The organism is Idiomarina piscisalsi (genome assembly GCF_002211765.1).
GTDB classification, from domain to species: domain Bacteria; phylum Pseudomonadota; class Gammaproteobacteria; order Enterobacterales; family Alteromonadaceae; genus Idiomarina; species Idiomarina piscisalsi_A.
In genome coordinates this window covers 2013880-2129222 of record NZ_CP022133.1, presented here as the reverse complement: position 1 = coordinate 2129222, position 115343 = coordinate 2013880, and the positions used below count along the sequence as shown (strand labels likewise).

The following is a 115343-nucleotide window of genomic DNA, read 5'->3' as shown; positions in this document are numbered from 1 at the left end:
GTTATTCCGCATCGGCAACAAATTGATGCTTGGTTAGCTACCCATCACTGAGCTTGCTGATCAACTTCACCAATGAACCGGTAACCTTCACCATGGATGGTGGTTATTAGGTTTGGCGTTTCAGGGTGAGACTCGAAGTGACGACGAATACGACGAATAGCGACGTCGACGGTACGGTCATTTGGACGTAACTCACGATCCAACATGCGTTTTACCAAAGTTTCACGATCTAAAATCCGACCCGGATGCGTTAAAAACAACTCTAACGCGCGGTATTCACTTTTCGGAAGACGGAACATTTGGTTGTCAGGCGAATAAAGACAACGGCTGTCACTGTTTAAACGCCAACCGTGGAAGCGAAATTCAACGCTATTATTTTCTACCGGATTACTTGAGCGAGACGCTTCAATACGACGGCATAGGTTACGAACGCGAATAGTTAACTCTTTCGGGTTGTAAGGCTTGATGAGGTAGTCATCAGCACCTAGCTCAAGGGCAAGCAGGCGATCATCTTCACTGTCACGGCCGGTCAGAAAAATGAGACCAATGTTGTCTCTTTCACGCAGTGACTCAGCAAGCTCTAAACCATTTTTACCCGGTAAGTTAACGTCCATAATCACAACATCGACGCGCTCCTGGCGCATGATGTTTTCCATCTGCAGTCCGTCCGCCGCGTCAAATACTTCATAGCCTTCCTGTTGGAATAAACGAGTTAGCGTCTGGCGGGTAACGACTTCATCTTCAACAATCAGTATTCTGGCATTCATAAGCGTTGATTTTCCCGGAAAGTTCGTCGCTTGACGTGAAAGTTAGCGTCAAATTATAAAAGTTATGACGTTACATTATGACTTTTGTTTCAAATTTTTCAAGCATTGCTGAGCACGGTCACTGGAAAGCGGATAATAAATTCAACACCGTTATTTTCCTCACTGAAAAAGTGAATGTTGCCGCCCAGAACCTGGGTAACCAAGTTGTAAACCAGGTGCAAACCTAAACCACTGCCACCGGAACCCCGCTTGGTTGTCACAAAAGGATCAAATATTTTGCGACTAATATCAGCGTCAACGCCGTGACCGTTGTCGGTGTATATAATTTCAAGTTCGTTATCATTGACCAATTGAAAACGGATATCGATTTGCCCCTTTTCGCGTCCCTCAAACGCATGAACCATTGAGTTAATAATCAGGTTCATGAGTATTTGGTTAAGAGGTCCTGCTTTCGCCCGAACCTGGATATCGCCCTCGCAATGAACGTTTATAGGGAAGTGCTCCGGATTTAAGCGGCGCGGTTTCACTGACATGAGTACATCGTTCATAAAGCTGTTGATTTCAATGTCACGATCCACTTCCGATGACTGGTCTACCGCCACCTGTTTGAAACTGGTCACTAAGTCAGCGGCTCTGTTCAGATTGCGGTAAATAATCTGCAAGTTCTCGTCACAATCTTTTAAGAAACGCTCGAACTCATTGGTTGAAATTCGTTTAGCGTCAAACTTCTCCTGCATAACAGCAAGCTTGTCCTGCAATAGCGTTGAGGCGGTGACGGACAGCCCAATAGGTGTGTTCACCTCATGTGCGATACCGGCAACCATATCACCTAGCGAGGCCATTTTTTCAGACTCGACAAGTTGTCCCTGGTATTGGTGCAACTGTTCCAATGTTTTCAGGAGTTCGCTATTGGATTCTTTCAATGCTTGAGTGCGCTGTGTGACTTGCTGCTCCAGTTGAGTATTTAACTGGCTCGCTTCTTCTTCCGCGCGGCGTTGTCGGGTAATGTGCTGTTGGACTCGATCCAGCATGGTGTTGAAGGCTTGCGCCATGGTGTCGAACTCAGCAAGTTGCGACGACGGTAAGCGCAGCGAGTAGTTTTTATCTCGTGCCACCTGCGATACAACGTCAACCACGGAGTCAAGCGGTTGTACTATCGCCTTACGTAATCGCAACGTCGCCAGCCAGCAAGCCAGCAGCGTGACAAGTGCCACCACAACAGCAACGGCTATTGAGCGCCACATGAATAACCTGACCTGCTCAAGTGAGCCTCTGAGGTAAACATAGCCAATGACGTCGCCATCGAGAGTCACGGGCTGGGACACTTCAATGTTTGCATCGTTTATTGTCGGCGATGTTAAGCGCTCTAGCTTGGAGAAGCGTGCCGGAATAGGGGCTAAACCTTGCTTATTATAACTGGAGAAAAAGGTTAGCTGGCCACTGGCTTCGTCCATTTTATAAACATGGATATGCTCAATAAACGGGGTGTTTTGAAAGGTGCCAAGACGCTGCTTTTCGGAGACGGTATCGTCAAAAACGATGGTTCTGGCGGCATTGCTGGCGATGATCCGCGTATAAGACAATGCCTGCTCCTGCAAAGACTTTTCGAACTGTCCAACTTGGCTGACAATATTTATGGTAAAGCCAATAAGCAGCGCAAAACTGGTGACTAATAGCACCAGATAAATGAGTATGCGCTTCAGTGAAATCGTATGCATTCAGTTAACAGCTCAACTTAATTCTTATTTATGTTTATTTATGTTAGCAAATCGTTAACAAAAGAGTAATCATCTAAACGATAAAACGCTGATTTTATCGACAAGCCGCTTTGTAGACACGATAACGACCGTCATCCGCTAAAACGTCGCAATGTCCAAAACCTTCCTCAATCACCTCAGCCCACGGTAAAAACCGATTCGCAACGATATATAACGTCCCGCTTTTGTTCAAATGTTTGCGAGCACTACTCAAAAATTTACGAGCAATGGCATAGTCAGTGTTTTGGCCTGTGTGAAATGGCGGGTTACTGACAATAGTGTCAAACACCTCTAAATTATCAGGTAAGCCGTCGGCTAAGCGTAAATCAACCTCAATACCCTGCTGAGCAAACGTCATTGTGCTGGCAGCTATCGCCATTGGGTTAACATCACAGGCGGTTAACTGCTCGGCGGATTGGCGCAACGCACTGGTTATCACACCGGCGCCGCAGGCAAAATCTAATACGTGGCCCAGTGGTTTTTCGCTCAGGGTGTTCAGTAGCAATAGGGTGGCAGGGTCAATATGAGTTTGACTGAATACGCCTGGTAATGTGGTGAAACTCTCGCTATGCCCATTTAACTCATAATGGACGTGGGTTGCGTAATCGGTTAACGGAGGTGGATCTCCAGCGTTGTTAATATGTGCAGCGCTAAATAATTGGCAATGATTTCCTGACGCGGTTTTACGCGGTTTTGAAAAGCTCTCAGGCAACTTTTTCGCCAGTGACTGAACGCCTGAACGCTTTTCCCCAACTAACCATAAGGTAGCGCCTTTAGGTAAGGCACTGAGTTGTTCAAGGATATAGTGATTTAGAGCTTTCTCTTTAGCAACAACCAGCATGACTTGTGTGTACTGGTTCATATCAGGCGCTGTCGCCTGGCAATAAACGCCCCTGCCTTTCGCTTGCCATTGACTGGCGATACCGGCGTGAAAGCTCCAGGCCTCAGTATTGTCTATGTCAGCCAAGCTATCGTCGAGTGGATTAATAACCAATAAAGGTGAGTCCCGCCAGGGCTGTTCGTTTTGACGCTCTAGTAAAGAAAAAATAGCAGATGACATTATAGTGAATCGTTACAGTAGACTGTCTACGCGCAGTTGTTTGTCTTCAAGTAGGAACATTGTACCATTGCGATGCTCTTTAATGCGCAGGCTTTTTTCTTTAAAAATAAAGAGTATGCCCGGGAACACTTCACGGCTGACCATAGTGCGCAATGTCGGGTGCGTTTCAAACGCTTCTAAAACGGAATCAATGCTAATACGAGTCGTCGTAATTCGGGACTTTATTTTTTTGAGTTCACCGTAGAGTTTTTGCTGGTACTGCACCCGTTTGGCTTCGTCCTCAAGTGATTTACAACGTTCTAAACCTTGCTGCAGCGTTTTGGCGCGAGCAATCAGTTTAGCAAGAGAGCTACGTAAGTGATTGAGATGAGCGACTGCCTGTGGATCGTGGGGTGGTAATGACCAGTAAATACGAGTTTTGGTTCCGGCAGGAGCCCCCAGTTGACCGCAATAGATGTGATCACTGGTTTCAATGGTGCCACCAATGAGTTTGCCCCTGGCGGCTTTACCTTCCCCGCCAATTGCTAAAGGACCTTTTGTAACGACATGGCAATGCGTGAGCTGTTTATTGGTATGCACACCATTTTTCGCATCAAAAAACGAATACTGAGCATAAGCGCACCAAACCGAACCACCCGCGACTAATTTAGTGGATACCTCAGGTATCCAGTCGTCCGCATCTTCATCATGCTCGCCGGTTTCCGACGTATTTAATAAGCGTCCAATACAGCCTTTCTGAACGGTAATATTGCCATCAGCGTAGAGCTCGGCAGAATCGACATAGCCACCGACGGTAATATCACCGGTACACGTCACTTTCATGCCTTCACTGACATTACCCGTTACGATGACGCTGCCTTTAAACTTGACGTGCCCTGTTGAAACATCAACGTTATTAAGCTGCATAACGTCATCAACTTGCACACTGTTACCATTAAAACTGGGCAAACCGGTACGGTCAGCGATAATAACATTGGGGTCATCATCACTTATTTTCGTGCCCTCACCGGGGGCAAAGTCACGATCTTCCCCATCCATTGCCTCGAGTTCTTGCCCAAACACGGTGAAACCCGGTCGGCCTTTACTCAATGGTATTTTCTGCAGCAGCGGCTGGCCGGGGTCGACCGTCACTTGAGCGCCTAAGTCGCGCATATCAGCGGTACCGTCTTCTCGAAGCTGGGGGCGCAACACGCGCTGTCGAGCGTCATCGACCAATGGTTTAAAGCGTGCATTGCTGCCGTTGATAGGGTGTTTGCCTTTGGCAACAGTGACAGACATTTCGGCCCCGGGAGGCGCTTCGTTTGTGTGTTCGACTAACGCTTCAATACCCTTACGCTGAATGCCTGAGGTAATGTCTTTCTCGCGTAGCGCAGAGATGATCATTTCCTGCGTTAATGCTTTGCCGCCATACCCGACAATACCGCTGGCAGTGACTTTCATGTCGTCATCGCTGACTTGTAGCTTCAGGTCAGCATCAAAAATTTCCGCAATGATGACTTGAAAATGGATGCTTTTGTTGCTGTCTTTGGAGAAATGCTGCGCATACTTTGTCGCAGTTTGAGTCAGCATTTGGGGATCTAACAGTTTGGCAGCCGAAAACTCAGACGCCTGCCAGGCTTTCTGTAATGCTTCTGCTTTAACGTCTGAAGGCGATGTACCTGCATCAATCATGATGTACACATCGCGTTCAGAAACCCGGAAACTGACCGGACTGGACATTGTGCGCCTATTTTCTAACTGTTGTTATAATTTTATCGGCCAATATTAACGAATTCTGATGAGTTTTTGTATTGTTTTTAGTCAGTCGAAGAGTTTTCGTTACAATAGTGTTGGACTTTTTGATTCACTTCAAAAAGAAAGTAGTTAACTTGTCTAACCTCTTGCCGCTTTTCAGTTTCCGACAATTGGGGCCATTTCTTGAATAGTTGTCCAACAAACTCGCTGAACTCATAAGCACCAACGGTAGCGGTTAAACTTTTCAAGGTATGCAGTTTAATTTTAGCTTCCTCGTCGTCAGCAAGTAGGGAATTTTCGTCTAATAAAGGTGAAAACTCCTCTAAATAACAGCGAAGGACTTCACAATAGAGCGGCTGCACATCATCACAGTGGTGAAGCCCTTGCTCAAAGCTGACGCTTGACAGATTGGTTGTCATAACGGCTTATTCTCGTAGACTTCGGTGAATGAATCCACACTCTCTGTGGCTTCGGATATGACGTCTTTGTCAAACTGCGCCACATTGAACAATGCCTCTCCCTCGTTCGCAACCGGAATGTTGCTGCAACCGATAATAATCCCCGAACGGGTGATTCAATAGGATCGTCGGCACCACCATGCGGATTAACACTCAGCGCCAATATTTGGCCTTTCTGAATGGTTTGCCCTAACTCTACTTTGGGTAATATCAAACCGTCACGTTCGGCACGGACCCATGTTGAGCGGTGCGATATTACCGCGGTAATTCGGCGACCTTTACGACGACCTTTCAGCATTTTCAGGTGCTTCATGACGTTTTGGACGCCAATAACGCCGGCACTTATTGACGCTTCGTCAAAGCGCAATGCTTCGCCGGCCTCGTAAAGAATGAGTGGAATGCCCAATTCCGTCGCCAGAGCTCTTAGCGATCCGTCACGCTCCTTGGAGTGCAAAATAACGGGCGTGCTAAAGGCCTTAGCCATGGCTAACGATTTGTCGTTATCAACGTCTGCTCGTATTTGCGGCAAATTGCTACGATGAATAGCACCGGTATGCAAATCGATAATATGAGTAGATTTTTTCACCAACTCTTCACTGAAGAGAAAGGCCATTCTGCTGCCTAAAGCGCCACGCTCCGACCCCGGAAAGCAGCGGTTTAAGTCACGGCGATCAGGCAAATACCGAGACTGTTGAATAAAGCCAAATAGGTTCACGATAGGCACAACAATCAAGGTGCCTGAGAGGTTGCGAGCGTCAATTTCGTTAATTAAACGGCGACAGACTTCGATACCATTGAGCTCGTCACCGTGAATAGCGGCAGAAACCAGCAGCACCGGACCGGGCTTGGTGCCATGGAATACATCGATACGTAAATCCAATGGCGCGTCGTTATAAAGCCGAACCGCCGGCAACGTAATGTGTTGGTGTGAGCCAGGTTCAATCGACTGCCCGGCAAGCTCAAACCGCTGCATGTCAGCCTTTTCCTTTCGTACGTGTTTTATGCGCTTTGGCGTTTTTTTCTAAGAACGTAATAATTTGTGCTGCAACGTCTTTTTCTGTTGCCTGCTCAATACCTTCAAGGCCCGGTGATGAGTTCACTTCCATAATCAGTGGTCCGTGGTTTGAACGTAAGATATCCACACCAGCCACATTTAACCCCATGGTTTTTGCTGCTTTAACGGCCGTTGCACGCTCGGCGGGGGTCAGTTTGACCAACGACGCGCTTCCACCACGATGAAGGTTTGAACGAAACTCTCCAGGTTTGGCCTGGCGCTTCATTGCGGCAATGACTTTATCACCAATCACAAAACAACGAATGTCAGCGCCACCGGCTTCCTTAATGTATTCCTGCACCATAATATTCGACTGCAAGCCCATGAATGCTTCAATAACGCTTTCGGCCGCCTGGCGAGTTTCAGCCAGCACCACGCCAATGCCTTGAGTACCTTCGAGTAACTTAATGACCAATGGCGCACCGCCAACCATTTCAATAAGGTCAGGAATATCCTGTGGTTGACTCGCAAAGCCTGTTGTTGGCAAACCAATGCCTTTGCGCGATAGCAGTTGTAATGAACGTAACTTGTCGCGGCTACGTGAAATAGCGACTGACTCATTTAATGGATACGTACCCATCATCTCAAACTGACGCAAAACGGCAGTGCCATAGAAAGTGACCGAAGCACCAATACGCGGAATAACGCAGTCGTAATGTGGCAGTTCTTTACCATGTTTGTGAATGGACGACTCACGAGCATTAATGTTCATGTAGCAGCTCAGTGGATTAAGTACGTCAACTTCGTGACCGCGAGCACGCGCCGCTTCAATCAATCGGCGAGTCGAATACAGCGAAGAGTTTCGCGATAAAATCGCTATTCTCATTTTACATCTCCAAGTAAGTGAGAGGCGTCAGGGTTCACCAGGAAATGCCCACGCATGGCCTGACGTCCCAATAACATTCTGAATTTCATCGTGTCTCTGTTAGTTAAGGTCAGTTCGACCTCCTGGTCAAATGAACCTAGCACGAGACGAGTTTTTATGACATAGCGGGTTTCAGTGTGCCCACCAGAATCAGTAACGTCTCGTTTATCGTGAACTTTCGCTTCACAGACGTGCTCTTCCAGCGAGTCCTGCTTAGGGTGAACAAAGATACGCAGCCACTCTTCGTCTTTTTTCATAAAAGGTTCGAGCTGAAAAGCGTGCAAACACGACGTTTTTGCGCCAGTATCGACTTTCATGTGAATGTTACTAATACCGAGTTCGGGGAGGTGTCCCCATTCTCTCCAACCAATTGTTATCATTGTGCTACCTTGTAATAAATGCTGAGTGCTTAATACAGTATTTTTCAAAAAAGGCAATTTTTTTAGTGATCATTTGAAAGAATTTTTTCGTTTGAAGGTGATGAAAAAGTAAGCAAGGAAATTTTATGTCTGCATGTCCAGGATGCGATTGCCGAACGCCACTAAACTTCGGTATTAAAATGGCTTTTCAACCCATCGTTGATGCCAGCCAGAAAAATGTATTTGCCTACGAAGCGCTCGTGCGCGGAGAAAATGGCGAGGGGGCCGGAGAAGTTTTAGGGCGAGTCACGGAAGAGACCAAATATACCTTTGATCAAAGCTGTCGGATGAAAGCTATAGAGACAGCGTCGAGAATTGAGCTGCCGACCAAGCTCAGCATTAACTTTATGCCAAATGCGATTTATGAGCCGGAAACGTGTTTGGCTAAAACCTTGTCCACTGCGCGCAAGACAGGGTTCGATAAAAACAACATCATTTTTGAAGTGACTGAGCAGGAAAAAGTCGTTAGTCAGGACTTTTTGGTGGATGTGTTTAAGGCTTACCGTAAAGAGGGTTTTTTAACGGCTATTGATGACTTTGGTGCCGGGTACTCCGGATTAAATTTATTGTCAGATTTTCAGCCCGATATCATTAAAATTGATATGAAGCTGATTCGCGACATTGATACCAATAAAGTGAATCAGGTGTTGGTGCGCGGTATTTTGGATATTGCCGAGCAGCTTGGTATTCGGGTTATCGCTGAAGGCATAGAAACCGAAAGAGAATTAAAGTATCTGCAGGACGCCGGTGTATCGCTGATGCAAGGCTACTTCTTTCAGAAACCTATGCTAGAAGCCATACAGCCGGTTGTGTTTCGTTAACGACATAGCCTGATGCTATTGCATCAGGTGCGATCTTAACGGCTCGCCTGTAAACGCTGAAGGTGAGCCTTAAATTCATAAATGTCACGGTCTAAAGCATTAGCACTTACATAGAGATCGTAACCCAACAGCTCGCGCATTTGCTCCATTCGCCGACCAAAAACACCAATCAGACCTTTGTATACATTGCCATTAGGTGATGTGTAGCTGTCCGGTATGTCGAAATAGGGCGTATAGTCTTCTCTGTCTGGCGCCTGGTGACGCAATGCCATCGTCAGAAGCTGGCGCTGCTCAAACAATAATGCTGACGCTAATCGTGGCGATATCTCGTCCAGAACCTCTTCTACGTTATGCAGCCTAAACCCTAAAAATGGCGCATCTTCCAGTTCGAGTACACGATTCACTCTGGGAACATCAAAGCGAATGATGTTTTCCCAACGAATGTGCCACTCTCCGCGGCGATGCAGGTACTGAATACCTTCTGGGGTAATCACCAATGAGATTGGGGGCTCTATGAGCTTACCAATCCCAAGCAGCATGAAGATACCAGAGGCTGCGCCGAGTACCACGGAAACACCAATGGGAATATCTTCCCGAATCAAATGCAAAAACACCAGTAGCGCGAGTATAAATAGCGCAATTCCGCAAAAACTGATCGCGTTACGTCTTGCTTGTGGGCTTACCGTAAATTGCATCGCGTTCCTTTATCGCTACAAAGAGGTTTCTGTAGCCTGACGTTATTTACGTCAGGTGAGGTTTTGAATTCATAGGCTAATCATGGTTCACCATCGTACCTGATGCAATAGCGTCGGGCTACAAAAGGTTGTATCAGGCAAAAACACGCTGGAGAATTTGGCGGGTAAAGTCCTTTTTCAGATAAAAACCACGGGGGCGGACTTTTATTATTGTGCCTTCGGGACCAATAGCGTCGGTCAGAACAGACCCATCGGCTGCTTTCGGTCGTATTTGCATAACGTCGCCCTGGCGCGCGGTAATACTCTCCACTTGGCCTAGGGCAATGCGATCCATGTGCTCTTCCCAGTCTGCACGAAGTAAGCGTTCTTCTTCCTTGTTCGGCGCCCAAAGAAATGCGCTGCCAACGACTCGATCAGGAACCGGTACGTCTCGACGGCCATCGATAGGCAGCCAGAGTACATGCTGAAGTTTGTTTCTCACGTTCGATGTAGGCCACTGCACGCCCTCAATACTCGTTAGCGGGGCGCTGCAAACAAAGGTAGTTTCCAATGGCTCTCCTTCGGGCGTTACCGGCAGTGTTTTTAGCTCAACGCCTAACTCGGGAAAGTCCTGAGTCGGCTTAGAGCCGGCGGTCGCACCAAGATGCAGCTCCAGCAGCTGGCCAACCCAACCTTTGTCGCGGCGTAGGTTTTTTGGAGCGGTTAACCCTACTTGCTCGGCGAGTTCTGAAAAGCGTTTTCCTGCCAGTGCAGCGGCGCGCTCGAACAATTCGTCAATGGAGGTGGGTCGAGAAGGCTTGTCTGTCATGTCGTAAATCTGCGCAAATCCAAAATGAGTATTTGCCCGAAACCGGGCTTTATGGAAGAATCCACTGTAACAGAGAATAATTGAGGATGCTCGCGTGATAGATGCTGAAGGATTCCGACCCAACGTAGGAATCGTCATCTGTAACGGGCATGGGCAGGTATTTTGGGCTCGTCGAATTAACCAGCAGAGCTGGCAGTTTCCACAAGGAGGCATTCACGACGGCGAGACGCCTGAGCAGGCAATGTACCGAGAACTTTATGAAGAAGTCGGTTTAAAACCTGAGCAGGTCGAAATTCTGTACACCAGCCGTCACTGGTTGCGTTATCGGTTGCCGAAACGACTGATTCGACGTGAACAACGGCCCATGTGTGTTGGACAAAAACAAAAGTGGTTTTTACTGCGCCTGAAATGTCGAGAGGAAGACGTCGATGTTTTGCATTCAGGTCATCCGGAGTTCGATGGCTGGCGTTGGGTAAGCTATTGGTACCCGGTGAGACAGGTCGTTTCTTTTAAGCGTGACGTCTACCGTCGGGTCATGAAAGAATTTGCCTCGCATGCTATGCCATTTCGTTCGTCTGGAGGGCGTCACCACCGACGTAGAAGATAATGATGTTAGTCACACTGCAAAGAATTGTTGAAGGCGTGAATAAGGCGCCTGACTTTAACATGGCACTCAATACCATGGTCGGTCAGGTACGCGAAGCGCTAGAAACAGACAGTTGCAGTGTGTTTATCGCTGATAACGATCAACGGCAGTTTGTGATGGCCGCCAGCGATGGCTTACGGACAGAGGACGGTTCGGCTATCCGCGTCGATTTTGGTGAAGGTATCATCAGTCTCGCTGCACAGCGGGAAGAGCCTTTGAATATTGCTGATGCCAGTCAGCACCCCGCCAATAAGAAATTGGTCGACACCAACGAAAACATCTATCGTGGCCTGTTGGCGGCACCGATTATCCACCGCAGAAAAGTATTGGGTATTGTCGTGGTTCACCAAAGTGTTGCGCGCCAGTTTACCCGCGAAGAAGAGGCGTTCATTGTTACTCTGGCGGCGCAGTTGGCGGTGGTTATTGCTCACGCTGATGCCAAAGGTCTCTTGGCCAGCGACCACTCGCCATGGATTCATAGCCTTCGAGGACTTCCGGGCTCTCCCGGTGTCGCGGTTGGTGATGCTTACGTATCTCGACCGGAAGCTAGGCTGGATGAGGTCACCCCTAAGCGCTCTGATAAACCGGTTCATGAAATTCGTAAGTTTCGTCAGGCCGTTGCGCGTACTCGAGCTGATTTAAAAGAGTTATCAAGGCGCATGGCGGGTCAGGTGCCCGATGACACACTCGCTATTTTCGACGTGTATCAAGGGATGCTCGATGCCGCGAGTTTAGGTGACGCTGTCGAGAATATGATCAAAGAAGGCTGGCGTGCGCAAACCGCATTAAAATACGTGGTGGAGCAGTTTGTTTCCCAGTTTGAAGCGCTGGAGGATTCGTATTTAAAAGAGCGCGCAACCGATGTTCGGGATATTGGCCAGCGTGTGCTTATGCACTTGCAAAATCGTCAGCGCAAACGTGAGCGACTACCTGACAGTTTTATCCTGGTGGCAGACGAAGTAACGGCATCTATGCTGGCTGAGCTTCCACAAGATCACATTGACGGTATCATTTCACTTAACGGCTCCAGTAACTCTCATGCGGCCATCATGGCTCGCAGCATGGGTATTCCGGCCGTGTTGGGTATTGATGATATCGATTTGCACTTTTTCTCCGGCCGTCAACTGGCCGTCGATGGCTACACCGGTGAAGTGTATATTGACCCACCGCCACAAGTTCTCAGCCAGTTTCATCAGTTGGCGGAAGAGGAGCAAGAGCTCAAAGATATTGTCTCTGAGCACAGCCACTTGCCGGCTGAAACTCAGGACGGCCAGCGGGTGAGCCTGCACTTGAATCTTGGTTTAGACGTCGCTCACGACTATCTACAAACGTTGAATATTGACGGGGTGGGGCTGTACCGTTCAGAGATTCCGTTCATGATGCGCGACCAGCTTCCGACAGAAGACGAACAAACGGAGATGTATCAGGAAGTACTTGAGCAATTTCCCGACCGACCTGTCGTGATGCGAACGTTAGATGTCGGCGGTGACAAGCCTCTACCTTATTTTCCTCTACAGGAAGACAACCCTTTTCTGGGCTGGCGCGGTATTCGCTTAACGCTCGACCATCCTGAAATTTTTCTGATACAAATTCGTGCCATGTTAAGGGCGAGTATCGGCAAGAGTAATTTGCGAATTTTACTGCCGATGATAACCAGCACCAGTGAAGTCGATGAAGCATCACGGCTGATTAAGCAGGCCTACTTCGAGGTCGCGGAAGAGCAAGGCTGTGAGGTTGGTGTGAATTTATTTCAGCCACAGCTGGGTGTGATGATTGAAGTGCCGGCGGCGATTTACCAGTTGCCGGCAATGGCCAGCAAAGTCGACTTTTTCTCAGTTGGCAGCAATGACTTAACACAATATTTATTGGCGGTTGACCGAAATAACCGCCGTGTGGCGAATTTATATGACGCTTATCATCCCGCGGTATTGGCAAGCTTAGATGAAATAGCCCGACGCTGCGAAGACTTGGGCAAACCCGTCAGTGTTTGTGGCGAATTAGCCGGTGATCCTGGCGGTGCTTTACTTTTGGTTGCGATGGGCTACCGGCAGCTCAGCATGAACAGCTACAACGTGGACAGAGTACGGTGGATTCTTCGCAACGTGCGCTCAAGTACGCTTAACGTGATGTTGGCAAAAGCGTTGCAAGCGCGTAATCCAGAGCAGATACGCGGTATGATAGCGGATAAAATGGAGAGCATGGGGCTTGGCGGCTTTGTGCGGGCAGGGAAGTAATCATGTTATTAAGCACCTGGCTTTTGTGTTTGGGCGGCGGAACGGTTGCAGGCTTGCTGGCCGGTATGCTCGGTATTGGTGGTGGCTTGGTTATTGTACCACTGCTTATTTACTTGTTGCCGATAATCGGCGTGCCACCTGAGTTAGTTGTACCCTCTGCCATTGCGACCAGTTTGGCGACCGTTTGCATGACAACGGCGAGTGCATCGCGCTCTCATGCGAAACACGGTTTAATGGAAAAGTTTTGGTTAATACGGGTACTGCCGGGGTTGTCGATAGGGGCGATGACCGGTGCATACCTCGTTACCGTCATTGATCCCGACTGGCTGAAACGTATTTTCTCCATCGTGTTAATTGCTTTGGCGGCTCGCATGGTTATGCCTCAAAAAACCGGCGAGCCTATGACGTCGGTATCCAAGCGGTTAGTGGCTCTGGGAAGCTATATTATTGGTACCATATCGGGGTTGGTTGGTATTGGTGGCGGTGCGCTGACTGTGCCGTTTCTAACAAAAATGCGACTGCCAGTGCGCCAGGCTATCGCAATATCGTCGCTCGGTAGCTTTATTATTGGCTGCAGTTCCGTCGTTATGTTTATCGCGAATGGCTGGCTGTCTGGTAAAGCCACCGGCGCTTTCGGGTTAATACACATACCCGCTTGGATAGGCATTTCAGTTGCGTCAGTTTTAATGGCGCCGCTAGGAGCCAAGCTGGCTCATAAATTACCGGTTAAGCAGTTGCAACGCGTGTTTGCGGCCTTTTTAATTATTGTCGCCGTGCAACTCATTTTTAAATAGAACAAGGGAGTGTCCGCAGTGCCTTCGAACGAATACTGGCAGTTTCCAGCGATAGACCCGGTGGCTTTTAGCATCGGTCCAATTGATGTGCATTGGTATGGAATCAGTTATCTTGTTGCGTTCGCCTTTGCTTATTTTTGGGGTGTCCGCCAGACCAAAACAAACGAAAACTGGAACAAAGAACAGTTCAGCGACTTATTGTTCTGGTGCTTTATTGGCGTCTTTGTCGGTGGTCGCGTTGGCTACACCTTGTTCTATCACTTCGACTACTTTTTAGCTGACCCGCTCTATATATTCTATGTCCATGAAGGCGGCATGTCGTTTCACGGGGGGTTACTCGGCGTGATTACGGCTATGTACCTTTATTCGAAAAAGAAAAAGCGCGATTTCCTGCAAGTGGGGGATTTTGTGGCACCGCTAGTGCCTATGGGCTTATTTTTCGGGCGTATCGGTAATTTTATTAATGGCGAGCTCTGGGGCCGTGCGGCAGAAGTGCCCTGGGCAATGTACTTCCCCAGCGGCGGACCGGTAGCGCGTCATCCGTCGCAGCTATACGAAGCGCTGTTGGAAGGTTTGCTGTTGTTTTTAGTTATCTTATGGTTCCAACGTAAACCTCGCGGCACCGGCGCAGTAAGTGGATTATTCCTGCTGGGCTACGGTATTGCTCGCTTTATTGTCGAATTCTTCCGCGAGCCAGACGCGCATTTAGGTTTATTGTCACTCGGAATGTCCATGGGGCAATGGCTGACCCTGCCAATGATTATTTTAGGTGTTCTTCTGATGGTTCGTGCACAGAAACAATCACCTAAGGGTTGATGGATGTAGTCTGATGCGAGATGTAGCCTGACGTTTACGTCAGGTGAGGTAGAGCAGTTACCAGCAAAAATTTACTATTTCCACATGCTTGCCGTAGGTAATATCGCATCTGATGCAATAGCATCAGGCTACAGCATCAGGTACGATAGAAAACATTACGCACAACAAAATTCACATAAAAAATGAAACAATATTTAGAGCTGTGCCAACGCATTGTCGACGAAGGTTTTTGGGTTAAAAACGAACGTACAGGCATTAATTGCCTAACGGTTATAAACGCCGACTTAGAGTACGATGTAGCCAACAACCAATTCCCGCTCATTACCACTCGCAAAAGTTATTATAAGTCAGCCATTGCTGAGCTTTTAGGGTATTTACGCGGCTACGACAATGCGGCCCAGTTTCGTGATATTGGCTGCAAAACTTGGGATGCCAATGCCAATGAAAACCAGGCTTGGCTGAACAACCCGAACCGCAAAGGCGAAGATGACATGGGCCGGGTTTATGGAGTACAGGGTCGCTCTTGGCAAAAGCCTGACGGAAGCCATTTAGATCAGCTGAAAAAAGTAGTTAATAACCTGTCAAAAGGCATTGATGACCGCGGCGAAATAGTGACCTTCTATAACCCCGGCGAATTTGAATTGGGGTGTTTGCGGCCTTGTATGCATACTCACACCTTTTCGTTGTTAGGTGACACACTTTATCTAACCTCGTATCAGCGTAGTTGCGATGTACCCTTGGGGCTTAATTTCAATCAAATTCAGTGCTTCGTTCTGTTAGCTCTGGTCGCACAAATTACCGGACACAAACCGGGTAAGGCCTACCATAAGATAGTGAACGCTCACATTTACGAAAACCAGTTAGAGTTAATGCGTGATGTTCAACTAAAACGTGAGCCTTTCCCTTCACCTCAGTTGCACATTAACCCTGAGATAAAGTCGTTAGAAGACATTGAAACCTGGGTCAGTAAAGACGATTTCACCGTCAGCGGTTATCAGTGCCATGAACCCATTAAATACCCATTTGCTGTGTAGCCTGACATTCATGTCTGGCGAAATGCCATTCCTGACGTAATAACGTCAGGCTACGGTTGGCGTAGCCTGATGCCATTGCATCAGGTGAGATATCGTCGTAAGTGATATGCCGTGCGGCACCAATGGCATCAGGCTACTGCCTAAGCTAGAATAGGGGTATTCGATAACGGGCGGGAATCTCAATCTATGACGCTAAAAGTCACGCTGTGCGATGACTCGAAAATGGCGCGGAAACAGCTGTTACGCACGCTGCCAGACGACTGGGATGCTGAGGTACACCAGGCGGAACACGGTGAGCAAGCGCTTACTTGTGTGCGTGAAGGGCGTGCTGAAATCCTGTTTCTGGATTTGAACATGCCGGTAAAAGACGGCTACGAAACGCTGCAGGCCATTAAAGAAGAGCACCTGGAAACCTTGGTCATTGTGGTGTCGGGCGACATACAGCCCGAGGCGCAAAAGCGTGTGCAGGCGTTGGGTGCCATGGCTTTTGTGAAAAAGCCAATGAAAGCCGAAGACGTACAAACTCTGCTGCAGCAGTTCGGTCTTTACCAACCTGCCGGCGGGCAATTGAAAGTTGCCGACCAGCAAACTCAGGCACCTGCTAACCCGCTGGATGTTTATCGTGAGGTTTCAAACGTAGCTATGGGGCAAGCGGGTGATCATTTAGCCCGGGTACTGGACACGTTCATTGAACTACCCGTGCCTAATGTTAACTTCATTGCGCCTTCTGAACTGCACATGGCTATCGAGTCTATCGACGCTAAGCAGCAAGTCGCGGCCGTCAGTCAGGGGTTTTCCGGCAGCGGTATTTTAGGTGAGGCTCTAACGCTTTTTAATGAAGCGGCTATTGACGACATTGGTCAGTTGTTAGGCGCAAAGCTCGGTGAAAGTGGCTCGGTAAAGCAGCAGCGTATTGAATCATTAATGGACGTGGCGTCTATTTTATCGTCTGCCTGTTTAAACGGGTTAGGTCAGCAGTTGCATGTCGAATTTGCGGCGTCGCAGCCGGTGTTATTGGGCGAAAACCAGTCCATGCAGGAGTTACTAAAACACGGTGAAAAACGCTGGCAGAAAATTCTCGCTATAGAAATAGGCTATCAACTGCCTGAGCATAAGCTGGCATTTGACCTTTTATTGTTGTTCCCGGCTGATGCTGTAAAAATTCTCGACCAGCAACTGGCACATTGGCTTCAGGGGGACGAAGAATGATAGACGATATGGACGAATTGCACAGCAAGCTGAGTATTCTGGGCGCCATTGACGTCGGTATTGTGGTGGTCGATAACGACAACAATATCCAGATGTGGAACGAGTTTATGCAGAACCACAGTGGTCTGCGGCCCAGCGAAGTGCGCGACAAAAATTTATTTCGCTGCTGCCCGGGTATCGACCAGGCCTGGTTCCAGCGTAAAATTGATCGAGTGCGGCAGCTAAACTCTCGAGTGTTTATTACCTGGCAGCAGCGACCTTATGTGTTTCGTTTTCGCCACAGCCGCCCGATAAGCGGGCAGAGCGAGTGGATGTACCAAAACGTCACCCTAATTCCGCTTAAGAATCCGCGTGGTGAAGTGCATCAGGTGGGCATTATTATTTACGATGTGAGTGAACAACCCAGTCATGAGTGAAGTATCGGATCAGCGCTTTGGTGGTGTTGCCCGTGTTTACGGACAGCAAGCGCTAAGCCATTTTCAGCAGTTACACATTGTGGTCGCCGGGCTTGGCGGCGTTGGATCGTGGGCAGTAGAGGCACTGGCGCGAACCGGCATTGGCAAGCTCACGCTCATTGACTTAGACGACGTGTGCACCACCAACATTAACCGTCAGTTACCGGCCACCGATGACACCATTGGGCAGCTCAAAACTGAGGTGCTGGCACAGCGGGTGAAAAGCATTAACCCCAATTGCGAAGTAAAGGTTATTGATGATTTCTTGCTGCCGGAAAACTTCGAAGAGTATCTAACCGGGGTGGATGCGGTGCTCGATGCCATCGACAGCGTGAACACCAAGGCCGCGCTGGTCGCCTGGTGCAAACGGCGTAAGCTACGCCTGGTAGTGTGCGGTGGAGCTGGTGGGCAAATAGACCCGGGCATGATCCGTGTGGGTGACTTAGCCAAAGCCAAGCAGGATCCGTTACTGGCTAAAGTACGCTCACAACTGCGTCGCGACTATGGCTTTTCAAAGAACCCCAAGCGCAAGTGGGGTGTCGACTGCGTGTACTCCGAGGAACAGCTGCGCTATCCGGTAATTTCCGGTGAGCTGGAAGGCGAAGTCACCCTTCAAAAACCAGGCTCTGGCTCCATGCGTATGGACTGCAGCTCCGGCTTCGGCGCCGCTATGGTGGTCACCTGCAGCTTCGCCATGCAAGCTACCGCAACGCTATTGAAGAGGTTGAGCCCTTAATTTCAATGTCTTAGCAACTTGGTACAGGCCGTTGCTGCGCGAGGGGCTTAAGGCGTTATCTAATCCTTCTTCGCGGTAAAAGGCGTCAATGTCAAAGGCTGCTATTTCCGCGACCGAACAACCGTCCAGCCGTTGTTGCAACATCGCGAGTAGACCGCGCACAATGCGTGACTCAGAATCGAAGCGAATAACGACCGCTTCCGAATCGGACGTATCCAGCCACAGCCATACCTTTGCCTCGCAGCCGCCCACCAAATGATCGTCATCACGACATTCGGACGGATATTCTGCTAGACTTCTAGCCTGTTGCACTAGTTGACGAAAAAGCTGTTCCCAGCTGGCCATGTAAACTCTCCCTTACGGCAATAGAGTTTTATTCTCCCACAACTTGTGAGATCGACGCCAGTTTAGGATAATGGCAGCATAATAAACACCAACATTAAGAACATTCCAGCAAAAGGAAGTACAACATGAAGATACTCGTCGCGGTTAAGCGCGTCATTGACTACAACGTCAAAGTTCGTGTGAAACCAGATCAGTCCGATGTCGATTTGGCGAACGTCAAAATGGCACTCAACCCATTTTGCGAAATAGCAGTAGAAGAAGCGGTGCGTTTAAAAGAAGCCGGTACTGCTGATGAAGTTGTGGTTGTGTCAATTGGACCTAAAGCCGTTCAGGAACAACTTCGCACTGCCTTAGCACTTGGCGCTGACCGTGCTATTCAGGTTGAAACCGATGACATGCCGGACTCTTTATCTGCTGCGAAAATTCTCAAAGGCGTCGTAGAGAAAGAAGGACCGGACATGGTCATTCTGGGTAAACAGTCTATTGACTCAGACAACAACCAAACCGGTCAAATGCTGGGTGCCTTAACCGGCATGCCGCAGGGCACCTTCGCGTCAAAAGTCGAAATGGGTGACGGTTTTGTTAATGTGACTCGCGAAATTGATGGCGGTCTGCAAACCGTTAAATTGAACTTGCCGGCAATTGTTACCACCGACTTGCGTCTGAACGAACCGCGTTACGCGTCACTGCCAAACATTATGAAGGCCAAGCGTAAGCCGTTAGAAACAACAACACCAGACGAGCTGGACGTTGAAGTAAAACGCACTATTAAGCTGCTGAAAGTCGAGCCGCCCGCAGAGCGCAGTGCGGGTGTGAAAGTTGCCGATGTTGACGAGCTGGTAGACAAACTGAAGAACGAGGCCAAAGTATTATGAGCATCTTAGTAGTAGCAGAACACGACAATAACGCCGTTGATCCTTCAACGCTGAAAACGTTAGCCGCTGCCCAGAAAATCGGTGGTGATATTCATGTACTGGTTGCTGGTAAAGGCTGCTCAACTGTTGCTGAAAACGTGTCGAAAGCGGACGGCGTCAAGAAAGCGATTTTGGCCGATAACGAAGCTTACGAGCACCAGCTAGCTGAAAACATCAGTGAGTTGGTCGCAGAGTTAGGCAAAGACTACAGCCACATCCTGGCACCAGCGACCACGACCGGTAAAAACTTCATGCCGCGTGTTGCTGCTTTGCTGGACGTAGCGCAAGTATCTGACATTATCGCGGTAGAAAGCGACGACACGTTCAAGCGTCCTATCTATGCAGGTAACGCTATTGCTACCGTGCAATCAGAAGACAACATCAAAGTCATTACTGTCCGTGCAACCGCATTTGATGCGGTAGCAGCAGAAGGTGGTAGTGGCGATGTCGAGAGCATCGATTCAGTGTTTAACAACGACAAATCTGAGTTTGTTGGTGAGCAACTGGCGGACTCTGAGCGCCCAGACCTGACGGCAGCGGAAATCGTCATTTCCGGTGGTCGTGGTATGCAAAACGGTGAAAACTTCCACATGCTGGAAGACATTGCCGACAAACTAGGGGCGGCGGTTGGAGCATCACGTGCGGCTGTTGATGCTGGTTTCGTCCCTAACGACATGCAGGTGGGTCAGACCGGTAAAATTGTTGCGCCACAGCTTTACGTGGCTGTCGGTATCAGTGGTGCTATCCAGCACTTAGCCGGTATGAAAGACTCCAAAGTCATCGTTGCTATCAACAAAGACGAAGAAGCACCTATCTTCCAGGTGGCGGATTACGGTTTGGTAGCCGACTTATTTGATGTTCTTCCTGAACTCAAAGAAAAGTTATAAAACACTTTTGAAGACTCGTTACCAGCGTCAATTTAGACGCTGGTAACGACATTTCCCCGCACTTTTTCCAACAACTTGTTATCTTTTCGTGTTCATACACTTGCATATTTTTAACTCATCGGACATGATTCATCTATAACCGCCAAACAAGTTTAAAGGATTAGGTGGCTCACAATGAAAAGAAGAACAACTATGCTAAAAAAACTTCCTCTGGCTACGGCCATAGCACTGACCTTTGCGGCTACAGGCCAGGCTGCTGACTTCGAAGTCGGCGACTATGAAATTAAATTCGACTCTATTCTGTCCTACGGCGCGTCATGGCGTATGGAAGATCAGGCCAACCACCTGATTCATCCAGGCAACCGCGCAGGCGGAACCGCGGGCTCAAGTGTTGGTGATGACGGTAACCTGAACTTCGACAAAGGTGATTTAGTATCATCGGTATTTAAAGGTGTGCACGATTTAAGTATTGATGGCGATAGTCATGGTGCGTTTGTACGTTTTAACTACTGGTACGATTATGTAGTTTCTGAAGAAGAGATGCCGCATGGTCATACAGCAAACCTATATTACCCAAATACTACGCTGAACGACGATGCCTATGATGATTACTCACAAGGTCACGGTGTTGAGTTGTTGGATGCGTTTGTCTATGCGAACTTTGACTTAGGCGATATGCCGACCAGTGTTCGTGTCGGACGTCAGGTATTAAGCTGGGGTGAAAGCACGTTCGTTTTCAACGGTATTAATGACATTAACCCGTTAGACGTCAACGCCGCACGTCGTCCAGGCGCTGAAATTAAAGAAGCTTTGCTGCCGGTCGGTATGATAAGCACCAACATCGGCTTAACCGACGTAATGAACTTTGAAGCCTTCTATCAATATGAGTGGGATAACACCAAGGTGGATGGCTGTGGTACGTACTTCTCAAGCGTTGATATTATTGGTGGCCCAGGTTGTGGTTTAGTGACGCTGAATCCAACCATCGGCAATGGTATTGCATTAAGTGACCGTCAGTCTATTGAAGCTGGCGCTTATATTGGAAGCAACCCTCGCATTGAAGCCTCTGACAGTGGTCAGTGGGGTGCAAACTTACGCTACTACTCAATGGATCTCGGCGCTGAGTTTGGTATTTACTACCTGAACCTGCATAACAACACGCCAATTATTTCTGCGTATAACTGGAGTGAAGATCCGTCACCTAGCTTGCAAGGCGTGAGTCCTCTTGACTTGAGTTTCTCTTGGTCTACGCCAGACGGTTACCCGATTGATGGGCCTAAATTGGTTTTGGAGTATCCAGAAGACACAGAAGTCTATGGTTTAAGCTTCAGCACAAACTTAGGTATGTGGTCAGTATCTGGTGAGTACAGCTACCGTGACGGTATGCCGGTACAAATCAACACCACTGAAATACTAACAGCAGGTTTGCGTCCTAATGCACCTAGTACTTTTGCGGACCGTGTTGATAATACTCCATTTGAAGGTTTAGCAAATGGCTATGACCGCTTAGACGTGAGCCAGGCACAAGTTAGCTTTGTACGCTTCTTCGACCGTTTCTTAGGTTCCGATCGTATGACCTTTGTCGGTGAAGTGGCCATGAACAGTGTTCATGACATGCCGGGAATTCAAGAGCAGCGCTACGGCCGTTTGCCTTTATTCGGCAAATGCTTTACTCAAGCGGACATGGATCCATACATTGGATTAGCTACTCAGGCAGGGCAGAGTCAAGTAGCAGGAGCATTCCAAGCGCAAGTCGGCAACTGCGAAGGTTTTGTGACCTCAACATCTTGGGGTTACCGCACGCGCTTCCAGTTTGAATATTCAAACGTATGGCAAGGCTGGGGCTTAAACCCAACCGTTCAGTTTAACCATGACGTGAATGGTTATTCGCCAAACAGTAACTTTATTGAAGACCGCAAATCATTGGGTCTGAATTTAATGGCTGACTACCTGTCAACCTATAAAGTGACTCTTGGCTATACCATGTATTCAGACAGCGACTTAGACCCGTTAGCGGATCGTGACTTTGCGTCCGTTAGCTTCTCATACGCGTTCTAATACATTGATTCATGTTTTGAATCGCGATAAAACCGTCTCTAAGAGGCGGTTTTTTTATGCCCGTATGCGAATGTAGCCTGACGTTACCTACGTCAGGTGTAATGTCTGGGGAGAACAACAATGAAAAAGTGGATAGTTGCAGCAGCGGCTCTGGCTGTATCAAGTGCCGCAGTCGCGCAGGAAAAACTGGCGTTAGAAGACGTATTCACTCTGGAGTACGCATCGTCACCGACCATTCACCCAAGTGGCGAGTGGAGCGTATTTGTCCGTCAGTCTATGGACATACAAAACGACCGTAAAGTAGGGCGCTTATGGAGTGTCTTACCTGACGGTGATATTCGTCCATTAACCGGTGAGCAAGGCAGTGAAAGCCAACCCGTGTGGTCGCCAGACGGCAAACGGCTAGCCTATGTATCGACAGAAACAGGCAGCCCGCAAATTCATATCTACTGGATGGATTCCGGTGAAAGCGCCGCCATTACTCAGTTAACCAAAGCACCTTCCGGTTTGAGTTGGTCGCCCGATGGCACTCAAATCGCGTTTTCGATGTTTACGCCAAAGCCTGAACCTGCTCCGGTCAGTTTGCCGGGGAAACCGGAGGGGGCCAACTGGACCACACCACCAAAATATATCGATAAAGACAATTACCGCTATGACGGTGGCGGCTACGCAGAAGATGGCCACCAACAAATTTATGTGATACCGGCTACCGGCGGCTCTCCACGTCAATTAACGGAAGGTGACTTTAACCACGGTGGTAATTTGGCTTGGTCTGCAGATGGGAAGCATATTTTCTTCTCAGCGAATCGTCGCGAAGACGCGTTTCGCCAACCAGTCAATAGTGAAGTTTACCGGTTGACCGTTGCCAGTAAAGACATCTCGGCCGTCACAGACAGAAACGGCCCGGACAGCTCTCCGAAGGTATCGCCTAACGGAGAGAAAATTGCGTATACCGGCTATGACGATGAGAAAATGAGCTACCAGATCACCAAGCTCTACGTCATGGACACCGACGGGTCTGACATTGAAGTGCTGACGCCAGACTTAGATCGCAGCGTATCGGGCTTTGTCTGGGACTCTGACAGCGAAGGCATTTATTTTACCTACGACGACAATGGCATCGGGCAGTTGGCCCGCACAAACTTAAGCGGCAAACACACACATTTGACTAACCGTGTGGGTGGCCTGTCTTACAGTCGACCTTATGGCGGCGGCGACTTTAGCGTTGCGAATAATGACAACATTGCCTTCACTATTTCCAACCCAATGCGCCCGGCGGAATTGGCGTTATGGAAAGGCGGTAACGTACAACAAATGACTCGCTTGAACGAAGATGCGCTGGGACACAAGCAACTCGCAAAAGTAGAAGAAATTCGTTACAAGTCAAGTGTGGATGGCAAAGATCTGCAAGGCTGGATTGCCTACCCACCGAACTTCGACAAAGACAAAGACTACCCGTTGATGCTGGAAATTCATGGTGGCCCGCACACCAACTATGGCCCGCGTTTTGCTGCGGAAATACAGCTCTTCGCAGCGGCAGGGTATGTGGTGCTCTATACGAACCCGCGAGGCAGCACCAGCTACGGCGCAGACTTTGCTAATGAAATTCATCACAACTACCCAAGCGATGACTACAACGACTTGATGGATGGCGTTGATGCCGTTATAGAAAAAGGCTTTATCAATGAAGATGAGTTGTTTGTCACCGGCGGAAGTGGCGGTGGTGTCTTAACTGCCTGGATTGTTGGTCATACTGATCGCTTCAAGGCAGCTGTTGTCGCTAAACCGGTCATTAACTGGTACAGCTTCGTGTTAACCGCCGATATGTATAACTTTTTCTATCAATATTGGTTCCCGGGTCTTCCCTGGAATAATATGGAGCACTACATGGAGCGCTCGCCAATCAGTTACGTGGGTAACGTGACAACGCCAACCATGCTATTAACGGGTGAGAATGACTACAGAACCCCCATGTCGGAAACCGAGCAGTACTATCAGGCGTTAAAGCTGAAAGGCGTGGACACCGCAATGGTACGTATCCAGGACTCAGGTCACGGCATTTATGCAAGACCAAGCAACCTGATGAACAAAGTTGCTTATATCTTGCATTGGTTTGAGAAGTATAAAGACAAAGAAGACTAAGGTCTCTGTCTTCTCTTGTGGTAACGGCGGTTCTGCCAGAAGAACCGCCATTGCTCTTTCAAACGAACCCATCCCCGGCGTTTTGATTCGTGTCTATTGGCGACACTAAAAATATCACTTTCGTGCGTGTGGCTGTTATCCACAGTGTAAGGTAGTAAGCCCAGAACGTGAGCGCCAGTTTCCCATTGCCACTGCATATCAACATCAACCGGCCGAAAAAACGGTGTGCGAGACAGCATTTTCTTTGCACCTTGTCGGCTTATTAAATAGCCGCAAGCGCCCATCGGGGTTTTTCATAATCGACCAGTGTGAAATCACCAAAGGTATCGACCGGAGTCGACGCTTTGGGTTTGAAGGGTTGAGCTAATTTAATAATGTCCCAATTCGCGTATTTGCTATTCGCTATGTCGGCCACCGCATCATGCAACTTGGCAAACGCTGGACTCAGAACAATATCGTCTTCAAGAATGATGGCGGCTGGATGGTCACTGTCCAGGAGCTTTTTCCAGGCCTTTCGGTGGCTCATATAGCAGGCAATTTCACCTTGCGTTAAATCATAATTGTAGCGCTCAACATTGAGTTTATGGCTATACACGGCGTTGACTTCGGCAGTAGAAGTCGCTCGTCCGTCAACAGCAGGAACGCGCTCATAATCGAGACCGAGCTCTCGCATCGAATCATCAACATCCTTCAGACGATGGGGAGACCGGTCGAGGTTAATTAAAAATAGGGGCAAAAATGACATATTATCGCTCAGATTTCTCGACATCATCCCCGCGCTTACGTCTGTAGGCACGCTCATAAAGCTTCGCTTCTGTGAGGAAAAAGTGAAAAGCATCAATATTGGCCTTAATGAAACCTCGCCAGCCGGCTAAAAACATGCGGCGTATAAAGTAGAACTTGATGAACATCAGCGGGAATATCAGTAATACCCGAGCTAAGCTGCAGTGACGACCTCTTTCTTCCCGCTGTTTTGCCTTCAGCAGCGAATATTTGTTCAGCTTATCCATGTAGCCATGTGCGGAGTCGTAGCCGTAATGCTTAACATCAATGGGCAAATGGGTCAGAGGGGGCTCCACTTCTATGTGCTCATGGACTTTTGTCGATGTATTCCAGTGAGACTTAGACTTTCGGTAAACTCGGCGAAAACGATGGTGACGATGCCCAGGCAGAGAGTGCCCCATAAAGATATCGTCATGCGCTAAATAGATACCATTAATGTCACCTTTCGCGATGCGATGCTGAATGGTTTCAAAGGCGCCATCCGGCAACACTTCGTCACCATCTAAGTTGATGACCCAGTCGTTTTGGCATTGCTCTAGAGCAAAGGCCTTTTGTTTTGCATAGCCTAGCCACTGCTGATGAATAATTCTCGCGCCATGTTTTTCGGCAATGTCGAGCGTATCGTCGGTAGAGCCTGAGTCGACTAATACGACCTCGTCGGCGCCTTTGACACTACTGAGAACTTCATCTAAATGACGACCCTCGTTGAGTGTTATTAAGTAAACACTTACTTTCGGTAAGCTATTTTGCTCTGCCATAGTAAACCTTGAAATCATTCAGTTGAGAAGCGGGATCATATCGTTTTATCATACAAAGGTGTAGCCCAACCAAAGGAATCGACAATGCCCTGGAGCGACTTACTCGCTGAGGAAAAACAAAAGCCGTATTTCAAAGAGCTGTGGCAACGTGTTGAGCAGGCACGTCAGCAGAGTGTTGTTTATCCACCCAAAGAAGACGTGTTCAATGCGTTGAAGCTGACCGAACCCGAACAGGTCAAAGTGGTTATTCTGGGGCAGGACCCATATCACGGACCCGGTCAGGCGCATGGGCTGAGCTTTTCGGTGAAAGAAGGCGTGAAGTTCCCGCCGTCTCTGCGCAATATGTTTAAGGCAATTTCTATTGACTACCCCAACACCGTATTACCTCAGCATGGTGACTTGACCGGCTGGGCACAGCAAGGTGTGTTGTTACTAAATACCGTGCTGACGGTAGAGCAGGGGAATGCGCATAGCCACGCCAGCTGGGGTTGGGAAACCTTTACCGATACCGTTATTAAAAAGGTGTCGGAAGCGACAGAGCATGTCGTGTTTTTATTATGGGGTTCGCATGCGCAGAAAAAGATTCCGCTCATTGATGGCACTAAACATTACATTCTGACCGCACCGCATCCGTCGCCTTTGTCAGCGCATCGCGGCTTTTTTGATGCAAACCACTTCAAAAAAGCCAACAATTATTTGCAGCAACATGGACGACAGCCCATAAAATGGGCGTAATGCGTTTTTTATTTAACGATGTCTATCCATACCAGGCGGTGGTCAGAAGACGCTTTGCGCTTTTTCATCATATCAGCGCCTGGTTCGCCGTTAATCGGCCAGAACACGCCCGCGTTTTTAACCACTAAGTCACCAGAGGGCAAAGCGTAATCAACCCGCTTGCGCCATGCGGCAGTATGAAATTGCGAACCATCAATATCCGGAGAGTGCAGTTTGCCACCCTGACTTTGTGGCTTCACATCGTTCACTCGGGGATGCTCCAATAACTGCTCAATGGCGCCATCGATACCACCTGCGCCCGCCTGTGCATTCATATCGCCCAGAATAACAAAGCTAGCGTCGTCACTCAGTCCGCCACGCACGCCATTATCGTCATACAGGTAGTTGTCATGACCGGGTGTTAAGTAGTCTGCAAATAAGCGAATTTCATCGTAGTTGCGCATACCATTACGGTTTTCCGGTCCGTCAAAAACCGGTGGCACTGGGTGCGCCGCAAGTAAATGAATGACACGATCGTCAATTTTTACCGGTACATCCCAGTGCGACTTGGAGCTTAAAGGGAACTGCGCCATTGCTTCGTCAAAAAACCAAGGCTCAGAAGTTGGCTGTTTGTCGGCATTATGCACATAAGGAATATGGCGACCGGGCATATCCTTCCATAAAAAGTGCTGGAAAGTACGCGCGTCGTCAGCCATTAGCGGATACTTTGACAAAATCACCATCCCATATTGGCCGGGATACCAGCCAAAGGCCCAGGCATCATCACCTGAACCTGTTGCTTTACCATCGCGGTTTAAGTCAAAAGGAGAAGGGACGCCTGTATTAACCGGAGCGGTGTAAGCATAAGGATACTCAATGGCCGCCTGACCATTTTGCGAGACTTCTAAATAGTCACTGCGAAAAACGTCAATACCGACGGCTTTATCGACGTAATCAAATTCGTTCAGCAAGACTACATCGGGGCGCACACGCTGCAATATTTCAGCAATACCGCGAATTTGTTCATTGTTGTCCTGAAGAACGTCAGGAAGCGGGGAACGTTCTAGAGTGGGCAGAGTCTCTTCTGCCAGATAGTTAGAAGCGTCCATACTGACATTAAAGGTCGCAATACGAACCGTCTCTGGTTCGCCTTTTCCCGAACCCGCTAATGCAGAAAAAGAAGTGACCATAAAAAGTACAAATGTTGAATATATTGAAAACCGCATAAAGCCCATGGGAATGCCTGTTTGAGAAACGCCTAAGACAATTAGGAAGAATAAAGGTTCCCAAAGCGCTAGGCAAGCGCGAATATTTTGATTAAAATATGTCACATATCTGACACATAACTGTCTTAGAAGCGTAATGAATCAAGCGGTATTCCCAACAGCTCCGACCACCAACCACAGTCTCGAGACTTATCACGTCATGAGTTTTCCTGTGATGAATCAGCTGTTATGCCGTGGGGCATCCTCGAATAAAAAGCGAACGTCTTATTGGTGTTTTAAAAATAATTGTCCTGCTTCTAAAACTTTCATCAAGTTGTCATCTTTCTTCTTTATAACATTTCGTCCTTTTCATTCTTTATTTTTAATCGTTGCAAAAAAACTAGGAAATCACTCATGAAATTGAACTCCAAGGTGAGTCGAATTTCTGCAGCTGTTGCTTTGGCTGTGGGACTCTCGACAAGTGCTTTCGCTCAAGAAACATCATCATCTATGCGCGGTGTCATTACTGGCCCTCAAGGTAATCCTGCCGCCAATACCAAAGTTGTTATCATTCACCAACCAACTGGTACGGTTAATGAGTTCACAACAAACGAAGACGGTGTTTTCTCCGCTAAAGGCCTGCGAGTAGGTGGTCCTTATCAGGTTATTCTTGATTCTGACAAGTACCGCGACGCCGTTTTAGAAGGCGTTTACCTTGACCTTGGAGACACTTTCCGTGTTAGCCGTCAGTTAGAGTCAGCGGACATGGAGCGATTGGTTGTCAGTGGCTCTGCCATAATGATGGAAAGCGGCGGCGCAAGCAGCAGTTTTGGTGAAGATACCATCGATAACATGCCAAGCTTGAATCGCGATCTTAAAGACGTTGCGCGTATCAATCCGCTAGTGACCATTAACGGCTCTGGTGAAATGACCATTGCGGGCGGCGATCCTCGTATGAACAGCATCACTGTTGACGGCATCGGCCAGAATGACGACTTCGGCCTGAACTACGGTGGTTACCCTACTGAACAGTCTCCAGTAGCCTTAAGTGCTATTGAACAAATTTCAGTAGATGCTGCTCCATTCTCAGTAAAAAAAGGCGATTTCTCGGGCGGTACTATTAATGCGGTAACTAAGTCGGGTACCAACGAATTCGAGGGTGAGCTTTTCTACGAGTACTCAAGCCCTGAGCTTGAAGGCGATGTGAACGCAATTCGTGAAAATTATGGCGAGCTGGATGAAAACGGCTACCGCACTTACAGCACCGACAAAGTTGAGCCAAATGAAACTATCTCTACTTTTGGTCTGTCGTTTGGTGGTCCAATTATTGAAGACCAATTATTCTTCTTCACGAGTTATGAAGAGTGGAGTAATGAAATTGAGTTGGATTACGGGTTTGAAGGAAGCGGGGCGACGAATGAATTTGTCATCTCTGAATCTGACTACAATGAATTTCTTCGTATTCTAGATGAGCAGTATGGTTTAACTGACTCTTTAGGTGGCAACCCAGAAGATAAAGACCGTAAATGGCTAACTAAATTAAGCTGGAACGTGAATCAGGACCACCGTTTCGACTTAACTTATCAGTGGCAGGACAATGCCGACGAACGCAATTTTGCAACCGGCGGTGATTACATTTCTCTGGCTTCAAGACGCTACACCTATCACACTCGTATGAATAACGTGAGTGCGCGTTTATACAGTGACTGGTCAGCAAGCTTCATTACAGAAATAGGATTGACCTACAAAGACGTTGAAGCAAACTCTTTAACGAACTCTAATCTTGGTGCGGTAACTGTTGACCAGTATTTCCGTGGTCCTTCTTTTGCTTTCGGTACTGACCGTTACCGTCACTCAAATGTAGCTAAGAACGATAATTTAACGTTCAATCTAGATGCTACTTATCTTATGGGCGAGCATGAGCTGGTGTTTGGTACGCAAATTGAACAGCTTAGCTTGTACAACAAGTTCGTACCTGATTCGCTGGGAACCTGGGAGTTCGATAACTTTTATGGTTTCGAAAACGGTATTGTTGGGAACTATAATGGCAACTGGGACTTTGATTACCAGAATGCTTACACCAATAACCCGGAAGATGCGGCTTATGAAGTTGAAAGAACAACTTTAGCGCTATACGCGGGGGATACTTTCTACGCAACACCAAACTTGGAGATTAATGCAGGCCTACGCTATGAGCGTTTAAGCTCTAGTGACACGCCGACGCTGAATGAAAACTTCCAGGAAGCGTATAACGGCATGACCAACCAGGAGAACCTGGACGGTTTGGATATCTTCCTGCCTCGCGTGAGCTTTAAATATTACACCGATAGCAGTTTGGTTGTTCGTGGTGGCCTTGGCCGCTTCTACGGCGGCGTGCCAAATGTTTGGTACACAAACCCGTTCACTAAAGACGGTGTGACTCTTGTTCAGGCGCCGGCGAGCGTTATTGCGGACTATTATGAAAATAATACTGTAAGCGGATTTGACAGCGTACCGCAGGAAATCCAAGACTCAATGACGCAAGGCAACGGTAGCACAAACTACACCGATCCAAACTTTGAGTTGCCAAGTGACTGGCGAGCTCAACTGGCTCTAGACTATGAGTTGGATATTCCTTACTTAGGTGACATGTTCAATGCCACTACGTCACTGATGTACAAACGTATTGAAGACCAACCGGTTTGGTATAACACGGCGATACAAGAAGCGGGAAGAGCAGCCGATGGCGAGCGTATTATCTACGAATCTCGTTATGAAGGTGATCGTGCTCAGAACTATGACATCATGTTAACCAATGCGCCAGAAGACGGACGTGCGTTTATTTTCTCTCAGTCTTTGGCTAAGCAGTGGGAAAACGGCTTAAGCTTTACGGCGAGCTATACCTATCAGGATGTTGAAGATAATGGCGCGGGCTCTTCGTCTCAGGCGGCGAGTAACTATAAGCACTATGTTGCTAAAAGCCGTAATCAAGCCTTTACTGCAACCGGTAACTTTGAAACTGAACACAGTCTGAAAATTACCTTAGGCTATAAGAAAGAGTTCTTCGCTGACTACGAAACGCGCTTTAACTTATACTATGAGCGTCGTTCAGGTCGTCCATTTAGCTATGTTATGGGCTTTTTCGAAGACGGAGACTTTGGCGATACTGCCTTTGAAGGTATGTACACTCAGTCAGCTTACTTACCTTATATTCCATCAGGTGCAGATGATCCAAATGTTGATTGGGATAACTCAATCAGTTGGGATGAAGTAAAAATGCTACTTGATAACGCAGGGATCTCGTATGGCGATGAGGGTTATATTCTTGACCGTAACTCACATAACCAGCCATGGGTAACTAGCTTGGATTTGAGCATTCAACAGGAGGTACCTGGCTTTATGGACGGGCACAAAGGGGTTTTATACCTTACTATCGCAAACCTGGCTAACCTGCTGAACGATGACTGGGGAGTTGAGCGTCGCCTAACTTATCCTCAAGTTTCACTTTATGACTTTGGCGGTCTTAGCGATGACGGTAAGTACCAAATTGATTCGGTCTACAATGGCTATTATCCGAATAACTATAGCACCGTTGATCTCAACAGCTCCTCTTGGAGTGCTAAGTTAGGTATCCGTTATACCTTCTAAAACGAAAGGCCTCGCACATTGTTGCGGGGCTTTTTTTTGTGTGAATTTCACACAAATGTCACAAATGAGCTATACCCTTATTTGTGTTTAAAGCCAAAATAAAACTGGGAAGAACAAACTATGTTTAACGCGACTTTCAAGCGTACAGCTCTTGCGGCTGCTATTGCTATGGGCCTTAGTGGTGCTGCTATCGCTCAGGAAACATCATCCAGCATTCGTGGTGTCGTAACGACTGAATCGGGTCAAATGGTGTCTGGTGCGACTATCCAAATTCGTGACGAGCGCACAGGTAGTGTGAAAACGTTACGCTCGAACGAACAAGGAACATTCTCGTCACGCGGTATGCCAGTAGGCGGTCCATACACTATCGTTGTAGAAGGCCCTGAAGGTAGAAACCAGGTAGTCGAAGATGTTTACCTGACACTCGGTGACTCGCAGAATGTCAACGTGCGTTTAGAACAAGAAGTCATGGAAACCCTGAGCGTGACAGGAACCATGACCAGCAACGCGCTTTACGGCAGTAATAGCCCCGCGGCTAACTTCAATTTAGAAGACTTAGAGAATGCACCGTCAGCCAACCGTGACTTGAAAGACGTTGTCCGTATTGACCCGCGTATCTATATCAATGAAACCAATGCTGGCGACATTCAGTGTGGCGGCGCTAACCCGCGCTTTAACAGCTTAACGGTAGATGGCGTTCGTATGAACGACAACTTCGGCCTAAACAGCAGCGGTTACCCAACAGAACGCATGCCGTTTTCTTACGACGCTATTGAACAGGTGGCCGTAGAGTTCGCACCATTTGATGTTCAGTATGGTGGCTTCACCGCTTGCAATATCAACGCGGTAACTAAGTCCGGTGACAACGAAATGTTTGGCGGCGTTTTCTATGACTACACCAATGACTCATTGCAGGGTGACGAGCTAGAAGGCGACAAAATCAATGTCGGTGACTTCAGTGAAAAGCGTTATGGCTTCAATCTTGGTGGCGCAATCCTTGAAGACAAACTGTTCTTCTTTACGTCTTACGAGAAACTTGAAGGATCAGATACTTTTGACCGTGGTCCGGAAGGATCGGGTGCGGCCACTGAAGTTGTAGGTGTAACGAATGCCGATGTAGAACGTATTGCGACAATTGCTCAGGATATCTATGGCTACAACCCTGGCGGCTTCCCATCCAGCTTGCCGGTTGAAGACGAAAAGTTCTTAGCCAAGTTAGATTGGTATATTAGTGATGCTCACCGTGCGTCATTGACGTACAACTATAACGATGGTTACTCGATCGCTGAATCTGATGGTGACTCCGATGAGCTCGAGTTCTCTAATCACTTCTATGAGCGTGGCTCCAAGTTCACATCTTATGTCGGTGAGCTATATTCAGACTGGAGTGATAACTTCTCAAGTGAAGTGCGTGTTGGTTATTCAGAGCTGGATGCGCGTGTTAGCCCTCTTGGTGGAACCGACTTCGGTGAAGTACAAATCGCTGTTAACGATGCAACGGTTTACTTAGGCGCAGACGACTCTCGCCACGCGAATAAACTCAAGTACGATACGACCTTCTTTAAAATGAAGGGTACCTACTTGTTAGGTGACCATATTATTTCTGCGGGTATTGAGCGTGAAGAGTATGACGTTTTCAACTTATTCGTACAGGAAGCCGAAGGTGAGTATCGCTTTGGTTCCATCGACGATTTTGAGGCAGGAACACCTTACGCGGCAATTTATGAAAGCGCAGCAGGTACTAATAATCCTCAAGACGCAGCTGCCGAGTTTGCTTATGCAGTGAATACCGCTTATATCCAGGACGAATATTATTATGCGCCAATGGATATTACGTTCACTTATGGTTTGCGTTACGACTGGTACACAAGTGATGATTACCCAACGTATAACCCGCTCAATGAAGAGCTTTATGGCTTCTCAAATCAGCAAAATATGGGTGATCAGGACTTACTGCAGCCGCGCTTTGGTTTTAACTGGTTTGTGAATCCTGACATTGAAGTACGTGGTGGTATTGGACTGTACTCAGGCGGTAACCCGAACGTTTGGATTTCTAACAATTACTCGAATAATGGTGTGACTCAGTATCAAGCCTTCCGTGATTTCTCTGGGCAATCTTTGTTCGATGTGCCGCATACTGGTGAGGGCAACCCAATTTACGATATTCCTCAGGGAATGTTTGACGAGGTAGCCAATGCCGGTGGTCAGGGACCAATTAATACGATGGATCCTAACTTCGAACTACCGAAAGAGTGGAAATACGCCTTAGGTGCGACGTTCACATTGCCTGATGACTATATCTTGATGGCCGACTTCTTGTATACCGATAAGAAAGATGCCGCTGTCATTTATAACTTAGGCCTTGAGCAAGTGGGTACAGCGCCGGACGGTCGTCCAATATTCAACGAAATGTCGACTGACGGACGTGATCAAGGCGACGACTTTATGCTAACCAATGTGGATGGAGACTCAGGTTCTCAAACTACGTTATCTTTAGCATTAAACAAGTCGCACGACTTCGGCTTAGATTGGACCTTAGGTTACGCTTACAATGAAGCGGAAGACGTTAACCCAATGACCAGCTCAGTGTCGTTCTCAAACTACACTAACCTGGCCACTGCGAATGCTCAAAACCCAGGTGTGGCAACGTCAAACTATGAAATTCCACACCGCTTTACGTTCAAAGCTAACTACACCAAAGAGTTTTTTGATGGCTACGATACAACCGTTACGCTATTTGCAACTCGTAACAAAGGTCGTCCGTTCTCTTATACGATGACCGATGGGGCATTTGGTGACGTTGCTTATCAAGGTCGAAGCTTGCTGTATGTGCCTACCGGCATTGATGATCCAAACTTCGCTGTTGGTTCAGATGACGGTACGCCGTTTGCGACTGCTGACTTCTTTGAGTTCCTAGAAGAGTCAGGCTTGAACAAGTACGCTGGTGGTATTGCGCCACGTAATGAGTTCAACAGTAAGTGGTGGACGAAAGTTGACCTGCGCTTAGAGCAAGAACTGCCAGGCTTCATGGAAGGGCACAAAGCCTCAGCATTCTTCGTGATTGAAAACTTAGGCAACATGATCAATGACGACTGGGGCGTGCTTTACGAAGCAAGCTTCCCACGAGCAGTTACTATTGCTGACGTCGAGATCAATGATGCTGGTCAGTACCAGTTCAACTCATTCCGTGATGTGAGCAACGTACAAGCTCGTGCCGGTGCGCCGTCACTATGGTCTGTGCGTTTAGGTGTTGAATATAAGTTCTAAACACCGGACCTGATGCAATAGCATCAGGCTGCGGCTCAGGATAAGAGCAAACGAATAAGCCGCCGTTGGTATTGCCCGCGGCGGTTTATTATTTTAACCTCCCAGTATCAAACACAACCTAACGTATCCAAATGGAACTGAGCTGGACGAGCCTTTTACCTTCCTTGCTGGCAATCATCTTTGCCATTATTACCCGAAAAGTGTTGTTAGCCCTTATTGGCGGTATCATTCTGGCGAATGTTCTGTTGTTTTGGCCGGCTCCGGAAAGCATTGCCTATGGCACGCTCGACAGCACCTGGGAAACCCTCGTAGACCCCGGCAATATGCTGGTGTGGTTTTTCACGCTGGGTATTGGTGCGTTATTTGGTGTTTTGGAAAAGGGCGGTACATTTAAACAATTCGTTCTCAAACTCGAGCGCAAGCAATGGATAGAAAGCAAGCGCCGGGCACGTTTTATGACCTGGGTACTTGGCGTTATTGTGTTTATTGAGTCTAACGTCACCATTATGATTTCAGGCACTACCTCCCGACCTATTTATGATCGGCTGGGTATCTCTCGCGAGAAACTTGCCTATATTGTTGACTCGACCTGCGCGGCCATTTGTATTCTTATCCCACTCAATGCCTGGGGCGCATTTAACTTAACGCTGATTTCAAAGCAGGGTGTTGAACAGCCGCTAATGGTGTTCATTCAGTCTATAGCCTTTAATTTCTACGCCCTATTTGCGGTTTTGCTGGCGCTTTTTGTCGCTCTGTTCGACTGGAATATCGGGCCAATGAAAACCTTTGAGAAAAATGCGGTGCCCGACCAAGTCTCGAAAAACACTTGGGGCGATGGCCCCGATGAAACCGTCAGCTTTGGTAAAGGAACGGCGGTGGTGCTGACCAGCCTTATTTCGTTAGTGGTTATGGTGCCGGTTATGTTGCTGGTGACCGGGGACGGCGTCTTGGTTGAAGGTGACGGCACGTTGAGTGTCTTCATTGCCATCTACATTGCACTCGGCATCGCGAGTATTGGCACACTGCTGACGCAACCGGTGAATTTAAAAGATATTGCTGAGTACCTTCTCAAAGGGGCCTGGAATATACTGCCGCTGGCGGTCATTTTATGGCTATCAATCGCGCTTGGCGGACTGACTCGAGACTTAGGTACGGGTCAGTTCCTGGCATCGGTGCTCGACGGTTCGGTGTCACTGTGGATGCTCTTGCCGCTTATTTTTGTATTGTCGGCGATTACCGGTTTTTCTATCGGTTCAAGCTGGGGCACGTTTGCCATTATGTTGCCGCTGGCTATCCCTCTGGCGATGACGCTTGGTTTGCCGCCCGCACCATTTATTGCAGCTGCCATTTCCGGCGGTATTTTCGGAGACCACGCATCGCCCATATCAGATACCACCATTATTGCGTCTATGGCGTCAGGCGTCGAGCATATTGACCATGTTAGAACACAGCTGCCGTACGCATTATTAGCGGGCGTAGGCGCAACCTTGGCGTACGCCGTCACGGGGCTGTTAATGTAATTTAAGAATTGGACGGTTTGGCGGCGGACTTGCGACGTGCGCGGAAAAAACGGCGCAGAATGTCGCCACATTCGTCCGCCAAAACACCACCTTCAATGTCTACTTTGTGATTCATTGAGGCATGGTTCAACACCTCAATAGCGGTGCCCGTTGCGCCGGTTCGCGGGTCGCTGGCGCCAAACACTAAGCGCTTAACCCGGGCGTGAGTAATAAGCCCGGCGCACATCGCACAAGGCTCTAACGTAACGTATAGAGTGGAGTCGACTAACCGATAGTTTTCAATAGCCTGCCCAGCGGCACGAATGGCTTGTGCTTCCGCATGAGCTGACGGGTCGGATAAGCTAATGACTTGATTGTAGCCTTCGCCAACAATCTTGTCGTTTAGCACTAATACCGCGCCAACCGGCACTTCGTCCGCTTGTTGGGCTTTTTCGGCAAGCTCGAGCGCTCGCTGCATGTAAATTTCATCGGTTGTCATGGCGGCGATTTTAGCGCAGGATATTACCCAGTACCAGAACAACCATCCGCCCGGGTTTACCGAAGGCAACTCGGGGGCACAGGAGAGCATTATGAAAAAGCTTGCTATCAGTTTATTGTTGGCCAGTAGCGCCACCTTGGGGGCACTGTCATTGCCGGGTCAAGCCCTGGCGCAGCAGTCGCCAATTACCGTCAGCAATGACCTCGAGCAGCAAGTCATTGAATGGCGCCGTCATATTCATGCGAACCCAGAGCTCAGTAACCGAGAGTTTGAAACCGCGAAAATGGTGGAAAAACACCTACGCTCGCTGGGCATGGAGGTCGCAACAGGCGTTGCTCATACTGGCGTTGTTGGGTTGTTAAAAGGAGGGAAGTCGGGGCCGACCATTGCACTTCGTGCCGATATGGACGCCTTGCCGGTAACGGAAAAAACTGATGTCCCTTTCAAGTCGACCGTAACCTCGGAATACCGGGGCAATGAAGTGGGCGTCATGCACGCGTGTGGCCACGATACTCATGTGGCTATGCTCATGGGCGCCGCAACAAAGCTGGCAGAAATGAAAGACCAGTTGGCCGGTAACGTTATGTTTATCTTTCAGCCGGCCGAAGAGGGCGCGCCAGAAGGTGAAGACGGTGGTGCGGAACTGATGCTAAAAGAAGGCTTGTTTGGCGACCTTATTGCCGAGAGTAAGCCTGAGAAAGTATTCGGTATTCACGTTTGGGCCGGTTTCCCGACAGGTCATGTTGGCTACCGCAAAGGGCCACTCATGGCATCGTCTGACCAGTTTGAAATTACCGTTAAAGGTAAACAAACGCACGGGTCCACGCCGTGGGGGGGCGTTGACCCAATCGTCACCTCTGCGCAAATTATTAATAACGCACAAACCATTATTAGTCGCCAAACCAACATCACTAAAGCGCCTGCGGTGCTGTCGTTTGGTATTGTCGAAGGTGGCGTGCGCAATAATATCATTCCGGACGATGTCACCCTTATTGGCACCATCCGCAACTTTGACATGGACATTCGCCGCGACATTCACGCGAAGTTAAAGCACACCGCAGAGAAAACAGCCGAAGCTAACGGTGCTGAAGCGCACGTACACGTTGACTTAGGCTACCCGGTCACGAAGAACGATCCGGAACTGGTCGAGCAAATGCTGCCCATAACAAAAGCCATTGCCGGTGCTGACAAAGTGAAGGAAGTGCCTCTGGTGACAGGCGCAGAAGACTTCTCCTACTATGCACTGGAAGTGCCCGGAATGTTTGTCTTTTTGGGTGTTACGCCACCTGAGCGCGACATGAGCAAAGAGCCGAGCAACCACTCGCCTTACTTCTATGCGGACGAAGATGCACTGAAAACCGGCACCGAGCTGTATGTGAATTGGGCGCTGGAATCACTTTAATATGCCGAAGTCTGCTGTCTATTTTTTAGTTACCTTGTTTTTGGCCGTCACGACACTGACGGCCTGTACCCCACAAACCCGACCGAACGCCATGACGGTTGTGCAGGAACGCCAGGTGCTTCGGGTGGGGACATTAATGAACCCAACCAGTTACTATTTTGACCACGACCGTGAGCAGGGTTTCGAATACGACCTGGCAAAGCGCTTTGCCGACCGGCTTGGGGTGGAGCTGGAAATGGTACCGCGCTTCGATGTGAATGATTTGTTCACTATGTTGCGTCGGGGGGAAGTGGACATTGTCGCTGCTGGCATCGACCGAACGTCCACGCGTGCTCAGCTCTTTCGTTTCAGTCCGCCTTATGATGTGATCAGCCAAAAGGTCGTGTTTAAGCAGGGTTCCCGACAACGCCCCAGAGACTTGCAGCAAATTACCGACGGTGAAATTGTTGTGGTCGAGGGCAGTTCGCACCATGAATTTCTAAAAAGCCTGGGCAACAGCATTCCTACCCTAAAGTGGCGTGCCACCACCGACCACGATGCGGTCGAGTTGCTGCGCATGGTTATCAATGAAGAAATTGATTACACCATTACCGACAGCACAGCGCTGGATATTCAGCGCCGCTTTCATCCTGACTTGAGTGTCGCCTTTACGGTGAAACATGAGCAGGACATTGGTTGGGCATTGCCACAGAGCAGTGATGACTCATTGTATGCCGCGGTTATTGAGTACTTTGGAGAAATTCGAAGCAGCGGCCGGCTGGCGCATATAAAGGAACAGCATTTTGGTCACGTTAAGCAGTTTAACTACGTGACCACCAGTTTGTTTATTGAGGCGGTGGATAACATACTGCCCAAATACAGAGAATTATTTCAAGAACACTCAGGCACTCTGGACTGGCGGCTGTTGGCAGCAATTTCTTATCAGGAGTCGCTGTGGAACCCAAGGGCGGTGTCACCTACCGGCGTGCGGGGCATGATGATGCTGACACTACCCACAGCTAAAGCCATGGGCGTGAAAAGTCGTTTGAACGCAGAGCAAAGCATTCGTGGTGGCGCGCGTTATTTGGAACGCATGTTGGAACGAATACCCGATCGCATTCCTCAACCCGACCGCACCTGGTTTGCGCTAGCGGCCTATAATATTGGTTTTGGGCACTTGGAAGACGCTCGTATTTTGACGGAAAAGCAGGGTGGTAATCCGGACCGTTGGGTCGACGTGAAAAAGCGCCTGCCGTTATTGCGCCAGAAACAGTTCTATCGACAAACCCGCTTTGGCTTCGCCCGTGGTGATGAGCCCGTCACCTATGTCGGCAATATCCGCCGCTTTTACGACACCCTAAAGTATCTCGACGAGCAGGGTAGGTTGTAGCCTGACGTGATTACGTCAGGTGTAATGTTAACGATTTCAAAAAGGTCAATAAAATGAAGAAAATAGCCGCGGCAGCGTTAATCGCGATGACACCAACGCTCACCTGGGCACAAAGCCTGGGTGACACGATTCAACTCGACGTCAATGGCGAATCCATTGAGGCGACCCTCGCAGAGCGGCTTTCTTCGCAAAACAGCTACCGTTTGACCTTTGAGACCGCCAGTGGCGATACTCAACACCTCGGCTTTATGCACCGACGCGGTGACAACCAGCTCATTTCAATCACTCATCCGCAGGTCGGCTCGGTAACCATCCGCGTGGTTAACGGTAAAACGGTCATTGAAAACACCAATTCATCGCCCGCAGAGCCGAAGCAACCCAAAACAGAGCGTACGACAACAACCGCTGTGAATGCGCGGGCGCTGCCTCAGAAAGCTTACTTAGCCAATAAAGCGGCGGCCCCGGCAGACGAGGTTCAGTTATTCGATAATTCGTTGGATGTTTTATTTATCTACGATGATCGATTGTTGGGTTATGCCGACGACAATGGGTACGACTTGGAGCTTGCTATTCAAGGTGCAGTCGATACAAGCAATGCGATTTTTCAACGCTCAAGCTTACCCGTCACCATGGCCATAGCCGGCGTAGAGCCTTTCAGACCAGAAAGCACAACCGACTTTCCCAATGAAAACCCGGATACCATACTGGATGAGCTTATAAACGATCAGCGAGTAATACGACTGGTGGATCGTTACAAAGCCGACGTGGTGCATTTTGTTGGGGCTGAAAACCCTGACCTATGCGGTATTGCATTTAGGGCGTCCGACTTTAACACCAATGATAACCGAGTGAACTTTGTTAGTGGTGGCTCAAACGCCGGCTATACGGCTATAGAGTGCATGGGGAACGGTACGGTTGCCCATGAAGTCGGGCATAATTTTGGTTTACGTCATGATCGCTATACCCTTGCGGATAACTCAAGCGGCGGTGAAGGAGAACAGGAAGACTTTCATATTCCTTACGGCTACATTGAGGACGAAGGTCGTTTCTATACAACCATGTCATATGGCTCGGTTTGTCGTAGCGAGTTTAGCACTGGCGACTGTTCAAGCGAAGCCGCATTCTCAAGCCCTGACATTGTCGACAGCAACTATGGCTTACCGCTAGGCAAAGCAGAAAAAGAGATTGATGCCGCCAATGCAAGCTTGGCCGCACAACGTAGCAGCGTTATTTGGGCAAATAATGGTTCACGAAACAATGTGGCGGGCATGCAAACGGAGCGTACCGGCAATGACGTGCTAACGTTCAGTTGGCCTCGTGTCGAAGGCGCTGACAAATACGTGGTCGCGAGCGGTGCTTGCGAACAATACACCGGGCTATCACAAGCCGCTTTACTGTCAGAGGACGGCGTAACCAATAATGCCGTCGCTTATCAGGCAGCCTCGTTACCTGATGCAATTTGCATCATTGCCGTTGAACAAATCAATCAAGACACAGCCCGCTGGCGCTTCGTCAGCAACGCAAGCTTTAGTGGAGACTATACCGACGCCGCTGCAAACTACCTCTTACTCGACAACAACGTCGTCAGTTTGGTGGAAGCCGATGATCAATCTCAGGTAACGATTGAGCTCTCGGATGAAAACACCGACAACGCCGCTATTCAGCTAGCGCTTCCGGTAACCGCTAGTGGCACCGACGTCAGTCAGCAAATCGGTATCGACAATGCCGCAGAGTGGTTCAGCTGGGAAGTGGCTGGTTCCGGCGCTTCCCGAACAATGACCATAACGCTCAAACAGTCATTAGCCGACATTAGTGCGGGGCTGGATAAAGACAATGTTCATAACCCCTATCACTTGCCTTTAAAGGTGGTGAACACCAACGCTGCGGACTTTTCCGTGTCCAGTGGTTTGTGGGTAGACCCGGACTCCATGACAGGCGGCGCTGCCCAGGCATTTATCAGCCAGGGAGAGCGGGTTGGAGAGGTCATGACGCTGGACTCGGCTGTCAGTGTGTATAACGTACCGGCGGATGTTGCCATTACTGTTAACGATGCTGAGGGGCTTATTGAAAACTTCAGCGCGACAGAAGTTGAATCGGCCGTTGAAGGTGAGCGGCGCATTCAGCTAACGGGTGAAACACCGTCCGTGGACGATGCGTTGTCTGTGCCACTGCAAATCAACTTTAGTGACGGTAGTGACAGCATTAATGTGTCTCTCACTATAGAGCCTCGCGCCATTGCGCCGACCATACGAAGCTTCCGGGCCAGTAATACAATAGCAGGGCAGAGCGTGTCATTAACCGCAACGGTGACCGACGCTGACGGCAACTTAGATGCGCCAAGCATTGAGGTCGCCCGAGTGAATAGTGACGGCAGCGAAACCACTGTGTCCAACGTCAATTATGAGGGGGATACGGCCACTGCATCATTAGGCAGTCTGTCTACCGGTGAGTATGAATATCGCCTGACCGCCAGCGACACCGAGGGTAACAGCGAGACCACAACGACCCGTTTTACCGTTAGCGAAGCGCCGTCAGAGGGCGGCAGCGGCGGTAATGCAGCCTGGTTATTATTATTGGTGCCAGTCGCGTGGTTAGTGCGTCGGAAAAGGGCTACTTAAACTGTAGCTCTTTGTAACTGAAGTTGGCTTTCACTTCTTTTTGCATCCACTCGAGCATCACGAAGCATCGTGACTCGCCGTCAAGCTGAACAATTTTAGCAAGGAATCCACGGAACGGACCTTGCTGAATTTCGACGCTATCACCCACTTTCGGGGCTTGTTCATCGGTCAGCTCGTCAACGCCTTTCATGTCGTCGACCCACTGTTGTGGAATTTTGGGAATGTTGTTACCAAACCTGAGAACGCCAGCCACACCATAGGTACTGCGTATTTTGTAAAACTGCTCAATGATATCGTCCAGCTTCACAAACAAGTAATTCGGAAACATGGGCTCAACAACTGACGTACGAACGCCACGACGAAGTTTTTTCACCGTTAACTTAGGCGCAAACACCTCAAACCCTTGGTTTTCCAGGTTTAATGCGGCGCGCTCTTCCTGTTTAGGCTTCGTGCGAATAACGTACCAAACGTCACTATCGAGCTGGCTCATAACACATCCTTTCCTTTATTGGCGGCGGATCTTTCCATATTAACCTATACGACGCAAGCGTATTGACTTGAGCGTTCACTCAAGGCATCTTAACGCAAAATTAACAATACGGAGCAACAAATGGAATTTAATCACGGTGGTTTCTGGCTACGTTTAGCGGCAGCTATTATCGACACTATTATCACGCAATTGGGCTTAACCATTATCGGTGTCATTATCGGCATTTTCGTCGGTATATTTATGGGCGCTGCGGGTTCACCAATGGGTGATATTGAAATGGTCGCCGGTGGTATTGGTTACGTTATCGGTATCGTTGGTCAGTGGTTGTATTTCACCATTTTTGAAATCTCTGGCTGGATGGCAACACCAGGCAAAAAAATTCTGGGTCTGCAGGTCACCGACATGAACGGTCAGCAAATCGGCTTTGGCCGTGCGAATGGTCGTTACTGGGGTAAAATCGTGTCAGCGCTTCTCCTCATGGTTGGTTTTATCATGATAGCCTTCACCGAGAAAAAGCAGGGTTTACATGACATTATGGCTGGCACCTTAGTCATCAAAAAGCCGTCGGCATAAAATCATTGCAAAAAACTGGGGCGGCAAGGTAAGCTGAAAAGGTCTTTCAACGTAATAAAGGCCTAAGTCTATGCGAGCCAACCGCCTCAGACGAGAAAATAACTCCCGCCGCCGCGCTGTTATCCGCAAGCGCCGTCAGCGCATTATTGAACGCCGCGAAAAGTGGTTTCGCTTAGTCCAGAAAGAAGGCACCCCCAAGGTCGAGTAACGAGGTGCAACCACCCGCATTTTACTGTATAATCCGCCAGCAAAAATCGCCCAGCTTTGGAGACCTTGCTTGTGGAAATCTACCGCGGTGCACCAGCCTTATCAGCCTTTAAAACAACGAAGCAACTCGAGCAACTGAAACAGGCCGGCTTGCCGGTTAACGAACTTTATGCCGAGTACCAGCATTTCGTAGATTTGCACAATGAACTGACCGACGAACATCGTTCAGTACTGGTGCAGTTGCTTAAGTATGGCCCGGAATTACCCGCCCATGAGCCAGAAGGCGCGCTCATATTAGTGACGCCACGCATTGGTACTATCTCCCCCTGGGCGTCCAAAGCCACTGACATTGCGCACAATTGCGGCTTAAAAAACATCCACAGAGTGGAGCGCGGTACAGCGTATTACTTGAAAGGAGACTTGTCTGCTGAAGAACTGAAACAAGCCGCTGCGTTATTGCACGATCGCATGACGGAAAGTGTCCTGTACGACATGGACGACGCGCGCCAGTTGTTCCGTACACAAGATCCTCAGCCATTGTCGTCTGTTGATATCTTAGCGGGCGGACGCGAGGCGTTGGCGCAGGCTAATATCAATTTAGGTCTGGCACTGGCCGACGATGAAATTGACTACCTTGTCGATAACTTCCAGAAGCTTGAACGTAATCCGAACGACATCGAACTCTATATGTTTGCGCAGGCCAACTCTGAGCACTGTCGTCATAAAATTTTCAATGCCGACTGGACTATCGACGGCCAAGAGCAGCCTAAGTCGCTGTTCAAAATGATTAAAAACACCTTCGAAACCACGCCGGACTACGTGCTTTCAGCATACAAAGACAACGCCGCCGTTATGGAAGGGCACGAAGCCGGACGCTTTTACCCGCAGCCGGACAGCATGAGCTATGGCTACCATCACGAGCCTGTGCATATTCTTATGAAAGTAGAAACGCACAACCACCCAACGGCTATTTCCCCATACCCGGGTGCCGCAACCGGCTCCGGCGGTGAAATTCGCGATGAAGGCGCCACAGGCGTGGGCTCAAAACCGAAAGCCGGTTTGGTGGGCTTTAGTGTCTCGAACCTGAACATTCCGGGGTTCAGGCAACCGTGGGAAGAAAACTACGGCAAGCCAGCGCGCATTGTGTCAGCACTGGACATTATGCTGGAAGGCCCATTAGGCGGCGCTGCTTTTAATAACGAATTTGGTCGTCCGGCGCTGACGGGGTATTTTCGTACCTATGAGCAAACCGTCGATAGTCACAACGGCCTTGAAACACGCGGGTATCACAAGCCCATTATGATAGCCGGTGGTATGGGTAACATTCGCGAAGCGCATGTCCAAAAAGGGGACATTCCGGTTGGCGCTAAATTAGTTGTTTTGGGTGGCCCGGCAATGAACATTGGACTGGGCGGTGGCGCGGCATCCTCCATGGCGTCAGGTGAATCGACTGAAGACTTAGACTTTGCTTCTGTACAACGTGAAAACCCGGAAATGGAACGCCGTTGTCAGGAAGTGATTGACCGCTGCTGGCAGCTGGGCGCTGAAAACCCAATTGCTTTTATCCATGACGTGGGCGCCGGCGGTTTGTCGAATGCCATGCCGGAACTCGTCAGCGACGGCGGTCGTGGCGGTAAGTTCGAGCTGCGTGACATTCCGAACGACGAGCCGGGCATGACGCCATTGGAAATTTGGTGTAACGAGTCGCAAGAGCGTTACGTTATTGCCATCGCACCGGAAAACCTGGCGCGCTTTGAAGCCATTTGCGAACGCGAGCGTGCCGAGTACGCTGTCATTGGTGAAGCCACCGAAGAGCTGACGGTGTTGCTGAACGACGCCAAGTTCTCAAATCAACCTATCGATCTGTCGTTGGATATTCTGCTCGGCAAGCCGCCGAAAATGCACCGTGATGTTGAAACCAAGCAAGCAAGCGGTGTCGATTTGCACTTAGAAGGTGTCGATATTAATGACGCTGCAGACCGCTTATTGCGCTTACCGGCTATCGCCGAGAAAACCTTCCTGATTACCATTGGTGACCGCAGTGTCACCGGTCTGGTGGCTCGCGACCAAATGGTTGGCCCGTGGCAAATTCCGGTCGCAGACGTAGCGGTAACCGCCGCCAGTTATGACAGCTACCATGGTGAAGCCATGGCTATGGGTGAGCGCACACCGCTGGCTTTATTGAACTTTGGCGCGTCGGCGCGCATGGCAGTTGCCGAGTCATTAACCAACATTGCCGCCGCTGATATTGGCGACTTAAAACGCATTAAATTGTCAGCTAACTGGATGTCAGCCGCCGGTCACCCGGGTGAAGACGCGGGCTTATACGAAGCCGTGAAAGCGGTGGGTGAAGAATTGTGCCCGGAACTGGGCATCACCATTCCGGTGGGTAAAGACTCCATGTCGATGAAAACCCAATGGCAGGACGACGGCGAAGACAAAGCCGTGACGGCACCATTAAGCTTAATTATTACGGCGTTTGGTCGTGTGAATGACATTCGTGCGACATTGACGCCGCAGCTGCGCACCGACAAAGGTCAGTCGCATCTGGTGCTTATTGACTTAGGTCAGGGCAAGAATCGTTTGGGCGGCTCTGCGCTGGCGCAAGTGTATCAGCAGCTGGGTAAAGAAACGCCGGATCTCGACGACACCAACGTATTCAAGGCGTTTTTCAATACCACGCAGCAATTGGTTACAGAAGGTCGGTTGCTGGCTTATCATGACCGGTCCGACGGCGGTTTGTTCGGTACCGTGGCGGAAATGGCTTTTGCTGGTAACTGCGGTGTGAATATCGCGTTAGATGAGCTTGGCGAAAATAACCTGGCGGCACTGTTCAATGAAGAACTGGGCGCGGTTATTCAGGTGAGCGACGAGCAGTATCGAAACGTCATGGACGCGTACGCGACAGCCGGTTTAGGCGACTGCGTAAAACGCATTGGTGAGCCAACCAATGAAGACGCCATTGTCTTTACGCGCGAAGGGAAAAGCGTGCTGGCTCAAAGTCGTACCCACTGGCGTACAGTATGGGCCGAAACAACGCATCAAATGCAGAGCCTGCGCGACAACCCAGTGTGTGCTGACGAAGAATTCCGCTTGAAACAACGTGCCGACAATCCGGGCTTACAAGCGGACTTAACCTTTGATCCGGCAGAAGATATTGCGGCGCCTTATATTGCTAAAGGTGTTTCACCGAAAGTAGCAATTCTGCGCGAGCAGGGCGTGAACTCGCACTATGAAATGGCGGCGGCATTCGACCGCGCCGGCTTCGAAGCGGTTGACGTACACATGAGTGACATTTTAGCTGGACGTGTATCGTTGGAAGACATGCAGGCACTGGCAGCTTGTGGCGGATTCTCCTACGGTGACGTGCTGGGCGCCGGCGAAGGCTGGGCTAAGTCCATTCTGTTTAATGATCGCGCGCGCGAACAATTTGAAGCTTTCTTTAATCGCAATGATACGTTGGCGCTAGGCGTGTGTAATGGCTGCCAAATGTTGTCGACGTTAAAATCGCTGATTCCGGGTACCGACCACTGGCCGCGTTTTGTCACCAACCGCAGCGAGCGCTTTGAAGCCCGCTTCAGCCTAGTGGAAGTGCAAAAGTCTGCGTCGCTTTTCTTAGGTGACATGGCAGGCTCGCGTATGCCAATTGCCGTATCACACGGCGAAGGCCGCGCTGAGTTTGCTAACGCACAGCAACAAAGCCAGTTAGAGCAGAACGCTCAGGTCGCACTGCGTTACATCGACAACTGGGGCGAAGTGGCCGAGCAATACCCGGCTAACCCGAACGGCTCGCCGCAAGGCATTACCGCTGTGACCAGCGAAGATGGGCGCATCACCGCCATGATGCCGCACCCGGAACGGGTCTTCCGCACCGTGGCCAACAGCTGGCACCCAGACGAGTGGGGTGAAGACAGCCCATGGATGCGTATGTTCCGCAACGCCCGCAAACACCTCGGATAACCGAGGCTCTTCGAATCACCCGAATCGTTGCAGTAGTTGGGCGACCATGGGGTGTTCGAAGGGACGTTTCAGGGTAATGGCGTAGAAGTGCTCGAAGACGTTAGGTAAGGTCAGGTAGCGTTTGAGCTGGCCGCCGGTCAGCTCGTCACGCACAACAACGTCGGGAATGACCGCCAATGCGCCGGTGTCACGGGCAAGCAGACGCAGCATAGCCATGTCGTCGGCTTCGGCCAATACCCGCGGCTGCCAGTTGTACTCCGCGCTGAGCATGTCAAAGGCTGACCGAAGCGGCATATTTTCCGGGGGCAATACCCAATTTTGCCCCACTAATGCTTCAGAGGTTAACCGTTCAATATCGCGTCCAACGGGCCCAATCACTGACACCGGCTGCCGAGCCAGCAAACGACTTTGCCAAAGCTGCTTGTCACTGCCGCGCACATTGGTATTGGCCAACGCAATATCAATTTGATGATTCGCCAATTCATTAAACAACTGGTCGGGCGTCATTGAGTGCAATCGATAATTTACCTTCTGCTGATGCACCAAGTCATTAATAAAGGCCTCGACAAAGTTGCGCGACATGGTCGAAGCATGACCAATACGAATCACCACGTCGTCACCGGTTTGACCATGCTTCAACTGATTCACCAGGCTTTCACCTTCGTGAAAAATTCGGCTGGCGTATTGGCGTGCAATATATCCCGCCTCGGTCAGCACAAGCTGACGCCCTTGCCGTTCAAATAGAGGCGTCCCAAACCACTCTTCCAGCTGTTTAATCTGCGCCGACAATGCCGACTGCGATACATGCAGCTTCTGCGCCGTTTGTGTTAAGTGACCACTTTCCGCCACATGCCAAAAATAAAACAGATGTTTGTAATTCATATTGCCAGCCAAAGTTCATAAAAATAGAACGAAACCATAATATATATCTATTTTACTTAACATCAACAAAACATCCATAATTCACGTCAACATAAAACCCTCCAAACGAGGTACCAACGACGTGTTATTGACAGAATGGCTCACATTTTCAGGTATACGCCCGGTGTTACTGGCATTGGTCGTCGTTTTGGCCTTCGTGGTCACCAACTACGCCCGAACCAACTTCCGGCTTGACCCGCGTCGCCGCTCCTTTATCACCAAACTCATTGGCTGCCTGACCGCCGTTCTCATACTCATTGTCAGTAACAACATCGTTGTCTTTTTCGCCGCGTGGATGGCAATAAGCCTGCAACTGCACAGCTTGCTCATGTTCTACCCGGAGCGTGATCGCGCCGTGCTCGCTGCTCACAAAAAATTCATTCTGGCGCGCTGCTCGGAAACTTTCCTCGGTACCGCACTTTTGCTCATGTACCTGCACACCGGCAGCTTACAACTCGACACCATTTTACAAAGCGTCACTGTAGCCAACACCGAAACCAACGCGTCGCCGCCACTGATTCAACACGTCGCCGCGCTCTGTCTGGTCATGGCGGCACTCATAAAGTGCGCTCAGTTACCTCTGCACGGCTGGCTGATTCAGGTCGTCGAAGCGCCAACACCGGTATCCGCCTTGCTACACGCGGGCATCATTAACTTGGGTGGTTTTCTGCTACTCGCCAGCACACCTATCTGGGGCAACAGCACCGTCGCTGTCTGGTTACTCTGCTTAGTGTCCGCCGCCTCTTGCTGTTTCGCGGCACTCATTATGGCGACCCGCATCAGCATTAAAGTCCGCCTCGCCTGGTCGACCTGCGCACAAATGGGGTTGATGTTACTGGAAATAGGCTTGGGCTATTACGACTTAGCCTTACTGCACTTAGTCGCACACTCCGTTTATAAAGCTCATGCGTTCCTGTCGGTTAGCGAGGTCGCTATTATCAGGCAACCGCAAGCCCGCTCACTGTGGCGTGTTGGTGTCATATTCATCGCCTTTCAGGCTATTGTCGCTGCCGCCTGCGGGTGGTGGCTGAATGACCCGAAATGGTTACCGTCAGCGCTGCTGGCGATGGCGCTCACCACCATATGGATGAACCTGTACCAACCGCTGTTACGAGTCGGTGTGTCAGTGCTTACTATCGCCGTTTACCTCGCACTAGGCGCACTGGCGCAGCAGGTTATCGAGCCACAACAACTGACGCAACCCTGGTTGGAGCCGCTCATCGCACTGCTGTTCAATGCCTTTGCCTTTACCTACTGGTTAGTGCACCACACGCCGTCGCACAGCCTTAGCCAACGTTGGTTTATCACCTTAAACGCAGGGTTGTACCTGGACGAATGGCTGACCCGCTTTGTGCTCTGGTTATGGCCAAGCCACCCCATTGAGTATTACCAGCGCCGCAGTCAAAAAGAGGGCTTATCATGATTTCTGTCAGTCGTTTTGTGTCTATCGCTGAGCAAGTGAGCCAGTCGGTTGCCCCGCAGTGGCCATTATCTCAGTGGATAGCCGTGAATCCATTCTGGCAATATCGCAATAAGCCGGTGGAAGACGTTGCTGCGCATTGGCGCTACAGTGCGGGTAGCCAGCTGCTCATGAGTCCCGACTTCTACTGGAAAAAATGGCAACAAAACGACATTGACAAGCAGCATGTCACCGACAAAATGGTCGAGCAGTTGCAGCAGCGTGTCAGTATTATTAAGCCAATACCGCAGTGGCAAAACCTGAGTCGCCTGGTCGACAAGTATCAGCAACGCAGTCGGAAAATGCGCTGGAACGAGGAAGTGGTGTTGCAAATTAGCCAAACCTGCGGTCTGTTTATGCAGTTTCCTAAGCGCTTTCAGGAAGAGGGCAGTGACAGTTCGTTATACAGCCATTGGCTAACCATTTCACGGGCCGACCGCGGTATCGAAACATTAATGGATGAAGGCGACCTAAACGAGCTTTTCGCAGAGCTGCCCGACGACCCGCACGAACTCATTAAAGTTTGTCAGGCCAGCTTTATGACCGACGCCTCAGACGATGCGCTGCAGTGCTATTGCCAGGCACTGATCAGCGACTTATGGGGCTGGGCGGCGGCATTCGCGTATCAGGATGCGCGTCAGGACAGCCAATGGGTGTTTGAACTCTTGTGCATTCGTTTGGCCTGGGAGTACCTGCTGTGGCACTTAGCCGAGCGAACCAATACCTCCGTTCACGAACAACTGAAAGCTAGCTTCAATGAACAGCTCGACCATTGCTTTGGTTGGGTTGGCTATGCGCAGCAGTACAACGAGTTGCTGTGGAAATGGCAAACCGCTTATGAACGTTCGCAAGTGGCGCGTCTTCAGTTTACTGACTCAACAGCCGAACAACCGTCAAAAAGTCCGGACATACAAGCGGTGTTTTGTATTGACGTGCGCTCCGAGCGATACCGTAGAGCGTTGGAAAAAGCGGGCCAAGCGATAGGCAAACGAGTTCAGACCAAAGGCTTTGCCGGCTTTTTCGGGGTGCCGTTAGGGGTTGAACAGCGCACCGGTAAAACGCCGCATGTGCCCGGCTTGTTGCAACCGTCGTATTACATTAAAGCCCCTGAGCAAAAACAAACGACGATGTCGCTGCTGACCAACTTATTCAACACGCCGGTCTCCATGTTCAGTGGTGTGGAAGCCCTGGGGTTAAGCAAGCTGAAATCTCTGCTGGCTGGCATACCAGGAAAAATTGACCGGGCCGCTGAACATACCCATGCAACCATCTGCAATGAAGATGGGGAAGTTTCAACGGACGCATTGGTGGCCGTGTGCGAACAGGCGCTGGCCGGTATGCAATTCCAGAGTTTTGGGCGGCATGTCCTGCTGGTTGGGCATGGTTCGCACCATAGCAATAATGCGCAACGTGCCGGAATGAACTGTGGTGCCTGCGGCGGTCAGACCGGCGCATTAAGTGCAAGGGTGCTGGCGCGGCTACTCAACGACGCCGACATCCGTGAACATTTGCGTGAGCGAGGCGTCGACATTCCATCGAAAACGCGTTTTTATTCTGCTTTGCACGAAACCGTTACTGACAACATTGTTTGGCTATCGGAGGCCGTGCCCGGAGAGGTCAAACAAGTATTTGCGCACGCCAGTGAATCGCTTGCAGCGAATGCGGAAGCCTCCGAGAAAGCGCGTAAAAAACGATCCAGTCACTGGGCTGAACTGCGCCCTGAGTGGGGCCTGGCCGACAATAATACGCTATTTTTCGGGCGTGCCGGACGGCTGTCGTCTGCCGATACCATCGGTAGTCGCTTCCTGCACGACTACTACAGCGAGAACGATCCCAACGGCGCGTTGTTGACGCAACTGTTCAGTGCGCCGGGCTTGGTTGCGAACTGGATAAACTGGCAATACTACTGCTCAGTGACCGACCCGAAGCAATTAGGTAGCGGCAACAAGCTGCTTCATAACCGCGTTGCCAATGACATAGGCGTGTTTGAAGGTAACGGCGGTGACTTAAGGCAAGGGCTTGCCTGGCAGTCCGTGCATGACGGCAAAGACTTTGTGCACCGCCCTATGCGCCTGCAGGTTATTGTCGAAGCCAGCGAAGCGATCATTCAAAAGGCGTTGGCAAGCGCTGAAGACTTTAACCACCTGTTCCAGCACGACTGGATAAACCTGTATCGACTCGATGAACGAGGTGAGCTATGTCCAGTAACCAAGTGAATACCGCCCAGGCAGTTACCTGCTGCACAATGAAAGAGTTGTACGATGTGGTGCGTACAAGACCATTCAACCAGCCCTTTGCGGTGCATTACCAGGACGGGCGCACCGATTTCGGGCTTAATTCCGAAGAAGACTTGAGAGCCAGCCTCCGGAGTCATGGCAACCCGTTTTTAAAAGACCCGGTGGATATCTCGGTAGCCTGATGTATCTAGATGTAGCCTGACGTTATTGACGTCAGGTGCGATCTATCAATCAACATCCACACCATACCGCTCGCGAATTTTCTCGGCCAAAGCAGCCCGCGCATCGGGCTCGCCGTGAATTAAACGTATGCGCTTCACCGGCTCTTCGGTGGCGTCTATAAAGTCTAAAAGCTCTTGTTGGTCGGCATGGGCGGAGTAGCCGCCTAAGGTATAAATACCCGCCTTTATGTCAATACGCTCGTGGTCTAAGTCGACATAACCACCGCGTGGACCGTAGGTTTGTATATCGCGTCCCGGGGTTCCGGCAGCCTGATAGCCTACAAACAAGACATCCGTTCGTGGGTCGGGTAGCAAGGCTTTTAAATAATTCAACATACGCCCTCCGGTACACACGCCGCTAGCAGCAATAACAATGCAGGGGTCGCCGCTGTTTTTTAAGTAATTCACCACGCGCTCATGGTCACTGTGGTCGTCTACCTTCATTAGGCGGTCGAAATTCAGCGGGTGTCGGTCTTCTTCGACCCGTGCCAATGCCTCTTCGTCCCACAACGCCTTCATGGCTCGGTACTGCTTAGTAAATTGCGCGGCCAGTGGGGAATCTAAAATCACCGTCATTTTTTGCCATACGGGGTCTGCAACGCCGGTTTTCGCCTCACGAGCCCGTGCTTTATAAATAATGTCTTCTAACTCGTACAGCAGCTCTTGCGTGCGACCAATACTAAACGCGGGAATGAGAATAGTGCCTTTGTTTTCCACACAACGCTCCACCACCGACTTCAGGCGCTGTTCGCGGTCAAGGCGCGACTCGTGGTTTTTATCGCCGTAGGTGCTTTCCAACAATAACCAGTCAGCACGCTCTAGTGGCGTTGGGTCGGGCAGTAGTGGCGTGTTTTTACAACCCAGGTCACCTGAGAAGACCACGCGGTAGTGAGTATTCACATTCTCAATTTCCACATAAGACGAGCCCAGAATATGCCCGGCCTGACGAAAGCGCAGTTTAAAGCGCTCAGTAGAATAGTCAGCAGGCAGCTCTAGCCAGGCATCGTACTCCACCGGCTGCAGCTGGCGCTGCAGACGAGCCATCACCGCATTAATAATGTCGGCGTTGCGGGTTAAGCCCACTTTCAACGCGTCCTCAATCACTAGCGGTAACAAATGCGCGGTAGCTTTCGTGCAGTATATAGGGCCGCTAAAGCCCGCAATCAGCAACCAGGGAATGCGGCCTACGTGGTCAATGTGGCAGTGAGTCACCACCAACGCCTGCACCTTGCTAATATCGAAGTCAATTTCCTGCGTGTTGGAATCCGCACCAGAACCCGAGGTCTCCGCCCCCTGAAACAGCCCGCAGTCAATTAAAAGTGAGTGGCCACTGTCTAACAACAGTTCGTGGCAAGAGCCCGTAACCCCTTCAAACGCACCGTGATGAATAACATCCATGTGTTCGTTCCTTTTTGTTTAAAACAAATAGGCTACAAAAAACGTCGGAAATGCGCTATCGGACAAAAGGGTGATATTAGGCAATTGGAAGGAACTAACCGCTTAAAATATCATCAATTACTAACAATAAAGCCTTTGTAGGAAAAGGGCTGCATGCGGTATCATACTCGCTTGATCAAAATTCAGAATAATACGAATAAATCACATAATTATCCGCACCATCGGCCTATGGGAACCGCAACCCATGGGCGGTAGCGTGCCTGAAGGCCCAACAATGACAAACGATACTGATAACTACGACCCTCAACGGCATTCGGATTACCAAGACGACGAAATTGACCTGCGCGAGCTGTTTGGCATTATTTGGCAGGGCAAATGGTGGATTATCGCCATTACTTTTATATTCGCAGTGGGCTCGGTTATTTACTCGTTAAGCCTGCAGAATATTTATAAATCGGAAGCGACATTGGCACCGACGGAGGAAGCCAGTGGTGGGGGCTCTCACAAATGGCCGGGCAGCTAGGTGGCCTGGCGAGCTTAGCCGGCGTTAATCTCGGTGGCGGCAATACCGATAAAACTACAATTGCCCTCGAAATTTTAAAGTCTCGCGCCTTTATAAAAAGCTTTGTTGAAAAATACGATATTTTGCCGGAACTTATGGCAGTGGAAGAATGGAACCGTGGCACCGGCATTGTATTTAACAACGAACTTTATAACCCCGACACCAAAAAGTGGGTAAGAGAAGTCGAACCCCCTAAGCAACCAGCACCATCAAGTTGGGAATACGTAAAAGTATTCAGAGACCAAGTGCTGCAAGTGACTAAAGACGAAACAACCGGCCTTGTAACAATAGCAGTAAACCATCAGTCTCCAGGAGTAGCCGAGCAGTGGGTAGGGTGGCTTATTGAGGAAATTAACAATCACATGCGTGAACGTGACATTCAGGAAGCACAGAGAAGCTTGGAGTACTTAGACAAAGAATTGCAGAGCACATCGTTAAGTGATATGCAGCAGGTATTCTACGAGTTAATAGAAAAACAAACGCAGACTATCATGCTGGCGAATGTACGCCCTGAGTACATTTTCCAAACGCTAGACCCTGCCGTGGTGCCAGAGCAAAAAGCGAAGCCATCACGCGCTCTGATATGCATTATTGGTACCTTCTTAGGCGGCTTTTTAAGTGTCGGCTTTGTGTTAATCAAAAATATATTTAGAAAAAACGGCGAAAAGTAAGGTCGTTTTTGCAAACTTGTAATAGTTTGATCTTTTAAAAAGTTTCTATTTAATGACTAAGAGTCAATAAGTTAGAGTTTTTAAGCAATAAGTCTTATCCATTTTTTAACTAAGTGGTAATCCTGTGAAAGATTTCAAAAATGAATTAGTTGAGTTATTAAACAATAAAAAGGCCAAGATAGGGATCTTAGGTTTAGGTTACGTAGGTCAACCGTTAGCACTTCGCTATAGCGCGTTAAATTACAAAACGATTGGTTTTGATGTTGATGAAACAAAAGTTGCTGAACTTAACACTGGTCATAGCAGTATCGAACATATCTGTGATGATACGGTGAAAGCGGCGATTGAAAATGGTTTTGAGGCTACAACCAACTTTGATCGAGTGACAGAGTGTGATGCGCTTATTCTTTGTGTCCCTACACCACTGAACAAATATCGCGAACCGGATATTAGCTTTGTAACTCGTACTACAGATATGATGGCTCCTTATTTGCGAGAAGGTCAGATCGTATCGTTAGAAAGTACGACCTATCCGGGAACAACTGAAGAAGAGCTTTTGCCAAGGATTCAGCACAATGGTTTAAAAGTCGGAGAAGACATATTCTTAGTATACTCACCTGAGCGAGAAGACCCAGGTAACCCGCACTTTAATACACAGACGATTCCTAAAGTGGTTGGTGGTCATACATCCGAGTGCAGAGAAGTTGGGGTAGCGCTTTATGAGCAAGCTATCGATAAAGTTGTACCCGTGAGCTCAACAAGAGCTGCTGAATTGACAAAGCTTTTGGAAAACATTCACCGTGCGGTTAACATCGGTTTAGTCAATGAAATGAAAATTGTCGCTGATAGTATGGGGATTGATATTTTCGAAGTGGTCGATGCTGCTGCAACTAAACCATTTGGTTTTACTCCATACTACCCAGGACCTGGGTTAGGTGGTCACTGTATTCCTATCGACCCATTCTACTTAACCTGGAAAGCAAGAGAGTACGGTTTAAATACACGTTTTATAGAGCTTTCAGGTGAAGTCAACCGTGCTATGCCGGAATATGTAGTTAACAAATTGATGGATGGGTTAAATAAACATCAAAAATCATTGAATGGTAGCCGAGTTTTGGTCTTAGGTATTGCATACAAGAAAAACGTAGATGACATGCGTGAGTCTCCGTCGGTTGAAATTATGGAACTCATCCGAGATAAAGGCGCAGAAGTTTCTTACAGCGACCCCCACGTACCAACTTTCCCTAAAATGCGTGAACACAGTTTTGATTTACATAGCACCGAGTTGACTCCAGAGAGCTTGAACAATTTTGATGCAGTTATTTTGGCTACTGATCACGAAAAATTTGATTATGATCTTATATATGAAAACTCGCAGATAATTATTGACTCGCGTGGCAAGTATAGAGGCAAAAACGGAAAGGTGATTAAAGCGTAATGACTGATTCAAACACGAATAAGAACTTCGCTCTTGTAGGTGCAGCGGGCTATATAGCCCCCCGTCACATGAGAGCTATCAAGGAAACCGACAATACCTTGAGTATCGCTTATGACATTAACGACTCTGTTGGTGTGATTGACAGTATTTCTCCACAAAGTGAGTTTTTTACTGACTTTGAACGTTTTTATGAGCACGCTTGGCAGTTAAAGCGTAACAGCAGTACAAAGCTGGATTATGTATCGATATGCTCTCCAAACCACATGCATGCTTCGCATATAGCCGCCGGTTTACGTTTAGGTTGTGATGTTATTTGCGAAAAGCCTTTGGTTCCAACGAGTGACGATTTAGATGAATTAGAGCTAGTTGAGGAAGAAACAGGCAAGAAAGTTTATAACATTCTTCAGCTACGCCATCACCCGGCAATTGTTGAATTACGGGATAAGGTGGCTAATTCAAAGCAAAGTAAAAAGCATGAAGTTGAACTGACTTATATCACATCCCGTGGTAAATGGTATCTTGAGAGTTGGAAAGGCGATCCAAGGAAATCGTTTGGTGTAGCAACCAACATTGGAGTGCATTTTTTCGATATGCTGCATTTCATTTTTGGGAAGTTACAGAAAAATGTGCTTCACTACACTGATGACCTGAAAGCATCTGGCTATTTAGAATATGAAAAAGCACGAGTCAAATGGTTGCTTTCTATCGATGCCAATGATTTACCGGACGAAATTAAAGGTGAAAAAACAACTTACAGAACCATTAATTGTGATGGTGACGAGTTAGAATTTTCAGGTGGTTTTACCGACCTTCACACAGTTAGTTATCAAGAGATATTAGCAGGTCGAGGCTATGGTATTAAAGATGCTCGGCATTGTGTGGAAACTGTAGAGCAAATTCGTACTCAGCAATTGCAATCTGCAAAAGCTAATGAAGCGCATCCTTTTCTGTCATCACTTCTTAAAAAGTAATACGCAGTATTCAAAGCGATCAGGTGCATACTATGAGTTATTACCAACATGAATCAGCAATTGTAGATGAGGGAGCTCAAATTGGCGAAGGTAGCCGTGTTTGGCACTTCGTGCATGTTTGCGGTGAAGCCCAAATCGGCAAAGGCGTTTCATTAGGACAAAACGTTTTCGTCGGTAACCGAGTGAAAATTGGAGATAACTGTAAAATACAAAACAATGTTTCGGTCTACGACAATGTGTATCTAGAAGAAGGCGTATTTTGTGGGCCCAGTATGGTTTTCACCAATGTGTATAACCCTCGTTCGCTGATAGAGCGCAAAGACGAATATAAGGACACTCTAGTTAAAAAAGGAGCTTCTTTAGGGGCTAACTGCACTATTGTCTGCGGTATTACTATCGGTGAGTACGCTTTTATTGGCGCTGGAGCCGTTGTGAACAAAGATGTACCTGCTTACGCACTTATGGTTGGGGTACCAGCCAAACAAATAGGCTGGATGAGTGAACATGGGGAACAATTAAGTTTGCCATTGACCGGCGAGGCGAAAGCTCTCTGTTCTCATACCGGCGCTACCTATATATTAAATGGGCAAACCGTCAGTAAAGAAGGTTAACGAGAATGCAGTTTATTGATTTAGCCGCTCAACAGGCAAGAATTAAAGACAAAATTGATGCAGGTATTGCACGTGTCTTAGAACATGGTAAGTACATTTTGGGTCCTGAAGTACAAGAGCTCGAAGAAAAGTTAGCGGATTATACCGGTGCAAAATATTGTATTACCGTTGCAAACGGTACCGATGCTCTTCAAATTGCGCAAATGGCTTTGGGCATAGGACCCGGCGACGAAGTTATTACGCCAGGTTTTACTTATATTGCAACGGCAGAAACAGTGGCCTTATTAGGCGCAAAGCCGGTTTATGTTGATATTGACCCTAAAACTTACAATATTGACCCAGAGCTCATCGAAGCTGCTATTACTGAAAAAACTAAAGCGATTATTCCTGTATCTCTATATGGGCAACCTGCAGACTTTGCTCGCATTAACGAAATAGCAAAGAAGTATAATATTCCGGTTATTGAAGATGGTGCACAAAGCTTTGGCGCAACTTATAAAGGCAGAAAATCTTGTAACTTAAGTACAATAGCTTGTACTAGCTTTTTCCCGAGTAAACCTTTAGGTTGCTATGGTGATGGTGGAGCTATTTTTACTAATGATGACGACTTAGCAACGATTATGCGCCAGATAGCACGTCATGGGCAAGATCGGCGCTATCATCATGTCAGAGTCGGGGTAAACAGTCGCTTGGATACTCTTCAAGCGGCTATTTTGTTACCGAAACTGGATATCCTTGATGATGAAGTTAGGTTGCGAAACGAAGTGGCAAGTCACTACACCGAATTATTAAATAGCCACGGTATTGACACTACACCATTTATTCAAGAAGGGAATGTGTCGGCTTGGGCGCAGTTTACGATTCAAGTTGATGAGCGTGAATTATTGCAGGATAAGCTACAAACGGCCGGTATTCCAACAGCAGTTCATTACCCAATACCACTTAATAAGCAGCCCGCAGTGATCGATAGCACTACGAAATTGATTGTTGGAGACGAAACGTCGCAGAAAGTTTTAAGTTTACCAATGCATCCCTATTTCTCTGAGTCTGATTTAATTAAGGTTTGCACTGCATTGGTAGAATAATTTTATAACTGTTAACTGGATATGTTATGACTTTAGATGTATTTAAAAATAAAAAATGTATTGTGACAGGAGGGGCTGGATTTGTTGGCTCTCATATATGCGAGCGTTTAGTTAGTTTAGGCGCTGAGGTAATTGCTTTAGATGATCTCTCGGCGGGCAAAGAAAAGAATGTCGCTTTTCTAAATAAACACAAAAACTTTACACTGGTTAAAAAGTCGATTAACGATACAGAAGGGATGGATACTCTTTTCGAAGGCTGCTATGCGGTATTTAACAATGCAGCGTCGAAAAAGAATGTTTGCTTAGTCGATCCTCAGAAAGATCTTTTCGTTAACGGCGGTGGAACTCTAAACATGCTCGAGCTTGCAAAGAAGCATAATGTAGAGCGCTTTATACATGCTTCCACTGGTTCTGTATACGGAGAGCCGAAGATATTTCCAACCACTGAAGAGCATCCACTAAGGCCTGTATCTTACTATGGAGTTTCTAAGCTAGCTGGTGAGCGTTACGTCGATACATTTAATCAGCTATATGGCATGAAGACTACTATCTTGCGATACTTCCATGTATACGGCTCTCGTCAAGAGTCAAATGAATTTGGTGGCGTAGTTTCCATTTTTATAAAGAATATTATGGAGAATAAACCATTATACGTTAACGGTGATGGAGAGCAGATGAGGACATTTACGTGGGTCAAAGACCTGGTGGATGCAAATATTTCAGCTGCCCTAAGCGAGAGAAGTGTAGGAGAGGTCTATAATGTAGCGTCAAGTATTCAAGTTACTATCAATAGCCTTGCTGAAAATATACGCGAGATGATGGGGGCAGACGTAGAAATTATTCACAATGAACCTCTGTTAGGTGATATTAAATATTTTAATGTAAGTAATGATAAGATTGTGAATGACTTAGGGCTTAGTTTTACTAAAGACCTTTGGGGCACGCTGAACGCTACGTTAGATGAGGTTATAGAGAGTATTAAATGAGCCTCCTGAAACGATTCAGTGGCGATATTTTATTATATGGTGCAGGGGTGGCTGTAACAAAGTCACTAACGATAGTGATGCTACCCTTGTTGACCTCTTATTTAACTGTGGAGCAAGTTGGCATGGTAGAGCTTGGTCTAGCTCTATCAACCGTATTATTGCTTTTTATTCTATTAGGTGTTGATACTGGTTTAACTTTTTTTTATTGGGATGAAAAAAGTACAATAGGGAAAAGTAGTTATATTACTAGCTCTTTCTTAATTATTATTATAGCGGCTGCACTGATAAGCATACTTCTCATTTATCTGAAAAAACCTCTAGAAAGTCTCTATTTTAAAAGTGAGACTACGAGCTTTTTTTATATGTTAATAGTTTCTTTAGTGGCTCAGGCGTTTTTTAATATGTCAAATAAAGTCCTAAGAATAAAAAGATTGGTGAAGCAATATAATGTAATTATTATTGTAAACTCCGCTCTTTTTCTGGTTCTCTTATTTTTTGTTCTTAAAAAAGAACAAAGTGTGGAAAGCTTCTTTATAGCAAAGTCTATCAGTTACGTTGTTGCGTTTTTGCTTTCTATTTACCTGATTCGTGCGTCTCTTATTTCCTTTCCAGACCTGAATAGAGCGAAACAGTTAATTAGCTATAGCCTGCCGCTTTTACCGTTCGCAGCAACATCTGCTGTGATGACCGTTTTAGATAAATTCTTCGTAAATTACTTTTTAGACATCTCGGATGTTGGCGTCTACTCCGTTGGCGCAAAAGTTGGTGGTGCAGTTATTCTGCTTATCGCAGCGTTCTCAATGTCTTTTGGACCATTTGCAATGTCCATCAAAGAACGAAAAGAAGCGAAAGGAATATATGCAAGAATTTTCCTTATCTACCTATCTATAATGCTCGGTTCAGTCTTAGGATTAGCGACTGTTGATGACTGGCTTCTGGGAGTTCTTACAAGAAACCAAGATAGTTACTCTAACTCAATTACGGTGATTACTCCAATAGCACTGGGGTTAGTTATACACAGTTTTTTTTCTCAACTAGGAATAGGACTCAATATTACGAAGAATAATCACTTTTTCTTTTATGGATCGATTGTATCATTAGGGATTAACATAGTTCTTAGCCCTTTCTTTATAACTTCATTCGGTGTTATAGGTGCGGCATACTCTACGCTTATCTCCTATCTTATAGTAACGTTCTGGATTTACTTTATATCAAGAAAGAAATACCCGATTCCTTACTCTCTATCTAAGATACTTCTCGTGTCGCTTATATTTATCATTTGTTATTCTATAATGGTCAGCAACTTTCTATATCATACGAGCTTTATTAAGGATTTAATCGTAGTCTTAATTTATTTTTCTGCCATATCCCCTATTTTATATAGCGTATTTAAAAATGAGAAAAGCAACTAAGAAAATAATGGTAAGGATTGTTCGGGTTCTATATTTAGCTACTCGAAACTGGGACTATGATTATATGCAAACTTTAAGACCTAATTTGATTAGGTTTCTTGGGGCAATAGTTGGAAGTAACGTAAAGATCAAGTCTGGAGTATTAATTGAGTATCCAGATAAGTTGATAATCGGAAATAATGTATCGCTTCAACATAATTGCTTTTTGTCTGCATACGGTCAACTAGAGATAGGCAGCAATGTTTCTATAGCTCACGGTGTTTCTATATTAACCTCAACTCATAAGTATGACTCGGATGAGATAATAAGGAATAATAAACTGATTAAATCACCTGTTAAGATTGGTAATAATGTCTGGATAGGAATGAAAGCATCTATTTTATCTGGTGTAACTATAGGTGATGGATGTGTTGTGGGAGCTCATTCATTAGTAACACGTAGTTTTAACGAAAATACTGTTATTGCGGGTATTCCCGCTAAGTTAATAAAAGAGAGACTTTAACTCCAATGAAAATTTTGCACTTACCAACGTCAGTTGGTAATCATGGATATAGTTTGGCTTGCGCGGAACGGCGGGCTGGTCATGATAGTCATTCATTGGTTATAGATAAAAACCCGTTAGGGATGAAAGCGGATGAATTGGTAGTACTTCCTAAAAGTAGACTGAAAAATGTTTTAAAGAGAATTAAAACGTTTTATCAAGTTTCATCTAAATTTGATATATACCATTTTAATTTCGGGCAGACTCTTTTGGATTTTCCATCGTATGGGCTAGATTATTTAGACCTACCATTTTATCGAGGTCACAAGTTCGCGACCTTCAACGGCAGTGATATAAGGCAACCAGTCGATAAATCAATAAACCCTTTCAGCCCTTACCTTAAAGATGTCGAAGATAGGACTTCCTATCTGAAAAGGCAAGAGCGAATAAATAAGCTTTTTAATAATATTGAATTCGCTTTTGTGCAGAACCCGGATCTTCTACGTTTTCTTCCGGAGGGACGCGCTGAATTTATACCTTACATCAAAGAAAGTTGGTTCGATTCTGATGGGCAGAAGAAGACAAAAAGAAATAGAAAATTTACTATAGTTCACGCGCCAACTAATAGAGAGGTAAAGGGGAGCAGGTACATAATCGAAGCCATTAGCAAACTAAAAGATGAGTTCGATATTGAATTCAGGCTGATAGAAAACATGACCCATTCTCAGGCAAAAGAGGCGTATAGAAACGCGGATCTGTTGATAGACCAAGTTAGGTTAGGTTGGTATGGTGGGGTGGCTGTCGAGGCTATGCGAATGGGCGTTCCTGTTGCTGTTTATATAAATGAGGCGGATTTGATTTATATTTCAGATGACATGAAAAGGGACATAGACGAAGCATTTTTGCGAGTAAACCCGACAAATATCTATGAAAGAATTGCGGAGGTCTTAGATAGTCCGTTGAAATATAATTATCTTGTTGATGCATCTCTAGACTATGTAAATACACATCACGACCCAGATAAACTCATAGAAAAGGTCTTGTTTAGGTATAGAATGAATTTGTAACTACTTTTATGGTTAATTAAACCAGTATAGCGTGGATTTATATATACTTAATTGTTTCATTTATTAGGTATGATTCACAGTAACCATATTTTTAATATATAAAATGTAGAGCAGTATATAGTCAAAATGAAGAGAGTACTGATAGTTGGATTGCCTTTTTTTCCAAAAAAATACGAATATGCTGTTTCAGCTTATAGAAAACTTGGTTGCAAGGTAAAAGTTTTACTTAATAAACGGAAAAATACTCACGAACAGGATAGCTTTGAGGACAATAGCTTGCTAAGTTATTCTAGTAACAACAATTTTCTAAGAATTAAGCAGTTTATCGTTGAAGTACTTCGTTTCAAACCAAGTAATATCGATTGCTACAACTACAGTATTCTTTCTGTGTTATATGTCCTTATTGCTCGAGCTTTCGGTATTAATGTTCGTTTTTGGATCATAGGGGGCGAGTTAGTTGGGGATACACAAAATGCTAACTCGAGTTCCTTTTTTGTACGTACCTATTCAAAACTCAAGAAATTCTTAACTTGGATTTGTTTAAGGTACAGCAACGTAATCTTTGCTAAAGAACTGCATCATGTAGAGTGTATTAGAAGCCATCTTCCAAAGGCGTTGAGTAAGGTTGTTCAAATACATAATTGTGTCCCGGTTCCAGCATATAGTTATAGTTCAATAGCTGGCGCAAAGCGAGATTTCTTGTATGCAAATGCAGTAGTAGAAAGACGTAATGTAATTTCGTTGCTCGATGCTCTGGCAAACCTTCGTACCGAAGGTATTCAATTTAAAGCTGCAATATACGGTTTTAACTCTATTTCGAATGAGGTGTATGCTCCTCGCGGTGTTCCTTATTCTGAAAGAGCTCTCTCACATTTTCATTATCTAAAACTTGAAAATTTCGTCGAGGTCAGAGGTTTTGTTAACGATGTGAACCAAGTTATGAAAGAATACAAGTTCTTTGTATTCCCTTCAGATGTAATACTCGCAAATTATGCTCTACTAGAATCAATGTCTCTCGGGTTGGTGCCGATAGTTTATCCCGGTAATGGTTACGAGTTACTTGTAGAAGATGGAGTTAATGGCTTCGTTGCATTTGACTACGATTTATCCAAAGCATTTAAGCGCGCACTTTCCTTGTCTAATGACGAATACATCAATATGTCTAAATCAGCGTATGACACAATATATAAGAACTTTTCTATGCAAGTGTGGCTGAGAAAATTAAGTAGTCATTTATATTAACTGGGTTGTTTTATGAGAATTTTGTTTGTTTTTGGTACTCGACCGGAAGCCATTAAAATGGGTCCACTAGTTTCTGCAATGGCTAAAGATAAAGCTTTCGAGGTAAAGGTTGCAGTAACTGCACAACATAGAGAAATGCTAGATCAGGTGCTTACCTTGTTCGATATAACTCCTGAGTATGATTTAAATATTATGCGAAGCGGCCAGGATTTATATGACGTCACCGCAAAAATCTTAGTTGGACTTAGAGACGCTCTTAAAGATTTCAAGCCTGACTTAGTATTGGTGCATGGCGATACTACTACTTGTTTTACCGCTAGTTTGGCTGCGTTTTATGAACGGGTAAAGGTGGGGCATATTGAAGCTGGACTGAGAACTGGAAACCTTTATTCTCCATGGCCGGAAGAGGCTAATAGGAAGCTAACGAGTGTCGTTACAGAGCTTCACTTTGCTCCTACGGAGGGCGCTAGGCAGAACCTTTTGGCTGAAGGCGTTAGAGATTCTAAAGTTTTTGTTACCGGAAACACGGTGATTGATGCGCTTTTCTCGATAAAGAATAGAGTCTTGAATGATGAAAAAGCGAAACTGGCTTTTGCACATGACTTTAGTTTTGTTGACCCGACTAAGAAAATGATTTTGGTTACAGGCCATCGTCGTGAAAGTTTTGGTCATGGCTTTGAGCGAATTTGTGCAGCTCTAAAAGATATTGCAAATGCTTATCCAGAAGTTCAAATAGTATACCCCGTTCACCTCAACCCCAATGTTGAAATTCCAGTTAAAAACTTGTTGGGTGATTTGAATAATGTCTTTTTAATTCCCCCTCAGGATTATTTGCCCTTTGTTTACCTGATGAATGCTAGTTATTTAATATTGACTGACTCAGGGGGGTGCAAGAGGAAGCTCCTTCTCTAGGTAAACCTGTGCTGGTAATGCGAGATACGACTGAGAGACCGGAAGCAGTAGATGCTGGAACGGTTAAACTGGTTGGTACTAATGTCGAAAAAATTATTGAGCAGGTAAGTCTTTTATTAAGTAATACTTCGGAGTATGAGGAGATGGCGAAGGCACATAACCCTTACGGTGATGGAATGGCTGTAGATCGAATTATTGATATTCTTAAAAAAGAACAATGGTAAGGAGCCAGAGCGTTGCGGCTCAAAACTTAGCTCATAAGAGACTAAACTAATGTTTTATGTGCTTTTGGTTACCAGCGCATTCTTTCTTCATCTGTGCGATAGAGATAGAGCTTCAACTCCTATATTTTATCTATTTTCGCTGTTCGTCTTGCTCATTACAGCTTTAAGAGGAAATGGCACGGGTTTAGCCGATTATGACGCATATATTAGAATTTATTCAGATATACTTGATTGGTATGACGTATTAAATCCAACTACTCATGTAGAAATAGGGTTTCGTGTCGTATCTTTCCTTGGTAACACATTTAATTTCGGCGGACAGTTCATAATCGTGTTTATGGCTCTCGCCTCTTTTATTCCGGTCGCTTTAGTAATAAAGAAATACTCACCATATAAGTTGCTGTCAATTGTTGTTTGGTTTCCATATATCATGTCAATGAATATGCAGTCATCACGAATTTCAGTAGCTGTTGGTTTCGGGGTTCTATTTTTCATTTGTTATTACCACAAGTATAGACTGCTATCGATACTCTGTTTTATACTTGCAGTTTCTTTTCATACCTCTTTAATTCTACTTGTTTGCACCTTCTTGACTCGCCTAAGGCTATCGGTTCTAGCTAGCACTTATTTCGTCATTTTGTTTCTATCATTTCTAATTGGTTTTTCAGTTATTTTTGCCTCTGTTTTAAGTCTAATAGGATTAGATGTCATTGCTGTTAAATTCTTAAGCTACGTTAATTCTGAACATTACGGATATCCAATGAGGGTTTACGACCCTCGTGTACTCATTTCTGTTTTTATGGTCGCGGCCATAATGTTACTTAATAACAAAATCACTAACCCATTTCATACATATTTATTTAAGTTGTTTGTTATAGGTTCAATGGTATTAGTAGCGTTTATGGATGTTACGATATTGGCTTGGAGATTAAGCTATATATTTTTAATAATCGGGGTGTTAGTTGTGCCGATTGTTTCTAAATACTTTTTGACACACTTGGTTAGAACTCAAAAATTAGCTTATTTAGCTTTCCCGGGCATGTATCTAGCCTTGGGTTTAATAATTGCGGTCGTTGCACAGCCATACATTCTATTTTTTGGTGGTATATGAAAAAAGTACTTATTGTTGATACTTCATACCCAATTAATAGCAGGACGAGTAAATTTCGTTCTTCTTTGGCTAAAGAATATGATGTTAACGTTTTAGCTTGGGACCGGAAAGGTACAGAAAGATCAAGTCCAAAAGGGTATACGCTATTTAAAATGCGCTCTGAGGTAGGGAATCGGTTGAAAAAGTTAATTCTTTTTCCTTTGTTCACCTTTTTCGGGTTAAAGGTCTTCTTAAAGTTTAAACCCGACATGTTATTTTTAAGTCACTGGGACTCCCTTTTCTTGGGGTGTTTAATGAAGATTCTTAGCCCTAAAGTAAAGTTAATTTATGACTGCTTGGATATGCCTGCAGCCAGTAACTCATACACCTTAAAGATTCTTCGGTGCTTAGAGTCCTTTTGTTTGAGGTTTACTGATTTAACTATCTTTGCATCTCGGTATTTTCCAGAATGTTATGATAAAAGGCTTTATAACATTGTTTTTGAGAACTACCCTTCGAAACTTTTACTTCAGAATAATTACGGTAAACCGGAATGGTATGAGCACGCAGAAAGCATGAAAGGTGCTGGAAAAACAGTTGTTTCCTGGGTAGGGGTGGTGCGTTATCCATCTGTCCTTAAGCGGCTTATAGAGTCTTTCGGTGAATTGGATATGCAGTTATTTGTCTTCGGTGATGGACCAAGTTTGGACTTCGCTAAGGAGCTGGTTGAGCAAAAGGAGCTCCGTGGTAAAGTCTCTTTTTGGGGAAGGTACAACCAGTGTGAGCTTCCTTACATCTACAAGGTTTCAGATTTTATTTGGGCTGCTTACCCCACAAACAATTTGAATGCCGTTTACGCAATATCTAATAAATATTTCGAATGCTCAATGTTTGATAGAATTCCAATTATATCATCACGAACTCGAATGGCAGATGACTTGAAGGTTAACTTTCCCGGAAACGTTATCTTAGTAGATGAGTTCGATGTTGAAGATATAAAGGGAAAGCTTGTTTTGGCAGAGTCTGGTGGATTCACTTTTAGGCGATATCAAGAAATTGAATTCTGGGAAGATCGGTCCGAAGAGCTAATGGACCAAATAAGAAGACTCTGAACAATAGCCAACAGCAGTTAAAAGTTCATTCATTTGTCCCATATTAAGTGGTCATAAAGATACGATAAGAGAGTGATATGTCTGTTTCCGTAATTATGCCTATGTTTAACAGCGGCCCGTTTATTGAAAATGCAATCCGATCCGTGTGTGAACAGACATATGACGATTGGGAGTTACTTGTAGTCGATGACTGTTCGAGTGACAACTCCGTTGAAGTGGTGAGGTCCCTTGCGGTGGATGAACACCGTATAAAAGTCATTTCACTGAATTCAAATGGCGGGGCAGCAGTTGCTCGAAATGAAGGGATTAAGGCTTCTTCCGGCAGATACATTGCCTTTCTGGATAGCGATGATCGGTGGGAACCGCGAAAACTAGAGAAACAAGTAGAATTTATGGAAGAGCGAGATATTGCTTTTTCACATACAGGCTTTAAACGCGTCGATTTAACTACCGATGCAATGTTGTCAGAATATATTCCACCAGAGTATTTAACCTACAAAGACATGCTTTACTCAAACCAGGTAGGCTGCTTAACTGCTATGTTTGATACTAAACAGGTTGGTCGGATTGCGATGCCTGATATTCGTAAGCGACAAGACTATGCTATGTGGCTTAAAATACTCCGAGAAGTCGGCTCTGTTTATGGACTGAACGAAGTACTCGCATCGTACACTGTTCGTAATGACTCGATCTCAAGTAATAAAATTTCCTTGTTGAAATACAACTATTCGGTTTTTCGAGACTGCGAGGGCTTCAGCGTTCCCGCGTCTTTATATTATTTGCTGGCAAATACTCTAATTCGCATAAAGCGGGGACGTTCTTAATGATTTTAATTACTGGCGGCCGAGGGTTTGTTGGAAGGCAGTTGATTAAATCTCTCCAAAAATCGGACAGTGAGTTTATTAGTTTGGTTAGGCACAGTAGTACCGATCTGGAGGCTTTCGAAGTCCCTATGCCTGAACGTCTTTCCTCAGAGTCGTTGCAGGCTCTGATCGGTGAACTAGGCTATAAAGTTGATTCAATAGTCCATTGCGCTGGGTTGGCTCATGGAAAAATGCCAAATGCAGATTACGAAGACTTTCGAGCCGCGAACGTTGTCTTAACTGAGGAACTTGCCAAGTTTTCTTTGGATATTGGTGCGAATAAGTTTATTTTTCTCAGTACTATAGGCGTTCATGGGCGGATCTCTGAGAAGTCTGTATCCGAACTTTCTTCTTTCTCTCCTTACGACTACTACTCTCGTTCAAAATTGGAAGCTGAAAAAAGCTTAGTTGAACTCTTTGATGGCGGTGGCCGGAGCAATGAACTGGTAATTATCCGGCCTCCGTTGATTGTCGGAAGCAACGCTCCTGGAAATTTTGGTAAATTAGTTAAGCTCTGTAGGTTACCAGTCCCGCTGCCGTTTGGCATGATCAAGAATAAACGCACAGTTTTGTCTATCGATAATTTGATCGACTTCATTCGTTATGCTGCAGAGACGCCCGTCGTATCTGGTGTATTTACTTTAGCTGACGATGATGTGGTATCGACTAAGGATATAGCTAAAGAGCTAAAGAGCTCCCTTGGTCGATCACCAATTATGGTTCCGGTGCCTGCTACAGTACTCAAAGTATTGTCATCATTATTGGGTAAACCCCAGTTTTATGAACAGTTATGTGAAGACTTAGTTATCGATAACACAAAAGCAAAGTCGCATGGTTGGCAGCCAGCTGTGACTTCAAGGGAAACATTAAGAGAAGCCGCTCGATTCTCTGTTGTCAGCCAAGAAAAGGAATAGGTAATGATTCGAACGCTAGATTTGGTGTTTTCACTATTAGGTTTAATAATTGGGTTGCCTGTCTTGTTAGCATTGTACGTAGTCGGGCTATTCGATACTGGCTCGCCAATTTTTCGACAGCAACGGGTAGGACGTTATAAAAAACCTTTTGTACTTATAAAGTTTCGTACGATGAGTAAAGACACCGCATCGGTAGCAAGTCACTTAGCAAGCTACTCATCAATTACAAAGTTTGGTCGCTTTTTGCGTAGAACGAAATTGGACGAACTGCCTCAGTTATGGAATGTGCTTAAAGGAGAGATGAGCCTGGTTGGTCCGCGTCCGGGCTTGTTTAATCAGGAGCAGCTTACACTAGAGCGTGAGAAAAGAGGTGTTTATGATGTTCGCCCTGGGATTACCGGCTTAGCCCAGCTCAACGATATTGATATGTCAACTCCTGAAAAACTTGCTCAAGTAGATGCGGAGATGATGAAGACAATGAGTTTGGTAAATTATTTTCGGTATATTTTTAAGACTGTTTGCGGCGGTGGTTCGGGTGATCGAATTATCAAATAAGACAGTTATTATCAGGGATAGAACTAGATGAAGTTTAGATCTGACATACAGATTCTAAGAGGAATTTCAGTACTGCTTGTTGTGCTTTTCCATCTTGGTTTTGATTTATTTAAAAGTGGGTTGTTGGGTGTTGATGTTTTTTTTGTCATTAGTGGTTTTTTGATGGCAGTTTTGTACAGCCCTTCTGACAACACTAAGTTTTTTCGACGAAGAGCTATCAGGCTCCTTCCGTCTTATTATGTGGCTATAGCTGCTACGGTTATATTTTCATTTCTCTTAACTACTAGAAGTGAAACTACACAGGTTGTTGAACAAGCTGTATGGGCTAGCTTCTTTGCATCGAACATTGGTTTCTGGTTAGAAAATTCATACTTTAACCAGAGTGCATTCAAACCACTTCTTCACCTATGGTCTTTAGGTGTTGAAATTCAATTCTATCTACTTGTTCCTTTTATTAGTTTTTTTATTAGAAAAAGTAAATGGTTACTGCCTTTTTTCTTGCTTAGCTCTTTAGCTCTCTGCTTTTGGGCAGTATCAGTTTCCCCTAAAACGGCTTTTTTTATCACCCCTTTTAGAATCTGGCAGTTTCTCATCGGGTACGGAATTGCTATGTATTTTACTAATGGAGGCAATGTACGTAGTAAAAAGTTTAGCTGGCTTGGAGGAATAGGGGTTCTCCTTTTGTTTCTTACCCCATTGGCTCCGCTAGAAGGAGAAAGTTTCTCGGCAATAAACGGTCATCCAGGGCTCATAGCTTTGATTATATCATGTTCGGTCGCATTAACGCTTATTTTTGGCCTACCGGAAGTTTTTGAAACCTCGTTTTTTGGGAAGATACTGGAAGTTTTGGGCAAATATTCTTATGCAATATATTTAACGCACTTCCCTATCATTGTTATTTATAACAGCGCCCCTTTTGAAGGCACTTATTATGGTGTGGACTCCTGGGTAGATCTTATTTTTCTGACTTTCTTTATAGGCCTGTTTTCTTATCTGCTATACAACTTCGCTGAACGAAAAAAATTGCCGAATGTATTAACTGAGCACTGGAAAAAAGCAACGCTGATGTCCGCCTTAGCTATTTTTTTCTTGGTTTTGGTTTTAAACTTTTTACAGGAAAAAAGTCTTTCGACTCAAGAACGCTTAATTTTCTCGGCTAGTGGTGATAGAGCCGAGTTTCGATGTGGAAGAGTGTTTCGGCTTTTAAACCCATCGGCTATGAGCTGCGAGCTAACAGGTCTGCCCGAGAGTGAGATTGCAGGTTCTATAATGCTAGCCGGTAATTCTCATGCTAACTCGATTAAAGAGTCATTTAGAAAGGCAGCTTTACTTAATGGCTATCACTTGTGGTTTTTTGTATCGAACTCAACAATGAACGTCGATGGTCCTTCTCCCCAAAAAATAGTTAATGAAGCGGTAAAGAAAGGTGTTTCAATTATTTACATTCACCAGTCGGCGATGGCATTTGATAAAGAAATGTTGAGAGCTTTACTGAGGTTATCCAAAGATAATGGAATTGACGTGGTGTATGTTGAACCAGTTCCTGTATGGAGAAGAGATATTCCAAAAGCGATGTATTACCAGGCAAAAAACCAAAATGCTGAGTTGGTTAAAACTATTGACCAATACTATGAAGAAAACGAGCAGATATTTTTAGCTCTTGAGCAGTTATCTGAATCGTTTTCCTTTTCACGTATCAAAACCAGCGCGTTACTATGTAAAGAAAATTGTATGTACAAACTAGATAATGGAAAGCCACTATATTTTGATAATCATCATCTGACCGAGACTGGAAGTTCGACCTTATACCCGTTAATAAGGAAAAAAGTAACCTCCTTCGGGCTTGACGCGGATAATGAATGAAATACTCACTTGAGTAATAGAGCGATATGAGTGGCACTTGCAAAAGAGTTTGAGACTATAAGCAAAGCGCAAACTCAATAAGCATAGCCCGCAAATTTGAAATGGGTAATTATTAATGAAAATAGCAGTGGCAGGTACCGGGTATGTTGGCTTATCGAATGCGATCCTTTTGGCGCAATATAGTGAGGTTTGGGCGGTCGATATTGTAAAAAGTAAAGTTGACCTTATTAACAACAACTGCTCGCCGATCGAAGATAAGGAGATCATAGAGTTTTTGCGTGAGAGGAGCTTGAATCTACAAGCCACCATGAGCGCCAAAGACGCTTACACCAATGCTGATTATGTGATTATTGCCACCCCTACCGATTATGATCCAGAAACTAATTACTTCAACACCAGTAGCGTGGAAGCGGTCATTGCGCAGGTTAACCAAATTAATCCTGACGCCGTTATGATTATTAAATCGACGATACCGGTGGGCTATACAGACATGCTGAAAGAAAAAATGGGTACTGAAAACATCATTTTTTCACCAGAGTTTTTACGTGAAGGCAAAGCGCTTTATGACAATTTGCACCCTTCCCGCATTATTGTTGGCGAACGCTCAAAACGTGCTGAAATATTCGCTGATCTCTTAAAGCAGGGGGCTATTAAAAAGGACGTACCAACGCTTTTTACTGATAGCACAGAAGCGGAAGCTATTAAACTTTTCGCGAATACCTATCTAGCTATGCGTGTTGCCTACTTTAATGAACTGGATACCTACGCTGAAGTTCATGGTTTAAGCACACGGCAAATTATTGAAGGGGTAGGGTTAGATCCCCGCATAGGTGACCACTATAACAATCCCAGCTTCGGTTATGGTGGTTATTGCTTACCAAAAGACACCAAGCAACTGCTAGCCAATTACCAAGACGTGCCGCAAAATATGATGCGAGCGGTGGTTGATGCCAACCGCACTCGTAAAGACTTTATCGCCGACAGTATTCTTGCACGCAAACCCAAGGTCGTTGGCATTTATCGTCTAGTGATGAAGCAAGGGTCGGATAATTTTCGCGCGTCTGCCATACAAGGCGTGATGAAACGTATTAAGGCGAAAGGTATTGAAGTGATTGTTTACGAGCCAGTGTTAGCTGAAGAGAAGTTCTACAACTCTCGTGTCGTCAGTGACTTTGATGCATTTAAAGCGGAAGCGGATGTGATTGTTTCAAATCGGATGACACCAGAACTTCAGGATGTCGTTGATAAAGTGTATACGAGAGACTTATTTGGAAGTGACTAGTAAATCAGTAGCGATTCATATACTACAAACGCTACCGTAGCTTTTTTAGAGGTTAGCTTATAAAATGCTGCGATTATTTAAATGCAAAATAAGCATGAGAAGAGAAAGGGGAAGCGCTTTGATTTCTTGGAAGTCTATCTTGTCGAGTATGATATTGCTCGCTGTTGTTGTAGCTATAGGTAATTCAGTTACAGTACATGCGCAGTCTATGCCGAGTCAGGCTCAAATTGAGCAATTAAAGAAACTTCCTCGTGCTCAGCAGGAAGCCCTTGCCAGACAATTTGGCATTGACCCCAGTATGCTCGATAGTTTGGATAGCTCCACTCCAACTTCCAGTAATAATAATCAGAAAAAAGAAGATATTGTTTTCCCGCGCGGTACTCGATTTGATAAAAACGGCGATCCGATCATTCCGGAAGACTTAGAAGCTCAGTTCACTCGCGACGACGATGAGTTAAAAGCCTTTGGCTATGACTTGTTTTCCGGCGAGCCAAAAACCTTCGCTCCTACCTCTTATGCACCGGTACCTTCCAGCTACATTATGGGCGTTGGCGATACTATTAAAATTCAGCTTTTTGGTAAAGAAAACCGCACCTATGACTTAATTATTGACCGAGAAGGTAAAGTGGTTATTCCTGACCTCGGTGAGCTGACGGTTGCTGGTTTAAGCTACACCTTAATGCAAGAGCTTATTCAAAACCAAGTCAAACAGCGGCTCATTGGTTTTAACGCAGCGGTGTCTATGGGCGAATTGCGCTCCATTCAAGTATTTCTTGCGGGTGAAGCCTATAAGCCGGGCTCTTATACCGTAAGCTCGCTGTCAACCATTAGCCAGGCCTTGTATGTAGCCGGCGGTGTGTCGGACATAGCGTCGCTACGTTCTATTCGATTAATGCGTGCGGGCGAAGTGATTGCCGACTTTGACTTGTACGACTTGCTGTTAAAAGGCGACGCGTCTGACGACAGAATACTGCAAAGTGGTGACGTTGTTTTCATTCCAGCGCGCGGCGATATGGTGACCGTTAAAGGTCAGGTAAAACGTCCAGCCCTATATGAGTTAAAAGGTGATGAAACGTTAAAAGATGCGTTGCGTTTTGCCGGTGGCAGTGAAGACGATGCCTATTTAGCATCAGCACAGCTTGAACGTATTGTTCGCGGACAGCGCGTTATTAGCACTGTTGATTTAACTGCTAACGCAGAGCTGAGTAAAAAGTTGAAAGGCGGTGATGTGCTGACGCTTCGCCAGGTATCAGAGTCGCTGAACAACAGTTTGTTGTTAGTCGGTGCGGTTACTCGCCCGGGGCATTACGAGTGGAAGCCGGGTATTCACATAAACGATATTTTATTAGACAGTCGTCAGGATTTGCTTGAACAAGCCGACTTAGGCTACGGTCTTGTCGTTCGAGAGACTGGGGCTAACAGAGACTTGAGCTTGTACCAATTTAATGTGGCAGAGGCTATTTCTGGTGTTGAAGGTGAGAACTTACAGCTACAAGAGCGCGATCAAATTGTTATTTTCAGCCGATACCAAACGAAAGCAGAAGAAAAACAGCAGCTGTCTCGTTTCACATTAACAGAGCAAGAACGTCAAGCTGAAGAGCGTCAGGAATTATTAAGTGATTACCGTCAGGCGTTTTTGAAAGACTTGGTAAAAGAGGCTAAAGCGTCAGAAGAGGAAGAGCGAGAGCAGCTAGCACAACAACAGCGCTTAACGCCGTTGTCTGAATTGTTTGGTTCTCCGGACGAAGACGATGTAGAAGTTGCGGAAGAGGACTTAGCGCTTTATTCACGGGATAAAATGCTGGAACCCATAATGCAGCGTATACAGCGTCAGCGCACACGCAATGGTAATACGCCGTTAGTATATGTGTCTGGTGAAGTGAACCATCCGGGTGTGTATCCGCTGGTAGAAAACGCCAGTGTGAGTCGCTTAATTGATGCTGCGGGTGGTATTAAAGACTCGGCGTATTTGCAGCGTGCTGAAATTACTCGCTTTGAGTTTAGTAAAGACACCACGCAAACGGATTACGTTACCGTTGCGTTAAACGACGTATTGCAAGGCACCATGGATGTGCCATTGCAAGGACGTGACCGTTTAAATGTGCTGAGTATTCCTGAATGGCAAAATACGTATGAAGTGACCTTGCGTGGTGAGGTTCGTTTCCCGGGAACTTACGCTATTAAACGTGGTGAAACGCTGACTCAGCTTATTGAACGCGCCGGAGGTTTTACTGAACATGCTTTTATAAAAGGGGCGGTGTTTACGCGCGAAGAGCTACGTGAGCAGGAAAAAGAGCGTAAAAAAATTCTGGCGCAAGAACTGCAGCGCGAGGTTGCCGGCAATATGCTGACGGGGACTGGTGATAGCCGAGTGTCATATGATGAAATGCGCACTTTACTTGCAGACCTTCTGGCAGCAGAACCGGTGGGGCGCTTAATTATGGACTTGCCGAAATTGTTAAGTGCAAATGGCGCTAATGATATTCAGCTAAAAGACGGTGATACGCTGCATGTGCCATCGCGCAAAGATTCCATTAGCATTATGGGTGAAGTGCAGATGGCAACGTCGTACCGCTTTGACCCGGATGTGTCGGTGGAAGAGTACATCGATCGCAGTGGCGGAACCAAAGAGAAAGCGGATGAAGATCGCATTTATATTGTTAAAGCCAACGGTGCCATTGAACGATACGAAGGTGGTAGCAGCTGGTTTAGCTTTAGTGAGAGTTCTCAGCTAGGGCCGGGCGACGCTATTATTGTGCCAATGGACACAACTTATACTGAAAATTTAGAGTTGTGGTCTCAGGTCACCAGTATTTTGTATAACACGGCTGTGGCAGTGGCTGCCATTAACAGTATTTAACAAATTTTACTGAAAATTTAAAAATCTAGTTTGCATTTAGCAGCGTATAAACATACTATGAAAGTTGCTGTTAACTGGAGCGTTTTCAGTCTACAGCGATACATGTATCAATATCTCGGGAGTGAGGTTAATATTATGAAAACTTTAGCATTATCAGTTATTGCTGCGTTAGGTTTAGCGACTGCACCAGCAATGGCTCAAGAAGGTACTGCTGGTGAAGGCGCATCAGGTGCCGGCATCGGTGGCATGACAACTCAAGCAATGGTATTTGCTGGCGTTGCAGCAGCAGCAACGGTTGCCGTTGTTTCTGATAGCTCATCAAACCCAGCGGTTGATGACGACGATGATGACAACGGTGGTGAAAACCCAGATCCAATCGTGACAGTGACTGGTACAGGTACTAACACTTACACTATTACTATTCCAGCTCAGTAATAGGTTGATGTGTTGATTGCGAAGCGCTTCGCAGTGAACACGGTCTAAAAGCTGTGATAAAATACCGCCGTTTGGCGGTATTTTTTTATGCGCTGCGGTTTAACTTGTGAGACTTTTTATGATTCGGAACGGACTCTTTGCCGGTTTTTTTCTTATTTTAGCGGGCTGCACATCGGTTACGGACGAGGTTCGGGAAACGGTTGAGTATGCATTTAAGGACTCGGAGAACGCTGAGCTAAGCGCCGAGGAAATAGATAACTTTCCTTACACCTCCTTGTATGCTCAGTGGCAGGGAAAAGCCAGAAATTTGATTGTGTTAGGCTTTGTTGATGCACCGAAAAAATACCACTTTATTAGCGCAGAAAAAGAGACCCTTATTTGGGAGCATGGGCGAGTGACACGCACGCAAGGTCTTGATGATAATCTGCTGAGTATTTCCAATTTAACGAATGATCCACTGCGCTGCATTGTAACAACACCTCAGCGTTGCAATAACACTTGGCAGCGCGCTTATGATTTTCAGTTAGACGACGGCACCCGTGTTAGTCGATACGTGAAGTCGGCTTTTTCGGTGAAACAGCGTGAGCAGCTGGATATGCCTTATGGTCAGGCAACAGCGACTTTGGTTGAAGAGACGGGAGAGTTCCTATTAACCGGCGAGCGCTTTGTGAATCGATTCTGGGTGGAACAGGACGGTCATGTCATAAAAAGCGAGCAACGAATTATTCCCAGTAAACCGACATTAAACCTTACACAGGTCACCTGGATTGGTCGCACCAACAACTCAGAGTCAGCCCAATGAGTGATGTTATGAAACGTATTTTTATTGCTTTATTCGCTATGGCCGTACTGGCTGAGTCAGGCGTTGCAAACGCAGAAACCAAACAGGTGCAATTTGAAGGACCGGTTCGACTCAAGCAGGCATTGAATGCCATTGAGAAGCAAGGTCTATTGGCGGACGTATACTGGCCCGCTGTGCGCTTGGTTAAAACCGATGAGGCTGACGAATTAGAACGCGAGAAACAAAATATACTGTTGCAGTTGGCTGAACTGGAAGCCTATTGGCGTGGCCGTCGTGAAACGGACAAGGCTGATGCCGCGCTGATGCTGCAAGGGCAAATTAAGGGCTGGCAGTTTGGGCAACAATACTGGGGTCAGCTAAGCATTGAGCAAGCACGTCAAAACTTAGCTGACAACCCACTGTTACCAGAAGGAAGTTACTCGCTGGTTTTACCTGAACGCCCAGAGCATATTTATGTGTATGGATTAGTCAATAAACCTGGTCAGTATGAATTCCATACAGGAAAGACAGTCGCAAACTGGTTAAATAGTATTAAAGAGCAGTCTGAGTTACTGGCTGGCCATAACAAAGACGTGGCGACGGTCGTGTCCGTTGATGATGAACAACAAGCTAGCTGGGCTTACTACAAACAAAGTGAAACCGAGCTGATGCCGGGCAATATTCTTTGGTTAGGGTTTGAACCGAATCAGTTGCCGCCAAAATACAAGTCGTTAAGTGACGACATTCGGGGTTTGTTGAAGCATTTTGTGGCAGATACATCGGTTCGTTCGGCAACCAACGCGCCTGTGTATCCGGTGAATGCAGCACCTACCTCAGAATGGCATTGGTCGCGCCGCGATTTGTCCCCCAGTTATAACGATTATGGTTCGGTGGGCTTATTACAGAACCCGACCGCTCGTATGATGGACGAAGGCGCTTTTGCGCTGAGCTATACGGATATGGAGGAATACCGTCGTTATACGGTTAACTTACAGTTGTTGCCTTGGTTAGAAACCACGGCGTTTTATACCGAGTTTCCCAATAAACTGTATAGTCAATTCCCAGGATTTAGCGGTGACAATATTCTTGCCGATAAAGGCTTCGACATAAAAGCCCGCTTATGGGAAGAAAGTTATTGGCTGCCGGAAGTGAGCGTGGGTTTTCGTGACTTTGCTGGTACCGGGTTGTTTGATGCGGAGTATGTGGTTGCGAATAAGCGCTTTGGTCCGGTAGATGTCAGCTTAGGTTTGGGCTTTGGTCGTTTGGGCACGCATGATGACTTAACCAACCCATTTTGCGAATTGTCCGACGAATATTGCCAGCGCGAAAGTAGCTTCGGAGGTAATGGCGGTAAAATTGAGTTTGACCGATGGTTTACCGGGCCTATGGCCGTGTTTGGTGGCCTCGAGTACCAAACCCCTTGGGAGCCTTTGAGTGTTAAGGTTGAGTACGACGGTAATGACTACTCAACTGAACGCGCGGGTGTACCAATAAAGCAAGACAGCCGCTGGAACTTCGGCGCCAATTATCAGGTATCCGATTACTTCGATGTACAGCTGAGTTATGAGCGTGGCAACACGTTTATGTTCAACTTTAGCCTACGTACTAACTTCAGTACCTTGAATCAGATAAAGGTGACACCAGACAAGGTTGTACCGACTGAAGAGAAGCGCAAAGCGTCGCTGGGCGACGTAGACTGGGCAGGTATGAACCGTACCATGCGTGAACAAATGGCGTTTAGTGGAGCGCGCTTTGTGGCGGAAGATGATGAAGTGACGATGTACGCATATCATTCCCGTTATCGAGATAGCAAAGAGGCGTATGATAGGGCGGCGCGAGTTATGGCGGCAGAATTACCCGACAGCGTGAAAACCTATAATATGGTCGATATGGCCTTATTTGACCCGAACGTGAACACCAAAGTTGACGCAGAACAGTTTAAAGATCGCGTTTTAAACCGTGATCCCGGTAAAGCCGTGGATGACGTAGACGACTTGTTTGTTCGTCTGGAGTCACCGGATATGCCTGAGCGCGGCGACGACAGCTGGATGCTGAATCCTAAAAACAAATTCACCAACCGTTATGGCTTGAAACCTTTCCTGGATCAGAGTTTTGGCAACCCGGAAACCTTTTATACCTATCAGCTGGGTGTATATGCTTTTGGTCGCCGTTGGTTAAACGAGAATATCGAGTTGTTTGGTGAAGTAGGCTTTAACATAGCGACTAACTATGACGACTTCTTGTTCTTAGGTGGCGGGCAGGATGCCTTGCCGCCGGTGCGCACAGATATTCGTAAATACGTACAAAACGATATTTGGTTAGACTCAGCGCAGGTGACTTACCACAAACGTTTAGGACAGGACTGGTTTGCCATGGCCTACGCGGGCTACTTAGAACGCATGTACGGTGGTTTAGGGGCGGAAATACTGTATAAACAGGTGGACAGTCGTTGGGCCTTTGGTCTGAACGTGAATCGAGTTCGCAAACGTGACTTCGAAGGCGGTGCTGGTTTCTTAGATTACGAAGTGACCACCGGTTTTGCCAGTGTGTATTATCAAATGCCATGGCTGTCCGATTCGTTATTGCAGTTAGATTTTGGTCAGTTTTTGGCGAAAGACAAGGGCGTACAAGTGACCATGCAAAAACGCTTTGACAGTGGTGTGGTTGCTGGCGCTTATGCAGCCTTTACGGATGTGTCCTCAGAAGAGTATGGTGAAGGAAGCTTTACCAAAGGCTTCTTTATTAGCATACCTTTTGACTTAATGAGCGTGCGCCCAACCCGTGAACGCGTTGGTTTTACCTGGGTGCCGTTGTCACGTAATGGCGGTCAACAGTTGCAACGCCGAGCTCGTTTGTATGAATATACGGACGACAGAGCGCCGTTTTATAACCGCTAGTACACGGAAACGATAAAAAGGATAATAGCCGTGAATCCATTGAAGTTGTTGATGCAGTTACCAAGAAACGCAAAGCGCGGTATCGGGCTTTTTGTGGATATTGTCTCCATTACGGTGGCAATGGTAACCGCTTATTTACTCAGCTTTGATGCCATTATGCCGTTGGAATGGTCGCAGTGGATGATTCTTGGCGGCATTGTTTTGTGCGCAACCTTATTGGCGTTTATTCGTTTTGGTTTGTACCGTGCGGTTGTACGTTATGTTGGCTTTAAAGTTCTAAGCTTAGTGTTTGTTACTGTGATATTCAGCGGTGCGTTTTTAGTGATTGGCGCGCTGGTTATGGGTATTGCGTTGCCGGTGTCAGCGGTGGTGAATTATGTGTTGCTGGCATTCCTGTTAACCGGCGGCAGCCGTTTGATTGTTCGTGAAGGTTATCAGCGCGCTATGAGTCGCAAGAAAGACCGGGTGCTGATATATGGGGCTGGGTCTGCCGGGCGCCAGCTGGCGCAAGCTTTAAATAACGGTGGTGAATTTCACCCTGTCATGTTCGCTGACGATGATTCCGGTCTGCAAGATACGTCGGTGCTTGGTATGAGCGTTATCAACCCGAAGCATATTGAAAAAGCGGTATTTGACGCAGATATTCAGCGTATTTTACTGGCCCTTCCCAGCACACCTCGCTCTCGTCGCCGAGAAATTCTGGAAGCTTTGGAATGCCTCCCGGTCAAAGTTCAGACCGTGCCGGGCATGGCGGACATGGTGAATAATGAAATGTCCATTGATCAGCTACAGGACATTCGAGTCGAAGACCTTTTAGGACGCGACCCGGTGACGCCGGATGCCCGCCTAATGGAAAAACACATTACCGGTTTAACGGTATTGGTGACGGGCGCCGGAGGCTCTATTGGCTCGGAGCTGTGTCGTCAGATATTGCTGCAGCGACCTAAAGTCTTAGTGCTTTATGAGCTGTCAGAATTTGCTTTATATAGCATTGAAAGAGAACTGATTGATATATGTGAGCAGCAAGGCATTGGCGCAGAAGTCATACCGGTGATTGGCACGGTACAGCGACGTAACCGTATCGAAACGGTACTGAAAAGCTTCGATGTCGACACGGTGTATCATGCCGCCGCCTATAAGCACGTGCCTTTGGTTGAATACAACATGGTCGAAGGCGTGCGTAATAACGTATTTGGCACTTGGCATACGGCAGAAGCGGCGATTTCGGCGGGTGTTAAGCAGTTTGTATTAATTTCTACCGACAAAGCAGTGCGCCCGACCAATGTGATGGGAACGACGAAACGCTTGTCGGAGCTAGTGTTGCAAGCATTAGCGCTACGTCAGTCGGAAACGCGTTTTTGCATGGTACGTTTTGGTAACGTTTTAGGCTCATCGGGTTCTGTCGTACCGCTGTTTAAAGAGCAAATTGAACGTGGTGGACCCGTCACGGTGACGCACCCAGATATTACCCGCTTCTTTATGACCATACCTGAAGCCGCGCAATTAGTGATACAGGCGGGCACCATGGGACACTCAGGGTCGGTGTTTGTGTTAGACATGGGCGAGTCGGTAAAAATTGTCGACTTGGCGCGAAAGATGATTCGCTTGTCCGGGCTTGAAGAAAAGACAGAGAAAAATCCGCACGGCGATATTGCGATTGAATTTAGTGGTCTGCGTCCGGGCGAGAAGCTTTATGAAGAGTTATTGATTGGGGATAACGTTGAAGCCAGTGATCATGCCCGCATTTTGCGAGCCAATGAACAGTCGCTGTCATGGAATGACATGGAGAAATTGTTGGATAAGCTGGACGACACGTGTCAGCGTTTTGCCATAGATGAACTGCGTGAAGTGCTGCTAAATGCCCCAACGGGTTACAAGCCGACGGATGACCGTATTTGTGACGTGATTTGGAACAAACACCGCACGTGCGAAGATAAAAGCGACGTAGCTTGAGGCGCATCTGACGTAATAACGTCAGGCTACAAGGAAATAAAAAAACGGACGTATAAATGATAAAAAACGGACCTTATTTAGCTCTGGATACAACCTACCAGAAGCGGTCAGTGAATGAGTTAGCAGAGCAGGCAAGCAAACGTTTGCCTGAATCCTTTTATGACGCCCGCGAGCAGCTGAGTCGTGGTGAGTACAAAAACGTGAGCGAAGGGCGCCCGGTTACCCATGTGCTGAACCGCTCTGTTCATGCGGTGGCGAAACAAACCAACCGCAAAACCCGCTTTGTTGAGGTAGTGCAAACGTTGCGCTCTGGCCGTTGGTTAGGTGCTACCGGCAAGTCCATTACCGATGTGGTGAATATTGGCGTGGGGGGCTCTGACCTAGGGCCGCAAATGGGGGCGTTTGCTTTAAGAGAGTTCGCCGATGATGCGGTTTTGCATAATTTACAGGTGCACTTTGTGTCATCAATGGACGGTGGTCAGTTATACGCTGTTCTGCCTATTGTCGACCCGGAAACCACGTTATTTATTATTTCCTCTAAGTCGTTTGGCACTATCGACACCTTTGCCAATGTCGATACCGTGCGACGTTGGATAGAGCCTGCGTTAAGTCAGGAGCAGTGGTTGGATAAGCACGTGATAGGCGTGTCAGCGAATGCCCAAGCGATGACCGACTATGGCATTCCGCCGTCGCAGCAATTCACTTTTGGCGAAGGGGTTGGTGGACGCTTTTCGTTGTGGTCGGCTATTGGCCTAAGCATTGCGTTGACAACGGGCGTACGACCATTTGAGCGTATGTTGGAAGGCGCCAAAGCCATGGACGAACACTTTTTTACGGCGCCGGTGGAGGACAACATTCCTATGCTACTGGCATTGTATGGCGTGTATAACCGTGAAGAGTTGGGCATTAATAACCTGGCTATTTTGCCGTACGACGGGCGCCTGCGTATGTTGCCGAACTACCTGCAGCAGCTGGACATGGAAAGTAACGGCAAACAGGCAACGGCTGACAATAAAGCGATTGATTACCCCACCGGCCCGATTATTTGGGGCGGTTTTGGGCCGAATGGTCAGCACGCTTTTTTCCAGCACTTGCATCAAGGCTACGACCAGTTTGCCGCTGATTTTGTGGCTGTGTTAAAGCGGGAAGCGCCGGGTTTTGAGCCGGCCGTTCAGGAAGGCTTAGCAGAGCAACAACGGTTGGCGGTTTCTAACTGTTTAGCGCACAGACGTTTGATGTGGGAGGGCAGCCCTAATAACGAGTCACCGCGCGACCATTACCCGGGTGGGCACCCTTCTAACCTGCTGATAATGGATGAGCTAACCCCGGAAAGTTTTGGTGCACTCATTGCTGCTTACGAGCACAAGGTGTTTACTCAAGGCGTCATTTGGGGCTTAAACAGTTTTGACCAGCCGGGTGTTGAGAAAGGCAAAAAGATAGCAAAAGATGTACTTCGAGTACTCGACGGCGAAAGTGATGAGTCCTTCGATGAGAGTACCGATGCGGTAATAAAACGGATGACGATGTAATGACTGGATTGCTTGAAGATGTAAAAAAAATAGCCCGAAACGCGGGCGCGGCCATTATGGACGTGTACAAGAATGATGACTTCAGCGTGCAGCAAAAGAGCGACGACAGCCCGCTGACAAAAGCGGATTTAGCGGCTCACAAGGTTATTTGTGAAGGCTTACGCGCATTGGAGACTCAGTATCCGATCATTTCGGAAGAGTCTTCAGATATTAGCTGGGAGCAGCGCAAACACTGGTGTCGTTATTGGTTGGTGGATCCGCTCGATGGCACCAAAGAGTTTATTAAGCGCAATGGCGAGTTCACGGTAAACATTGCCTTAATTGAAAAAGGCGTGCCCATTATGGGAGTTGTTTACGCGCCGGTACTGGACGCGATGTACACTGGCGAGCGTGATATGGGCGCGTTTTTGAATGACAAGCCGATAACAGTAACGGTGAATGCCCCGGCTACTCTGCGTGTGGTCGGCTCACGCTCGCATCCTTCACAGGACACGACTGACTGGCTGGATGCCTTAGGCAAACCGTACGAAATGGTGCCGATGGGCAGCTCGTTGAAAATATGCCTGGTTGCCGAAGGCGAAGCGGACATTTACCCGCGTTTAGGCCCAACCTGTGAATGGGACACCGCCGCCGCCCATGCGGTGTTAAGTGCTGCGGGGGGTAACATAACGACCATCAACGGTGACCCGTTGCTTTATAACCAAAAAGAAGATTATTTGAACCCACATTTTATTGCCCAGCCGCAAAACTATATGTAACTGACTGAATTCCGTGAAAAGCCGCATCTAAAGAGGGTTAGGTGCGGCTTTTTTTATGGTTATTTCTGCTGTCTTTTTTCTGTCATTTGATTTTAATTGAACGGTCAATTAAAATAAACGCGACTGTAACATTCACTCACTAGTCTTAGATACGTCTCTAAAACTACAATAGGACTTAATGAAATGAAGTTATCTGTACCAATGAAGCCCAGTTTACTGGCACTCTCCGTTTTTTCTGTGTTAAGCGCTCCTACGCTTGCTCAGCAGGAAGAACAAACGGCAAACGACGATAAGAAAAAAGCACAAGACATAGAGCAAATCCAGGTGACTGGGCGCAGCGTTTCTTACGCGAATAACGCCACGGCGGAAGAAATGAAGCTGCAGCAAACCTCAATGACCAGTGCATTGGCGGTTGTCGATAACCTACCGGGTGTATTGATTAACGAAGGTGACCCGTTCGGCTCTGATGAATGGTCAACCAGCATCTCGATGCGTGGCTTCTCAATTGACCTGAGCCAACAGCAAATTGGCATGACCGTTGATGGCATTTCTAACGGTAACTCAAACTACGGCGGCGGTACCAAAGCAAACCGCTTTATCGACACCGAAAATCTGCAGGGTGTTGATGTCTCTCAGGGTACCTCAGACATTAGCTCGCGCTCACACGAAGCGTTGGGCGGCACCTTGGACTTCCGTACCATTGACCCGGGCTTTGAAGAAAAAGCGGTCGTCAGCGCGACCTTAGGCGAAAACAACGCACAAAAAATTTACGCTCGCTATGAAACCGGTGAGTTGGCGCGCGACACGTACGGTTGGGTAAGCTTCTCAACGCAAGAAAACACCGACTGGATGGACGAAGTGGCAACCAACAAGCGTGACCACTTTGCGGGTAAATTAATCAGCCGCTTAGGTGACGTTGATCTGGAAGGCTACGTGACCTATGACGATGCCCGCGAATACACGTATCAGCGTGTGTACGGCGTGAGCCAGTTTGAACAAAACAAACAGTGGGACGGTTTGGTACCAAACTGGACCGGCGTTCCATACCAGGATCAGGCATGGCGTAAAGGCTGGGTAACGCACCGTGAAAACTTATTTGGTTACCTAAAAGCACAAACCATGATCAGCAACGTAACGGTAAAGGGTAATGTGTATTACCACCATAACGAAGGTCGCGGCGACTGGATCCCTTACTATGTTGTTGACGTGACTGACGATGGTGCTGGCAACCCGCACTCAGAGTTAGACCCAAGCACTACGGCAGAGGGCGGCTCTTCACTGGGGCAAATTTACTTTGTGAACCGTGATGGTCAGTCTTTACAGCCGCAAGCCGGTTGTGAAAGCTCAATTACTTACCCTTATGGCGGCGCAGGCGCTGCATTAGACCCGGACTGCTATGGCTCAGGCGCTATTCCAGTATCGTCGCACCGTCACACCAACTACAACAAAGATCGTTACGGCGTGAATGGTGATTTCATTTGGGACACCACCATTGCGGACATGCCAAACACTTTACGCGGTGGCTTCTGGTATGAAGATTACGAGCGTGAAGAATACCGTAGCTGGCACAAGCTGATTGACTCAGCAACCAGTGCACGTTGGGAAAACAACCCTTACTGGATTCAGTACAACCGCGAATTCCCGGTAGATACGTTAATGGCGTACGTTGAGAACGAACTGGACGCAGGCTTCGCGAAATTCCGTGTGGGCGCCAAGAAGTTCGATGTCGACGTTGCGAAAAATGACTTGTTTAACAGCGACAACAACTTAGACGTCGACTCGAGCTCTGACGTACTGTTCTCAGCCGGTTTTGTTGCACCGGTGCCGGGCGTTCGAGGTCTGGAAGTGTTCGGTGGCTACGCAGAAAACTTTGCGGCAATCAAAGACGCGGTATTAGAGCGTGATGACACAGACTTGAGTGTGGTTGAACCGGAGCGTGCGGACAACATTGACTTAGGTCTGCGTTATTCGTCGCCGGGTCTGAACGCCAGCTTAACGTACTACGACATTACCTTTGATAACCGCATTACCTTTATCAGCAACGAAGATGTTGATGGCATCGACTTCTTAGAAGCGGCTGCCGGTGGTTATGTGAACGACGGTGGTGTTGAGTCGAACGGTATTGAAGCGTCGCTTGATTATCAGTTAAACGACAACTGGGGCGTTTACGTGTCGTACACTAAGAACGACTCTACTTACGTCGACAAAGCCGCGGCGGGTAACACCGTTATTGGCAGTGCCGAAGACATGGCTGCCATTAGCTTTGACTACAAGAGCGACGGCTATTTCGCCGGCTTCAGCACCAAATATGTGGGTGAGCGTTACATGGACCAGACCAATACTCAGGTGGTTGACTCTTATACAACGAGCGACTTCTATCTGGGAACCGCGGTCTATAACGTCGGTAACGCTATCGACTCGATGGAGCTACGCTTTACCATCAACAATGTGTTTGACGAGCGTTACTTAGGTACGATTGCACCGGGCGCGGCCTGGATTGGCGCACCGCGTGTGGCTGCCTTGAACGCTAAGTTCACATTCTAAAAAACGCGTTAAGCGCAGGGGCTGGTTGTCAGCCCCTGATCACTTCATAGGTGAACCAATGAAGAAAACACTGATTTTTCTTGGACTGTTATCGGGCGCTGTCGTGTCCACGGCGGCGAATGCACAGCAAAGTGTGTCGCATATTGCCTTTGGCTCCTGCTCGCACCAGGATCATGACATGCCGATTCTGGACAGCGTTATTGCCGATAAACCGGATGCGTTTTTGTTCCTGGGCGACAATATTTATGGCGACACTGAAGATATGACGGTGCTGCGCAATAAATACGAAAAGCTGGGTTCGAAAGAACGTTTTCAGACGTTAGTGAATAACACGAACGTGATGGCGATTTGGGATGACCACGACTTTGGCGCGAACGATGCGGGCAAAGACTACCCAAAAAAAGAAGCTTCACGCCAGATTATGCTGGACTTCTGGGGCGCGGAGGAAGACTCACCTCGTCGCACACGCCCTGATGGTATTTACACCTCGAAAATGTATGGCGAAGGCGAGCAGCGTATTCACGTCATAATGCCCGATTTGCGCTGGAACCGTGATGACATGAAACACGTGTCGCGCGAAGAGTACGCCAATGAGCGTGCGCCAAACAACCTCGGTCCGTATATTGCCCACGACGATATGTCGAAGTCGATGCTGGGCGAGAAACAATGGCAGTGGCTGGAAGAAGAGCTACAAAAACCGGCTCGCGTCAAAATTATTGCCTCCAGCTTGCAGTTATTAGCCGACTTTACCGGTTGGGAGGCTTGGGCGAACTTTCCGGGCGACCGCCAGCGGTTGTTCGACTTAATCAAAAAACACCAAGTGAATGGCGTGATCTTAGTCAGTGGGGATACCCACTGGGGCGAAGTCAGCTATTACGATGAAAACCTGGATTATCCGCTGTGGGAAGTGACCAGCTCTGGTCTGACACAGGAATGGAAACAGGTCAGTCCGAACAAGCATCGTATTGGACAATACACGGCAAATGTTAATTACGGCAGTATAAACATTGATTGGAGTTTAGATGATCCCTTAGTATCGCTCAGTCTGAAGAATGTTGATGGCGAAGTAGTGAATGAGCACCGCTTTCGTTTATCGACATTGGAGCCATACAAGGAGTAAAAGGCGATGCCCAAAATTGGCATGCAACCGGTGCGCCGGCAACAGTTGATTGACGCGACTATTGAAGTGGTTGCCGAGGTGGGTCTGAAGTCAGCGACCATTAGTTTAATAGCTAAAAAAGCCGGGCTGTCGTCCGGCATTATCAGTCATTATTTTGGTGGGAAACAGGCGCTGATAGAAGCCACCGTTCGTTACTTACTGTCACGACTTAAGTTAGAGCAGTCGCCGGCTGACCCAATTGAGCGGCTGATGAAAATTGTCGACTTAAACTTTGCCGACATTCAGCAGTCGCTACCCAGCACCAAGACCTGGCTGAGTTTTTGGGGCGAGTCGATGCATGACGCCGATTTGTCGCGCTTGCAGGAAGTGAATAAGCGACGCTTATTGACCAACCTGCGTTACAGCTATCGTCAGTTACTGCCGCGTGAAGCAGCGCACGACGCCGCCCAGATGACCGCGGCGCTGATTGATGGGTTTTGGCTGCGAAGCGCGCTGAGTTTGCGCGCTGACCGCGGCTTTGATGTCGCGAAAGATTACTGTAAGAACTTTATTTTGGATACGTTACGCCTGCATGGAGTGGATGCCGACTCCGGGGGCAGTAACCCGTAACTTGTTTTAAGGAGTGTACCTTGACCAACTTTTCGCTTAAAAACTTTATTGATGGGCACTACGTTAACGGCGACGAAAGCCGCAGTTTTGATGTGCGATACCCGGCAACCGGTGAGGTCATTTACCGGGTTGAACAGGCCGGTGAAGCGATGATGCTACAGGCAATAAAGAGTGCTAAGCAAGGTTTCGAAAAGTGGTCAAAGACGCCGGCGGTAGAGCGGGCACGCATTCTGCAAAAAGCCGCGCGTTTATTGCGTGAGCGTAATGACGAGCTGGCGAAGTACGAAGTGCAGGATACCGGGAAACCGTGGCAGGAAGCGGTTGAGGTAGATGTTCAGACCGGCGCCGATTCAATTGAGTACTTTGCGAATTTAGCGCCGTCGATGATGGGCGCGCAACAACCGGTGGGTGATGATTTTTTCTATACCCGCCATGAGCCGCTGGGTGTGTGTTTTGGTATTGGTGCCTGGAACTACCCAATTCAAATAGCCTGCTGGAAGTCAGCGGCTGCACTGGCGGCCGGTAACGCCATGATTTTCAAACCGTCAGAGGAAACCCCTCGCGGCGCGGCTAAGTTAGCAGAGATATTCACCGAAGCGGGTGTACCGGATGGTGTGTTTAACGTGGTTCAGGGGGATGCCGAGGTAGGGCGCTTTCTAACGGCGCATCCGGACATTGCCAAGGTGTCGTTAACCGGTGAAGTGGGTACCGGTAAAAAAGTCATGGCGGCGGCTGCCGGCACGCTTAAGCAAGTCACTATGGAGCTTGGCGGCAAGTCACCCTTAATTGTGTTTGACGATGCGGATGTTGAAGAAGCGGTCACCGGTGCCATGATGGCGAACTTTTACACGCAGGGTGAGGTGTGCACCAACGGTACGCGCGTTTTTGTGCATGAGTCGGTGTACGACCGGTTTATGGAGCGCTTGGTGGAACGTACACGCAAGAATATTGTGATTGGCGAACCGATGGATGCGAAAACCAATTTGGGTGCGCTGATATCGGAAAAGCATCAGCAACTGGTTTTAGAGTACATCGAGAAAGGCAAGCAGGAAGGCGCTAAATTGGTTTACGGCGGTAACGCGGTGACTCCTGAGGGCTGTGAAAATGGCTACTTTGTCGAGCCCACCATTTTTGCCGACTGCCATAACGACATGACCATTTGTCGTGAAGAAATTTTTGGTCCGGTGATGTCGGTCATGACCTTTACCGACGAAGACGAGGTTGTACGCCAGGCGAACGATACCGAATACGGTTTAGCGGCCGGCGTGTTTACCAATGACATTCGCCGCGCGCACCGTGTTATTGCACAAATGCAGGCTGGCATTTGCTGGATCAACGCCTGGGGCAATTCGCCGGCGGAAATGCCGGTGGGTGGCTATAAACTGTCCGGCATTGGCCGCGAAAACGGCGTTGAAACGCTGAAATCCTACACACAGACCAAGTCGGTGTATGTGGGCATGGAGACGTTGCAGGGGCCATTTTAATGTCGGTTGAGCAGTACGATTACATTATTGTCGGGGCCGGCTCGGCTGGCTGTGTATTGGCGAACCGGCTGACAGAGGACGCAAACAAAAGCGTACTGTTGCTGGAAACCGGCGGCTCGGACAAAAGCATTTTTATTCAAATGCCGACCGCGTTGTCGATACCAATGAACACGAAAAAGTACGCCTGGCAGTTTCATACCGAACCGGAGCCGTATTTAGATAATCGCCGCATGCATTGTCCTCGCGGCAAGGTGCTGGGTGGCTCCTCATCGATTAACGGCATGGTGTATGTGCGCGGTCACGCGCGTGACTTTGACGAGTGGGCTGAACATGGCGCCGAGGGCTGGGACTACCAGCACTGCCTGCCCTACTTTAAAAAGGCCGATGACTGGGCGTTTGGCGCGGACAAGTATCGTAATGTTGGTGGGCCGTTAGCGGTCAATAACGGCAACAACATGCAAAACCCGCTGTACAGTGCGTTTGTTGAAGCGGGGGAGCAAGCCGGCTATTGGCACACCGATGACTATAACGGTGCGCAGCAGGAAGGTTTTGGCGCAATGCACATGACGGTTAAAAATGGCCGTCGTTGGTCGACCGCTAACGCGTATTTACGGCCTGCCATGGAACGCTCTAATTTGACGGTGAAAACCGGTGTGTTGGTTAAGCGTGTTCTGTTGGAAGGCAAGCGTGCGGTTGGTGTCGAGCTTGTACAAAAAGGTAAGGTGAAGCGTTTTGACTGTCGCGATGAAGCCATTCTGAGCGCGGGCTCGATCGGTTCGCCGCACTTGTTGCAACTGTCAGGCATTGGTCCTGCAAAGGTATTGAAAGACGCCGGTATTGAGCAGCAACATGAGTTGCCGGGCGTGGGGGAAAACCTGCAGGATCATCTAGAGTTTTACTTTCAGTACCAGTGTAAGCAACCGGTCAGTTTGAACCGTAAGCTGGGGCCGCTGAGTAAATTGGCGATTGGCGTACGCTGGATTCTATTTAAAACCGGCCTTGGGACGACCAACCATTTTGAGTCTTGCGGTTTTATTCGCTCGAAGAAGGGCATTGAATGGCCGGACTTGCAATACCACTTCTTACCAGCGGCTATGCGTTATGACGGGCGCAGTGCCTTTGACGGTGACGGCTTTCAGCTGCATATTGGCCACAATAAACCGAAGAGCCGTGGCTGGATACGCGCGGTGTCGGCAGACCCGAAAGAAGCACCCAAAATTCAGTTTAACTACTTGCAAGAGCCGGAAGACGTTGAGGCGTTTCGCGCCTGTGTGCGGTTATCGCGTGAGATTATTGCTCAGCCGGCGATGGACAAATATCGCGGTGAGGAAATTCAACCGGGCGCTTCGGTTCAAACGGATGAAGAAATTGATGCCTTTGTTCGCGGTGCGGTGGAAAGCGCTTATCACCCGTGCGGTACCTGTCGTATGGGCGCTGAAGATGACGAGCAAGCGGTCGTGGATCCGACGACCCGAGTACGTGGACTGCAGGGACTCCGCGTTGTCGACTCGTCTTTATTCCCGACCATACCGAATGGGAACCTGAACGCGCCGACCATTATGTTGGCGGAGCGCGCTGCTGACTTAATTCGCTTTGGCGAAGCCGCTGATGCAGCAAATGTGAAAGTGGTGATGGACGAACAATGGCAGCAACGTCAGCGTCAGGGTAAGCAACAACGAGAGGTGCGTTAAATGCTAACCTTAGTGGGCGCCGGAATGATCTTGTTCATGGCTTTAGTGCTGCTTATTCTGTGGCGCTGGGGGGCCATGCCGCTGCAGGGAAAAATTCCGGTATCAACGTTAGTGTTTGTCGCTATTTTATTCACCTCCGGGCTAGATGTGGGACTCATCATGTTCCCGCTTACCGAGTTTCCGGTTTATGAGAACCTCAAAGAGAACAGTGAATACGCCTTTGCCAATCCGTTAGCTATCGAGTTTGGCTTTTGGGGCTTCATGGTCTGGGCGATTTACTTTGTCACCTGCTTCTATTTCTGCGCACTGGAGCCGAAACTCCGGTTCTTTGAAATAACCTGGGTGAAGTGGGTGAACAACATTGTCATTATTGGCACCTGCGCGTTTACGGCGCACTTGCTGTTTGCCAACTTAAGTTGGTACTTGCCTGCGCTTGCGCCGGACTCGGGTTTTCCATGGTTGTTCGCCGGGCTAGTGACGCTCACCATTTGTGCGGCGGTTTACTCAAGCACCGAACTGCGCTTTGTGAAGGTGCTGAGTGTGTCGTCCGGTGCGCTGTTTTTCGCGCTAATTGCAGGGCTTGGCAGTTATGTGGTGGCCCAGCCGAATGTAGAGGCGGCCGACTATCTGCAAACGCTGCCGTTACTGAGTGATTACTTTACGCATTTACAGCGGTTTGTTTTGCCCATTAACGACTACCACGCATTTTATCTGTTCTGGTGGTTCGCCTGGAGCATTATGATAGGTCAGTTTACCGCGCGCTTCGTGGGTAATATGAAGACGGTTACGTTGTTGGTGAATATGCTGGTCTGGCCGTCGCTGTCGCTGGGCTTGTGGTTCAGCGTGTTGTACTTGTTTCATACCAAAGGCATTGATACCTCCGGCTGGATAAACCGCATAATGGTGGGTGTTGGCGTGGTGTTTGTATTGAACTCCCTAGATTCCCTGATTCGCCTGTATTCCGATAACTTGAACTTAACCGTCAGCCGCCTTGGTAAGACACGCTATTTTACGCTGCATGCGTTTCTCATGGTTGGCTTAACCGTGCTGTTTAGCCTTGAGTTTATTCGCATTCAATGGGTGGGCGCGCTGGTCATTGGCATAGGTGTTTGCTGCGTAATTTACGCGTTGGCTTTTAAAGATAAGCGCTCGAAATTGCCCGCAGCGAATAAGCTGTTTTAACCAATAAAAAGGCTCCAAATGGAGCCTTTTGACATCAACCTACCCAGACATTAATGCTTTCTTTGTGTCTCTGGTGATACTTGAGGGTTGATAATAATGTACCCTAAGTTGCTTGATGTTTGCGACTCTACTTCTGAGAACAACGTTTTTGTCATACTCGATGTACCTGTCGCATTCGGATCATAGACTTCCGGGCGTTCCGCTAACTGATAGTGATTAAAGCGTGGGAGTATATAACTGTTCCCATTTGGCGTTCCGTCAGTATCGTAGTACGTCCAAACATTCCACTCCAACACAGACAGAATATCTTTGTCACTGAAGCCTAGCGGTAGCCAATATCTCATTGAGTCAGAGGTTTCAATTTGAGCGTTTCGGTTGAATATGAAAAGTTCATCAAATACAGCATCACCACCGAGCTCCCACGTCATTTCTTGAATGGAATCAGGGGCGGCTTGCATGGGCTCTGAGCACACAGTGCCAAAACTCAGTAGTTCACCTTTGCATAGGCCGCTTAGTTGTTGACCGGTTCCGTCAGCATTAAAGTCAAACATGAACTCTTTTACTCTAAGAGTATCGCTGTCACTCCAGAATACAGCGTCGCGATAATTGACTATAGAGTTAAACAGCAAATCTGATTCGGTTACCATGTCGACAACTGAAAAATCAGGTGCTTGAGGTGTTGGCATACCATAGAGTAATTTCGTTACTTTAGACTCACCTTCATATAAGTACTCAGTGACCACGCTTTTGTAATCAGGATCGTTACGATGACGAGTTAAACGAATGCTGTAGTCGCCAGAAGTCGGTGTGAGTGTTAAATGCCTCTTGTCCTCAGACAACTGCCAAGTACCGGCAACGTCCTGCTCTGTATACGAGTGTTGCTCGAGGTAGATGTCGGATTGTTGCATTGCATAACTATTGTCAGCTGATAGCTTGTAAGCAACTAGTTCCAGAGTTGAGAATGAGGATTTAACAGGAGGCAGCAACCATTCACTTTGCTCTGACACGTTAAAGGTCAGTTCGCTTTGCATAAATTCGTCCACTTTAACTAAGCGAATATCGTTCTGGCTTTGTGATTCGGTAGCAGGTTTAGCGACATACTGCTGACCCTCAAACTCGAATGTCACGGCTGACTGCTTATATACTGTAGTGTTGCGCAGTACGAGCTCAGACTCGCTTTGACTGATAACACTTGACTCAACGAGGTCTGTTTGTACCGTTACCTGCACTTGGGTAGGGCGGAAGCTACTCCAGCCATTATATGCTACCCACGCATCCTTTGCTTCTGGACGATCTTCAAAAGCATCTTCCGAAAGGAATGCGAAGTTAACGCTACCGGATAGTTTCGCGTTCTCTGTATCAGGCACTAACTTATTACCATTAAGGCTAAATGACACGACCGGACTTTCCGCCTCTACCACTTGAGACTGAGAAATACCGTTTTCACTAATTTTCCATGTTGCCGCCGCATCGGGCTTTAAAAACTCCGGCGCTCTTCGAATTTGCATATAAGTACCGTAGAGGTCTTCCATTCTCAGCTCAGGCATAACATCGGGATCTTCTAGTGTTTCTTCAATAGCCTGATTTAATGGACTGCTATCGCCACCTGCGCTTGCTGTTTCGACAAACTCATTGTAGCTATTGTCGTCATTCAGAAACTCTTCGATAGTTTCGTAACCTTCAGGCAGCTCAAATGAGTCGTTGTCGACGATAAGTTTGGTTACAGCCGCCATCTGAATAAGGAGCTGAGGGTCAATTGCGTTGCCGAATTCAGCGATGTTGTCAGCGGTAACTTCCTGGTCACCAGCCGCCTTTCGTGTTAATACGTCGCGCGCTGTTGTCACATGGGTAACGTTTACGTCGTTGATGTCTGAGCGGCTAAGTGTGAAATCATCACCGGCTCGCTCGAGCAACTTTCCGATAGATGTGAGCATCGAGCTTAACGTAACATTGCCCTGGTTAAACTCCTCACTACCACGAGCCGTAATACGAACGACTTGATTGCTGTCCAGCGAGCTGAACTTGGCAGGAAGCTCGTAAAAACCGTTTTCATCTGCTTGGACAGTGTATTCTTCACCATTTACGATGATACTAACTGTTGCGTTCGCGATGGGGGAATCGATAACCTGTCCTTGTATCGAGAGCGTGCCAACTAAATCAATAGTTGCGGTGGCTTCACTGGTTAACTCACCGTCACTGATAGTGAATGTGAAGCTGTCTTCTCCAAAGTTGCTTGTGCTTTCTGGCGTATAAACTGCTGTATTCCCATCCAGAGACACGGTACCAAACTCGGCTGAACCGACTTCCGTAACGGTTAGTGCGTCACCGTTCGGGTCAGTTGAGCTCGCCAGCAAATTAACGGTGGTTTGCTCTTGAGATACATCGGCTTCTGCTGAAACAGCGCCCGCAACAGGCGCCTCGTTTGTCTCACTGGAACCACCACACGCAATTAAGCTTGATGCAACCCCTGCGATGATTAATGAGCGACTTATCATGGAGACTTTAAAATCCATTATTATTTCCTTTTTGTATTACATTGATTTCTTTACATAACCTTAACAGTTTTAACTCTTCTAAAAAATACAAAATTAACAAAATTACAAAACTCTGATACGTTGTTTTAGCCTTTGGGCGCGATGTAAAAATAACAACGAACAGGATGTTTTATGAAGAAGTTAAACCTTGTACTGAGTATGGCGGCGGCATTGTCTCTTGCAGCATGCGGTGGTGGTTCTGATAGTAGCTCAGACTCTGGTGCTGTCGGCGGTGACAATAGCGGTGGTAACGACGGTGGCGACACAACGGCGGCGACAACGGTGTCAGGTAAAGTCATTGATGGTTACATTCAGGGCGCTACGGTGTTTTTGGATGTTAACGGAAATGGTAAACAGGAACCCAATGAACCGTCAGCTGAGTCTGGTGAAAACGGTGAGTATACGCTGGAATTAGAAGATGCCGACAAAGCTTGTTTGCCACATGCCGCGTTAGTGGTTGATGTGCCGGTCGGGGCTGTTGATGAAGACTTAGGAGAAGTCGGCAAAGCTTATGTTATGACGATTCCGCCATTACAAGGTGAGCAGTTTGAGGAAGTGAACATTACGCCTCTGACAACCATTCTGTGGAGCGAAATTAAGAGTGAAATAATCCCTGAACGTGGCAATGGCAACCCGCACCTGGCGTGTGAAGAGTTTCAGGGGAACTCAGACTTAATTGCGGACTTGCAGTCAAAAATGGACTTTGCGATTTCTCAGGTCGTGAGCCACTACAACCTGTCAGAGCAGGATATTTTTGCGGATTATATTGAGTCCGGAAATGTTGAGAATTACGAGCTGGCGCAGTTAATTGTAAAGGGCTTGCAGAAAGGCCTGGAAGAAGCGCGGGCAATTGAGGAAGAAAACCCGGATGTTTCGGCTAACGTGAGCTATCGTAAGACCGAAGATGGCTGGGTTCGTATTGAGTATGTATTTACACCGCAAAGCGAGGGTGCGGCTGGTGAATGGAGCTCGAGCGCAGAAACACGCTCAGTAACCAACGCAGTGAGCTCGGACTTAGAGCAAATTGGTGAGCAATTAGACTTTTACAACCGCAGCTCTTACTTCAAAACGATTGATGCGGATCGCATTGAAGTTGCGACGTATGAAGAAAGCTGTAATGACGCTCAGACCCTTAACTATACAGTGGGTTACCAGCAAACCGAGAACACCGAGTACGAAGTGTTGAATAACATGGACACCTGTGGTGGTTTAAGCACTAAGTCAGTGTTTGTGATGAACTGGTTAGATAAAGCCGAAGGTTTGGGCGAAGTGGCTCAGTATATGGTGCCTTACAACACTGAAACGAGCGAATTCGGCAAATTCGACTATATGAAAGACTTTGTTGAACGCCGTGATGAGCTGAACCTGGATTCTATCTTGGTTGACTTGGGTGCTTTAGATGCGTCTTATGACGATACTCTGGATGCCAATGCCATGGCAGAGGATTATTCGAATGTCAGCTTGAAGAAAACGGTCATGGAAGGCGACCTGAAAGTTGAGTATCAACGCCAGTTTGATAACGAAGGTGGCTGGAATTACAAGAAAACCACGTATCAGGAAGACGGTACTTACACAGAAGAATGTAAAGGCTCTGCAGATGCCGAGTGGGGCGCTTGCGAGTAAGTAACTTTAAAATGTAGCCTGGCGTAATAACGTCAGGCTACATATGCTTTACGGTTACTCTTCGCTGTCGTCCTCTTCGTTTTCGACTTCAGCTTCTTTCACTTCAATGTAGGTCTCATCTACCCAAACACCTTCTATTTCAATGACAGTGCCAACTTCGAGGGCGTTATAAAACGTTTGAAGGTCGACGTCTTCGTCGTTGAGCTCAAACTCTGTATCGCCAGTGAAGCGAAGCTCTTTTCCGTTCACGAAAATTAAATCGCCTTCGATGGACTCAATCGCACCTTTGAACTCGGCTTTGCCGGTATTGTCAGGGCGGTTGTCATCACCTCCGCTCACGTTTTCAACGTCTACCTCAGTGGCAACGAGTGAGCCGTCAATGTATTCGCCTTCCACTTCAACGATAACAGCATTTTGAGTTCCGGCTAGCGCGACAAATCGCTCTAAAGAAAGACTGCCGTCGTCGTTTTCAAACTCAGTATTGTCATCAAAGGTGACGGCAACGTTGGCAACCGTCATACCGTCCTCGGTTACGTCGGCTGCGCGACCTTTTACTTCGCCTTCACGTGCCTCTTCATTGATGCGCTTCACTTTCAATGCAACGGCATTGCCTTCTTCGTCCTGGCGGGAAACCACTTTCAGCCAATCGTTGACTTCAATGTTATCGAATGTGAAACGGCGTTCGTCTATATCTGACTCGTCGTCATATTGCGTTTCTGAGGTAACGGTGAAAGTTGTGTCGTTGAGCACAAAGGTCATGGTTTCTGTGTCAATATCGGTCACTTGCCCTTCCACTTTGCTGCGCGCATCTCGAGCTTTAAACTCGACTTCTTCTGCCACTAATTGTTCGCCATCTAACGCCGCCTCAACTTTCACAATAATACCGTTAGCCATGGTGTCGACAGTACCGTCTTCGAACTCCGTACTTTCGCCTAAGGTGAAGTTATATTGGTTTACGGTGAAAGTGCCGGCTTCGGCGTCGTAGTTTTTAACGATGCCGGCAATAGTGACTTCGTCGGTGTTTTCGTCAATGTCACTTTGCTCTTTGTTTTCAACTTCGTCCGCTGTAAGAGTCATGGTCTCGCTGTCAAAAGTCTCGCCTTCAACTTTCACAAATAACCCGTCAGCGAGATCTTCCATCGTCATGTCAGCAAATTCAGCGGTTGAATAATTGATGGTCAACTCGCCTAATGTGAATGTTTGAGCGTCGGTATCTAAATTAGCAACGTTACCTTTCAGTTTTACTTCCGTTTCGTCGTCTTCCAACTCAACTAATGTGGCATAGAAATTGCCGTTTTCATTAACGTATCCGCTTATTTCAACAAAGTCGCCAACGGTTAAGGTAGTTAGGTCGGTTGCTTCAAATTCGGTTAAGTCATCATAAATAACCGTTTGGCCTAAGACTTCAATTTGTTCAGCTTCTCGGTCAATAAACGCAACAGGACCCTGTAAACTCTCTTCATAGGTAATTTGTTCCGCTTCCGGGTCTTCGCCATTGTCAGAAGCAGAAGCGGCAACGGTGACTACCATGCCCACTCTAAGTTGCGCTTCGTCTGCAGCCGGTGAGTTACCAACGGCAATAGCTGCATTGTCAGAGCCATAACGCTGGCCGTTTACGTACACACTACCAAAACCGGTAATGACACCTTCGGTGACAACGGTAGTTGTGCTGCCTGTGTTGTCACCACCGGTATCGTCACCGCCAGTGTTACTGTCTGGAGTGGATGAGTCGCTTGATCCGCCACAAGCAGACAGAGCACCTGCAATGGCTAAAACTAACAGAGAGTGCTTAAAACGCATGCGTATTACCTCATTATTACGTTTGGTTAAGTAATACCCAATGTAGATGAAGTGCAGCGGCGATGTCATTGATAAATTTGAGTAACTACTACGTTATGCAAATGTTACAAAATATTTCAGCAAACTTTGCGCTTTTCTGAGTTAGAGCCTATGTTCAAAAAGTGAACAGCACATACAAGGAGAAAAATAATGAATAATAAACTGGTTTTACTTTCATTGGCGGCAGCTTTTGTGTTGTCTGGTTGTGGCTCGGACTCGAGCGATAATACGGCGGACAGTGGCGAAGATGATAATACGGGTGGTACGGTCCAAACTGAGATCGGTGTTTTCCTTGACGCAGAGGTTGGTAATGTCGACTTTGAGACCGAAACGCAAAGCGGTACAACGAATGATGCGGGTGAGTTCGAATATCAAGAAGGGGAGCAAGTCACCTTTTCTATTGGCGAGTTAGTGTTTCCGGCAACCGATGCGCAGGCTACGGTGACACCAGTGGAAATATTGGGAGCGAGTTCTATTGATGATGACGCCGTTGTTAATATGGTGCGTTTATTATTGTCGCTGGATGTGGACCAGGATCCTTCCAATGGTATTGGCATTTCGGAAACAGCTGCGGATGTGGCAACCAATGACATTGATTTTTATGTGACGGTGGAAGAGTTTGAAAACAATGCGTCAGTACAAAGTTTTGTGACAAATGGAGGCCAAGATACCTCGGTGGATGGCTTGGTCACAGCTGAAGAAGCGGTGGCGCATTTATCGGAAACTCTTGAAGAGGCGGGAGCGACGCCACCGTCGATTGTTGGGGCTTGGTATGAAACAGAACGAGACGAAGAGTATGAAGATGTTACCGATGTGTTCTTAGCCTTCAGAGATGACGGCTACTATTACGAGATTGAAGTAGAGAATGTAGATACCGGAAGCGGTTACGAATACGGCACTTATAGTTATGAGCTAAGGAAACTTACAGGTGAAGTTATTGCCGACACAAACGGTGATGCGGGGTTGAGTGATGCCGGTGAGGTAACCGTTAACGTGGGTGAGTCTACCATGGTCATAGTGCCTTCAACGGATGGGTTGGAGTCAACCTTTACTCGAATTGATAGCGCCTCGAGTATTGTGGGTGGCTGGCAATTGAATGATGGCTCTGGTGAAGAAGTTCTGTTTATTTTCCGTGACGATGGTGTTTTCTCAGCCGTTCAGGCGACGGCGGAAGGTGGTGGAGTCGGGCTTGAATACGGAACCTACGAGTATTCCGCAGACAATGGTACTTTAACGTTTGATATTACGGTCGACACCAGTGGTGACACTCTGGCATCTACATTACCCATTGATAGTGTTGCTATTGACGGTGATACGATGACAATAACCATTACCGGCGAGGGCGATGTCGCCTTTACTCGCTTATAACATTCTTCTCTTGTAACCTGGGGCTATATGCCTCAGGTTAAAAATCAGAAAGGGACATTCATGAAAATAGTTTTAACACTTTTAGTTGGTTTACTTTCTATGGGCTGCAGCAGCGCACAATCGGCGAACGGCACTGAGGTTGATGAGCCGGTCACTATGGCTGACATAAAAGCGCTGATTGGCACGCCAAAAGCTCAAACGGTAGAAAGCTGCAAAGTATTACCTGTAGGTAAAAAAGCCTGCGGCGGCCCGGAAGGCTATGTGGTGTACAGCAGCGAAACTATTACCAATGAACAAGCGCTGCTAGACGCTATATATAAGTACAATGAAAAAGCAAAAGAGGATGCCAAGACAGGTATTTCTAACTGTCAGTTTATTCCAGAGCCTAAACCTCAACTAAAAGACGGCGTTTGTTGGATACCGTAACGCAGGAAAATGAGTGAATGCGATTAAGGGAGTGTACTGCGGAGCAGGCCGGTATGTAACGCCATGGATGGCGTTACATAAGCCCCCAGGGATGGGTTTACGGCGTCCGGCCAGATTCGCAGTACATACCCAAGCATTCATTAATTTTCCTTGCGTCAGTCAGGCAAAACGGGTAAAATCCACCCGCAACATGAATCCAGTCACGGAGTGTTGCACATGCTGCGAATTGCCCAAGAAGCCTTGACCTTTGACGACGTTCTGCTCGTTCCCGGTCATTCCGAAGTTCTCCCCCATACCGCCGATTTACGCACGCAATTAACGCGTGGAATTTCGATGAATATTCCAATGGTTTCGGCCGCCATGGATACGGTTACCGAATCGGCATTGGCAATTGCGCTGGCGCAAGAAGGTGGTATTGGTTTTGTCCACAAAAACATGACGCCGGAACAGCAGGCTGCACACGTCCGTAAGGTTAAAAAATACGAAAGTGGCATGGTCACAGACCCTGTTACGGTTCAACCGACAACAACCATTGGTGAAATTAATGAACTGACTGCTGAGCACGGCTTTCAGGGTTTTCCTGTGGTTGAGAAAAACGGTGACCTGGTCGGTATTGTGACGGGCCGAGACACGCGCTTTGAAGACGATGATGCGAAAGAGATTCGCCATGTCATGACCGGTAAAGATCGTCTGGTGACTGTGCATGAAACCGCGCAAAGCGAAGAGATTCTTCAGCTTATGCACAAACACCGCATTGAGAAGATTCTGGTTGTGGATGACGCTTTCAAGCTGAAGGGTATGATAACTCTGAAAGACTTTGAAAAAGCTGAAAACAAACCGAACGCCTGTAAAGACGAAAAAGGCTCGTTGCGTGTGGGTGCGGCGGTTGGTGTTGGCGCTGGTACCGAAGAGCGCATTAAACTGCTGGTCGAAGCGGGCGTAGACGTCCTGCTCATTGATACCTCGCACGGTCACTCACAAGGTGTGTTAGACCGCGTTAAGCAAACACGTAAAGACTACCCAGACTTACAAATTATTGCCGGCAACGTCGCGACAGCAGCAGGTGCAAAAGCCTTAGTTGAAGCCGGCGTCGATGCCGTGAAAGTAGGCATTGGTCCAGGCTCTATTTGTACAACGCGTATTGTTACGGGTTGTGGTGTGCCGCAAATCAGTGCCATTAGCGATGCTGTTGATGCATTAAAAGGCTCTGGCGTTCCTATTATTGCCGATGGTGGCATTCGCTTCTCTGGCGATATTGCGAAAGCACTGGCGGCTGGCGCGCACTGCGTTATGGTTGGCAGCATGCTGGCAGGTACTGAAGAGTCACCAGGTGAAGTTGAGCTTTACCAGGGCCGCTACTATAAATCTTACCGTGGCATGGGCAGCTTAGGCGCAATGAACCAAAGCAACGGCTCATCTGACCGCTACTTCCAGAAAAGTAATGAAGCCGACAAGTTGGTACCGGAAGGTATTGAAGGACGCATTGCTTATAAAGGCCCAATTTCAGCCATTATTCATCAGCAAATGGGCGGTCTGCGCTCAGCAATGGGTTTAACCGGTTGCCCGACTATTGAAGACATGCGCACCAAGCCGCAGTTTGTAAAAGTGACCGCTGCCGGCATGGGCGAATCACACGTACACGATGTGCATATTACCAAAGAAGCACCGAACTACCGCAGCTCTTAACAGGATGACGAATGACTAGAGATATCCATGATCACCGAATATTGATTTTAGACTTTGGCTCGCAGTACACGCAGCTGATAGCCCGCCGTATTCGCGAAATTGGCGTCTATTGTGAGCTGTGGGCGTGGGACGTAGACGAAGCCGATATTCGGGATTTTAATCCGAAGGGCATTATTCTTTCCGGTGGTCCGGAAAGCGTCGCTGAAGAAGGTTCTCCGCGTGCGCCAGACTATGTATTTGAAGCGGGCGTACCCGTGTTTGGTATTTGCTACGGCATGCAAACCATGGCGCACCAGTTGGGCGGTTCAGTTCAATGCTCGTTAGAGCGTGAGTTTGGTTACGCGCAAATTGAGTTGGTGGATAAGAGCCCGCTGTTTGAGGCCATTGAAGACGCAGTGTCTGAGTCCGGCGCGCCTTTATTGGACGTTTGGATGAGTCATGGTGATAAAGTTGAAGCGATTCCTGAAGGCTTCCATACCGTGGCGAAGACCTCTTACTGCCCTTATGCGGCAATGGCGGACGAAGAGCGCCAATTCTACGGGGTTCAGTTTCACCCGGAAGTGACGCATACACGTCAGGGGATGCGTATGCTGGAGCACTTTGTCAGCGGTATATGCGGCTGTGAAAAGCAATGGACGCCAGCGAAAATTATTGACGATGCGATAGAGCGTATTCGTGAGCAAGTCGGTACTGATAAGGTCATTCTTGGCTTGTCTGGCGGTGTCGACTCGTCGGTTACGGCAATGTTGCTGCACCGTGCCATTGGCGATCAGCTGACGTGTATTTTTGTGGACAACGGTTTGCTGCGTTTGAATGAAGCGGAGCAAGTCATGGAGATGTTTGGCGACCATTACGGTCTGAACATTCTTCCTATTGCCGCTGAAGATCGCTTCTTAGATGCGCTTAAAGGCGAAAACGACCCTGAGAAAAAGCGCAAAATTATTGGTAATACCTTCATTGAAATTTTTGATGAAGAAGCCGGTAAGCTGACCGAAGTCGATTGGCTGGCGCAGGGCACGATTTATCCTGACGTAATTGAGTCAGCGGGCTCTAAAACGGGTAAGGCACATGTTATTAAGTCACACCACAACGTGGGTGGCTTGCCTGAAGACATGCGCTTGAAGTTGGTTGAGCCATTGCGTGAATTGTTTAAAGACGAAGTGCGCAAAATTGGTTTGGAGCTGGGTCTGCCATACAACATGTTGTATCGCCATCCGTTCCCTGGGCCGGGCTTAGGCGTGCGCGTACTGGGTGAGATTAAGAAAGAGTACTGTGATCTGCTACGCCGTGCTGATGCAATCTTCATTGAAGAACTGCACAATGCAGACTGGTATCACAAAGTGAGCCAGGCGTTTGCCGTATTCCTACCGGTACGCTCAGTTGGCGTGATGGGTGACCAGCGTAAGTACGACTGGGTTATTGCCATTCGTGCCGTTGAGACCATCGACTTCATGACCGCGCGTTGGGCACACCTGCCTTACGAGCTGTTGGAGAAGGTTTCTAACCGAATCATCAATGAAGTGAATGGCATCTCCCGCGTCACTTACGACATCTCTGGCAAACCCCCCGCAACGATAGAGTGGGAGTAGCGATTAGCTATTGACTGGCTGTCGCAGAAATCTTCCGAAAGACGCCGGCAAGTACATCCCTGTAGGGCTTGAGCAGCGCCATCCATGGCGCTGCACACTTTCTCCAGATTTTCCTTCGACAGCTTTGCGTCAATAGCTAGTATCGTCGACACTCTGGTATAACGTGCCTTAACACTTGTAAGTGGCTCAGTTGCTGTTATGCGCACCCATAGTTTTACCGAACTTTTACAGTGAATGCCCTGTTGCAAAGCCTTTTAGGTGCGATAATAGAATTATTGTAACCAAGGAGGTAAGTCATGAAGAAGTTCGTATTATCAACAGCGCTAATGGCAAGTGGTTCGCTTTTCTTCTCTGCAGCGAGTAATGCTGACAGCGTCGATTATATTAGCGGTGGTTTTAACGACTTTTACAACTCAGACTTTTATGTAGAAGGTTCAAAAACTATCGCTCCAAACTGGGTGGGTGAAGTGCAATTCACTGACGTGGGTGACTACTCACTTCGCGCCGGTGCTAAGTATTTCCTGGATATGGGGGCTGATCGCCAGTTCGATACGTTCTTAAAAGGTGGTGTCAGCCATTACGATTTTGGCAACTATGACGACACCAGTGCTTATGCCGGCATCGGCGCTATGACTAAGTTAAGCCAACAAACTACCGCAATTGTTGATGCGGGTTACGATTGGGGCTTAGATGGCTTTGCTTCGGTTGGTGCGCGCTTACGTTATGCCTTCACCGATCGCTTTTCAGCTGACGCTGGTTTCCGTGGTAACTTCAACAGCATCGACAATGAAGTTCACCTGGGCGTAACTTACAGCTTCTAAGCGTTGATGTAAGCATTGAGAGGTAAGCCAATCGCTTGTGAGCGTCAAGAGTATGAAGCTCCTTATGACGGAGTGTCGAAGGCCATGGAAGGCCTTCGTCAATCCCTCATGGATGAGCTTGCTGCGTTTCCGGCATAAGGAGCTTTGTGCTCAAGTAAGCAAGCGATTATTCTACCTCGAATTAAAGCACCACCGTATTTTTATGCGGTGGTGTTTTTGTTAGCAACTCTCGCAGTTGAGCTTCGTAGCTGGGTTTTAGGTGAGTAATCCAGAGTTCTTTGGGCTGCTGCTTCAAACTGGCCAAGGCCTCTTGCAATAAACGGGGTGTCATGTGCTTGGTTTTCTGCGCGACGTCTAAAAGCTCATCGGGAAAGGCGCACTCCAACATTAAGGTATCAATGTCACCTAGCTCGTTTAATTGTTGAGTTAACACGCTGCCGGCAATGGTATCGGCGCAGAAGACAAAATGTTGCCCGTCACTTTTTACGCTGTAACCGACGGTTGGGACACTGTGTTCCACTTCAAATGCGCGGATGCTCATGTTATCTATTTCGACACAATGCCCCGATTGAATTTCTTCAAACTGCAAAATAGCGTTGGGTCCTTCCGTCATGCTGCTGAGCTCTGGCCAAATGTCGCCATTAAAAATGTTGTCACGCAGTTTGGCCAGGGTGTGCGGCAAGGCGTAAACCGTAACGGGTAAGTGCTCACTATCGTACTGGTTGCTCAAAAACGTGGGGAGTGCAGCAATATGGTCCATGTGCGAATGGGTCAAAAAGACATGACGAACCTGCCGCATTTGCGCAAGGCTTAAACGATTTAAACCGGTTCCGGCATCAATCACGATATCGGAGCGCAACTGAATGCAGGTAGAGCCGTTTTTATTGTCGCCGCTCAACCCACCACTGCAACCTAACACTTGAATATTCACAAATGACACCCATCTTGGAGTACACTGGGGTGAAAGAGTATCATACTTAAAAACAGCCGAGGAGGCGTCATGCCGACAGCCGATAACACACCTGCACAGCACAGTTCGCCAATATTACCGCAATTGATTATTTTGACCTTGTTTTGGGTGGGCTTACAGCTGGTCGCCAGCTGGGTTAAGCCAGACTTTTCACATGTCAGTCAGTATATTAGCGAAATAAATGCCACCGGCACGCAGGCGGCCGGCGCATTAGGTTGGGTTGGCTTTATTCCGTTGGGCATGATAGCGGCAGGTCTGTTATTAACGACGCGACCGTACTTGAGAGTCAAAGGCGTCAGTCAGCTCGGCTGGTTGTTACTGTTTTTTTATCCGCTGGCCTATATTGGCGGTGCGCTGGCCCCCTGTGACGCCGGTTGTCCGGTAGATGGCTCGAGTTCGCAAGCGATACACAATGGCATTGCGGTTATCAGTTACTTTGGCTTTGCGTTAGGCACGTTATTATTGAGCTTCACACCAAAAACCACCTGGCCCGTACGTGCGGCTTTTGTTCTATTGGCGGTCATTATTGCTTTAGGATTTTTGCTCATGACGTCGCCGGAGTTGGCTGAAATTCGTGGCGCCGTGCAGCGATATATCGAGATAGGCCATTTGCTTGTGCTTTGGTTATTGCTTTGGCTGAAAGACAGCGAGGCGAACGGCGGAAAAATAGCAGGAGGGCAGCATGAGTAAGTCAATTCGTTTAAGTATAGAGGGGATGAGTTGCGCTTCTTGCGCGGGGCGTGTCGACAAAGCACTAAATGGCCTGGAAGGTGTTGAAGACGCCTCGGTTAACCTGGCGTCGGACAGTGCGGAAGTGACCTATTCTGACTCAGTCTCTATTGACGATTTGATTCAGGCTGTGAAGGCCGCGGGTTACGACGCTCATGAGGTCGTTGACCGTGACAAGCAAATGCGTGAGCAACGAGAGCAACAAGCGAACGAAATGCGTTCGCTGAAGCAACAACTCTGGCTTGCGGCATTATTGACGTTGCCTGTGTTTATATTAGCGATGGGCAACCATACGGTGCCAGCATTTTCCGGTTGGGTGCATAACACACTCGGTTTACAGACCAGCTGGTGGATACAGTTAGTACTCACTACTGTGGTTATGGCGGGCCCGGGAATACGGTTTTACAAACTGGGTGTACCCGCGTTACTTCGCGGTACGCCGGATATGAACTCGCTGGTGGCTCTGGGCGCTACTGCGGCCTGGGGCTATTCGGTCGTGGCAACGGTGGTTCCCTCCTGGCTGCCCAGCGAGTCAGTGAACGTTTACTTTGAGGCTTCAGCCGTTATTGTCACGCTGATTTTGGCGGGGCGCTTTATGGAAGCGCGTGCCAAAAGTCATACCTCGGACGCTATTCAACGGTTAATGAGTTTGCAGAGCAAAACGGCGCGTGTGGTGCGTGACGGCGAAGTAACAGAAGTCGATATTGCTGAGCTGAGCAAAGGTGATGAAATTGAAGTTCGTCCGGGCGAGCGTATTGCCTTAGATGGCGAAGTGGCTTCCGGTGACAGCTATGTGAACGAAGCGATGATAACCGGCGAGCCTGAGCCCGTGCATAAAGAAAAAGGCGATAAGGTGGTTGGCGGTACTCTTAATGAAAAAGGCACGCTGCGCTTTAAAGTAACGGCAACTGGTGAAGGCACGGTGCTGGCGCAGATCATCCGGATGGTCGAACAGGCTCAGGGCAGTAAACTACCCATTCAGGACACCGTCAACCGTATTACCTTATGGTTTGTACCAGCGGTCATGCTGGTAGCGCTGATCACTTTTGTGGTGTGGTATTTTGCGGCGAGTGAGTCAGCACTCACATTCGCCTTGGTAAATGCGGTGGCCGTACTCATTATTGCCTGCCCGTGTGCCATGGGGCTGGCAACGCCGACGTCGATTATGGTAGGCACCGGTCGTGGTGCGGAAATGGGCGTACTGTTCCGTCAGGGCAGTGCTTTGCAGGCGTTGCAACAGTCTAAAGGCGTTATTTTTGATAAAACCGGTACGCTGACCGAAGGCAAACCGACTATTACGGACTGGCTCACCCTGAGCGACTTTGATGAAAAAGAGGTGCTGACATTAGCCGCCTCGGTTGAAGCTAAGTCAGAACACCCCACCGCAGAAGCTCTGGTCAACTATGCCAAAGAGCAGGGTATTAAAGTCAGCGAGCCCGACAGCTTTGAAGCCATTTCAGGTTTGGGAGCGACCGGTAAAGTTGATGGAAAAACGCTTTATATTGGTACCAGCGAGTTAATGCAGGACAATGGTATTGGGCTTGATAACGAACCCGATGACGCGAAAAACTGGTCTGAAAGCGGTCGTACGCCTATTTATGTGGCGGTAGATGACAAGCTGGCAGCGGTATTCACTCAGGATGACCCGATTAAATCCAGTGCCAAAGAGTTGATTCAGCGCCTGCATGATGACGGTTTGAAGACGGCTATGGTGACAGGCGATGCCGAGTCTACTGCGAAGCGCATTGCCAAAGAATTAGGCATTGACGACGTGATTGCTAACGTCAAACCCGATGGCAAAGTCGATGCGGTTAAGCGCCTGAAAAAAGAGTGGGGGCAGGTGATATTTGTCGGGGATGGCATTAACGACGCACCGGCATTGGCCTCTGCGGACGTAGGGTTTGCTATCGGCACGGGTACTGACGTAGCCATTGAATCGGCCGATGTGGTACTGATGTCAGACAATCTGACCGTGGTGCAGCAGTCCTTCGCCTTGTCGGAAGCAACCATGCGCAATATTCATCAGAATTTATTCTGGGCGTTTGCTTATAATACCGCGTTGATTCCGGTTGCGGCGGGCGTTCTGTACCCGTTTTTTGGCATTTTGCTGTCGCCCATGCTGGCGGCCGGTGCGATGGCGTTGTCCAGTGTGTTTGTGATAACCAATGCGCTGCGACTTAAAACAGTAAGCCTGGGCGCACAGGCGGAAAAGGAATAAACAGACATGAAAGTCGGCGTTTTTGATAGTGGTGTGGGTGGTTTAACCGTAGCTCGCTCATTGCAGCAAAGCGGTTGTTTTAGCGAGTTGCTGTATTACGGCGACACCGCACGGGTGCCATACGGCAGTAAGGACAGCAATACGGTAACGCGCTATGCGTTGGAAGCCGTCGAGTTTTTTAACGGCGCCGATGTCGATTGTCTGGTCGTCGCCTGTAATACCGTGAGTGTGACCGCGCTTGAGCAAATGCAAAAATTCTCTAATAAACCAGTGTACGGCGTACTGGAGCCGGGTGTTATGGCGCTGCAACAATTGCAAGACGTTGATACCAACGCCCGCGTACTGGTTATTGCCACGCGCTCAACAATAAACTCCGGTGCCTATCAGCACGAGATACAGGCGTTAGGTTACAACCAAGTAGACGCCATGCCGACGCCGTTGTTTGTGCCTATTGTCGAAGAAGAGCTTTACGACGGGCCGATACTGCAGGAAACTTTTAAGCATTATTTCAGCAAGCTTGAAAAGCCTGACGTGGTGTTGCTCGGCTGTACGCACTTTCCGCTGATTGCCGAGAGTATTTCTGACTACTTCAACGGCGCCAAAACGATCCATTCCGGCGAGGCTATGCTGTCGTGGTTGAAGCAACACCTGGACTTAAGCGCCCAGTTCGAAACCACCCCTCTGAACATTATCGCTACCGAAAACGTCGATGCCGTCAAACGTACCGCCACCCGTTGGGGCCTGAAGCTGTAGTTGAATGAGTACTGAAGTTGAAAGGCTCATGCGGGGGACGCCCTTGATAACCTCAGCACTCGTGTTTTCGTCGATATCTCACCTGACATGAATGTCAGGCTACGTTAAACTAAATACTACTTTGGCTTTCAGGAGTTTGTACTTATGCCGCAGACGCAGCGTCCGCTTTATATTCCCTATTCTGGTCCGAATTTGTTGGAAACCCCGCTGTTGAACAAAGGCAGTGCGTTCAGTAAGGAAGAGCGCGCGGCGTTTAACCTGACCGGTTTGTTGCCGCCTCGCTACGAAAGCATTGAAGAGCAGGCTGAGCGTGCGTACATGCAGTACAAAAGTTTTGAAACGCCCATTAATAAGCACATTTATCTGCGGGCTATTCAGGACAACAATGAAACCCTGTTCTACCGCTTATTGACCGATCATCTGGAAGAGATGATGCCGATTATCTACACCCCAACCGTGGGTGATGCTTGTGAGAAGTTTTCGGATATTTACCGCAGTTCGCGGGGCTTGTTCATTTCGTATTCAGAACGTGACCAGTTGGATGATATTCTGCGCAATGCGACTAAGCAGAAGGTGAAGGTCATTGTTGTTACCGACGGTGAACGTATTCTGGGCTTAGGCGACCAGGGTATTGGCGGCATGGGCATTCCGATTGGCAAACTGTCGCTTTATACCGCCTGTGGTGGCATCAGCCCGGCGTACACGCTGCCCGTTATGTTGGATGTGGGCACCAACAATGAAAAGTTATTAGAAGACCCCATGTACATGGGCGCGCGGCACAAGCGTATCGGTCAGGAAGAATACGATGAGTTCCTCGACAAATTCATCAAAGCGGTCACTAAGCGCTGGCCAGGCGTGATGCTTCAGTTTGAGGACTTTGCGCAGCCGAACGCAATGCCTCTGCTGCGCCGTTATCGCGACGAAGTCTGCTGCTTTAACGACGACATTCAGGGCACTGCGTCAGTTACCGTCGGCACACTATTAGCCGCTTGCCGTCAAAAGGGTAAAAAGCTGAGCGAGCAGAAAGTAGTATTTGTCGGCGCCGGTTCAGCAGGCTGTGGTATTGCCGAGCAGGTCATGATTCAGATGACGGCGGAAGGTTTAACCGAAGAGCAGGCGAAGAAACAAATTTTCATGGTGGATCGTTACGGTCTGGTCATGGACACTATGGACGGGCTGCGCGACTTCCAGCAGGCATTAGCGCAAAAAACTGCCGACCTGAATGACTGGGAGTACAGTGGCGATTATCCGTCGTTGCTGGATGTCATGCATTGTGCTGAACCTGACATCTTGATTGGTGTGTCGGGGCAGGCGGGCTTGTTTACGGAACAAGTTATTGAAGCCATGGCGAAAAATGTCGAGCGGCCGATTATCTTTCCATTAAGTAATCCGTCGAAACACGTAGAGGCGCATCCGGCCGATGTTCTGAAATGGACAAAGGGCAAAGCGATTGTGGCGACCGGTAGCCCGTTTGGCAAGGTTGAGTACGACGGTCAGGTCTATCCAATAGCGCAGTGCAATAACAGTTATATATTCCCTGGCATTGGGCTGGGTGTCTTATCGGTCAAAGCTAACCGTGTTAGTGATGAGATGCTTCGTGTTGCCAGCAAGACATTGGCTGCGGCTTCACCGAGCGCTAACGGCAAAGGTGACGCCTTGTTACCGGCGTTCAACGACTTAACCCAACTCAGCAAAGACATTGCTTTTGCGGTGGGTAAAGTGGCTCAGCAGGAAGGCCTGGCACTTGAAATTGATGACGACACGCTGCGTGAGCGCATCGACAACAACTTCTGGAAACCGGAGTATCGCTTCTACAAGCGCGTCAGCATTTAAGCGTGCGCTTTGTCGATGGCCTGTTGTAAATCAGCTAACAGGTCATCGGCACTTTCAATTCCCACGGATAAACGTAATAAATCAGAGGGTACCGGTGTATCCGGCCCTTCAATGCTGGCGCGGTGCTCAATTAAGCTTTCGACGCCACCTAATGACGTGGCCCGATGCCACAGCTGAGTTTTTGCGGCAACGGCAATGGCCGCTTGCTCGCCACCTGCCAGGCGAATCGAAAGCATCCCACCAAAACCGCCGTGCATTTGTTTAACCGCAACCTCATGCCCGACAAAGCTTTTCAGCCCAGGATAGAGCACCTCGGTGACTTGAGGATGCAGCTCCAACTGTTCAGCAATGTACAGCGCATTCTGACAACTCTCGCGAACTCGTAAAAATAAGGTCCGCATGCCGCGCAGCAGTTGCGACGCATCGTGAGGACTGGGAACCGCGCCATTTTGCCCACGAATTGCGACTAATCGTTGCCAAAACGGGCTGTTTTCCCGCGTCGCTAACGCGCCGGAAATAACATCAGAATGGCCGTTTAAATATTTGGTGGCTGAATGCATGACAATATCAGCGCCCAAATCCAGTGGTTTGGTCAGTAACGGGGTGGCAACGGTTGAGTCTACCGCTAATAGCGCCCCGCAATTTTTTGCGATAGCCGACACCGCTTCTATATCGGTGACTGTCCAAAGTGGATTCCCGGGCGTTTCCAGCCATATTAAGGTTGGCGCTTTTTCATCGACCGCTTTTTGCAACTCTTCAAGGTTACTCGTGTCTACAAAGCGTATATGCAGCCCGGCGTCCTGGCCAAAGGTTTTCAACCACTGGCGCAGCGCCCAGTACATCACCTGAGGTGCTATAATGGAGTCACCGGGTTTTAAGGCTTGAAAGACCGCGGTTGCGGCCGCCATACCAGAGGCGAACAAGCGAGCATCGGCTGCGTTTTCAAGCTCTGCCAACAATAATTCAGCAGGGCGATACGTCGGGTTGTCAGCTCTGGAATACACCAAACCAGACCGGTACTGATTATCACTGTCGCGAAGATAGGTGGTTGATGTGTATACTGGTGGGATAATAGATACATCGTGAATGTGTTTATTGGTTCCACCTTGTGCGAGCACAGACTGTGATGAAAAAAGTGTTTTTGTCATAGACTTCTCGTTACAGGTTCTCATAACAAAGAATACGGTAACTATCTCGTTTAAAGTAATCCTAATGCGAGATGTTGCGTATAAGGAAGTAGTTCGTTTCATCCTACATGAAGGAGTATTGTAATGCGTTATATTTTGTCCCTATTAGCAGGTTCATTGTTGTTTGTCGCAAACGCAGCGCAAGCCAACGAATGTGAGCTGACTATAGATAGTAACGACAACATGAGATTTGATAAAAAGGAACTGTCTGTTCCGGCAAGTTGTAGCGAAGTGACTTTAACTCTGACCCACTCGGGTAAGTTGGGTAAAAAAGTCATGGGTCACAACTGGGTATTAAGTGAAGCGAGTGACATGCAGTCGATTGTTCAGCAGGGTATGTCGGCTGGTTTAGAAAGTAACTACGTACCAGACTCTGATGCGGTGATTGCGTCAACAGACGTCATCGGTGGTGGTGAACAAACATCTGTTACTTTCTCGACAGACGGAATGAGTGCTGACGGTGAGTACAAGTTCTATTGTACCTTCCCGGGTCACTCAGCGATTATGCAAGGTACATTCTCTATTAAATAATTGTTAATAGCAGAGTGACCAACACGATGAGATGATACAGCTGCAGCCACTGGGCTGCAGTTTTTTTGGAGTTAACCGAAGTTTATGAAGCATTTTTTGTCGATAGCTGTATTCAGTTTGTGTCTGGGCGCTTATGTAAGTGCAGCGCCTACGCAAGCCCAACAATTTGGTCCTCGAGAAACTTTGGTGATTGTTGAGCCTGTTCAGTTTGAACAGGAGAAAAACCGAGTGGAAGCGGTAGGAACGGCTGAGGCGGCACGTTCTATCACTATTTATCCGGCGGTGGGTGACCGGGTGGTCGCAGTGCATTTTGAGCCAGGCGAAGTAGTGGAAGAAGGTGAGCTTTTAGTTGAGTTGGATGCAAGACGACAAAAAGTGGCACTCGAGCAAGCACAGATTAACCTGCGGGATGCGCAGCGCACCGTTGAGCGTTTACGCTCGAGCTTTGAGCGCGGGGCCGTGCCAGAGTCTGAACTCGACAACGCAATTTTACTCAGGGACTTGGCGCGCGTAGAGCTGGAAAATGCCAAAATTGAATTAGAAGATCGCTTCATTCGCGCGCCCTTTGAAGGTGTTATCGGTATTACCGATGTTGAGGTTGGCGATCGCATTGACGAGCAGACCGCTATCGCCACGCTGGATGATCGTTCTTCGCTATTAATTGATTTTAAGATCCCTGAAGCGGCGGTATCGCTATTAGGTGAAGGCGCAGAGCTAAAGGTACAACCCTGGCGTTACTCAGGACAGCCTGTGACGGCAGAAATCGTCGAATTGGACTCCCGAATTGATCCGCAGACTCGCATGTATCGTGCGCGTGCACGAATCAATAATGAAAATGATGACTTTCTGCCTGGCACCAGTTTCCGAACCTCTATTTCGCTAGCAGGACAGGAGTTTGCGTCTATTCCCGAGGCGGCATTGTCATGGGGCGTGAACAGTCCGTTCGTATGGATTGTTGACGGTAAAAATGCAAAACGTGTGGAAGTGCAAATTGAACAACGTTTAGCGGGCAGAGTGTTGGTTTCCGGCAATATTCAGCGAGACGATTTGCTGATTGTCGAGGGCGTGCAGAGCCTGCGCGACGGACAACCCATCAAGTTTGACCGCACGACTCTCGACGGCACTGGGGAGTTAAGCGAATAATGTCTGACAAGCAACTCGACACGCATACCGATACGAACGATTTACCGTCGGTGTCTATTCGCCGACCGGTACTGATTGTTGTTCTCAATATTCTGATTGCTATCGCTGGTGTAGCGGCGCTTATGGGAGTGGAAGTTCGTGAGCTGCCCGATGTCGATCGACCAGTGGTTGGTGTGAGCGCGACGTTGCCTGGGGGAGCTCCGGAAACCGTCGATGCCGAAGTGACCAGTATTCTGGAAGGCGCTGCAGCGCGCGTGTCTGGCGTGGAAAATATTAACTCTCAGAGCGAAGAAAACAGTGCGCGTATATCGGTTGAGTTCAGTCCTGGCGTTGATTTGGACGTGGTGGCGGCAGAGGTGCGTGAAGCTGTCAACCAGGTGCGTCGGGAGCTACCCGATGACGTTGAACAAATCAACGTGCGTAAGGCCGATAACGATGCGCGTTCTGTGTTAGATATTGCGGTGAGTAGTGATACGTTGAGTTTCGCTGAATTAACTCGACGTTTGGAAACCGATCTGTCACCAGAGTTCCTGGCAATAAACGGTGTCGCTGATGTGCGGTTAAATGGTAACCGCGAGCGTGTTATGCGTGTCGATTTGGATCCGTTAAAGCTGGTCAGCTTTGGTATTTCGGTGACCGATGTTGCCGATGCATTGCGACAAGCGCCCTTTGATGTGCCGGCAGGCAGTTTGAAATCGACCGATCAACGATTGATTATTCGTGCCGATGCAACCGCCATTAATGAAGAGCAGATTGAAAACATCATTATTCAGGATGACATTCGTGTTGGCGATGTCGCACAAGCCTATTTTGCTCCTTCTGATGCCGGCAGCTTTGTGCGATTAGACGGCAAGCCCGTGGTCGGGTTGGGCGTTATCCGCCAGGCGGGCTCCAATACGATTGAGATATCTGACAAAGCCATTCAGGTATTGGAGCGCTTGCGGGACCGATTCCCGGATATGGAAATGACCATTACGAATGACGATGCGCAGTT

General features: G+C 47.7%; 93 protein-coding genes and 2 pseudogenes (2 of these 95 only partly in view). 72 read left to right on the top strand and 23 right to left on the bottom strand.

Going from position 1 to position 115343, the window contains the following annotated elements; translation table 11 throughout:
- On the top strand, window positions 1–51 hold the 3' end of the coding sequence (locus CEW91_RS10150) for an Hpt domain-containing protein (RefSeq protein ID WP_088768844.1). Its footprint begins 300 nt before the window's first position; 51 of the gene's 351 nt are visible here — the last part of the coding sequence; its start codon lies beyond the left edge, outside the window; it ends in the stop codon at window positions 49–51.
- Here CEW91_RS10150 and arcA read toward each other — a convergent pair.
- From arcA to CEW91_RS10110, 8 genes and pseudogenes are all read right to left on the bottom strand, one after another.
- Entirely contained in the window at window positions 45–767 is a 723-nt protein-coding gene (gene arcA / locus CEW91_RS10145; protein ID WP_164976526.1) for a two-component system response regulator ArcA, read from the bottom strand. The two genes, CEW91_RS10150 and arcA, sit on opposite strands and share 7 nt — an antisense overlap.
- A 98-nt stretch (window positions 768–865) precedes the next feature.
- Complete coding sequence (locus CEW91_RS10140; protein WP_088768843.1) at window positions 866–2485, bottom strand: ATP-binding protein; 1620 nt, start codon at window positions 2483–2485, stop codon at window positions 866–868.
- A 94-nt stretch (window positions 2486–2579) separates the two neighbouring features.
- Window positions 2580–3584: a class I SAM-dependent methyltransferase gene (locus CEW91_RS10135; protein WP_088768842.1), complete on the bottom strand. Its 1005-nt coding sequence runs from the start codon at window positions 3582–3584 to the stop codon at window positions 2580–2582.
- Window positions 3585–3596: 12 nt separating this feature from the next.
- The gene (locus CEW91_RS10130; RefSeq protein ID WP_088768841.1) at window positions 3597–5303 is read right to left on the bottom strand and encodes a DUF342 domain-containing protein; all 1707 of its coding nucleotides are present in this window, start codon (window positions 5301–5303) and stop codon (window positions 3597–3599) included.
- Window positions 5304–5380: 77 nt separating this feature from the next.
- The gene (locus tag CEW91_RS10125; protein ID WP_088768840.1) at window positions 5381–5737 is read right to left on the bottom strand and encodes an Hpt domain-containing protein; all 357 of its coding nucleotides are present in this window, start codon (window positions 5735–5737) and stop codon (window positions 5381–5383) included.
- A pseudogene (locus tag CEW91_RS10120) lies at window positions 5734–6749 on the bottom strand (succinylglutamate desuccinylase/aspartoacylase family protein). The gene CEW91_RS10125 and the pseudogene CEW91_RS10120 overlap by 4 nt, the downstream one beginning before the upstream one ends.
- 1 nt (window position 6750) lies before the next feature.
- Complete coding sequence (gene rimK / locus CEW91_RS10115; protein ID WP_088768839.1) at window positions 6751–7656, bottom strand: 30S ribosomal protein S6--L-glutamate ligase; 906 nt, start codon at window positions 7654–7656, stop codon at window positions 6751–6753.
- Complete coding sequence (locus CEW91_RS10110; RefSeq protein ID WP_088768838.1) at window positions 7653–8075, bottom strand: ATP-dependent zinc protease family protein; 423 nt, start codon at window positions 8073–8075, stop codon at window positions 7653–7655. The genes rimK and CEW91_RS10110 overlap by 4 nt, the downstream gene beginning before the upstream one ends.
- Window positions 8076–8200: 125 nt before the next feature.
- On the opposite strand from CEW91_RS10110, the gene CEW91_RS10105 reads away from it, so the two are divergent.
- On the top strand, window positions 8201–8935 hold the full coding sequence (locus tag CEW91_RS10105) for an EAL domain-containing protein (protein ID WP_088768837.1): 735 nt from the start codon (window positions 8201–8203) through the stop codon (window positions 8933–8935).
- Between the two features lie 35 nt (window positions 8936–8970).
- Here CEW91_RS10105 and CEW91_RS10100 read toward each other — a convergent pair whose 3' ends face one another.
- Both CEW91_RS10100 and mutH read right to left on the bottom strand, forming a co-directional pair.
- Window positions 8971–9630: a DUF2982 domain-containing protein gene (locus tag CEW91_RS10100; RefSeq protein WP_088768836.1), complete on the bottom strand. Its 660-nt coding sequence runs from the start codon at window positions 9628–9630 to the stop codon at window positions 8971–8973.
- 133 nt (window positions 9631–9763) lie between these two features.
- Window positions 9764–10438, bottom strand: a complete 675-nt coding sequence (gene mutH / locus CEW91_RS10095) for a DNA mismatch repair endonuclease MutH (protein ID WP_088768835.1) — start codon at window positions 10436–10438, stop codon at window positions 9764–9766.
- 94 nt (window positions 10439–10532) lie between these two features.
- On the opposite strand from mutH, the gene rppH reads away from it, so the two are divergent.
- The 8 genes from rppH (at window position 10533) to tcdA (ending at window position 18362) form a co-directional block, all read left to right on the top strand.
- On the top strand, window positions 10533–11045 hold the full coding sequence (gene rppH, locus CEW91_RS10090) for an RNA pyrophosphohydrolase (protein ID WP_088768834.1): 513 nt from the start codon (window positions 10533–10535) through the stop codon (window positions 11043–11045).
- A 2-nt stretch (window positions 11046–11047) separates the two neighbouring features.
- On the top strand, window positions 11048–13318 hold the full coding sequence (ptsP, locus tag CEW91_RS10085; RefSeq protein WP_198400906.1) for a phosphoenolpyruvate--protein phosphotransferase: 2271 nt from the start codon (window positions 11048–11050) through the stop codon (window positions 13316–13318).
- Window positions 13319–13320: 2 nt separating this feature from the next.
- Window positions 13321–14112, top strand: coding sequence for a sulfite exporter TauE/SafE family protein (locus CEW91_RS10080; protein WP_088768832.1), 792 nt, complete (start codon window positions 13321–13323; stop codon window positions 14110–14112).
- An 18-nt stretch (window positions 14113–14130) separates the two neighbouring features.
- Window positions 14131–14928, top strand: coding sequence for a prolipoprotein diacylglyceryl transferase (lgt, locus tag CEW91_RS10075; RefSeq protein WP_088768831.1), 798 nt, complete (start codon window positions 14131–14133; stop codon window positions 14926–14928).
- Between the two features lie 182 nt (window positions 14929–15110).
- Complete coding sequence (locus CEW91_RS10070) at window positions 15111–15962, top strand: thymidylate synthase (RefSeq protein ID WP_088768830.1); 852 nt, start codon at window positions 15111–15113, stop codon at window positions 15960–15962.
- A 186-nt stretch (window positions 15963–16148) separates the two neighbouring features.
- Entirely contained in the window at window positions 16149–17171 is a 1023-nt protein-coding gene (locus CEW91_RS10065) for a response regulator (RefSeq protein WP_088768829.1), read from the top strand.
- Complete coding sequence (locus CEW91_RS10060) at window positions 17168–17587, top strand: PAS domain-containing protein (RefSeq protein ID WP_088768828.1); 420 nt, start codon at window positions 17168–17170, stop codon at window positions 17585–17587. Before CEW91_RS10065 ends, CEW91_RS10060 begins: the two co-directional genes overlap by 4 nt.
- On the top strand, window positions 17580–18362 hold the full coding sequence (gene tcdA / locus CEW91_RS10055; RefSeq protein ID WP_088768827.1) for a tRNA cyclic N6-threonylcarbamoyladenosine(37) synthase TcdA: 783 nt from the start codon (window positions 17580–17582) through the stop codon (window positions 18360–18362). Before CEW91_RS10060 ends, tcdA begins: the two co-directional genes overlap by 8 nt.
- Here tcdA and CEW91_RS10050 read toward each other — a convergent pair.
- Window positions 18339–18707, bottom strand: coding sequence for a SufE family protein (locus CEW91_RS10050; protein WP_088768826.1), 369 nt, complete (start codon window positions 18705–18707; stop codon window positions 18339–18341). The two genes, tcdA and CEW91_RS10050, sit on opposite strands and share 24 nt — an antisense overlap.
- 125 nt (window positions 18708–18832) lie before the next feature.
- Between CEW91_RS10050 and CEW91_RS10045 the strand changes: the two genes are divergently transcribed.
- The 4 genes from CEW91_RS10045 to CEW91_RS10030 all read left to right on the top strand — a co-directional run bounded on the left by CEW91_RS10045 (window position 18833) and on the right by CEW91_RS10030 (window position 24708).
- Entirely contained in the window at window positions 18833–19582 is a 750-nt protein-coding gene (locus CEW91_RS10045) for an electron transfer flavoprotein subunit beta/FixA family protein (protein ID WP_088768825.1), read from the top strand.
- A complete protein-coding gene (locus CEW91_RS10040) occupies window positions 19579–20508 on the top strand; it encodes an electron transfer flavoprotein subunit alpha/FixB family protein (RefSeq protein ID WP_088768824.1) in 930 nt (309 codons plus the stop codon). Before CEW91_RS10045 ends, CEW91_RS10040 begins: the two co-directional genes overlap by 4 nt.
- Before the next feature lie 192 nt (window positions 20509–20700).
- Complete coding sequence (locus CEW91_RS10035; RefSeq protein WP_088768823.1) at window positions 20701–22566, top strand: DUF1302 domain-containing protein; 1866 nt, start codon at window positions 20701–20703, stop codon at window positions 22564–22566.
- Window positions 22567–22686: 120 nt separating this feature from the next.
- On the top strand, window positions 22687–24708 hold the full coding sequence (locus tag CEW91_RS10030) for a S9 family peptidase (protein WP_088768822.1): 2022 nt from the start codon (window positions 22687–22689) through the stop codon (window positions 24706–24708).
- On the opposite strand, the gene CEW91_RS10025 is transcribed toward CEW91_RS10030, so the two are convergent.
- The 3 genes from CEW91_RS10025 to CEW91_RS10015 are packed head-to-tail and all read right to left on the bottom strand — an operon-like array spanning window position 24705 to window position 26249.
- Window positions 24705–24947: a hypothetical protein gene (locus CEW91_RS10025; RefSeq protein ID WP_088768821.1), complete on the bottom strand. Its 243-nt coding sequence runs from the start codon at window positions 24945–24947 to the stop codon at window positions 24705–24707. The two genes, CEW91_RS10030 and CEW91_RS10025, sit on opposite strands and share 4 nt — an antisense overlap.
- Before the next feature lie 23 nt (window positions 24948–24970).
- Window positions 24971–25453, bottom strand: a complete 483-nt coding sequence (locus CEW91_RS10020) for a glycosyltransferase family 25 protein (protein ID WP_157776083.1) — start codon at window positions 25451–25453, stop codon at window positions 24971–24973.
- Window position 25454: 1 nt separating this feature from the next.
- A complete protein-coding gene (locus CEW91_RS10015; RefSeq protein WP_157776082.1) occupies window positions 25455–26249 on the bottom strand; it encodes a glycosyltransferase family 2 protein in 795 nt (264 codons plus the stop codon).
- Between the two features lie 84 nt (window positions 26250–26333).
- Here CEW91_RS10015 and ung point away from each other — a divergent pair, with 84 nt between their 5' ends.
- Window positions 26334–26984, top strand: a complete 651-nt coding sequence (gene ung, locus CEW91_RS10010; RefSeq protein WP_088768818.1) for a uracil-DNA glycosylase — start codon at window positions 26334–26336, stop codon at window positions 26982–26984.
- Between the two features lie 8 nt (window positions 26985–26992).
- Here ung and CEW91_RS10005 read toward each other — a convergent pair whose 3' ends face one another.
- Window positions 26993–28153, bottom strand: a complete 1161-nt coding sequence (locus CEW91_RS10005) for an endonuclease/exonuclease/phosphatase family protein (RefSeq protein WP_232506960.1) — start codon at window positions 28151–28153, stop codon at window positions 26993–26995.
- A gap of 429 nt (window positions 28154–28582) precedes the next feature.
- Here CEW91_RS10005 and CEW91_RS10000 point away from each other — a divergent pair, with 429 nt between their 5' ends.
- The 3 genes from CEW91_RS10000 (at window position 28583) to CEW91_RS09990 (ending at window position 36582) form a co-directional block, all read left to right on the top strand.
- Window positions 28583–31795, top strand: coding sequence for a TonB-dependent receptor (locus CEW91_RS10000; protein WP_088768816.1), 3213 nt, complete (start codon window positions 28583–28585; stop codon window positions 31793–31795).
- Window positions 31796–31915: 120 nt separating this feature from the next.
- Window positions 31916–35062 carry a TonB-dependent receptor gene (locus tag CEW91_RS09995; RefSeq protein WP_088768815.1) on the top strand — a complete coding sequence of 1049 codons (3147 nt, stop codon included), beginning with the start codon at window positions 31916–31918 and terminating at the stop codon, window positions 35060–35062.
- 131 nt (window positions 35063–35193) lie between these two features.
- Window positions 35194–36582 carry a Na+/H+ antiporter NhaC family protein gene (locus CEW91_RS09990; protein WP_088768814.1) on the top strand — a complete coding sequence of 463 codons (1389 nt, stop codon included), beginning with the start codon at window positions 35194–35196 and terminating at the stop codon, window positions 36580–36582.
- A gap of 1 nt (window position 36583) precedes the next feature.
- On the opposite strand, the gene tadA is transcribed toward CEW91_RS09990, so the two are convergent.
- Window positions 36584–37039 (bottom strand): tRNA adenosine(34) deaminase TadA, encoded by a 456-nt coding sequence (gene tadA, locus CEW91_RS09985; RefSeq protein ID WP_232506959.1) that lies wholly within the window; start codon window positions 37037–37039, stop codon window positions 36584–36586.
- Window positions 37040–37151: 112 nt separating this feature from the next.
- Here tadA and CEW91_RS09980 point away from each other — a divergent pair, with 112 nt between their 5' ends.
- The 3 genes from CEW91_RS09980 to CEW91_RS09970 are packed head-to-tail and all read left to right on the top strand — an operon-like array spanning window position 37152 to window position 42449.
- Window positions 37152–38462: an amidohydrolase gene (locus CEW91_RS09980; RefSeq protein WP_088769405.1), complete on the top strand. Its 1311-nt coding sequence runs from the start codon at window positions 37152–37154 to the stop codon at window positions 38460–38462.
- Window position 38463: 1 nt separating this feature from the next.
- Window positions 38464–39831, top strand: a complete 1368-nt coding sequence (gene mltF / locus CEW91_RS09975) for a membrane-bound lytic murein transglycosylase MltF (protein WP_088768812.1) — start codon at window positions 38464–38466, stop codon at window positions 39829–39831.
- Window positions 39832–39884: 53 nt separating this feature from the next.
- Window positions 39885–42449, top strand: a complete 2565-nt coding sequence (locus tag CEW91_RS09970) for a zinc-dependent metalloprotease family protein (protein WP_088768811.1) — start codon at window positions 39885–39887, stop codon at window positions 42447–42449.
- On the opposite strand, the gene rfaH is transcribed toward CEW91_RS09970, so the two are convergent.
- A complete protein-coding gene (gene rfaH, locus CEW91_RS09965; protein WP_088768810.1) occupies window positions 42442–42939 on the bottom strand; it encodes a transcription/translation regulatory transformer protein RfaH in 498 nt (165 codons plus the stop codon). The two genes, CEW91_RS09970 and rfaH, sit on opposite strands and share 8 nt — an antisense overlap.
- Before the next feature lie 120 nt (window positions 42940–43059).
- Between rfaH and CEW91_RS09960 the strand changes: the two genes are divergently transcribed.
- The 3 genes from CEW91_RS09960 (at window position 43060) to purL (ending at window position 47679) form a co-directional block, all read left to right on the top strand.
- The gene (locus CEW91_RS09960; protein WP_088768809.1) at window positions 43060–43512 is read left to right on the top strand and encodes an RDD family protein; all 453 of its coding nucleotides are present in this window, start codon (window positions 43060–43062) and stop codon (window positions 43510–43512) included.
- Window positions 43513–43582: 70 nt separating this feature from the next.
- Window positions 43583–43720: a hypothetical protein gene (locus CEW91_RS12305; protein ID WP_157776081.1), complete on the top strand. Its 138-nt coding sequence runs from the start codon at window positions 43583–43585 to the stop codon at window positions 43718–43720.
- 71 nt (window positions 43721–43791) lie between these two features.
- Window positions 43792–47679 (top strand): phosphoribosylformylglycinamidine synthase, encoded by a 3888-nt coding sequence (gene purL / locus CEW91_RS09955; RefSeq protein ID WP_088769404.1) that lies wholly within the window; start codon window positions 43792–43794, stop codon window positions 47677–47679.
- A gap of 15 nt (window positions 47680–47694) precedes the next feature.
- On the opposite strand, the gene CEW91_RS09950 is transcribed toward purL, so the two are convergent.
- Window positions 47695–48561 carry a LysR family transcriptional regulator gene (locus CEW91_RS09950; RefSeq protein WP_088768808.1) on the bottom strand — a complete coding sequence of 289 codons (867 nt, stop codon included), beginning with the start codon at window positions 48559–48561 and terminating at the stop codon, window positions 47695–47697.
- A 127-nt stretch (window positions 48562–48688) separates the two neighbouring features.
- Between CEW91_RS09950 and CEW91_RS09945 the strand changes: the two genes are divergently transcribed.
- From CEW91_RS09945 to CEW91_RS09935, 3 genes are read left to right on the top strand one after another with little or no spacing between them, the layout of a single operon-like run.
- Window positions 48689–50023 (top strand): NADH-quinone oxidoreductase subunit L, encoded by a 1335-nt coding sequence (locus tag CEW91_RS09945; protein ID WP_088769403.1) that lies wholly within the window; start codon window positions 48689–48691, stop codon window positions 50021–50023.
- On the top strand, window positions 50020–52275 hold the full coding sequence (locus CEW91_RS09940; RefSeq protein ID WP_088768807.1) for a putative inorganic carbon transporter subunit DabA: 2256 nt from the start codon (window positions 50020–50022) through the stop codon (window positions 52273–52275). The genes CEW91_RS09945 and CEW91_RS09940 overlap by 4 nt, the downstream gene beginning before the upstream one ends.
- The gene (locus CEW91_RS09935) at window positions 52257–52478 is read left to right on the top strand and encodes a hypothetical protein (protein ID WP_088768806.1); all 222 of its coding nucleotides are present in this window, start codon (window positions 52257–52259) and stop codon (window positions 52476–52478) included. Before CEW91_RS09940 ends, CEW91_RS09935 begins: the two co-directional genes overlap by 19 nt.
- A gap of 45 nt (window positions 52479–52523) precedes the next feature.
- On the opposite strand, the gene CEW91_RS09930 is transcribed toward CEW91_RS09935, so the two are convergent.
- Window positions 52524–53915, bottom strand: a complete 1392-nt coding sequence (locus tag CEW91_RS09930; protein WP_088768805.1) for an MBL fold metallo-hydrolase RNA specificity domain-containing protein — start codon at window positions 53913–53915, stop codon at window positions 52524–52526.
- A 274-nt stretch (window positions 53916–54189) separates the two neighbouring features.
- Here CEW91_RS09930 and CEW91_RS12475 point away from each other — a divergent pair, with 274 nt between their 5' ends.
- The 32 genes and pseudogenes from CEW91_RS12475 (at window position 54190) to CEW91_RS09775 (ending at window position 93099) form a co-directional block, all read left to right on the top strand.
- Window positions 54190–54438, top strand: a complete 249-nt coding sequence (locus tag CEW91_RS12475) for a Wzz/FepE/Etk N-terminal domain-containing protein (RefSeq protein WP_332455488.1) — start codon at window positions 54190–54192, stop codon at window positions 54436–54438.
- A complete protein-coding gene (locus tag CEW91_RS09925; RefSeq protein WP_332455487.1) occupies window positions 54423–55148 on the top strand; it encodes a GNVR domain-containing protein in 726 nt (241 codons plus the stop codon). The genes CEW91_RS12475 and CEW91_RS09925 overlap by 16 nt, the downstream gene beginning before the upstream one ends.
- 124 nt (window positions 55149–55272) lie before the next feature.
- Window positions 55273–56586: a nucleotide sugar dehydrogenase gene (locus tag CEW91_RS09920; RefSeq protein WP_088768804.1), complete on the top strand. Its 1314-nt coding sequence runs from the start codon at window positions 55273–55275 to the stop codon at window positions 56584–56586.
- Window positions 56586–57557, top strand: coding sequence for a Gfo/Idh/MocA family oxidoreductase (locus CEW91_RS09915; protein WP_088768803.1), 972 nt, complete (start codon window positions 56586–56588; stop codon window positions 57555–57557). Before CEW91_RS09920 ends, CEW91_RS09915 begins: the two co-directional genes overlap by 1 nt.
- Before the next feature lie 32 nt (window positions 57558–57589).
- Complete coding sequence (gene wbpD, locus CEW91_RS09910; protein ID WP_088768802.1) at window positions 57590–58168, top strand: UDP-2-acetamido-3-amino-2,3-dideoxy-D-glucuronate N-acetyltransferase; 579 nt, start codon at window positions 57590–57592, stop codon at window positions 58166–58168.
- A 5-nt stretch (window positions 58169–58173) separates the two neighbouring features.
- Entirely contained in the window at window positions 58174–59253 is a 1080-nt protein-coding gene (locus tag CEW91_RS09905) for a DegT/DnrJ/EryC1/StrS family aminotransferase (protein WP_088768801.1), read from the top strand.
- 26 nt (window positions 59254–59279) lie between these two features.
- The gene (locus tag CEW91_RS09900; protein ID WP_088768800.1) at window positions 59280–60239 is read left to right on the top strand and encodes an NAD-dependent epimerase/dehydratase family protein; all 960 of its coding nucleotides are present in this window, start codon (window positions 59280–59282) and stop codon (window positions 60237–60239) included.
- Entirely contained in the window at window positions 60236–61651 is a 1416-nt protein-coding gene (locus CEW91_RS09895; RefSeq protein ID WP_088768799.1) for a lipopolysaccharide biosynthesis protein, read from the top strand. Before CEW91_RS09900 ends, CEW91_RS09895 begins: the two co-directional genes overlap by 4 nt.
- Window positions 61635–62153 carry an acyltransferase gene (locus CEW91_RS09890; protein ID WP_088768798.1) on the top strand — a complete coding sequence of 173 codons (519 nt, stop codon included), beginning with the start codon at window positions 61635–61637 and terminating at the stop codon, window positions 62151–62153. Before CEW91_RS09895 ends, CEW91_RS09890 begins: the two co-directional genes overlap by 17 nt.
- 5 nt (window positions 62154–62158) lie before the next feature.
- Complete coding sequence (locus CEW91_RS09885; protein WP_088768797.1) at window positions 62159–63199, top strand: glycosyltransferase family 1 protein; 1041 nt, start codon at window positions 62159–62161, stop codon at window positions 63197–63199.
- A gap of 126 nt (window positions 63200–63325) precedes the next feature.
- Window positions 63326–64441: a glycosyltransferase gene (locus tag CEW91_RS09880; RefSeq protein WP_088768796.1), complete on the top strand. Its 1116-nt coding sequence runs from the start codon at window positions 63326–63328 to the stop codon at window positions 64439–64441.
- Between the two features lie 12 nt (window positions 64442–64453).
- Window positions 64454–65577 (top strand): annotated as a pseudogene (gene wecB / locus CEW91_RS09875) (non-hydrolyzing UDP-N-acetylglucosamine 2-epimerase).
- Window positions 65578–65626: 49 nt separating this feature from the next.
- Window positions 65627–66688 carry an EpsG family protein gene (locus CEW91_RS09870; protein WP_088768795.1) on the top strand — a complete coding sequence of 354 codons (1062 nt, stop codon included), beginning with the start codon at window positions 65627–65629 and terminating at the stop codon, window positions 66686–66688.
- Window positions 66685–67779, top strand: a complete 1095-nt coding sequence (locus CEW91_RS09865) for a hypothetical protein (protein ID WP_088768794.1) — start codon at window positions 66685–66687, stop codon at window positions 67777–67779. The genes CEW91_RS09870 and CEW91_RS09865 overlap by 4 nt, the downstream gene beginning before the upstream one ends.
- A 77-nt stretch (window positions 67780–67856) precedes the next feature.
- Window positions 67857–68603 carry a glycosyltransferase family 2 protein gene (locus tag CEW91_RS09860; protein WP_088768793.1) on the top strand — a complete coding sequence of 249 codons (747 nt, stop codon included), beginning with the start codon at window positions 67857–67859 and terminating at the stop codon, window positions 68601–68603.
- Window positions 68603–69556: an NAD-dependent epimerase/dehydratase family protein gene (locus CEW91_RS09855; RefSeq protein ID WP_088768792.1), complete on the top strand. Its 954-nt coding sequence runs from the start codon at window positions 68603–68605 to the stop codon at window positions 69554–69556. The genes CEW91_RS09860 and CEW91_RS09855 overlap by 1 nt, the downstream gene beginning before the upstream one ends.
- 3 nt (window positions 69557–69559) lie before the next feature.
- Entirely contained in the window at window positions 69560–70111 is a 552-nt protein-coding gene (locus CEW91_RS09850) for a sugar transferase (protein ID WP_088768791.1), read from the top strand.
- 27 nt (window positions 70112–70138) lie between these two features.
- On the top strand, window positions 70139–71974 hold the full coding sequence (locus tag CEW91_RS09845) for an acyltransferase family protein (RefSeq protein WP_088768790.1): 1836 nt from the start codon (window positions 70139–70141) through the stop codon (window positions 71972–71974).
- A 115-nt stretch (window positions 71975–72089) separates the two neighbouring features.
- Window positions 72090–73256 carry a nucleotide sugar dehydrogenase gene (locus CEW91_RS09840; RefSeq protein ID WP_088768789.1) on the top strand — a complete coding sequence of 389 codons (1167 nt, stop codon included), beginning with the start codon at window positions 72090–72092 and terminating at the stop codon, window positions 73254–73256.
- A 118-nt stretch (window positions 73257–73374) separates the two neighbouring features.
- Window positions 73375–76116 (top strand): SLBB domain-containing protein, encoded by a 2742-nt coding sequence (locus tag CEW91_RS09835; protein WP_232506957.1) that lies wholly within the window; start codon window positions 73375–73377, stop codon window positions 76114–76116.
- Between the two features lie 135 nt (window positions 76117–76251).
- Entirely contained in the window at window positions 76252–76551 is a 300-nt protein-coding gene (locus CEW91_RS09830) for a hypothetical protein (RefSeq protein WP_088768787.1), read from the top strand.
- Between the two features lie 118 nt (window positions 76552–76669).
- Complete coding sequence (locus CEW91_RS09825; protein WP_088768786.1) at window positions 76670–77353, top strand: YjbF family lipoprotein; 684 nt, start codon at window positions 76670–76672, stop codon at window positions 77351–77353.
- Between the two features lie 8 nt (window positions 77354–77361).
- Window positions 77362–80229, top strand: coding sequence for a YjbH domain-containing protein (locus tag CEW91_RS09820; RefSeq protein ID WP_232506956.1), 2868 nt, complete (start codon window positions 77362–77364; stop codon window positions 80227–80229).
- A 51-nt stretch (window positions 80230–80280) separates the two neighbouring features.
- Complete coding sequence (locus CEW91_RS09815; protein ID WP_088768785.1) at window positions 80281–82182, top strand: nucleoside-diphosphate sugar epimerase/dehydratase; 1902 nt, start codon at window positions 80281–80283, stop codon at window positions 82180–82182.
- Between the two features lie 56 nt (window positions 82183–82238).
- Entirely contained in the window at window positions 82239–83711 is a 1473-nt protein-coding gene (gene pgi, locus CEW91_RS09810; RefSeq protein ID WP_088768784.1) for a glucose-6-phosphate isomerase, read from the top strand.
- Window positions 83711–84469, top strand: a complete 759-nt coding sequence (cysQ, locus tag CEW91_RS09805) for a 3'(2'),5'-bisphosphate nucleotidase CysQ (RefSeq protein ID WP_198400866.1) — start codon at window positions 83711–83713, stop codon at window positions 84467–84469. Before pgi ends, cysQ begins: the two co-directional genes overlap by 1 nt.
- A 183-nt stretch (window positions 84470–84652) precedes the next feature.
- Window positions 84653–87013 carry a TonB-dependent receptor domain-containing protein gene (locus tag CEW91_RS09800; RefSeq protein ID WP_088768783.1) on the top strand — a complete coding sequence of 787 codons (2361 nt, stop codon included), beginning with the start codon at window positions 84653–84655 and terminating at the stop codon, window positions 87011–87013.
- Between the two features lie 58 nt (window positions 87014–87071).
- A complete protein-coding gene (locus CEW91_RS09795) occupies window positions 87072–88133 on the top strand; it encodes an alkaline phosphatase D family protein (protein ID WP_088768782.1) in 1062 nt (353 codons plus the stop codon).
- Between the two features lie 6 nt (window positions 88134–88139).
- A complete protein-coding gene (gene betI / locus CEW91_RS09790; protein ID WP_088768781.1) occupies window positions 88140–88742 on the top strand; it encodes a transcriptional regulator BetI in 603 nt (200 codons plus the stop codon).
- A 47-nt stretch (window positions 88743–88789) separates the two neighbouring features.
- A complete protein-coding gene (gene betB / locus CEW91_RS09785) occupies window positions 88790–90226 on the top strand; it encodes a betaine-aldehyde dehydrogenase (protein ID WP_420038568.1) in 1437 nt (478 codons plus the stop codon).
- Entirely contained in the window at window positions 90226–91917 is a 1692-nt protein-coding gene (gene betA, locus CEW91_RS09780) for a choline dehydrogenase (protein WP_088768779.1), read from the top strand. Before betB ends, betA begins: the two co-directional genes overlap by 1 nt.
- Window positions 91918–93099, top strand: coding sequence for a BCCT family transporter (locus CEW91_RS09775; RefSeq protein ID WP_088768778.1), 1182 nt, complete (start codon window positions 91918–91920; stop codon window positions 93097–93099).
- Window positions 93100–93149: 50 nt separating this feature from the next.
- Here CEW91_RS09775 and CEW91_RS09770 read toward each other — a convergent pair whose 3' ends face one another.
- Window positions 93150–95612 carry an Ig-like domain-containing protein gene (locus tag CEW91_RS09770; protein WP_088768777.1) on the bottom strand — a complete coding sequence of 821 codons (2463 nt, stop codon included), beginning with the start codon at window positions 95610–95612 and terminating at the stop codon, window positions 93150–93152.
- A gap of 153 nt (window positions 95613–95765) precedes the next feature.
- On the opposite strand from CEW91_RS09770, the gene CEW91_RS09765 reads away from it, so the two are divergent.
- Complete coding sequence (locus tag CEW91_RS09765) at window positions 95766–97256, top strand: hypothetical protein (protein WP_088768776.1); 1491 nt, start codon at window positions 95766–95768, stop codon at window positions 97254–97256.
- Between the two features lie 54 nt (window positions 97257–97310).
- On the opposite strand, the gene CEW91_RS09760 is transcribed toward CEW91_RS09765, so the two are convergent.
- Entirely contained in the window at window positions 97311–99056 is a 1746-nt protein-coding gene (locus tag CEW91_RS09760) for a DUF5666 domain-containing protein (protein WP_088768775.1), read from the bottom strand.
- A gap of 189 nt (window positions 99057–99245) precedes the next feature.
- Between CEW91_RS09760 and CEW91_RS09755 the strand changes: the two genes are divergently transcribed.
- From CEW91_RS09755 to CEW91_RS09735, 5 genes are all read left to right on the top strand, one after another.
- A complete protein-coding gene (locus tag CEW91_RS09755; protein ID WP_088768774.1) occupies window positions 99246–100463 on the top strand; it encodes a hypothetical protein in 1218 nt (405 codons plus the stop codon).
- 60 nt (window positions 100464–100523) lie between these two features.
- Window positions 100524–100889, top strand: coding sequence for a hypothetical protein (locus CEW91_RS09750; RefSeq protein ID WP_088768773.1), 366 nt, complete (start codon window positions 100524–100526; stop codon window positions 100887–100889).
- A 216-nt stretch (window positions 100890–101105) separates the two neighbouring features.
- Window positions 101106–102575 carry an IMP dehydrogenase gene (gene guaB / locus CEW91_RS09745; protein WP_088768772.1) on the top strand — a complete coding sequence of 490 codons (1470 nt, stop codon included), beginning with the start codon at window positions 101106–101108 and terminating at the stop codon, window positions 102573–102575.
- Between the two features lie 11 nt (window positions 102576–102586).
- Window positions 102587–104164 (top strand): glutamine-hydrolyzing GMP synthase, encoded by a 1578-nt coding sequence (gene guaA / locus CEW91_RS09740; RefSeq protein WP_088768771.1) that lies wholly within the window; start codon window positions 102587–102589, stop codon window positions 104162–104164.
- A gap of 296 nt (window positions 104165–104460) precedes the next feature.
- The gene (locus CEW91_RS09735) at window positions 104461–104985 is read left to right on the top strand and encodes a hypothetical protein (protein ID WP_088768770.1); all 525 of its coding nucleotides are present in this window, start codon (window positions 104461–104463) and stop codon (window positions 104983–104985) included.
- Between the two features lie 181 nt (window positions 104986–105166).
- Here CEW91_RS09735 and CEW91_RS09730 read toward each other — a convergent pair whose 3' ends face one another.
- Complete coding sequence (locus CEW91_RS09730; RefSeq protein ID WP_088768769.1) at window positions 105167–105916, bottom strand: 3',5'-cyclic-nucleotide phosphodiesterase; 750 nt, start codon at window positions 105914–105916, stop codon at window positions 105167–105169.
- 69 nt (window positions 105917–105985) lie between these two features.
- Between CEW91_RS09730 and CEW91_RS09725 the strand changes: the two genes are divergently transcribed.
- The 4 genes from CEW91_RS09725 to CEW91_RS09710 all read left to right on the top strand — a co-directional run bounded on the left by CEW91_RS09725 (window position 105986) and on the right by CEW91_RS09710 (window position 111488).
- Window positions 105986–106645: a DUF998 domain-containing protein gene (locus tag CEW91_RS09725; protein ID WP_088768768.1), complete on the top strand. Its 660-nt coding sequence runs from the start codon at window positions 105986–105988 to the stop codon at window positions 106643–106645.
- Window positions 106638–108902 carry a heavy metal translocating P-type ATPase gene (locus tag CEW91_RS09720; protein ID WP_088768767.1) on the top strand — a complete coding sequence of 755 codons (2265 nt, stop codon included), beginning with the start codon at window positions 106638–106640 and terminating at the stop codon, window positions 108900–108902. The genes CEW91_RS09725 and CEW91_RS09720 overlap by 8 nt, the downstream gene beginning before the upstream one ends.
- A 6-nt stretch (window positions 108903–108908) precedes the next feature.
- Window positions 108909–109655 (top strand): glutamate racemase, encoded by a 747-nt coding sequence (murI, locus tag CEW91_RS09715; RefSeq protein WP_088768766.1) that lies wholly within the window; start codon window positions 108909–108911, stop codon window positions 109653–109655.
- Between the two features lie 144 nt (window positions 109656–109799).
- Window positions 109800–111488, top strand: coding sequence for an NAD-dependent malic enzyme (locus CEW91_RS09710; RefSeq protein ID WP_088768765.1), 1689 nt, complete (start codon window positions 109800–109802; stop codon window positions 111486–111488).
- On the opposite strand, the gene CEW91_RS09705 is transcribed toward CEW91_RS09710, so the two are convergent.
- Window positions 111485–112636: a trans-sulfuration enzyme family protein gene (locus CEW91_RS09705; RefSeq protein WP_088768764.1), complete on the bottom strand. Its 1152-nt coding sequence runs from the start codon at window positions 112634–112636 to the stop codon at window positions 111485–111487. The two genes, CEW91_RS09710 and CEW91_RS09705, sit on opposite strands and share 4 nt — an antisense overlap.
- Before the next feature lie 123 nt (window positions 112637–112759).
- On the opposite strand from CEW91_RS09705, the gene azu reads away from it, so the two are divergent.
- From azu to CEW91_RS09690, 3 genes are all read left to right on the top strand, one after another.
- Entirely contained in the window at window positions 112760–113206 is a 447-nt protein-coding gene (azu, locus tag CEW91_RS09700) for an azurin (protein WP_088768763.1), read from the top strand.
- A gap of 84 nt (window positions 113207–113290) precedes the next feature.
- Window positions 113291–114349 carry an efflux RND transporter periplasmic adaptor subunit gene (locus CEW91_RS09695; protein ID WP_088768762.1) on the top strand — a complete coding sequence of 353 codons (1059 nt, stop codon included), beginning with the start codon at window positions 113291–113293 and terminating at the stop codon, window positions 114347–114349.
- Window positions 114349–115343: the start of an efflux RND transporter permease subunit gene (locus tag CEW91_RS09690; RefSeq protein WP_088768761.1), read on the top strand. It continues 2101 nt past the right edge of the window; 995 of the gene's 3096 nt are visible here — the first part of the coding sequence; it begins with the start codon at window positions 114349–114351; its stop codon lies off the right edge, out of view. Before CEW91_RS09695 ends, CEW91_RS09690 begins: the two co-directional genes overlap by 1 nt.

Coding starts and splice junctions, on each gene's coding strand:
- arcA (WP_164976526.1), bottom strand. CDS start 767: ATGAATGCCAGAATACTGATTGTTGAAGATGAAGTCGTTACCCGCCAG.
- CEW91_RS10140 (WP_088768843.1), bottom strand. CDS start 2,485: ATGCATACGATTTCACTGAAGCGCATACTCATTTATCTGGTGCTATTA.
- CEW91_RS10135 (WP_088768842.1), bottom strand. CDS start 3,584: ATGTCATCTGCTATTTTTTCTTTACTAGAGCGTCAAAACGAACAGCCC.
- CEW91_RS10130 (WP_088768841.1), bottom strand. CDS start 5,303: ATGTCCAGTCCGGTCAGTTTCCGGGTTTCTGAACGCGATGTGTACATC.
- CEW91_RS10125 (WP_088768840.1), bottom strand. CDS start 5,737: ATGACAACCAATCTGTCAAGCGTCAGCTTTGAGCAAGGGCTTCACCAC.
- rimK (WP_088768839.1), bottom strand. CDS start 7,656: ATGAGAATAGCGATTTTATCGCGAAACTCTTCGCTGTATTCGACTCGC.
- CEW91_RS10110 (WP_088768838.1), bottom strand. CDS start 8,075: ATGATAACAATTGGTTGGAGAGAATGGGGACACCTCCCCGAACTCGGT.
- CEW91_RS10105 (WP_088768837.1), top strand. CDS start 8,201: ATGTCTGCATGTCCAGGATGCGATTGCCGAACGCCACTAAACTTCGGT.
- CEW91_RS10100 (WP_088768836.1), bottom strand. CDS start 9,630: ATGCAATTTACGGTAAGCCCACAAGCAAGACGTAACGCGATCAGTTTT.
- mutH (WP_088768835.1), bottom strand. CDS start 10,438: ATGACAGACAAGCCTTCTCGACCCACCTCCATTGACGAATTGTTCGAG.
- ptsP (WP_198400906.1), top strand. CDS start 11,048: ATGTTAGTCACACTGCAAAGAATTGTTGAAGGCGTGAATAAGGCGCCT.
- CEW91_RS10080 (WP_088768832.1), top strand. CDS start 13,321: ATGTTATTAAGCACCTGGCTTTTGTGTTTGGGCGGCGGAACGGTTGCA.
- CEW91_RS10070 (WP_088768830.1), top strand. CDS start 15,111: ATGAAACAATATTTAGAGCTGTGCCAACGCATTGTCGACGAAGGTTTT.
- CEW91_RS10065 (WP_088768829.1), top strand. CDS start 16,149: ATGACGCTAAAAGTCACGCTGTGCGATGACTCGAAAATGGCGCGGAAA.
- CEW91_RS10060 (WP_088768828.1), top strand. CDS start 17,168: ATGATAGACGATATGGACGAATTGCACAGCAAGCTGAGTATTCTGGGC.
- tcdA (WP_088768827.1), top strand. CDS start 17,580: ATGAGTGAAGTATCGGATCAGCGCTTTGGTGGTGTTGCCCGTGTTTAC.
- CEW91_RS10050 (WP_088768826.1), bottom strand. CDS start 18,707: ATGGCCAGCTGGGAACAGCTTTTTCGTCAACTAGTGCAACAGGCTAGA.
- CEW91_RS10045 (WP_088768825.1), top strand. CDS start 18,833: ATGAAGATACTCGTCGCGGTTAAGCGCGTCATTGACTACAACGTCAAA.
- CEW91_RS10040 (WP_088768824.1), top strand. CDS start 19,579: ATGAGCATCTTAGTAGTAGCAGAACACGACAATAACGCCGTTGATCCT.
- CEW91_RS10035 (WP_088768823.1), top strand. CDS start 20,701: ATGCTAAAAAAACTTCCTCTGGCTACGGCCATAGCACTGACCTTTGCG.
- CEW91_RS10030 (WP_088768822.1), top strand. CDS start 22,687: ATGAAAAAGTGGATAGTTGCAGCAGCGGCTCTGGCTGTATCAAGTGCC.
- CEW91_RS10025 (WP_088768821.1), bottom strand. CDS start 24,947: ATGCTGTCTCGCACACCGTTTTTTCGGCCGGTTGATGTTGATATGCAG.
- CEW91_RS10020 (WP_157776083.1), bottom strand. CDS start 25,453: ATGTCATTTTTGCCCCTATTTTTAATTAACCTCGACCGGTCTCCCCAT.
- CEW91_RS10015 (WP_157776082.1), bottom strand. CDS start 26,249: ATGGCAGAGCAAAATAGCTTACCGAAAGTAAGTGTTTACTTAATAACA.
- ung (WP_088768818.1), top strand. CDS start 26,334: ATGCCCTGGAGCGACTTACTCGCTGAGGAAAAACAAAAGCCGTATTTC.
- CEW91_RS10005 (WP_232506960.1), bottom strand. CDS start 28,153: ATGGTCACTTCTTTTTCTGCATTAGCGGGTTCGGGAAAAGGCGAACCA.
- CEW91_RS10000 (WP_088768816.1), top strand. CDS start 28,583: ATGAAATTGAACTCCAAGGTGAGTCGAATTTCTGCAGCTGTTGCTTTG.
- CEW91_RS09995 (WP_088768815.1), top strand. CDS start 31,916: ATGTTTAACGCGACTTTCAAGCGTACAGCTCTTGCGGCTGCTATTGCT.
- CEW91_RS09990 (WP_088768814.1), top strand. CDS start 35,194: ATGGAACTGAGCTGGACGAGCCTTTTACCTTCCTTGCTGGCAATCATC.
- tadA (WP_232506959.1), bottom strand. CDS start 37,039: ATGCAGCGAGCGCTCGAGCTTGCCGAAAAAGCCCAACAAGCGGACGAA.
- CEW91_RS09980 (WP_088769405.1), top strand. CDS start 37,152: ATGAAAAAGCTTGCTATCAGTTTATTGTTGGCCAGTAGCGCCACCTTG.
- mltF (WP_088768812.1), top strand. CDS start 38,464: ATGCCGAAGTCTGCTGTCTATTTTTTAGTTACCTTGTTTTTGGCCGTC.
- CEW91_RS09970 (WP_088768811.1), top strand. CDS start 39,885: ATGAAGAAAATAGCCGCGGCAGCGTTAATCGCGATGACACCAACGCTC.
- rfaH (WP_088768810.1), bottom strand. CDS start 42,939: ATGAGCCAGCTCGATAGTGACGTTTGGTACGTTATTCGCACGAAGCCT.
- CEW91_RS09960 (WP_088768809.1), top strand. CDS start 43,060: ATGGAATTTAATCACGGTGGTTTCTGGCTACGTTTAGCGGCAGCTATT.
- CEW91_RS12305 (WP_157776081.1), top strand. CDS start 43,583: ATGCGAGCCAACCGCCTCAGACGAGAAAATAACTCCCGCCGCCGCGCT.
- CEW91_RS09950 (WP_088768808.1), bottom strand. CDS start 48,561: ATGAATTACAAACATCTGTTTTATTTTTGGCATGTGGCGGAAAGTGGT.
- CEW91_RS09940 (WP_088768807.1), top strand. CDS start 50,020: ATGATTTCTGTCAGTCGTTTTGTGTCTATCGCTGAGCAAGTGAGCCAG.
- CEW91_RS09935 (WP_088768806.1), top strand. CDS start 52,257: ATGTCCAGTAACCAAGTGAATACCGCCCAGGCAGTTACCTGCTGCACA.
- CEW91_RS09930 (WP_088768805.1), bottom strand. CDS start 53,915: ATGGATGTTATTCATCACGGTGCGTTTGAAGGGGTTACGGGCTCTTGC.
- CEW91_RS12475 (WP_332455488.1), top strand. CDS start 54,190: ATGACAAACGATACTGATAACTACGACCCTCAACGGCATTCGGATTAC.
- CEW91_RS09925 (WP_332455487.1), top strand. CDS start 54,423: ATGGCCGGGCAGCTAGGTGGCCTGGCGAGCTTAGCCGGCGTTAATCTC.
- CEW91_RS09915 (WP_088768803.1), top strand. CDS start 56,586: ATGACTGATTCAAACACGAATAAGAACTTCGCTCTTGTAGGTGCAGCG.
- wbpD (WP_088768802.1), top strand. CDS start 57,590: ATGAGTTATTACCAACATGAATCAGCAATTGTAGATGAGGGAGCTCAA.
- CEW91_RS09905 (WP_088768801.1), top strand. CDS start 58,174: ATGCAGTTTATTGATTTAGCCGCTCAACAGGCAAGAATTAAAGACAAA.
- CEW91_RS09900 (WP_088768800.1), top strand. CDS start 59,280: ATGACTTTAGATGTATTTAAAAATAAAAAATGTATTGTGACAGGAGGG.
- CEW91_RS09895 (WP_088768799.1), top strand. CDS start 60,236: ATGAGCCTCCTGAAACGATTCAGTGGCGATATTTTATTATATGGTGCA.
- CEW91_RS09890 (WP_088768798.1), top strand. CDS start 61,635: ATGAGAAAAGCAACTAAGAAAATAATGGTAAGGATTGTTCGGGTTCTA.
- CEW91_RS09885 (WP_088768797.1), top strand. CDS start 62,159: ATGAAAATTTTGCACTTACCAACGTCAGTTGGTAATCATGGATATAGT.
- CEW91_RS09880 (WP_088768796.1), top strand. CDS start 63,326: ATGAAGAGAGTACTGATAGTTGGATTGCCTTTTTTTCCAAAAAAATAC.
- CEW91_RS09870 (WP_088768795.1), top strand. CDS start 65,627: ATGTTTTATGTGCTTTTGGTTACCAGCGCATTCTTTCTTCATCTGTGC.
- CEW91_RS09865 (WP_088768794.1), top strand. CDS start 66,685: ATGAAAAAAGTACTTATTGTTGATACTTCATACCCAATTAATAGCAGG.
- CEW91_RS09860 (WP_088768793.1), top strand. CDS start 67,857: ATGTCTGTTTCCGTAATTATGCCTATGTTTAACAGCGGCCCGTTTATT.
- CEW91_RS09855 (WP_088768792.1), top strand. CDS start 68,603: ATGATTTTAATTACTGGCGGCCGAGGGTTTGTTGGAAGGCAGTTGATT.
- CEW91_RS09850 (WP_088768791.1), top strand. CDS start 69,560: ATGATTCGAACGCTAGATTTGGTGTTTTCACTATTAGGTTTAATAATT.
- CEW91_RS09845 (WP_088768790.1), top strand. CDS start 70,139: ATGAAGTTTAGATCTGACATACAGATTCTAAGAGGAATTTCAGTACTG.
- CEW91_RS09840 (WP_088768789.1), top strand. CDS start 72,090: ATGAAAATAGCAGTGGCAGGTACCGGGTATGTTGGCTTATCGAATGCG.
- CEW91_RS09830 (WP_088768787.1), top strand. CDS start 76,252: ATGAAAACTTTAGCATTATCAGTTATTGCTGCGTTAGGTTTAGCGACT.
- CEW91_RS09825 (WP_088768786.1), top strand. CDS start 76,670: ATGATTCGGAACGGACTCTTTGCCGGTTTTTTTCTTATTTTAGCGGGC.
- CEW91_RS09820 (WP_232506956.1), top strand. CDS start 77,362: ATGAAACGTATTTTTATTGCTTTATTCGCTATGGCCGTACTGGCTGAG.
- CEW91_RS09815 (WP_088768785.1), top strand. CDS start 80,281: ATGCAGTTACCAAGAAACGCAAAGCGCGGTATCGGGCTTTTTGTGGAT.
- pgi (WP_088768784.1), top strand. CDS start 82,239: ATGATAAAAAACGGACCTTATTTAGCTCTGGATACAACCTACCAGAAG.
- cysQ (WP_198400866.1), top strand. CDS start 83,711: ATGACTGGATTGCTTGAAGATGTAAAAAAAATAGCCCGAAACGCGGGC.
- CEW91_RS09800 (WP_088768783.1), top strand. CDS start 84,653: ATGAAGTTATCTGTACCAATGAAGCCCAGTTTACTGGCACTCTCCGTT.
- CEW91_RS09795 (WP_088768782.1), top strand. CDS start 87,072: ATGAAGAAAACACTGATTTTTCTTGGACTGTTATCGGGCGCTGTCGTG.
- betI (WP_088768781.1), top strand. CDS start 88,140: ATGCCCAAAATTGGCATGCAACCGGTGCGCCGGCAACAGTTGATTGAC.
- betA (WP_088768779.1), top strand. CDS start 90,226: ATGTCGGTTGAGCAGTACGATTACATTATTGTCGGGGCCGGCTCGGCT.
- CEW91_RS09775 (WP_088768778.1), top strand. CDS start 91,918: ATGCTAACCTTAGTGGGCGCCGGAATGATCTTGTTCATGGCTTTAGTG.
- CEW91_RS09770 (WP_088768777.1), bottom strand. CDS start 95,612: ATGGATTTTAAAGTCTCCATGATAAGTCGCTCATTAATCATCGCAGGG.
- CEW91_RS09765 (WP_088768776.1), top strand. CDS start 95,766: ATGAAGAAGTTAAACCTTGTACTGAGTATGGCGGCGGCATTGTCTCTT.
- CEW91_RS09760 (WP_088768775.1), bottom strand. CDS start 99,056: ATGCGTTTTAAGCACTCTCTGTTAGTTTTAGCCATTGCAGGTGCTCTG.
- CEW91_RS09755 (WP_088768774.1), top strand. CDS start 99,246: ATGAATAATAAACTGGTTTTACTTTCATTGGCGGCAGCTTTTGTGTTG.
- CEW91_RS09750 (WP_088768773.1), top strand. CDS start 100,524: ATGAAAATAGTTTTAACACTTTTAGTTGGTTTACTTTCTATGGGCTGC.
- guaB (WP_088768772.1), top strand. CDS start 101,106: ATGCTGCGAATTGCCCAAGAAGCCTTGACCTTTGACGACGTTCTGCTC.
- guaA (WP_088768771.1), top strand. CDS start 102,587: ATGACTAGAGATATCCATGATCACCGAATATTGATTTTAGACTTTGGC.
- CEW91_RS09735 (WP_088768770.1), top strand. CDS start 104,461: ATGAAGAAGTTCGTATTATCAACAGCGCTAATGGCAAGTGGTTCGCTT.
- CEW91_RS09725 (WP_088768768.1), top strand. CDS start 105,986: ATGCCGACAGCCGATAACACACCTGCACAGCACAGTTCGCCAATATTA.
- CEW91_RS09720 (WP_088768767.1), top strand. CDS start 106,638: ATGAGTAAGTCAATTCGTTTAAGTATAGAGGGGATGAGTTGCGCTTCT.
- murI (WP_088768766.1), top strand. CDS start 108,909: ATGAAAGTCGGCGTTTTTGATAGTGGTGTGGGTGGTTTAACCGTAGCT.
- CEW91_RS09710 (WP_088768765.1), top strand. CDS start 109,800: ATGCCGCAGACGCAGCGTCCGCTTTATATTCCCTATTCTGGTCCGAAT.
- CEW91_RS09705 (WP_088768764.1), bottom strand. CDS start 112,636: ATGACAAAAACACTTTTTTCATCACAGTCTGTGCTCGCACAAGGTGGA.
- azu (WP_088768763.1), top strand. CDS start 112,760: ATGCGTTATATTTTGTCCCTATTAGCAGGTTCATTGTTGTTTGTCGCA.
- CEW91_RS09695 (WP_088768762.1), top strand. CDS start 113,291: ATGAAGCATTTTTTGTCGATAGCTGTATTCAGTTTGTGTCTGGGCGCT.